Here is a 115,343-nt window from a genome sequence, read left to right on the forward strand (position 1 = left end):
GGATATCTAAATGAATTAGCAGTTGCAGTAACCAAATATCAGGATAAGTCCGGTTTATGGTATCAAATTCCAAATTTGCAAAAGCAAAAAGGAAATTATTTGGAGTCTTCAGGCTCTTCAATGTTAGTATATGCACTTGCAAAAGGAGTACATAAAGGTTATTTGTCAACTAAATTTGAAAAAGTAGCTAATAAAGGTTTTAATGGATTAATTACAAATCGTATTAAAGTAGATAATGATGGTGAAATCCATATTACTCAGGTATGTGGCAGTGCAGGATTGGGGGGTAATCCATATAGAGATGGTTCTTTTGAATATTACATGAACGAAAAAATTGTAACCGATAATTCACATGGATTAGGAGCTTTTTTGCTTGCAGCAATAGAATTAGATAAATAGAATTTTCAATAAGTTAAATAAATTACTATGTTAAACAACACACTAAACTCTTTAAAAGTCGCAGCACTTTTTGTTTCATTCACCTTTTTTAGTTGTAAAACCGCTTCGCTGCAACCAGTAAAAACTGCTGATACGCAAAATCAATCAGTAATTCCTAAAAATTTGAAATGGTCTGACAGAATGGCTTTAACTTTAATGCAACGTCATCCGGAATCCTGGCAGATAGACGATTCTAAGGCTCCAAAATGGGACTATGTTCATGGTCTTGTTTTATATTCATTCGAAGAATTATATAAAAAAAATCCAGATCCAAGATATGCTGCGTATGTACAAGGCTATTTAGATGCATTGATTGAAAGCGAAGGAACAATCAAAACGTATGAAATAGAAAAATACAATATTGATATGATTGTGGCTGGACGTTTACTTTTTAATGCCTATGATAAAACGAAAGAAGAAAAATATTTAAAAGCAATGCAACTATTGCGTAAACAGTTAACAGATCATCCAAGAACTAAAAGTGGTGGATTCTGGCATAAAAAAATCTACCCGAATCAAATGTGGTTAGACGGATTATACATGGGAGAACCTTTCTATGCAGCATATACTGTTACTTTTGAAAACGGAAAAAATCTGGACGATGTTGCGCATCAATTCGAACAAATACAATTGCATGCAACTGATCCAAAGACAGGATTATTATATCACGGTTGGGATGAAAGCAAAGAAATGCCGTGGGCTAATAAGGAAACAGGAAACTCTCCAAATTATTGGTCAAGAGCTCTTGGTTGGTATGTAATGGCTTTGGTTGATGCCTTGGATTATTTTCCAAAAGATCATCCAAAACAAAAAGAATTAGTAGGTTATTTAAATAATGTTTCGGAAAGTTTAGCGAAGTATCAGGATAAATCAGGTTTATGGTATCAGGTAACGGATAAGGGTGGTGAAAAAGATAATTATTTAGAAGCTTCAGGATCTTCAATGTTTGCTTATGCTTTTGCAAAAGGAGCAAATAAAGGATATTTGCCTTCTAAATATAAAAAATTAGCCAATAAAGCATTTGATGGTCTAACTCAACAATTAATGAAAGTTGATACTGATGGAGGAATTACATTAACTCAGGCTTGCCAGGTGGCTGGTTTAGGCGGAAACCCTTATCGTGATGGTTCCTATGAGTATTATGTTAATGAAAGAAAAAAAGACAATGACCCTAAAGCAACTGGTCCGTTCATTTTGGCTGCTTTAGAATTAAACAGATAAAATTAAACAGATAAAATAATATTAATTCGAATGAAATTTATAAAAACAATATCTCTTGTTTTATCCTTTATTGTTGTTCAAACAATAATAGGTCAGGAAAAAAATAAAAGTAATTATTCTCAGGTTTGGGTAGCGGACAATGGAGACGGAACATATAAAAACCCTATTTTATATGCCGATTATTCAGATCCGGATGTCATTCGCGTTGGAGATGATTATTACATGACAGCATCATCATTCAATTGTATTCCTGGTTTGCCTATTCTTCATTCAAAAGATTTGGTTAACTGGAAATTAACAGGATATGCGCTTTCAAAACAAAAACCTTTAGATGTTTATAACAGAGCCCAACACGGAAATGGTGTTTGGGCTCCTTGTATTCGATATTATAAAAATGAGTTTTACATTTATTATCCTGATCCTGATTACGGTATATATCTCGTAAAGTCAAAAAAAGCGGAAGGTCCATGGTCTGAACCTGTCATGGTAAAGGAAGGTAAAGGATTGATTGATCCAGCTCCGTTATGGGATGATGACGGAAAAGTATATTTAGGATATGCTTTCGCAGGAAGCCGTGCCGGAATAAAAAGCGTTTTGGCTGTATGTACCATGAATGCTGAAGGTACATTAGCAAATAATGATGATGTTATGATTATTGATGGTCATGCTGATGAAGCCACTATTGAAGGACCTAAATTTTACAAACGAAATGGCCATTATTACATATTTGCTCCTGCAGGTGGAGTTGCAACAGGATGGCAAACTGTTATGAGATCTAAAAATGTTTTTGGGCCTTATGAAAAAAGGAAAGTGATGGATCAGGGAAAGTCAACTATCAATGGCCCACATCAGGGAGCCTGGGTTCAAACTCAAACGGGAGAAGATTGGTTTATTCATTTTCAGGATCAGTTTGCATACGGAAGGGTAGTTCATTTACAGCCTATGAAGTGGCAGAATGATTGGCCAGTAATAGGAACCGATGAAAATAACGATGGTATTGGAGAGCCTATTGTGGTTTATAAAAAACCAAATGTAGGTAAGAAATCATTTCCTGTTGAAACACCACCTGAAAGTGATGAGTTTAACAATCCTAAACTTGGGCTTCAATGGCAGTGGCATGCAAATCCACAAATAACATGGGGACTTCCAACGACAATGGGCTATTATAATTTGAATTGTATCCCTACTCCTAAAGATTATAACAATCTGTTTGATGTTCCAAATTTACTTTTGCAAAAACTTCCTGCAAATGAATTTACTGCAACTACAAAAATTACATTTAATTCCAGATTTGATGGCGAATATACCGGATTGGTAATTATGGGATTGGATTATAGTTTTTTATGTCTGAAACAAGAAGAAGGAAAATTATTCCTTTCACAAAAAATAACTTTAAAAGCTGATAAAAAAGGAATTGAATCTGAAAGTAAGAGAATTGCGATAAAAGATAAAACGGTTTACTTACAGGTGAAGGTTAAAGCAGGCGGGGTTTGTGATTTTTTCTATAGTGAAGATGGCCAGAAATTCAACCCAATCGGTGAAAGTTTTACTGCCAGAGAAGGAAAATGGATTGGTGCAAAAATAGGGTTTTTAGCACTTAGGGAGGGAATTATAAACGATGCAGGGAGTGTCGCAATAGATTGGTTCAGAATTACTAAATAGATAGAAAATGATTAAATTGAAAAAAACAGCATTATTACTTTTAGTTAGTATTAGCTTTTGTGTAAATGCACAGGAAAAAAGTAAAAAATGGCCGGACTTAATAATGAAAAGTTATTCTGCCTGGTTTGGTTCAGAAGAAGGAAGGAAAATAGCCGACAACGTGTTGCTTTACCAAAGAGATATTGGTGGCTGGCCAAAGAATATCCCGATGTTAAAAGAATTGACAGAGGATGAGAAGAGTAAGTTAACAGCACTAAAACCTTCAGGAAAAGATTGTACAATAGACAACAGAGCGACAACACAGGAAATACTTTTTGTATCTAAAATGTATGCGCAGACTAAAGAGGAAAAATATAAAGATTCATTTTTAAGAGCAGTAAACTATTTACTGTCAGCACAATATGCTAATGGTGGCTGGCCTCAATACTTTCCATTAAAAAAGGGTTATTATACGCATATCACTTATAATGATAATTCGATGGTGGATGTTTTGAATGTATTGAGAGAAATAGGGAATGAAACAAATTACTATAGTATTAAACTTCCAAAGGAAACTGTTGAAAAAGCTAAAATTGCTTTTGATAAAGGAATTGATTGTATTTTAAAAACGCAATACAAACAAAATGGTGTTTTAACGGTTTGGTGTGCACAACATGATGAAGTTACTTTTGCCCCGGCAAATGCAAGAGCTTATGAACTTGCTTCGTTGAGCGGAAAAGAATCTGCCAAAGTAACATTGTTATTAATGTCCATTGATAATCCTTCACCGGAAATTAAAACTGCAGTTAAAAGTGCTTATGATTGGTTTGAAAAAACAAAAATTACTAATCTTAAAGAAGAGCGTATATATGACGCTGACGGAAAAGTTATTGGTAAAAAAATGTATCCTATGGAAGATGTCGCACCAATTTGGCCAAGGTTCGCAGAGCTTGACACGAATGAAGCGTTTTTTTGTGATCGGGACGGAATTAAAAAGAAATTTATAACCGACATAGGAGAAGAGAGAAGAAACGGTTATTCATGGTATTCTAATGAACCTAAAGAAGTTCTTAAAAAATATAAAAAATGGTTTAAGAAATATGGAGAATAAATTTCTTCCAGACCTAAATTTTTAATGGAACGAATTCGTTTTAGACAACTTATTTCAATAGATAAAGATTTGACTTTCAAAAAAACAAAAACATGAACTTTAGATTTCTTTTCTTTTTATTGTTTTCTCCTGTCATTTTTGCTCAGGAGAATAATTTTCCAACAGCAAAAGCAGATTCTATTGTCAATAGAATTCAATTACCTGTTTTTTCTTCTTTTCAGATAAATGTTGAGAAACTAGGTGCGAAAGGCGATTCAATTACCAATAGCAAACCTTTTTTTGATAAGGCGATGGCGTTATGCAAAAAAAATAATGGGGGAACTATTGTGGTTCCGAAAGGCGTTTATCTTTTAAATGGTCCCATTCATTTTGTTAGCAATGTCAATTTAAAAATTGAAAAAGGAGCAAAAATTAAATTCAGTGATACACCGGAACATTATTTGCCAATGGTTTTAACCAGTTGGGAAGGAACGATGGTTTATAACTACAGTCCGTTAATTTATGCCAATAATTGTACTAACATTGCTATAACCGGAGAAGGGACTATTGATGGGGAAGGCGGAAAGACGTGGAAAAGCTTTAAATCGCAAGAAGGCAAGGGTAAAGATCTAAGTCGCGAAATGAATCATAACAATATCCCTTTAAAAGACAGGAAATTTGGGAAAGGTTATTTTTTACGCCCTCAAATGATTCAGTTTTTTAATTGTAAAAACATTTTGGTTGAAAACATTCGTATTGAGGATTCACCTTTTTGGTGTTTACATCTGCTAAAGTCCCAAAGCATTACAATTAGGGGAATTAGCTATAAATCATTAAATCATAACAATGATGGGATTGATCCTGAATATGCCAAAGATGTTTTGATTGAGAATGTAACTTTTGACAACGGTGATGATAATGTGGCAATCAAAGCAGGAAGAGATCATGAAGGAAGAGCCAATTCAGCCACACCAAGTGAGAATATTGTAATCAGAAACTGCAATTTCAAAGGACTTCACGGAGTTGTCATAGGAAGTGAAATGTCAGCTGGAGTACAAAATGTGTATGTTGAAAATTGTAAAACCGTTGGCTACCTCAAAAGAGGGATTTACTTAAAAACAAATGCCGATAGAGGAGGCTTTATAAAAAATATTTTTGTTCGAAATATACAATTAGACGAAGTAGAGGATTGTATTTATATCACGGCCAATTATCATGGAGAAGGAAAAGGTTTCCAGTCTGAAATCTCTAATATTTCATTTTCAGATATCTCTTGTAATAAAGCAACGGCTTCAGGAATAGTAATTCAGGGATTTCCAGATAAAAAAATCAAAAATATATCTTTAAATAATATCGAAATCAAATGGGCTAAAAATGCCATATCGAGTGAAAATGCCGAAAATGTCCTGATGAACGAAGTTTTTATTGGTGAAAAAGCAACGGTTCCTTCGGCAGCTAAATAAGTTTTAACATTGCATTTTTTAATAGAGCAAGTTTATTAATCTAAAATAATTAAGAATCTAAATGAAATATTATCTTTTAATTTTCTCTTTAATTTCAATGAGCGTTATAGCTCAAAAAACGACAATATATACTATTGGCGATTCGACAATGGCTAATAAAAAAGATTCGGATAAAAATCCGGAACATGGCTGGGCACAAGTACTTCAGCCCTTTTTTAAAGATAATATTATTATCGTAAACAAAGCCGTAAATGGACGCAGTACTAAAAGTTTTATCAATGAAAAACGTTGGGATTCCATTAATAATAAACTCAAAAAAGGAGATTACGTTTTTATAGAGTTTGGTCATAATGATGAAAAGATTGGAGACTCTACAAAATATACCAATCCACATACGAGTTACCGTCACAATTTAATTAAGTTTGTGAAAGAAAGCCGGGAAAAAGGAGCAATTCCAATATTATTGACTTCAATTGCAAGACGTAATTTTAATGACAAAGGTGTTTTAGTGGGCACACATGGCGAATATCCATTAGAAACCCGATTGGTTGCGCAGGAATATAAAGTTCCGTTTATCGACCTGGAATATTATACAGAGTTGCTCGAACAATCATATGGTCCTGAAAAATCAAAGAATTTGCATTTGCATTTCAAAAAAGGAGAGCATCCTTATTATTTAGAGGACAAAGCAGATGACACACATTTATCAAAAAAAGGAGCGACTGAAATTGCTCAAATTGTTGTCAATCAAATTAAACTGTTAGAGGATTCATCAGTTGAAAAGCTTAAAAAGAGCATTAAGTAAAAATGCCTTGGCCTTGTAATACCGAAACAAAAAAAGGCAATATTCCTGGTTGAGATATTGCCTTTTTTATCATTTTTATTATTTCTTTTGCAGCGGACTGATAATTTGAACATTCTGAAATACAATAGCCCCTTTTACTACTCCGGCAATTGTGCTTCTTAAAGCATCAATAATTTGCATTTTTAATTCGCTTTTAGGGTAAATTAAACTTACCTCACGCGCTGGTTTTGGTTCTTTAAAGTTGCGTAATTTCAGTTTGTCAGATTCTTTCAGGTCTAAAGTATGAAGATATGGAAGTAGTGTCGTACCCAAACCTTCATCAGCTAATTTTATAAGGGTTTCAAAACTACCACTCTGAATCTGAAAATTGTTCTGCTCAATATCAGAACCGTTTTTGCATAAATTTAATATTCCATCCCTAAAACAATGCCCATCCTGTAAAAGCAGAATTTCATTTATGTTCAAATCAGAGACTTCAATTTCCTCTTTTTGAAAATGGGTATGATGTTCCGGAATATAAGCCACAAAAGGTTCAAAATACAATACGATTTCTTTTATTTTTTCATCTTCTAATGGAGTTGCTGCTATTGCTGCATCTAAATGACCATTTTTCAATTTTGTGATGATTTCATCTGTATTGAGTTCTTCTATTAAAAGCTTTACTTTTGGATATTTTTTGATAAAATTATTTAAAAACATAGGTAAAAGTGTCGGCATTATGGTTGGAATAATTCCTAAGCGAAATTCACCTCCAATAAACCCTTTTTGTTGTTCTACAATGTCCTGAATTCGACTTGCTTCATTTACGATGTTTTTTGCCTGATTTACAATTTTTTGACCAATGTCAGTAAGCTGAATAGGTTTTTTACTTCTGTCAAAAATTAAAATACTGAGTTCTTCTTCAATTTTTTGAATTTGCATACTTAAGGTAGGCTGAGTAACAAAGCATTTCTCGGCTGCAAGTGTAAAATTTTTGTATTCAGCAACCGCCAAAACATATTGTAATTGAGTAATCGTCATTTTGATAGTATTTTTTGATGCAAAAATAAGTAAATATAATTTTTTTTTATAATTATTTAATGAACTTATTTTAAATTTGTAATAAACATAGTATAAAAAAGAATCATATGAAAACAAATATTTTAGGTTTACCCGTTAAAGAGTCAGAGTTATTAGTAAAGGAATTAAATGTTTTATTATCTAATTTTCAGGTTTACTATCAAAATTTAAGAGGAATCCATTGGAATATTCGAGGAAAACGTTTCTTTGATCTGCATGTCAAATTTGAAGAATTGTATACAGATTCACAATTAAAAATAGATATGATTGCCGAGAGAATTTTAACTATCGGCGGATCACCCCTGCATACTTTTGAGGATTATATTAAAAACAATAAACTTGAAGTTGGTAAAAATATTTCAAACGATGAAAAAGCAGTTCATTTAATTGTAAAATCACTTGCCGATTTATTAAAAATTGAAAGAGTAATTCTAACTAAATCAGGAGAAATAAACGATGAAGGTACTAATTCTATGATGAGTGGCTTTATTGCTGAACAGGAAAAAACCATCTGGATGATGAATGCCTGGCTGGAGGAAGAATTGTAAATTGTTGTTTATCAAAACTCTAAAAAAACAGAATGATATAATAATTACATTCTGTTTTTTATTTATGTTAAATTTTTTTAAAAATTTTGGCTAAGTTGCTTTGATTTTGTCCGTTTAGCTCTATTTTTGCCGCAATGAAATTAATAGCTCGCATATTATTATTTATATTTTTTGCTTTCTTATCTACACCCGCTATTGTTACGGTGATAAAGAAAAGTAGCGATGTGTCTATGTTTTTCAGTTGTTCTGAAGAGGAACAATCTCATAAAGAAATTAAAGCTGCGGTTTATCCGCCTGTTTTTGATCACGAACTGTTTTTTCCTGTATATATAGAATCAAAACTAATAGCATCAGAAAATATTGTAAAATTAGATAATATTTCTCCTAGTATTTTTGCCCCTCCTCCCAACTTCTTATAATACTTCCGATTATTTTGAACAAAACTGCATTTTTAATCATGTAGTAATTCTTTAATGAATAATTTTTTAGTATTGTATTATGACAAAAAAAATCAATCTTTTTGCTAACCTTAAATCTGATTTTGCTTCAGGTTTAGTGGTGTTCTTGGTGGCTCTTCCATTGTGTTTAGGTATTGCAATGGCATCGGGGGCCCCTTTATTCTCAGGTATTATCGCGGGTGTTATTGGTGGTATTGTAGTGGGGTATCTGAGCCAGTCGCACATTAGTGTTTCTGGTCCTGCTGCTGGTTTAACAGCTATTATTTTGACAGCCATTACGGATTTTGGTGCTTTTGATGTTTTTTTAATGTCTGTTTTTATTGCAGGATTAATTCAATTAGCATTAGGGTTTTTAAAAGCCGGTAGCATCTCAAATTATTTTCCGACCAATGTTATTGAAGGTATGCTGGCGGGTATTGGAATCATCATTATTCTGAAACAATTGCCACACGCTTTTGGTTATGATGCTAATTTTGAAGGTGATCAGGCATTTGTTCAAAACGATGGAAATAACTCTTTTTCCGCACTATTTGATGTTTTTAATCATATCCAATTAGGAGCGGTAGTGATTTCGCTGATTTCACTTATAATATTAATCTCCTGGGACAAGGTTTCTTTCTTAAAGAAATTGAAATTAGTGCCAGGTGCCCTTATTGCAGTTATTGTAGGGGTTGCTTTAAATGAAATATTTATTGCATCAGGAAGTTCATTGGCAATTGCAAAAGAACATTTGGTTTCATTGCCAGTCCCAACTTCTTTTGATGAATTCAGGTCTATTATCATTACGCCAAATTTTGCTTCAGTAACCAACCCACAAGTTTGGGTTGTAGCTATAACAATTGCTATTGTTGCTTCTATTGAAACTTTATTGTGCATTGAAGCTGCTGACAGGATGGATGTCCAAAAGCGTTATACAGATACAAATGTAGAGCTAAGGGCACAAGGAATTGGTAATGTTATGAGTTCGCTTATAGGTGGTTTACCAATGACTTCAGTTGTAGTACGTTCATCAGCTAATAATAATGCTGGTGCAAAATCTAAAATGTCTGCAATTATCCATGGCTTACTTTTGTTAATTAGTGTTTTGTCAATTCCGACATTATTGAACAAAATTCCATTGGCAACTTTAGCTACTGTTTTAATCTTAGTTGGATACAAGTTAGCAAAACCTGCAACTTTCAAGCACTTTTGGAAAAAAGGAAAATATCAGTTTGTACCGTTTATTGCAACACTGGTATTTGTAGTAGCTACAGATTTACTTAAAGGAGTTGCATTGGGAATTATCATCAGTATTATTTTTGTATTGAGAGGGAATTTAAAAAGAGCTTACAACTTTAAAAAAGAAGAATACGAAGATGGAGATATAATTCATATCGATCTGGCACAAGAAGTCTCCTTTTTAAATAAAGCGGCTATAAAGCAAACATTAAGTGAAATTCCGGAAAACTCTAAAGTTATTATCAATGCTGATGATACAGAGTATATCGCACATGATGTTTTAGATTTAATTCGTGAGTTTAAGGAAACCCGTGCTATTGATGAAAATATCAAAGTAAAATTAAAAGGTTTCAAAGAAGCTTATGATTTAGAAAATACCCCTGAAGTTAATAATCATGTTTCTATAGAACATTATTATGATGTCGCTAAAAGAGTATTGGTCAAAAAAGAAAATAGAAACGAAGATTTTTAAAAAGTTAATAATATAAATTAAGGTATTTCTGAAATATGCGGGAGTATTTTTAAATAAACTTTCTAAGTTCTATTTGATATTCTAAATAGACAGAAATGCCATTAAAAAATTAAAAAAAACATGAAAGACTTTTATAAACAAATATTAGAAAACAATAAAGAGTGGGTTGAAAAATCGTTAGCACTTGATCCTAATTTTTTCGAAGATTTAGCAAAAGGACAAACACCTCCGTTATTGTGGATTGGCTGTTCTGATAGTCGTGTTCCTGCAAATGAAATTATTGGTGCAAAACCGGGTGAAGTTTTTGTACACCGTAATATTGCCAATATGGTTGTGCATTCTGACATGAATATGTTAAGTGTTTTAGATTATGCTGTAAACGTATTGAAAGTAAAGCACGTTATTGTTTGTGGACATTATGGTTGTGGAGGTATTAAAGCGGCTATGGGCAATCAGTCTGTTGGAATTATTGATAACTGGATTCGCCATATTAAAGACGAATACCGTTTACATGATAAATATTTAAATTCTATTGAAGACGAAACTGAGCGATTTAATGCTTTTGTTGAAGTTAATGCTAAAGAACAGGTTTATAATTTAGCTAAGACTTCAATTGTACAAGGTGCCTGGAAAAATGGACAGGACTTAACACTTCATGGTTGGGTTTATGGATTGAATTCTGGTTTTGTCACGGATCTAAATGTAAATATTAGTTCTAATGATGAACTGGATGATGTTTATCAATTAAATTTATAAAAATGAATCGCCCAAAAGGGCGATTTTTTTATTCGTTTTCGTCAAGGTTTTCATTAAAAGCAGATGGCAACAGAGTAGGAATAAACTTTATTAAAATTGGTAAAAGCAGACTTCCTCCAGGGAGTAAAAAGATAGTAAGTGACGGTATAGTTTTGCAAATGTCTAAAAGTTGTTTTTTTACTTTCTTTTTTTCTTTTACATCTAAATCCCTGTGTGTAGAATGAGCTAATAAAACCATTAACTCTTTGCTTTGGACAATTTCCTTTATTAATCTGTTTTTGTTTCTTATAATTAATTTAATTACACTGTGCGTCATTTGATCATAAAAATGTTTGACAGGATTAGAATAATTAAAATAGGGAATTTTCTTTTTGTGTAATGAAATAAAATTGTTTGTTGTTGCAATGCTTTTGGTTACAAAATCATCAGGCACGCCTATCATGGAAGCTAAAGAATATAAAAAATAAGCCTCTTCATTTTCTACGACACCATCACTCCACAATGCCATCCCGGCCATATCAATTAAATAATATTGTTCCAGTTTATTGTTAAAATAATCTAATTGCAAAGTTTCTAAAGTATCAACAGTAACTTTTGAAAATTTAGTATATCGTATTGAAGCTTCAAAAAGTTTAATTAACAAATCATCATGCTGTGATTTTATAGTTTTGGTTTTTAAAGCCAAACCTACAATACCAAGAACGCTGTCTTCAATTTTCTTTAAATATTTTTCAGGGATTTCACCGTGGACAAGATATTGACTAAAAGCCAAAGCATCAATAAATAACAAAGCGTTTGTTACCAGATGCGAAAAGTTTTTGCTAATTATACTATCGTTGGTTTGTACCCTTTGATCTATAATATTTTCTAATGCTAATGAAGGGGTATCTTTAGGAAGTAAGATTTTAAATAGATTAAATCCTTCAGGGTTCATCTGTTTGTAAAATTTTAAAACTTCCGTGATAAAATTATTGGGTTCCGAGTTTCTTTTCTCTAAACAAAAAACACCATAAAGCGTATTCAATAAAGCAACCTTGGAAATTTCAGTTTTAAACCAGCCCTTTATCTGAATTGGAATTTGTGAATCTATGGAAATAATGTGCCCGTAGATAAACCCCGTTTCTCTTACTTTATTGTAAAAAGAATCAATAGTTTCAAAAGGAATAGCTTCTGAAAACTTTTGTTCGCTAAAAAATTTATCTATCCAACCTGATGCAGACGGGTTAATCATTAACTTGAGTTTGAGGATGCAAAGCTATATCTTTTTCTTATTGTAAAATTAATTTAAATGAAATAACCACTAAATTTTGTGAAATAGTGGTTATTGTTTTTTATTTGATGATTCCTGTACAAGCAACTCTGCCACCAGCATCTCCGGTAGGCTGTGTTACAAAATCATCTACTCCCTGATGTACAATTAAACCTTTTCCTAAAACATTTTTAGTTTCGTCTTCACATCCTATACACCATTCATCAGTAGTTAGGGTGATAGTTCCATTACCTTTTTCATCTGCGGTAAAATTACCAATATCTCCTTTATGATATTCAGCTTCCCCCCATTTTCCGTGTTTTTTAAAAGTAGGGTTCCAGTGTCCGCCGGCTGAACTTCCGTTTGCTGCGGTACAATCCGACTTTTCATGTATGTGTATGGCATGTACTCCGGGTGTTAGCCCCGACATTTTTGCAACGAATGTTACCTTGCCATTTTTCTCTGTAAAGTTTGCAGTTCCGGCCACTGTGCTGTTGCTTTTAGGTTCAAGGGTAACAGCTAAGGTCTTGGCGTCATTTGATTTTGTATTGGTCTTACAGCCAATTATTAAAGCTGTAATTATTGCAAAAGAAGCTATTAATTTTTTCATGTGTGAGGCTTTTAAAATTAAATAAAAGTAAATTTAGAATAAATTAAACAAATTAGAGAATGTGTGAAGTTAAAAAAAGCACAAACTAAAGCTTATAATTTTTAGAATTTTATCGCGTCCAATCAAAGAAAAAATATGTAAATTAGTAAGGATTTTTAACATAAAAATTCTTAAATCGGATTAATTTAAAATTTAGTGATATGATAAAAAATATTTCAATTTTAGTAATGGTTGCAATTCTTGTGACTTCCTGCAATGTTTTTAAATGCAAAAAAAAGGATGATACTTCTAAACTTGAAGGAAGTTGGGAACTTAATTATATTTCCGGACCCAGAATAGCATTTGATGGTTTGTATCCGGATAAAAAACCAGTTATTAATTTTAGTCTAGTTGAAAATCAGATTTCAGGAAATAACGGTTGTAATTCTTTTATGGGTAAATTTGTAGTAGAAGGTCATAAAATTGATTTTACACAACCTATGGTTACTACAAAAATGATGTGCATGGATGGTCAGGGAGAACAGGTTTTTATGAATACTTTGCAAAAAATAAATACCTATTCTATTTCTGATGATGGTAAAACATTGAACTTTATTTCTGGCGATATTGCCATGATGCGGTTTACTAAAAAATAAAATTCAATTTTATTTATTTGGCCTCAGATATAGTTTAAAACTATACATTTAGCGCATTTTTCTTTAGCTTCAAAAAAAAGCAGGCTCAAATTACACAAATTTTCGCAAATGAATTCGTGTAATTTGTGGCTAATAAGTAAGTGTTGTGACCTTGCCGACTAAAAATCATAGCTTTGGTTTAGTTAATTATTAAACAGATGTACTATGAAAACTAAATTATATGTTTTATTGATATTGTTTTCTGTGGTAAGTTTTGATGGAATAGCTCAGGAAAAAACAAAAAAAGAATTAAAAGCTGAAAACCAACTTCAAAAACAAAAAGAAACAGAAGCTTTAATTGAAGCTAAAAATTTTGTCTTTGACGTAGAAAGAGTGATGCCTCAGGGAGGAAGAATGCTTGTTTTAGACTATAATACCTATTTTGTAAAGTTTAATTCAGAAAATGTAGTAGGTGATGTACCTTTTTTTGGACGTGCTTTTAATGTAGGGTATGGATCTGACGGAGGCATTAAGTTTGAAGGTAAACCTGAAAATGTTAAAATAGAAAAAAAGAAAAAATCGTATATTATAAGGGCGATTGTAAAAGGCAAAGAGGACGTTTATGATCTTATGTTTTCTGTTTTTTATCATGGAGGGGCGACACTTTCAATCAATAGTAACAAAAGGGCTTCCATTTCTTATGATGGATACATAAGGGAACCAAAAACGGAATCGGAAAAAGATAAGATTAAGACAAACTAAAATGAAAACGGCAACTGTTTTAATAATTGCCGTTTTTTCTTTAAAAAAATTACTTAGCTGTTTTTATTTCATAAATTCTGTTTACCATTCCGTTTTGTGTTTTGTCTAAGACTAATTCCCAAAACATAATTCCGCCAAGTTTCTTTGACTTTACATATTCAGTCTTAGCTTTTATTGAAGTAATATCATCTCCTGTTGCAAATGTCTTTTCCTTTTCATTATACCAGTAAGGTGCCTTGGCTTTTTTATCCCAGAAATATTTCCAACCGTTGGCTTCAGTATAAATGTTCTCAAAGTTTTTAAAAGAAACACCTTCAGTGTGTTCACCTGCCTGATATAAACCATTATTAGTATTTGCCACATTTTTCCATGTTCTTGTGTAAAATGCTCCTCCAATTACTAATTTTTCAGCAGGTATTCCTAATTTTAATAAATACGAAACTGCTCTGTCTGTTGATTCTTCAGTTTTGTTAGTACTGTATAATGGCGTGTGATGTCCGGTAACTTTAGAATATCCATTTACCAAATCGTAGCTCATGATATTGACACGATTGACTAATGGCATTACAACTTTCCATTCTATAGATTCATCCAGGAATTTCTGAAATCCACCTGCTGCGAAACTCAGTTCGTATTTTTTGCCTAAAGTAGCACGTAATATTTTGATCAGTTCTGTGAAATTAGTTTTGTCTGCAGGTTGAAATAAATGCCCCGGAAGTCCTTCAATGGCAGGATATTCCCAATCTAAATCCAAACCATCTGTTTTAAAATAATCACTTACTTCTTTTACTGATTTAGCAAACTTTAATCTTCCTTCAGCTGTTGAAAATTCAGAAGAACATGGTTCACAACCACCCCAGCCACCTAATGACAATATAATTTTAAGTTGTGGATTTGCTGCTTTTAAAGAAACCAAATGTTTAATGGTAGTAGAATCTTTTGCAGAATCAACACTTAGTTTACCGTCTTTTAAATGACAAAAGCTAAAAATAATTTGATTCAGTTTTTTGATTTCAAATTCATTAATCATTTTTTCATCACCCGTATAATAAGCGATTACATCAAATTTTTTGTTATTTTGTGCAAAAGTACTGGTAGTACAATAACACAAGGCTAATAAGATTAGCAGATTAATTTGTTTCATTTCTATGTTTTTTGAGTTTTTTTAATGTTAAATATAAAACATTAGAAGCGAAAGTTCAACATCGATTTTCCCGAACCAGGTAAATAATATTTCCACCATATAATGTAAGGAAAGGTAAGTAGGGCATTTGTAAATGAACTTGTGGAAAAGCAAAAAAATAAAACCCGCACAGTTTCGGACAAGTGCGGGTTTAACAAATTAAAAGCTAAAAACTATTTTTTATTAGAAGCAGTATTCATTTTCTGCAACTAATTTTGAGGTAATTGTTTCTCTTAATGCCACTACATTTGGCATGTTAGTGTATTTTGTAAAACGGCGTAATCCCATTAACATCATACGTTGTTCATCACCTTCGGCAAAAGAAATGATTCCTTCTTTTCCTTTTTGGTTAACAATATCTACTGCTTTGTACAAGTATAATTTTGCCATCGCAATTTGCTCTTGTACTTTTGCTTCTCCCTGATTTTTGGCTAATTTTTCAGTTCTTAAAATAGTACTTTCTGCCATATAGATTTCGATTAGGATATCAGAAGCAGCCATTAATAACTGTTGGTGAGCATCTAAATCCGGACCATATTTTTGAACAGCGCTTCCGGCAACCATTAAGAATACTTTTTTCAGGTTAGCAATGATTCCTTTTTCTTCAGCAAATAATTCTGAAAAATCAGGTGCATCAAAAGATGGAATTCCCATTAATTCTTCAGAAACGTTCATCGCTGGTCCTAATAAATCAACATGACCTTTCATCGCCTTTTTGATTAACATACCAACAGAAAGCATTCTGTTAATTTCGTTTGTTCCTTCGTAGATTCTAGCAATACGGGCATCTCTCCAGGCACTTTCCATTGGAGTGTCTTCAGAGAATCCCATTCCACCAAAAATCTGAATTCCTTCGTCAGCACAGTTCTGAACATCTTCAGAAACAGCTACTTTCAAGATAGAACATTCTATTGCATATTCTTCAACACCTTTCAGTTCAGCTTCCTGGTGAGAAGTTCCTTCCGCTTCACGAGCAGCGATTCTGTCTTCGATATCTTTTGCTGCACGGTAAGAAGCACTTTCTCCGGCGTAAGCACTGGTTGCCATTTCAGCCAATTTAGAACGGATAGCTCCAAAACTTGCAATAGGTGTGTTAAACTGGATTCTTTCATTAGCATATTTTACTGCTCCTGAAGTTACTCTACGTTGTGCATCCAAACAGGCAGCCGCCAGTTTAATACGCCCAACATTCAGTGCATTCATCGCAATTTTAAAACCGTTTCCTCTTTCAGACAACATGTTTTCAACCGGAACTTTTGTTTCATTGAAGAAGACCTGACGAGTAGAAGAAGCACGAATTCCTAATTTATGCTCTTCTTCATTCATAGAGATTCCGTTTGACGGATCGTTTTCTACGATGAAACCTGTAATATTTTTATCATCTCCAATACGGGCAAAAACGATGAAAACGCTGCAGAAACCGGCATTCGAAATCCACATTTTTTGTCCTGTAATTTTGTAATGGGTTCCATCTTCAGATAAAACTGCTTTTGTTTTCCCAGAGTTGGCATCAGATCCTGCGCCTGGCTCAGTCAAACAATAAGCTCCAAACCATTCACCTGTAGCTAATTTAGGAACGTATTTTTTCTTTTGTTCTTCTGTTCCGTAAAGGGTGATTGGCATAGTTCCAATTCCGGTATGAGCACCAAAAGCAGTAGAGAAAGATCCAGTTGCTCCGGAAATGTAATCGCAAACCAACATTGTAGATACGAATCCCATTCCTAATCCACCGTATTCTTCAGGAACCGCAACTCCTAAAAGTCCTAATTCTCCCGCTTTACGCATACTTTCTTCTGTAAATGCGTAATCTTTTTTCTCAAAACGATTTTTGTTAGGCCAAATTTCTTTGTCCACAAACTCTTTAACAGAGTCACGCATCATTAATTGCTCTTCCGAGAAATCTTCTGGTGTAAAGATGTCTTCGCACTTTGTTTCTTTAACTAAAAACTGACCACCACGGGTTACGTTTTTTTCGATTGTATCTGCCATTGCTTTTTGTTTTTTATGAAAGAAAATAGAATATAGAGAATAGAAAACAGACTTTACTTCAATCCGTTCTGGAAGCCCATTGTCATTCTTTGAAATTCTTCTATTTTAATTTCTAATTGGTTAAATTGTGTTTCGTTTATATATCTTCTATGTGTTGCAATCAATAACTGTGTAATGAGTTCAAATGAAGAACCTAGAGAAATGTCTAAAAAATGACTGAAAGATTTATCCGTTCTTGATGAACCTTCAGCAATATTACTAGGCATTGAAACAGAACATCTGCTTATTTGAGAACTCAAATCATATCTTTCATGCTTTGGAAATTCTAATAATAAATCTGAAATATCATTAGCAATCGAAATCCCAATCTGCCAAATTTTTAAGTTCTTATAATTATGTCTCATTCTCTTATAAGCGTAAATCTATTCTCTATATTCTATTCTCTCTTTTTACAAAACCTCATAAATCCCCGCAGAACCCTGTCCAGTTCCCACACACATAGAAACAATTCCGTATTTATTACTTCTGCGTTTCATCTCATCAAATAACTGAACAGAAAGTTTAGCTCCTGTACAACCAAGTGGGTGACCTAAAGCGATTGCTCCACCGTTTACGTTTACGATATCAGGATTTAAACCTAACTCACGAATTACAGCCAAAGACTGAGAAGCAAAAGCTTCGTTTAATTCTACCAGGTCAATATCTTTCAATTCTAAACCGGCTTGTTTCAATGCTTTCGGAATTGCTTTTACTGGACCGATACCCATAATTCTTGGCTCAACACCAGAAGAAGCAAAGTTTACCAGTCTGGCAATAGGCTCAAGGTTCAGTTCTTTAACCATGTCTTCGCTCATGATTAAAACAAACGCTGCACCGTCGCTCATTTGAGAAGAGTTACCTGCAGTTACACTTCCATCGGCAGCAAAAACTGGTTTTAAACCTGCTAATGCAGCAACAGACGTTCCGGCTCTTGGACCTTCGTCTTGTTTTACAACGTATGATTTAGTTTCTTTTTTTCCGCTTTCATTGATGAAAGTCTGATCAACAGTAATCGGAACGATTTGTTTGTCGAATTTTCCTTCAGCTTGTGCTTTCAAGGCTTTCATGTGAGAGTTGTAAGCAAACTCATCCTGATCTTCTCTTGAAATTTTGTATTGGTTGGCAACCGCTTCAGCAGTTAAACCCATTCCCCAGTAGTAATCTTCGTGACCTGCAGCGGCAACTTTATAATCCGGAGTTGGTTTGTAACCTCCCATCGGAATAAAACTCATACTTTCTGCACCACCAGCGATAATACAATCTGCCATTCCAGACTGGATTTTAGCAGTTGCCATTCCGATCGTTTCTAATCCCGATGCGCAATAACGGTTTACAGTAACACCAGGAACATCTTCTACTTTTAATCCCATCAATGAGATTAAACGTCCAACGTTTAGCCCTTGTTCTGCTTCCGGCATGGCATTTCCTACCATAACGTCGTCGATACGTTTTTTGTCAAAATCAGGCAGTTCATCCATCATGAACTGAATGGTTTCTGCAGCTAATTCATCAGGTCTTTTAAATCTAAAAACTCCTTTTGGAGCTTTACCAACTGCGGTTCTATATGCTTTTACTATATATGCTGTTTTCATAAATAATTGTATTTTTCTGTATATTGTATTATTGTATACTGTAAGTTGTAAAATGTTTATTTTGTATCTAGTGAAGCCTGAAGCTTAATAAGCATGTTTTGTATATGCTGAATTTCAGATTCTAAAAAATTAAAAACCTCCTGCTCGATATATCCAATATTTTTACAAATAATTAACTGTGTTTCAAACTCAAATGCTGATCCTAATGAAATTCCTAAAAAGTTATTGAAATCTTTAGGAGATTTTCGTCCACAACCTTCCGCTATATTTGATGGAATGGACACTGCACATCTTCTAATTTGTGAAGTCAAGCCATAAATTTCATCTTTCGGAAATTTTTGAGTTTTTAAATAAGTATTGGTTACTAGCTCAATTGCTTTTTGCCAAACTTTCAATTCTTTAAAATAATTCATCTTTAAAAAATGTATATATTATTTTCATTTGTAAAATGCAGTCTGTAAATACAATATACATTTTACAATATACAATCTAGTTACGAAGTGGTTTCCCTTTAGTTAACATATACTGAATTCTCTCCAATGTTTTTCTTTCTGTACAAAGAGATAAGAAAGCTTCACGTTCGATATCTAGTAAATATTGTTCAGATACTAAAGTTGCTTCGGATAAATCACCACCTGCCATTACGTACGCCAGTTTGTTTGCGATTTTTTTATCATGTTCTGAAATGTATTTTCCAGCTTCCATTTGATCAGTTCCAACTAAGAACATTCCTAATGCTTGTTTACCTAAAACCTTCACATCAGTTCTTCTGATAGGTTGTGTGTAACCTGCTTCTGCCATTAACAAAGCATGTTTTTTAGCTTCTGCAATCTGACGGTCTTTGTTTACTACGATAACATCTTTTCCATGCTGCAAAAGTCCGGTATCAAAAGCTTCGTAACCTGAAGTTGATACTTTAGCCATAGCAATAGTCAAGAAATACTCTTGAAGAACGTTTAACTCCACATCGTTTTTGCGGAATAAATCAGACGCTCTCAAAGCCATTTCTTTAGATCCGCCGCCGCCAGGAAGTACACCAACACCAAATTCAACCAATCCCATATAGGTTTCAGCAGCAGCAACCACTTTATCAGCGTGTAAGCTCATTTCGCATCCACCACCAAAAGTCATTCCGTGAGGGGCAACTACAACTGGAATAGAAGAGTAACGAACGCGCATCATAGTGTCCTGGAACAATTTGATAGCCATGTTCAATTCGTCATATTCCTGCTCAACAGCCATCATGAAAATCATTCCGATATTAGCTCCAACAGAGAAATTCGCTGCCTGGTTTCCAATAACCAAACCTTGATATTCTTTTTCAGATAAGTCAATTGCTTTATTGATAGCCTGAAGTACATCGCCACCAATAGTATTCATTTTAGATTGGAATTCTAAGTTCAAAATTCCATCACCTAAATCCTGAATGATTGCTCCACTATTGCTCCAAACTTTTTTGCTTTCGCGGATGTTGTTCAGAATAATAAATGAATCCTGTCCAGGAACTTTTACTTGTGATTTTGTTGGGATATTATAGAAATAAGTCGCTCCTTCTTTTACAGAGTAAAAACTCTCACTTCCGGAAGCTAACATTTCATTCACCCATGCAGCTGGTTCTAAACCTTCTGCTTTCATGATTTCAATTCCGTTGGCCACACCAATCGCATCCCAAATTTCGAATGGACCATTTTCCCATCCAAAACCGGCTTTCATCGCATCGTCAATTTTGTATAATTCGTCTGAGATTTCAGGAATTCTGTTCGACACATAAGCAAACATTCCGGCGAAACTCTTACGGTAGAATTCTCCTGCTTTGTCTTTTCCTTTTACAAGAACTTTAAAACGATCAATTGGTTTATCGATAGTTTTTGTTAGTTCAAGCGTAGCAAAACTTGCTTTTTTAGCAGCGCGGTATTCTAATGTATCTAAGTCTAAAGACAATATATCTTTATCTACTTTTTTATAAAAGCCTTGTCCTGTTTTGCTTCCCAGCCATTTGTTTTCCATCATTTTGTTGACAAAATCAGGAAGTTTAAACAATTCGTGTTGTTCGTCGTTCGGGCAGTTTTCGTAGATACCGTTGGCAACGTGTACCAAAGTATCCAGACCCACAACGTCAACAGTACGGAAAGTAGCCGATTTTGGACGGCCAATTACCGGACCGGTCAATTTATCCACTTCTTCAATTGTTAATCCCATTTCTTTAACCAAATGGAATAAACTTTGGATTCCGTAAATACCAATTCTGTTTCCAATAAACGCCGGAGTGTCTTTGGCCACAACCGAAGTTTTTCCTAAGAATTTAGATCCGTATTCGTTTAAGAAATCCAATACTTCAGTTGAAGTTTTTGGACCAGGAATAATTTCAAATAATTTTAAGTAACGTGCAGGGTTAAAAAAGTGAGTTCCGCAGAAGTGTTGTTGAAAATCTTCGCTTCTTCCTTCACTCATAAAATGAATTGGAATACCGGAAGTGTTTGATGTAACCAAAGTTCCCGGCTTGCGGTACTTCTCAATTTCTTCAAAAACCGTTTTTTTGATATCCAGACGTTCTATAACAACCTCAATAATCCAGTCTACATTGGCAATTTTTGCCATATCATCAGTCGTATTTCCAGTCGTGATTCGGCTTGCGAATTTCTGACTGTAAATAGGGGATGGTTTCGATTTTAATGAATTCGCCAGGTGTTCGTTTACCAAACGGTTGCGAACAGCTTTACTCTCCAGCGTTAATCCTTTTTTAGTTTCAGCCTCTGTCAACTCGCGGGGAACGATGTCAAGCAGCAAAACTTCAACACCAATATTGGCAAAATGACAAGCTATTCCTGAACCCATAATACCGGATCCAATTACAGCAACTTTTTTAATTGTGCGTTTCATATTTGTTACTATTTTGTTTTTTATTTGAATTTGAAGTTTCCTAATTATAAAATGAGGTTATTCATTTTCTATTTTTCTGTTTGCTTCGCCAGTTCGCTGGCGCTCGTGTGATTAAATATATTTTTGTCCTGAATCAATTCATTGATGATTTCCGAAACCTCAATAAAATGTTTTAGTTTCTCGTCCGAAACATGTTTTCGAACCGTTTCATTAAATTTCAGAACTGTATTTTTTGATAATTCTCTTTTTTCTTTTCCAAATTCGGTCAGGTAGATCAAAACACCGCGGCCGTCAGTTGGGTTTTTTTTGCGAACAATCAAACCTTTGTCTTCCATCGATTTTAATGTTCTGGTCAAACTTGTGGCTTCCATTCCCATTCTTGGACCTAGAGCTGTCGATGGAGTTCCGTCTTCTTTGTCCATACTTAACAGGGCAAATCCGGTCGCCATTGTGGCATCGTACTTGGCAGCTTCCTCATTATACATTCTGGAAACAGCCTGCCATGTCGCTCTCAAAATATAATCTATTGTTTTGTCTTTCATTGTAACTATATCGATTTCAAATATAATCAAAAAATACTATGCATGCATATAATTTTATGATAATTTTTTGGTTAGTAAATAAATTTCTCTGAAAAAGAGCGATTTATGGGTTAGTTTAGAATTGAAATATACTACTCTTTTTTTAAGTTTTAAAAGATTTTTAGAGGTAAAAACTATCATTTCAATAAAAGTCATATACAAATCCTTAATTCTGTAAATGAAATCCTTCTTCCGTTTTGTCAACGTACTTTTCCAATGCTTTTTCCAATGTTTTTTTCATTCTGTTCCGCAAACCTTCAGGTTTCAGAATCTCAATCCCGCATCCAAATCCCAATAAAAGGCGTTCCATTTCGTAATTAGGTGCGATAAACAAATGAACAATAATGCTCTTGTCTTCATTCTCTGTAATCATTCTCTGCGTATGATGCAAAGGTTTGGTCAGTACATAAGGAGCATTTTCAGCATCAATCCAAAGTTCAATTTTTCTTGGCTGTAAACCTGAATTTACAGTAACACCAATTATATTTTTATAGTAAGATTCTGCATCAAAATCTTCTTCTAAATATTGAAGATTAAAATCATAATCGATAGAAATGATTCGATCCAAAGCCAAATTCGTAATAGGCTGCGAACTTTTTTTCTTTCCCACCAAAAACCAGCGATTATTGAATTCCTTCAAAATAAACGGGTGAAAATGAAACTTATTTTCTTCTCTCGACTTAAACGATTTATACGTAATGACAAGAACCACTTTTTTGATAATTGCCTGATAAATTTCATCCAGATAATGCAGCCCTTTTAAGTTATCGTTTTTATCCAAATAAATTACAGGCCTTGTGTGTGACTTTTCAGAGTAGATTTTATCCTCCAAACGCTGCAAAATATCTGAGACATCATTAAATAAAGAGAAATCCTTAAACTGTTTCAGCATCGAAACCGTCTCGGTCAAAACATTCATATCGGTTTCCGTCAGCGGGATATCCGTTATCGAAAAATCTTCATCCTCATACTTATAATACTTTTTATCATAGACAACGATCGGCGCATTATACCCCAGTTTTTCACTCCTCATCATTTGGATATCCATCTGAATCGTACGTTTGCTTATTGGAATTTTACGTCCCTCATATTCTTCCAAAGCCTGAGAACAGCATTCGATTAAATCTTCCAATGTCCATTGCCTGTATTTGTTCTGCAGGCATTTGTCAATCGTTTTGTAGCGAATTAAGGCATTTTTGTTTTGTGACATATGTTTGGGTTTGCCACAAAGGCGCTAAGGCACTAATTTTTCACGCAGATTTAGCAGATTTTTTTTCAATCTTCTATCTTTGGCTAAAAAGAAAAACTTTGCGACTTCGCGTCTTTGCGAGATTAATTTGGCTTATTTTATTTTGGGCGTGTCCCAAGGGCCGGGCTGTACACTATATCTTTTGTGGCGAACCCCGCCACAAAAGGATGCCGTTTCCATCCCTCACGCAATTACGTTAATAGAGAAATCTCTTTTTCAATATTCTTCTTCGCTTTTTAAATAAATTCCTAATGCATCGATTATTTAATCCACAGATAAAACATTTAAAATCTGCTCAATCTGCCAGATCTGCGAGAAAAAAATTGCTTATCATTATAAATTATCAATTCAACTTAGCTGTAAAATCTCCTTTTCAATATTCTTCCTCGTTTTTTTAAATAAATCCCTAATGCATCGGTTATTTAATACACAGATAAAAAACATTTAAAAATCTGCCAGATCTGCAGAATTTGCGTGAAAAAAAACTTTGCGTCTTCGCGTCTTTGCGCGATTATAAAAATCATCAATTCAACTTAGCTGTAAAATTTCCTTTTCAATATTCTTCCTCGTTTTTTATATAAATTCCTAATACATCGGTTATTTAATACACAGATAAAACATTTAAAATCTGTTTAAATCTGCAGAATCTGCGTGAAAAAAAACTTTGCGTCTTTGCGCGATTATAAAAATTATCAATTCAACTTAGCAGTAAAATCTCCTTTTCAATATTCTTCCTAGCTCTTTCTTCGTATAAATTCCTAAATTCATCAGTCTGAAAAATAAATTCATTCTCCAAAAAATGTTTAAGGGCTTTGACTCTTCCGGGTTTGTAGAGGAAATCAGGATAAATACGATATTCTTTCCGAATCTGTTCAAAATAGATTTTATAATCGTCCCAAGCTCGGGCTAGAACTTTCAAATCAAAATCGATCAGCCAGTTAATGTCTTCAATTTCATTGTGCTGATGCAGCTGAGTGGCAACAATAGCATCAAAAACCAATTGTCTATTTAAATTGGCATTCTCAGGCAAAATTGCCAACGCATATTTGGCGCTTTTGAGTTCGTTATCTTTCTTACTGCTTATATAAACGTAATCATGATAAAAAATAGCAAACAAAACTTCATTAGGACAATTAAGCTGATCAAAGTACAAGTCATAACATTCAATCATATCCTTTATATGAATGAGATTATGATAATGCCTGGATTTTTTGGAATACGCTTTTTCTAAATCAAGCCAATTCTGCTGTATCTCTTTTTCATTGAAACCAATATTCAAAAGCAGTTCAGAATATTTATGTTTAAGATCCATGATGTTTTTTCTCAAAAATAACATTCTTTTTTTACTGCGTAAAATAATTGCGCAGAAGATAACCGCAATGGTAATATTAAATCATTAAATATGATGATTTTAATAGCAGGAAAGAATTGTATTGTTGTGTGGCGTTCTAATTAGTTAATTAAGCTTCGAATTTAGTTTTTAAAAATAATTTATTTACTGCGCAAAATAACTGCGCAGTATTTCCGAAATCTTTGCTCAGGAAATAAAACAAGTTCATTGAAATAAAAAATTGGGTTAACAAGGTCAAGTATAAGTTACTTCGAAAACACTTTCCACGTACACACTTATACCATTATCGGTAAACACAATTTAAATTGAAGCAGTAGCTCAGTCGGATAGAGCATTGGTAATGTTAGTTTTGAAATTATCTTTTACAGGTCAATCAAAATTTACTTCACCGGATACCAAGGGTCGTGGGTTCGAATCCCACCTGCTTCACTATTAATGGTCAATTAAAACTTACTTCAGACAATTGGTAACTTTCGGTTCGAGTCCGAACAAGTTTTAAAATTATCAGTAATAAAAATGAGGGTCAAGATTAACTTACTTCTCGGCGGAAGCGCCTCCAGACAAACTTAGTTAATCCATTACACTCCAATTTCAGGTCAAGTGTTTCTTACTTCAAAATCTTTTAGGTAGAACTCAGAAACACCATTATCTAAATTTTAAAAATTAAAAAAAATGAAAACAAAAGAATTATTAAAAATCAGTTTGAGTCAAAACGCGATTTTCATTCCAACAGAAATGATTGCGAATGATAACAAAAATTTATCAGGAACAACATCGGTTTTAGTGGCCAATGTTTCAAAACTTGGATTTACATTTTCCGAATCGTTATTGCACGCTTTAAATAATGTAAACCCGACATATAAAATTGAAGTTTTAGAGGTCTTAAGAGAAGTTTTGGGAACAGATAAAAACTGGACACCTTTGGTGAAAGAATGGAATATTCCAACGGGAGAATCAGTTTTAGATCATATCGTGACTTATTTCGGAAATATTTTTAAAACCAAAAACGGAACGACTTTACAATGCGGACATATTATTCCGGATAATACATTCCCATTAGAAAGATACAATGGCTGTCCGTTTTGCGGAACTCCGTTTGAATTTGGTAAAATCGAAAACTTCGGTCACGGAAGCAAATTAAAAATACTCGAATTGTGGACAGAAAAAGATTTAAATGATTTCTATCTATCATTATTGCAGTCAAAAACGGCTTTAGACGCTACTCAGGTAGATAGTTTGAAAACGTCGATGCAAAATTTGCCTTTACCAAAAGTTGATATAGCAATGAAGGAAACTTTAATGTTGGTAATAGATCTTTTGATTGAAAATGGTAATGAAGCCGAAGCATCTCAATTTTTAAAAACACCAACCGATATCTTACGCTATTTATGGTTTAAGAATACAGGAATGCTTCAAATTATTGAACCAAAAACGATTATAAAGAGAACATCCAAAAATGCACAGCATTTCTACCATGTTTTGGATACAAGTGCACAAACCAAAATTGCATCTCAAAAAGATTTGAAACTTAAATATTCCCGAAAAGAATGTTTAATGGTGGCCAATTGGCTGAATAATATGGATATGGAAGTAGAGACCATGTGCGAAATCATGCATCCGAAAAGGGGAATGTGGGTTCGTTTTATCCGGGCGTTGCGTTTGGCAGAATATAGCAAAAGAAAAGGATTCGAGAAATTGAATTTTTTGATGGATGTATTTTACAATCAGGTGTATGACGTTTGGCAAAGTAAAGTAAACACATCGCGATTGAAATTTGATGCCGATAAAACATTTGCATTGTTAAAACAGCGTCCTGGATTGTTCGCACGTTCTTTATTTTCGAATATGCTTTGGTTTGGAGCTGAAGAAACAATTGCACATTTTGAAGAAATTATCGTTAAAGTTCCGGCCAGATTGGTATTCACTTTAAATATGTACGCTCAGAATTATTTTGATAAAAACATGCAAAGAAGCGTGAAACCTTTGGGTGGAACCAACAAACGAATTGCGCCAAATGCATTATTGAATTTGTACGACGAAGCACAATTGGAAGCAATGAAAAACCAAATCGAAGCATTGTGCCTTTTGGCCATGAAAAAACGATTTGCAGCGGTTGCTAATACAAACAAAACGATTTATATCGACCCGCAATTGTTTAATATGCCGGTTTCTATAGGTGATCGAAGCGATACCGTTCAGGATTTACCGGTTGCTTTAATGGGAACACGTTTCCCGATTGAAGGTAACGAAGTGCGATTGTTCATGCAATGGGGAAAAGATTTGCCGGCACAGCATTTAGATATGGATTTGAGTTGCCATATTGCGTACGAAGACAAATCAGATATGTGTTCTTTCAGTCGGTTAACCACAACAGGTTGTCAGCATAGTGGTGATATCAGAAGTATTCCAAATAAAATTGGAACCGCTGAATACATCAACATCAACATCGACGATTTGGCGAAAGCCGACGCCAAGTTTGTAACTTTTACCTGCAATGCCTACAGCAACGGAAGTATAACTCCAAATCTTGTGGTTGGTTGGATGAACAGTAAATACCCAATGAAAATCTCTGAGAAAACCGGAGTTGCCTACGATCCGTCGTGTGTAGATCATCAGGTTCGCGTTACGCAAAATATTGCCAAAGGTTTGGTTTTCGGAGTTTTGGATGTAGCCAAAAGAGAAATCGTTTGGTTAGAGATGACTTTTGGAGGTCAGGTCATACAAGGTTTGGATTTTAAAGGAGTTCAGGCATTATTGGCAAAATTAAACAGCAAATTGAATATTGGTGGTTTGTTGCAGCTTAAAGCGGAAGCACAAGGTTTGACCATTACCGAAAACGAAATTGCCGATGAGGTTTATACAGCGCAATGGGCGATAAATGCTGCGGCAGTTACGCAATTATTAATTGATTAGAGGAAAGGGCAAAGGTTCAAAGTTGCAAAGGAACAAAGATTTTTGTAGAGGCGTACTGCTGTGCGTCTTCGCAAAGTTTTTATCAAAGTAACGTACTGTTTGTCATTTCGACAGAGGAGAAATCACACGCGTGGCTCGACAAAGATTGGCGATTTTGTTTGAGGAGTTTCTAGTGTGATTTCTCCTGCGTCGAAATTGACATAAAACGCGGAAAATCATTTAATTATTATACTTTAATGCTATTTGGGATTATGAGAAATAAAAAACATTTTAGATTATGACAATCAAAGAAATAATATATAAAGCTGAAAAAAAGTTTAAAAGAATAGAACTTAGAAATGATGTTTGGGGATTTCAAATTCAGCCCAATATTAAATTTTTAAAAGGTATTAGCAGAAAAGAAATTAATCAATTACAAATATTATTTGGGTTTGATTTTCCTTGGGAATATAGAGAGATGCTTTTAATTATTAGTGGATTGGATACTGAAGAAATTTCAATCAATCCAGACCAAAAAGATGAAATAAAATTTAAGAATCTTTTTTACCAATATCCGAGAGATATTAAGGAATCAAAATGGTTAGTTCAAGATATAAATGTATTTAAAAATGATGCTGAAGCTGCGTTAACAGAAGCCGGTTTTGATGTTTCTCAAATTGTTGGTTATATCCCAATTTACAGTCATAGAGCATTGGTTGTTTTTTCAGATAAATATCTTTCTCCCGTTATTTCAGTTTGGGGTTCTGATATAATTGTATATGGAAATAATTTGAAAGAATATTTAAAGAATGAATTTGTAAGGATTTGAATTCTGTTTGTCATTTCGAAGAATGAGAAATCTCCGCAAGTAACTCCGTAACGAGAGTCCAATCTTTGTCGAGCTTCTCGCGGAGATTTCTCATTCTTCGAAATGACATAAAATACATGACACAAATAAAAAAAATCTGCAAAATCTGCGTGAACAAAAAAACTTTGCGTCTCTGCGTCTTTGCGCGAAAATTAAATAAAAAATAAATCTACGCGAAATAACTGCGCAGTACAATATAACCTTTGTACTATCAAAATACAAAAACCATGAAAACACAAATCAACGGATTTGAATTAATAGAATTAGGATTCCCTGAAGGAAAAATAATCGGAATCGCATTAAAGATAAACAACAAAAGAAACGGTTTCACACGTGATGAAATGATAACCTATTTCAAAAACGTTTTAGCAGCACCGGAAAATTATATAGACGACGCTATTTTTAGCAAACTGGCAATTGCGTTAATTGAAAAAGCAAATGAAAAACCAGAAGATTTCATCGCTTTAAACCAAAATCCGAATGCGTATGCTTCGTACGGAGCAGAGCATATCGAAGACGGAGCCAGAAAACAAATGGAAGTTGCCATGCAATTGCCCGTTACCGTTGCAGGAGCTTTGATGCCGGATGCACATCAGGGTTACGGATTGCCAATTGGCGGGGTGTTAGCTACCAAAAATGCCATTATTCCGTATGGTGTAGGGGTTGATATTGGGTGTCGAATGGCATTGTCGGTTTATGATATTCCGGAGGATTTTTATTTTGAAAACGAAGCCAAATTCAAACAGGAATTAGTTGCACATACTAAGTTTGGTGCAGGTCATGGTTTTCAGGGGCAATACAAATCAGATCACTGGGTTTTGGAAGAGAATACTTTTAATATGAATCCGTTTGTGAAGAATTTGAAAGATAAAGCCTGGTCACAATTAGGATCTTCGGGTGGTGGAAATCACTTTGTTGAATTCGGAATCATGGAATTTGCCAAAGACGATGCGGTTTTGAATATTCCAAAAGGAAAATATGTGGCTTTGTTAACACATTCCGGTTCACGCGGAATGGGTGCGACTATTGCCGGACATTACACCAAAATTGCCAAAGATGTTTGTAAACTTCCGGAGGTGGCTAAAAATTTAGCCTATTTGGATATGAAAACACAATTGGGTCAGGAATACTGGATGGCGATGAATTTGGCGGGAGATTACGCTTCGGCCTGTCATGAGATTATCCATAACAAAATGGAAAGAGCTTTAGGCGCAACTATTTTAGCCAAAGTCGAAAACCACCATAATTTTGCATGGAAAGAAGTTTGGAATGGTGAAGAAGTAATCGTGCATAGAAAAGGAGCCACTCCGGCCGGAAAAGGCGTGATGGGAATCATTCCGGGAAGTATGACCGCACCGGGATTTTTGGTGAGAGGAAAAGGCGAGGAGAATGCGATTAATTCGGCTTCCCACGGAGCAGGAAGACAAATGAGCCGAACTCAGGCGATCAAAACAATCACCAAAAACGAAATGAAAACCATTTTAAAAGACCATGGTGTAACATTAATAGGTGCAGGTCTGGACGAAGCGCCAATGGCCTACAAGGATATCAATCAGGTGATGGCAGCACAACAGGATTTGGTGGATGTCGTTGCGAAGTTTACGCCTAAAATGGTCAGAATGGCGGATGATGGGAGCCGTGAGGATTAGTGGTCAGTGGTCGGTTTTTAGTATCAGTCACAGTCACAGTTTTCAGTGTAGAGGCGCACAGCAGTGCGTCTAACACAATGTAAAGAAAATTTTATCCTGATTTTATGTCATTTCGACGTAAGGAGACTTGAGCGATAGTGAACAGGCGTAGTAAATTACACTAGAAGTTCCGTACCGAAAGTGTCAATCATTGTCGAATCCCGCGTGTGATTTCTCCTCTGTCGAAATGACAATATTGCGCTTAAAAATCTTTATCCCTTAGTGCCTTAGTGGCAAAAAAAAACAATAAAATAGAGGATACAAAGAGGAAAAAAAACTTAGAATCTTAGCCTCTTAGAACCTTAGCAACTTTAAAAAAATGAATACATATATAGATATCGGAATTAATTTAACCAATAAACAATTCCAAAACGACATAGACGATGTCGTACAAGACGCGCTTGACGCAGATGTATCGCAAATGATCCTTACCGGAACAAGCGTACGAAACAGCGAAGCCTCATTAGAAATCGCAAAACAATATCCCGGAATATTATATTCCACAGCCGGAATTCACCCGCATGATGCGAAAAGTTTTGATGCACAGAGCATTTCAAAACTGCGGAATTTATTAAAACACAAACAGGTAGTTTCAGTAGGCGAGTGCGGACTCGATTTTGATCGTGACTTTTCGCCCAGAAATAGTCAGGAAGCGTGTTACAAAGCGCAATTAGAATTAGCGATTGAAGTTCAGAAACCTTTGTTTTTGCACGAAAGAGCGGCTTTTACCAGGTTTATGGAAATTACAAAAGACTATTTGCCACAATTGCCAAAAGCTGTTGTGCACTGTTTTACCGGAAGTCTGTCCGAAGCCAAAACCTATCTCGATAACGGATTCTATCTTGGTTTTACCGGAGCGATTTCAGACAGCAAACGTTTCGCTCATTTAAAAGAAGTGATTCAATACGTTCCGCTTGACCGAATGATGATCGAAACTGATGCGCCATTCATGCTGCCGAAAAATGTTCCAAACAGTCTTTTAAAGAAATACCACGAACGAAGATGCGAACCTGCTTTTCTGCCTTTTGTTGCAGGAACTGTGGCGCAGTTTAAAAGGGTTTCTTTGGATAAGGTTTCGGAGGAAACGGCGAAGAATGCTAAAATCTTTTTTGGGATTTAAGAATGTCTAATCTATTATTTTGTTAATATCATTCTTTAAAAGCTTAATCTCTTTATATAGATCTTGCGTAAATTTTGCCATAGGTCTTAGTAGAATATCATTTTCAGTCATATAATTTCCAGAAATTAATCTTTCAAAAGGTACTTTGCTATGAGGTAATTTTTCTGCGTAAAATTTTTTTAAATCGTCCAAATATGAATTATTGTATATGTAAGACTTAATTATGATTTCTTCAGCAATATCTTTATGTTCATTATAAATTTTATTTATATGAAAGTTGTTATCAATAGAAGTTTTTTTGTGCGTTATTCTATATGGATCGTTGAAAATAATTTTTAAATCATTGTTATTGAAACTATTAAAAAAATTAATTACACTTGATTTATCTAAATTAAAAGTATATTCATTTTTTGGAAGAGTTTCGCAATAAAAATCAAATTTTATTGGACGATCAGATTTATTATGATTGCATTTGAAGCAAGCAGGAACAAGATTAATTAATGATACTGAAAAATGAGGGTATTCTGAACTAGGAAGGACATGATCAAATTGAAATCTAGCTTCAAATACATTTTTTTCTTTTTCAATTGCAGTAGTATAATTAGCATTGCAGTAGACACAAGCTTTTATATTTAATGAATAAAAAAATGAAGGTAAAAATTCATTTCTTAAATCAGAATAATTAAAAATTGTTTTGATAACCTCCTTAAAATCTTCATTTTTCTTTTTGTAAAAAAAAATGCCAGTAGGAACTTTTCCAATAGCTGTTTTATAGTTCTTAATACTCTTTTTATTTAGTTTAATGAAGTTTTCATTTTTTAAGATTCTAATTAATTTATTTAAATAATTTGTTTGTTGAATATCTAATTTGTGTGAATGGTTTTTTCTAAAATTAATAAGCTTACTGTAAAGTTTTTTGTTTAATATGGTTATTTCTTTATCAAACTTTACAATATTAGCGATTAGTATCTTTTCATTTATTTGAACCATTTTTATGTAGATTTTAATTTCATTAATCGTTTAATTTCATCGTCAATTTGGTTTTGAAATTTTTTAAAATATAATTCTCTTAAACTATTCCTAACGATTGGTTCACCAATCATGTTTATCAATCTAAGGGCATTTTTTTCCCAAAATGAAGATTTTTCTTGATCCTTTTCTAAAAAAGTAATTAATTCGGTAATTTTCTGAGTGGAAAAATTACCTGACATTCCATCATCGATAAAAAAAGAATCTTTAAATAAACTATAAATATTTTCCGCAAATGTTTGAGTATTATTTGTTTCAAAATTTGAAATTTCAAGTTCTTTTATTTCATTTTCAGAGTTTATATTTCTTATTTTAAAAAAACTAACATTATTAGAAGTGATGTCAGACAGAGGAATTGGCGAATTGGACGTAATAATTACCTGTATATTTCTATTTGAATTAATTTTAGTATTAAAAAATAATTTTGGTAGATATTTAATTAAGAAGTAATTAAGCTTTTTATGCCATGATGGATGAAGATATAAGTCAGGTTCATCCATTAAAATAAGAACATTATTGGATAAATTTCCGTATTTATTATTATCCATTATAATTTTATAAAATCTAGAAAAAATATTTAACATTGCCCTTTCACCAGAACTTAATCCGCTAAAATTGAAAAAACTATGAGGATTTATTTTTACTGAATTATTGTATAGTTTAAATATTTCTTTTATCAATATTTGTTCCTCAATTGATATATAAAATGAGGGATCATTAATGCTACCAATTCTATTAATTAATTTTTCATTATTTACAATGATGAATTCGATAAAATCAAATGTCCTTTGTATATCTGATTCAATTAAATGATAAAAGGTCTTATTTTTTTTTGCTTCTTCATTAATATTTTGAAATATACGATTTAGAATATCTGAAAATCCATCTTCTGAACTATATGGAAAACGATGTTTAATTTGAATATTAATATCAATGTTGCTATTATTATATGATAATATTTCTTTAATTAAATTCAGAATAAGAAAACAGATATAAGATTTTAAGGAGTCATTTAATTCTGATCTTAAATTAATTATATGATTTAAAAGGATATCTTTCCATAAATTGTATTGTGAAGATAATTTTTCATCGGAAAATTCTACTAAAAGGGTTGCTTCAGTGTTAAAAGAGACTTTGAGATAGAGAACTTTAGAAATATTAAATAAATTAAAATCTTCTTTAAATTGAGAAGTGAGAAAATTAAATTGCCGATATACTTCTTCTGAGATATGAATGTTTATGGGGTTTTCATTTGGTTTAATTAATTTTTGCTCAACATAAAACTTATAATCATCAATTATCAGACAATTTGTAGATATATTATGAAGACCTTTTATACCTCCTTCAATTTTACCATCAAAAATATTTGAAAAGAAAATTATATCTAAATTTTCAATACCTCGTAATGGATAACCGAAATCGAAACCAGAATCTAATTGAGATTTAGGTTTGGTTAGTTTTTTTATTGGGGATGCAAAGTTAAAATCAGTTTTGATGTTAAAGGTTGTTTCTATTTTAAACCCATTATTGATCTTATAGATGATGATTGCTTCACTGCGAAGATTACTGCCCTGAACCAGATTTTCCTTTATAAATTCTAAAGTTGTACTTTTTCCAGCTCCGTTATTACCAACTAAATATGAATAATTTGTTATTCCTTGACTATCATCTAAACTGTAAAATCCTTCAATATAATTTTTATTAATTATATACGATAATTTATTTGTTTTCTTAGAATATTCGAATAGATATTCACCTCCAAAATTTATGTTTGCCTCTTTAAGGATTTTATAATCATCTATATATAAAAATAGTATTTCCATAGTCAAAATATGTATTATTTCAATTTGTAGTTAAGCAATATATTAAGGTTTGTATTATGTAATTAAAGAATTAATATACCAATAGTAATAATTTTTTTCATGTACATTTGAATAAAACAAAAAAAGCGCAAACCTTTATAAAATGTTTGCGCTTTTTCAATTATATAAAGAAAAAGAAAAATCCTTATTTCCCTTTCAGCAATTTTTCTAAATATTCAACCTTATCTTTTTCAGCCTGAACCAAACGTTCGTAAAGTTCCACAACTTTATCAAGAGGATTGAAATTACAAGTATTTCCAGTTCCTTGAGGACCATTATTAGAACTTGTATCGTAATAAGTGTTGAAATAATTAAAAACAGATTCTTCCGAAAAGTTTTCAATAGCTTCTACCGTAACGCCAAGTGCTTTTGCAATTTCTACCAGTTTTTTAGAATCAACTTCTTCGCTTCCTTCAATTCCGGAAACAGTTTGTTGACTTATGCCAATAGCTTCTGCAAGCGCTTCTTGTTTCATACCACGAAGCTCTCTGATTCGGCTTATATTTCGGCCAATGTGTTTTGGTTTTGTTGCTGTGCTCATAATTCAAAGATATTTAATTTTTTTTAAAAAAATAGTGATCCGCAAAAAACACGATTGATTTGGTAAAATATTGTTGGGTTGTTTTTTGTGCGGTATAAATATATGCTTTTTCTTACTTTGATTAAAGCGTTATTTTTTCGGTTTTTGGAAAACTTCGGCAGGAGGGTATTTTACCGGGTAAATAGAAACTTTAAATTTCCATATCTTAGTCACCAAAACTTAACAGCGCATGAACTGCAAATTAACATTTAAGGAAAGAGCCGAGATAGGCATGAAAATGCTAGCGAAGCAGAAACCTGTTACTTTAGAACAAGCTAGAGCACAGGCAAAATGGCTTAGCGAAGTGAGTACATCAAAAGAAAAAAAGAAATCAATTTAAATGACCATCCAATACCTAAAATCCCAAAACCTAATCCTTTTCGAAGTTATTTCGGGAAGTAAATCTTTTGGGTTACATACACCAACATCAGATACAGATATCAAAGGCGTTTATTATTTGCCAAAAGAAAAGTTCTTTGGGTTAGATTATATTCCGCAGATCAGTAATGAAACCAATGATGAGGTGTATTACGAAATTGGCCGTTTTGTAGAATTACTGCTTAAAAATAATCCTAATATTCTGGAGATTCTCGCTTCGCCGGAAGATTGTATTTTGTACAAACATCCGTTAATGGAGCATTTGCAAATAGAAGATTTTCTATCGAAACTCTGCAAAGATTCTTTTGCGGGTTATGCCGTAACGCAAATCAAAAAGGCGAGAGGTTAAAGAAGAAAATCGTAAACCCAATGCCAAAGGACAAGAAAAGCCTTTTGGATTTTTGTTATGTATTGCGCGCAGGGACAGGGACAAGTCGCGACTTGTCCGTACTGGGAGCAATTCCTGTTCAAAATTGGTTGATAGAGCATTCCTTTCAGGCATCACACATTGGATTAGCAAAAATGCCGCATATAAAGGATATGTTTGCCCTGTTTTATGATGCAGATAAAACGTTAGGTTATAAGGGAATTATTCAAAAGGAAAGCTCCAATGAAGTTTCGGTTTCGTCGATTCCAAAAGGTGAAAAGCTAATCGGTTATTTATCCTGCAATCAGGACGGCTATTCAAAATATTGCAAAGAATACACCGAATACTGGAACTGGATCGAGAAACGAAATGAAGATCGCTACGAAACGAATCAAAAGCACGGTAAAAATTACGACAGCAAAAACATGATGCACACGATCAGGCTTTTGCAAACCGCAGAGCAGATTTTGTCAACCGGAAAATTAAATATTCGGGTTTCCAATCGGGAGGAATTACTCGACATAAAAGCCGGAAACAAAGAATACGATGATTTGCTCGAAATGGCAGATAATTTAATTGCTTCAATCGAAAATCATTATCAAACCTCAACACTTCCGGAAAAACCGGATGAGGCAAAAGCTATTCAGACTTTGATTGAAATTAGGGAAGAGTTGTACCAATAAAAGCGGCTGTCAATCGACAGCCGTTTTCATTTAGTTTATATGATTCGGATTTATTAATTTTACCAGGAAGTAAGTCGCCAGCATAAGTAAACAAAACCACTCACGCCTAGCTAAAATGACAAATCTTAAAAACAGAGGTAAGGAAGCCAGTGACGATGTTTTATTTGGGACTTTAAAGATGCAGTCAAAACTGAAAGAAGCTGTTGCAGACATGCATTATTTTTTGAGCAGAGGTTATGGCGAAAAAGCAACATTAACTTTGGTTGGTAACCAGTATCGTTTAAATTCCCGTCAACAGCAGGCCGTTCGCGGAATGAGTGCTTCTCAAAATCAAATTGAAATTCGGAAATTAAAAGAGGTTGAAAGTCACGATCTCGAAGGAAAAGAAATTATTATAGATGGATTTAATGTCCTGATATTATTGGAAAGTATTTTGTCAAGTGCTTATATTTTTCAAGGACTGGACGGTTTCATTAGGGATTTATCGAGCGTTTACGGAACGTACAAAAAAGTAAAGCAAGCTCCACAGGCAATTGAAATTATAGGTGACTTTTTTATAAAAGAAAAAATCACAAAAGCGCATTGGCTGTTTGACAAACCGGTTTCAAACAGCGGTCAGTTAAAACAACTGATTGAACAAACGGCTTTAGAAAAAGGCTATAACTGGAAAGCAGAACTTGTTAATAATCCGGATAAAATAATTGCCGAAAGTGATTTAATTGCCGTAACATCTGATGCCTGGATTTTGGATAATAGTTCGGCTAATTTTAATTTGATCGCCAATGTTTTAGCTGATTTAGATATTTGGGAAACTGTAATATACAGTAAATAAGAAATGAAAGAAGATAATGATTATAGTTTTAGCGAAGATGAATGGAAAGCCTGTATTAAGGTTTTAAACACGTTGAAAGAAGCTCCGTTTCAAAATCCGGATAACAATTTGTTTTCCGGTTTGATTACGAAAATTCATAAAAATGCAAAAAAGAATATCCGAAGCGCAAGTTATTCTTCAAAAAAACAAGAAGATCTTAAAACAAACTTAAATGCCGAATTGGTATTGAAAGCCTTAAACGGAGAAACCTCTTTTTCGGAAAATGAAAATCCAAACGATCAGCAGTTTACTCCATTAAACCTGCCTAAAAATTGCTATTGCTGTAATCAATCGTACAAGCTGGCGCATAGTTTTTACACAAGGCTTTGTCCGGAATGTGCCGAAGAAAATTATGAAAAACGTTTTGAGAATATTGATCTAAAAGACCGAAACGTAATTTTAACCGGAGGCAGGGTAAAAGTTGGTTTTGCAACCGCACTTAGATTATTGCGAAATAATGCCAATGTGGTACTCACAACACGTTTTCCGGCTTTGGCTTTAGAACAGTTTGAACAAGAAACTGATTTTGAAGAATGGAAAGAAAACCTGATTGTTTATGGTTTAGATTTAAGAAACTTAAATGCTATAAATGAGTTTGTTGCTTTTTATAAATCTAAATTTGACAGTCTGGATATCCTGATTAACAATGCAGCGCAAACCATAAAATATCCGGACGAATATTATGTGCCTCTCATTAAAAAAGAAGACCAATTATTAGAAGTTTTTAAGCCAAATCTAATTGCGAATCAAACTGCAGTTTCAAAAGAGATAAAAGCGCTGGAATATGGTGTGGAGGAAGAAACCGAAATAGCACTTACCCGTTTTGGACAGCCTGTTGACAATCGCGAAAAAACAAGCTGGAATTCGACTTTAGAGGAAATCAGTATGTATGAATTGGTTGAGGTAAATTTGATCAATCAGATTGCGCCTTATTTTTTGATAAAAGAATTAAAACCGCTATTTCTGAATTCAGCTTTTAAAGAACGTTTTATTGTAAACGTCACATCATCAGAAGGGATTTTTAGTTATACCAATAAAACCATTTTTCATCCACATACCAATATGACAAAGGCGGCACTGAATATGATGACGCTTACTTCTGCCAAAGAATTTGCTGCTGATGGTATTTTTATGACAAGTGTAGATGTTGGCTGGATTTCGACAGGCGCCAAAGAAAGTCTTCGGAAAAAGCAATTTGAAGAAGGTTATATTCCACCTTTGGATTCTGTAGACGGAGCCAGCAGAATTTTTGATCCAATTGTTGCGGGAATCAAAGGAAAAAGTATATTTGGCGTTTTATTGAAAAATTATAAAGTTTCTCAATGGTAAAAAAACAGGATAGTAGTTTAACTGGAAAAGTAATTCTGCCACTGTAGTAGTTTTGGGTTCGAATCCCAACTATCCTACAAAGGTGTTAGCTCAATTGGAAGAGCAGCTGTTTGCTAAACAGATGGATACAGGTTCGAGTCCTTGTACACCTTTATTTTTAAGGTTTAAAAGCACAGAGATAAAGGTTCAGAGCTTTTTAAAATTATTTAGAATAATTGTGACAGATGCAATAAATATTATAAAGGTGTTAGCTCAATTGGAAGAGCGTTCCCCACCAAGGGGGAAGGATGCGGGTTCGAGTCCTCGCACACCTTTATTTTTCAGGTTCAAAGACGCAGAGATGCAGATGTTCGAAGTTTTAAGAGTTTGTGTCAATTAAAAATAAATACTGCTATAAAAAAGGTGTTAGCTCAATTGGAAGAGCGCTTGCTCTGCAAGCAAGAGGCTGCAGGTTCGAGTCCTTGCACACCTTTATTTTTATTTTTAATACTGTAATGGATACACAAACAATAAACAAGACCCTTTTTGAGCATGAACAATCTCAAAAGTTCCATTTATGCCTTCCATTCGCAAAGACATATTGGTTAAGCCATTTCCTTTTTGAATCGTTTCGGATAGTCCAATGCCGTCATCGGTAATTGTAATTTGAAAATAAGTGTCAGTTTTCTCAAATTCGATAAGGAGGTTATTTGCCTCACTGTGTTTGTATACATTATGAACCGCTTCTTTAACCACTAAAAAAAGGTTTCGTCTTGCTTTTACAGATAAATTGGTTTCTTTTTCCGAAATATTTAAGATGAACTGAGAGCCAATTGTGGTTTTGTTTAAAAAACGTTTAACATACAAACTCGTATAGTCTATAAAATTTCCAATAGTATCATTTTGCGAGTTCAGACTCCAAAGAATTTCCCGCATGGCTAAATTCATATCTTCTGAAGTAGAGATAATTGCTTCTAAATCTTCTGAATAACTTTCCTTAGGCATTTTATATTTTAAAAACTCAGCCTGAAGTTTTATAGCAGAAATTCCGGCACCCAAATCATCATGCATATCCTGCGAAATACGTTCTCTTTCTAACTGAATCGCTTTTTGGCGTTCTAGTTCTTTCTGCAGCAATTCATTTTTAAATTCGCTTTCTTTTATTTGGTTCTCCTGCTGCTGAATCAATTGCTTTTTGTTGTAAATAAACACCACCATAATAATGAAACACACAAAAAGCAGCATCACGATGATGGCAATGATATAGGTGAGTTTTATTTCGTGAGGTAGCTGGCTCATTTATTTAGATTTTTTGCAATTGTTTCGTATTTCAAAAGAGCATAATAAAATAAAGCATACATAATCAAATTTACTACAGAACCTATTTTTCTTAGAATGCTTAAGAAGAATTGATCTTCTTTTTCGAATAAATACATTGGTGTAAATCTAAAAATGATATAAGTACTCCAAAAAAGTAAAGCCGTCGAAATCCAGAAATTAGGATCATTAGTGATTTTGCCCTGAACGGGAAGTTTTAATTTTTGGAAAAACCACAAAATTGAACTGAAAATATAGAACAGAGCGACTAAAATTCCTAATTGAGGTAAAAATTGTCTACTTAAAAAATCAACAAAAAGTAAAAGATATAATAGAAGAAATAAAGAAACGAAAATTCCAATTCGCTTAAAAATTCCAACATAAATTCTTGAAAAGTAAATTCCAAAAAAGAGAATACATAGTATAGCATAAACATTGAAATAAACTGCAAAGTCAAATTGCTTCAAATGCGTTTTAATTATTCCGAAAATTTCTAAACAAAGAGTAACAATTAAATAAAATACTAAATAGTTTTGAGCTCTAAATGAATACTTAGAACCCAAAACTATAGCTTTGGTTGTTGTGATAACTAAACAACTTATATACAAGAGTAGAAGTATCTCCATATTTTAAGGATAGACGGTTCCGAAGTTGTAAGCATCTCCTTTACCCTTTGTGTCGTCTTCTGCTCGAACAACAAGACTCAGTTTATTTCGATTATTTTGCTCTTCCACGTTTTCCTCGAATTTAATCATTTGAAAGGATAATTTTGAGTAATCAGATATAGGTTTAATTAAAAAATGTTTGAGAATAAAAAAATAAAGATCTTTAAGTTTATAACTAATTGCTTCAGTATTTTTGATTTCAACACCATCAATCATAGTTTGTGAATTGATTGTTTGAAGTAGTTTGTCTCTATAGTTTTTACTATATTTTATAAATTCATCTTTCTCCATTTTTTCTATTTCATTTTTACAATTAATTTTGAAAAAAGAATCATTATCTTCATATTTTTCGGTTTCTTCAGATGATAAAGAAAAGCAAATTGAAAATAGATCATTGTCATCTTGTATGAAGTATATTTTAAAGTAATCTAATTTTCTCTTTATTTCTGTAGGTTTATTTTCATAAGAATTATATATTTCAAAAATGAAATTTTCTGAATCGATAGAAAAATCATAAATCATATTAGTAGTGAGATTTAATTTTCTTAAGTCTTTATTTCTTGAATTAACTTCCTCTTCTGGCATAGTTTTAAGAAAGTCAATTCCTAATTTTATGAAACTTTCTAAAAAAGCTTTTTTGTCAACTTTTTCCTGTAATTTTTGTTTACCCATGATTTCTAATTTTTGTTGTTAAATTTATTAATTGCTTCAATTTTATTACTTACCTGTAATTTTCTGTAAATATTGCCAATGTGTTTTTTGATCGTATCAATTGTGACATTTTTCTTGTCGGCAATTTCTTTGTAGAGGAGTCCTTGTGCCAGTAATTCAAGAACTTCTTTTTCGGTTACGGTAAGTAATGCTAGACTTTGTACTTGTACTTTTGATTCCTGAAAATGTTGTAAAACACGCTTGGCAATAGAAAAACTCATTGGGGCACCTCCTTTATGCGCTTCCAGAATTGCCTGAATAATTTTGTCCAGCGGATCTCCTTTTACAAGATAACCACTCGCACCGGCACGCAGGGCTGAAAAGATTTTTTCGTCATTTTCAAAACTGGTGCACATTATAAAAGTAGTACCTGGCATTAATTCGGTCAGTTTAAAAACAATATCAATACCAGATAAATCCTGCAGTTGAATGTCCATTAAAACCACGTCTGGTTCTATGGCTTCCAATTTTTGCAAAGCATTTTTACCATTAAAAAATTGAGCTACACATTCCATGTCTTCCTGGAAGTCGATGATGTTTTTCAACGCCTGATTGTAATTCTTATCATCCTCTACTATGGCTACTCTTATTTTCATGGTGTTACATTTTCTTTTACAAAGTTGGGATATAAGCCCATTGAGCGCAATTACCCTTTTGGGTGATATTTGGAATTAAGATGAACCTGAATATAAAATTTAACATTCAATAAACTTACAAAAAAAAAGATAAGATTATAAGAAAATAAAATATCACCCAAACGGGTAATTGATTGATATGATGTTCTGTAAATACATTTGGGACATAACTAAAAACATAGAAATCATGAAAACAACATTATTTATCCTTTATTTTTTACTCTTTGGCTTTATTGGCTATAGCCAAGATAAGGACAGCCGAATAGTTACTAAAATTATTGAAATCGATTTAAGCGATCCGAATTTAAATAGTATTAAAATGTGTAATGATGTAGGATGTAAGCCTGTAAAAAAAAGAAACTGGCTTTCTGCAAAATGTAGTGAGATGATTGCTGTTAAATTAATAAATGGAAACCCTTTTAAGTATACTTATAAAATTGATACGAATGACATTTCTTTTTTTAATGAAAAAGCTGAGATGGATGCATCATCAGATAATGCTTCTGCTAAAGCAAAAGCAGCAAAAGCAGCAAATAAGAAAATGGGGGTTGCTCCTGATTCAATTACAATTGGTAAGATTGTATTAGACAATGAAAACTTAGATTATAACTTAGATCTTTTAAATACAGATGTTGATAACTTTTATAAAACCTTGAAACAAAAAAACACCTTTGTTGGAACCGATTATGCTAATAGACAAGGATTACGTAATCGTGCAGAAGGATATTTAGCTGAGGTTTTTCTATTATTAATAAATTTAGAAGAACAACGAACAGAAACTAATTACTTTAGTACAAAAGAAAGCTTACTTGCAACGAAAGAAAAAGCTATACAGAGCATTCAAACAATTGTACACTTACTATATACAATTGATTTGGAAGTTTATAATTTACCAATTGACGTACAAGGTAAAAATATCGATGCAGTAGAATTTAAACTACGCAGATTTTATAAAGATACAGATAAAGAGGATCTTAGTTTCGCTTCAAAACCTTACAATGTCTGGATAAAAAATGGCCTAAAAATAGATGTTAGTGCCGGAATATTTTTTACGTCACTTTATGATTCACAATATGATAAAAGAGATGATCCTGAAACTGCAGGCAATAAAATAATCACGCTAAAAAATAGTGGCGATTATGATATAGCATTTGGTTCTACAATTAATACGTATGTTCGAATGAATTCATGGATTGTTCCAACCCTTAATTTCGGTGCAGTAATAACTCAAAATGAGAAGCTGCAAATACTTTTGGGCGGTGGAGCTATATTAGGAAAACAGGAGCGTATTATTTTTTCGACAGGTATTTCTATGGGAAAAGTGGATAGAATTGCAGATGGATATCAGGTTGGTGGCTCTTATAACTTAGGTGATTCTGGAACTATACCTACACAAAGTCAATTTAAATTTGGACATTTTTTCGGGATAACCTACAATTTATCTAAGGTTAAGAAAATAAGTTTGGATAAAGGAATCGAAGAAAATTAGGTACTGCAAAAATCATTAGCGATTAAAAAACTGCTAAGTAGATTGTCGCGAATAAGTTTTCAAAACAACAGACAAATTTCTAATCATTAAAATCAATTTATTATGAAATACAATAAATACCTTCTGATACTTGTAGTGGCAATTGCATTTACAAGTTGTAAAAGTTATGAAGAGATAACAAAAAAACCGGAACGCTTACATGAAAATGTAGAATTGCCTACCTATGAAAGTAGTTTTGCGCTTGCTTTAAAGGTTGATTTATCCAGCTTGGAGAGCAAATTAAATGATGCATTAAAAAATGGATATAGTAATTCTGATGAAGGCACATTTCAATATAGATCCTGGATAAAAACAAAAGATCCTCTCTATAATCCGAATAAGTTAATAAAAACGAAAGATCCTTTATACAATCCAAATAAATGGATAAAAACAAAAGATCCATTATATAATCCAAAAAAATGGCTTAGAGGACCTTTTTGGAAAACAAAAAATCCTTTGTATCACCCAAACAAATGGATAGAAACCAAAGACCCATCATATCATCCAAATGAATGGATAGAGACAAATAATCCTTTGTATCATCCAAACGAGTGGATAGAAACAAAAGGTCCGGCAGTAGCGGTAGGGTATAAATATGATGTTGATTTGAAACTGAAAGAAAAAGAAAAAATCACATTATCCTATGTTGATGATAATACTTTAAGAATAGCTGTTCCTATTTCATTCAAAGGAAATGCAGGTCTACAAGGAAACGTACCAGCGGCATTAACATTAAATAAAAAGAATTTTGACGGGGAGATTCAATTTTTCGTTAACACAAGTTTTTCCATCACACCAGATTGGTGTCCCAAGATAGGATTAAATGTAACACATTCATGGATAACAAATCCACAGATTGAGATTATGGATAATATTAATATTTCCTTGACTGGATTGACAGACAAATATTTAAAAGAAATTGAAAAAGATGTAAGCAATATTATAAGTAAGCAAGTCAAATGTGAAATGATTAGGGATATTGTTAAAGATAGATGGAAATATTATGGTGTTAGTTTGCCAGCTCTGGCAAATGGCACGCAATATCAATTGAATATTAATCCTTCAAAAGTAGCATTGTCCGGCTTAAAAGTTTATAAAGATACATTAGCTTTATATGTTGGAATAAAAGGAAATATTAGTTTTAATGATAACATTGTCAACACAACAAGTTCAATTCCCTTATTAGAAGAACAGACTGAAACAGCAAGCGAAGTTAAAGCCTTTCTTCCTTTGCATATTAAATATCAAGATATCGAGCATACTGCTAATCAATATTTAAAAGACAATGATGTGGTTTTAAAACCTGATATTATTCTTAAAAAGAAAGCTAAAGTGAAGTTAATTGAAATGAGCTTTTATCCAAATGCAGACGAAATTGTTGTAGGAGTAAAGCTAAAAGCAAAACTGCCAGGCAACCTGTTACCAGTGTCGGGATGGGTTTATTTAACAGGCAAACCAGTTATGACGGGTAATAAGAAATTCGAACTTCAAGACTTGGATTTTAGCATGACAGTAGATAATAAATTTTATCCAACGATATCGGCACTCTTTAAGCCTTTAATTATTAATGAAATTAAAAAACAAACCACACGTGATTTTACCGATAGTATTACAAGTATTAAGAAAAAATTACTTGAAAAAAGCAATTCATTCCAAAATGACGATATTGGATTTTCTATCGGTGAAGTTGATTTCGGAATTTACGACATCATATTAGACAAAGAAGAAATAGCCTTAATAACAGAATTTACTTCCAGTTTTAATATATATTTAAAAAGTAAAAAAGAACACGATTATTTGACCAGAAATGACAGATGATTTAATCACTTCAATCAAAATCATTATCAAAATCAACTTGCCGGAAAAAGGCAGATGAGGTAAAAAAACACTTAAATCCTATCAAATCAGAGAAAAATTATACCAATAAAAAACCCAAACCCCGCAAATACCAATTTGCGGGGTATTTTTTTAAAATCAAACGCTACATTTATAGTCAGGCGTAGCGGAAAATTTAACATTTAATTACTTGTTTAAGTATTATCCTATAATTTAATTTATTATTTTGCAATGACCAAATAAAACAGAATGAATGTAAGCATATCCGTAAAGCAATTAGGGAAAAAGCATCCCATACTTCAGGAAAAAAGTATTTCTTTAGATACTTCAGCACCAGTTGTTACCGTTCGTACTTTCATCGAATTAATCGTAAAACATCAGGTCGGGTTATTCCATTCCGCTTCGTTTGAGTGGGAAGACCAGGATACGATTCATCTTCCAAAAGAAAATTATCTTCCCATCTTAACCGATACTGGAAAAGTAGGTTTCGGAGCCGTTTACAACCACAACAAAGTAGATGTTGCCAAAGCTCAGGAAAATGCTTTAGTAGCTTTTGAAGACGGTTTATACGCCCTTTTTCAAGGCGACGACCAACTCGAATCTTTAAGTGAGGAAATCGATTTATCCCAAAACAAATCCATCACATTTATCAGGCTGACATTTTTGGCGGGAAGCTACTGGTAGGTCAATGGCAATGTCAAAAATCAATTTCAATTTCAATATAAATAAATGGTAATTTCAAAATCAAAATTCAATTAAATAAGTTTGTGTTATTTGTCAATTGATATCTGGTTTATTTCAACAAAATATCTAGCAGCTCCTAACTCCTAACTTATAACCCATAACTTATAAAGCCCATAACTTTTAACTTCAAAAAAACATGACGATAGAAGATCTTCTGAAACATAAGGTAATTGAAAATCCAATTATAAGATTTAAAAAAGAACTCGAAGAAATTGTAAACAGCAATTTGGTTTCGAAATTATTATTAAAAACAAAGCTTAAAAAAGAAGTCGCCGAGTTTGGTTTGGAGCTTTTAAAACTAAAGGACAATTATTACAGTACTTATATTTCTTTAGGTTCTAAAGAATGTGTGATATTTGAAAAATGGATCAAAGAGGATCAATGGGAAGATAAAAATTATAACGATCTTTTGGTTTTCTTTTTTGGTGCTGAAAATGCTGTTTATGTAAAAGAAGCGTGGAACAGACTGCCTCAAAAAATGTATCAGGACGGCTACACCAGACGTTCTTTCAGGGCACCGAACAATAAAAAATACTTACTGGTCAATCAGGTTAATTTTCTGCGTTCGCTGCTTAACGGACTGAAGACTTACAATTACCACGACAACAATACGGTACATTACGATTTAAGTATCGAAGATCAAATTCGTTTTGATACCGAGATTACAGCTTCAACCAATCAGTTTATGATTTGGTCGGCAGCGATTGATTTGAACAAAGAAAATCTGTTTCAGTTATTTGAGGATATTATTTTCAACAAAGACCCAAGAGGAAAAGTGTCCCGCAATATCATCAAAGCACTTTTAAATAGCGAGAAAAAAGAAAGCTGGGAGTTGGTCGAAAAACTATTATTGGTGGCACAGCGTCAGGAAGGGTTGCGCCAGACGGTTCTGGAAGCACTGGACGAAACCAGTATCGGCGCTTTACAATATATGATTAAGGTTATTATCGATAACAAATTAACCCGTTTTTCATCAGTGGTACGCAGTATAGATACGTGGACCGGTTTGGGCTGGGATTCAGAAAAAGAAACTACGGTTCGAAACATCATCAATCTCGCTTCGGGTTATTTTTCGAATCCGGAAACGATTCCGGTAGGAATTCAGAGCAAAAATAACAATGAAGTGTATATGGCGCTTTGGGTTCAGGGCGTTTTTGATGTCGAAAAAACAGTTCCGTACCTGAACGAATTACTCGAAAAAGGTTCGGTCGAAAAGAAATCGCTGGCACTAAAATTTGCTGGGGAAACCAACGATCCTTATATCGAAATGCCATTGTATTTTAAAGCATTAGACGATGAAAACCTGCAGGTTCTGGCATTTGCGCTTCCGAGGATGAATGCGCTTTTAGACGCCAATGCAAAATCGAAATATTATATCGAAAATGCAGATTATCCTAATTTCTTCGATAAAGTGTACCATCTCGCCCAGACTTTAACAGTAAAAGAAAAAACGTTTGGAGGTAAAGTGTTCTCCTGGCTCAATATTAAGTTTGACAAAGATTCGCTCTATGCAGCCGCCATCAATTTAGTAGGCGATAATAACGAAAGACTAGAACGTATTTTAAGTCATTTTGAAAGTTTTTCGCTTGCTTTAAGAGAAAAACTGACCAGGGAAATTTTGGGCGATTTCTACTGTTATTCGTTTTACAGCTTTAAAAACAATGACGCAAAAACTAAAAAAGACCCAACCGATTTTCAAAGAAATTTTGCCCTTCGCATCTTAAAAGACAGAGGAGAAGCACTTGTGGCTTCGGCTATCTGCACTTTAAATAATCTGAGTCTATCAGAAGAAGAATTGTTGACTTTTCAGGAACTGTATAAGCGTAAAAATTCTAGTTTAAAGAAAAACCTAACGGCAATTTTACTCAAACAGGAAGAGCATAAAATAGCTTCGTTTGTAGAGAAAACGTTAGAAAAAGGCGATTTGGAACAGCGTATGTCGGTTTTGGATTTGATGCTGCAATTACAGAAAAATGCCAAACTGACTGACAAAGTGAATGACTGGGTAGCAGCCTATTCGGCAAGGCCAAAAATCACCGAGAAAGAAACTAAATTTATCGAGCAGTTAGAGCCTTCCAAAAAGAAAGACACACTTAGCGCAGAAAACGGATTCGGATTTTACAAGCCCAATGAAGTTTCGCCTTATGCGTTGCCAAAACCACAGGTCGATTCTTTATATGTCAAATCGGTTAAAGAGCATCAATATGGTTTTTCCAAATCGATGTCTCATATTAAAACCGAAATTGCTAAGCTTTATCAATTGTATGAAGAAAACCGAAATTACGAATATGAAATCGAAAACTATGACAACAGCAAAACAACCGTTTTGCTTGGCAATACGTTTAGGCAGGTAAAATACCTGAAGGACGAAAAAGATGCTGAAATAGAAGCGACTAATTATCCTTTGTACGGAGTTTGGTCGCGCTGGTTTGAAAATTCAGGGCTAACAGAAAGAGATTTGTTTTTACTTACACTAGTAAGCGATTGTGACCGAAAAATTTGGCGTGACCTTCTTGAAAAACATGTTTTTTATTATAAGGAGCTATTGCCCCATCAAAATAAAAGAGGTTATGATTGGGATAATGCTATCCTGAACATTTTGAATGCCTTGCAGTTGAAATATGAATTTAAAGAGAAGCAGGATTTTTTAATTGATGCCTGTAGTGCTTTATATGCTGATTTACCAAAATCTGTTTTGGAATATGAATATAAACCAGAAAAGAAAGAGTATTATAATGATTCAGAGTTCGGTATTGGCTGGCAAAATGTGCTTTTCTTTGATGTTTTTTTAAACAAGATAAACTTAGAAAGTTTAACTGAAGAACAAAACAGGAAAGTTTGGTATTTATACAGATGGAGACAGTTAAATGGAGTAAAGAAAAATATACCCTACAATAAACCTCCAGTATATTTGTACTGTATCGCTTTTGAGCAAGAATTAATTTCCGAAGGGGAATTGTACGAAGGTATTTTAGAAAGTAAAAGAATATCTGTCTTAACGGGCGAAACAAAACGTTACAGGCATTCTGAAAGTGAAGATTTAACCAAAAGATTTCCGTTTTTGGTTCCAATGATTGATAAAATCCGGGAAACCTTTTTGGATGTTGAGGTTAAGAGAGGCGATTCGAATACAGCAGTGACACATTTTGTGCAGAGTTTCCAGAAGATATTCGGAATCAATCGTTTAGTCGAAATGTTGACGGCTCTTGGAAAATCGAGTTTGTACAAAGGCTACATTTATTCGTGGAGTTATACCGAATTAACGAAGCAAAAACTGTTTAGCTATTTATTGAAAAGATGTTATCCGTTGGCTTCAGATACACAGGAGGCTTTTAATGAAGCTATAAAGAAAGCCAAAATATCAGAAGAAAGATTGGTTCAGGCTGCGATTTATGCGCCACAATGGCAAAAGTTTATCAGCAATTATTTAAACTGGAATGGTTTAGACGAAGGAATCTGGTGGTTTCACGCCCATACCAAAACGGCGAGTTACAGTGCCGTGAATTCAGAACTGGAAAGTGAAATGGCTAAATTTTCATCAATTGATCTGCAGGATTTTAAAGATGGGGCAGTCGATAAAGACTGGTTCGTATCGGCATACAAACAATTAGGCAAAGCCAAATGGGAAATGCTCTACGAAGCCGCAAAATACGTAACCGATGGAAACGGACACCGACGCGCCCGATTATATGCGGACACGATTACCGGAGATTTGAAAATTAGGGAAGTGACGGCAAAAGTAAAAGACAAACGTGATCAGGATTATTTACGGGTTTATGGTTTAGTGCCTTTGAGCAAAACAAGTCCTGAAAAAGATATTCTGGCGCGTTATGAATATTTGCAGCAGTTTAAAAAAGAAAGCAGGGAATTCGGTTCGATGAAGCAGGCAAGCGAAGCTCTGGCAATTCGGGTAGCCTTAGAAAACTTAGCGAGAAATGCAGGTTATCCGGATCCGGTGCGTTTGACCTGGGCAATGGAAACCAAACAGATAGAAAATATTTTATCAAAAGAAACTGAAATTACACTTGATGATGTAACGGTAAGTCTGGTCATCAATAAGGAAGGAAAAGCAGATTTGCTGATTGCTAAAGGCGACAAAGAGTTAAAAGCGATTCCGCCAAAATACAAAAAAGACAAAGAAGTTTTGGAATTGACCAATTGCCGCAAAACAATGCGCGAACAATGGACACGTTCGAGAAAAGGACTGGAAGAAAGCATGATTCGAGGAGACGAATTTTTGTATGCCGAAATGCAAAACCTTTTCGGACATCCGATAATTTCGAAGCATCTTGAAAAATTGGTTTTAATCTCCAACGATGATAAAATTGGTTTTTATATTGATGGAAATCTGGTAACAGCTTTAGGCGAAGTTATTTCACTGAACGAAAAACAGACTTTTAGAATTGCACATTGTTTCGATTTGCATAAAAATAGCGTCTGGACAGATTATCAAACGTATTGTTTTGATAACAAATTACAACAGCCGTTTAAACAGGTTTTCAGGGAATTATATGTTCCAACGCCGGATGAGTTAAAAGAAAAGTCGGTTTCAAGACGATACACCGGACATCAGGTGCAGCCTAAACAGACTTTAGCATTGTTAAAAACCAGAGGCTGGAAAGTAGATTATGAACAAGGATTGCAGAAAGTTTTTCATAAAGAAGGGTATCAGGTTAAAATGTATGCAATGGCAGATTGGTTTTCACCAGCCGATGTTGAGAGCCCAACTTTAGAAACAATCGAATTCCATTCGCTCAAAGATTATAAAAACATTGCATTTGAAGACGTAAATCCGAGGATTTTCTCTGAAGTCATGCGTGATATTGATTTGGTCGTAAGTGTTGCCCACGTTGGAGGTGTCGATCCGGAAGCGAGTCATTCTTCTATCGAAATGAGAGCCGTTCTATTGAGGGAAACATTGCGACTGTTCAAAATTAAGAATGTAGAAATTACCGGAAACCATGCCATCATAAAGGGAAAAATGGGTGAATACAGTATTCATTTAGGAAGTGCAGTGGTACATCAGCTTCCGGGAAAATATTTATCGGTACTGCCAATTCATTCGCAGCACAGAGGGCGTTTGTTCCTTCCTTTTGCAGATGATGACCCGAAATCGGCTGAGGTTATGTCTAAAGTTTTGTTGTTTGCCAAAGACGATGAAATTCAGGATCCAACAATTTTAAGTCAGATTGATAAGGTTTTTGTGTAAGTTGAAAATGAAGCAAATAAAAAACGGCTGTCTCATAAAAGACAGCCGTTTTCGTTGGTTATATTATTTTGATTAATTGTGATCATAAATTTTAGCGTAAAGATCTTTGTAGATTTCTTTGATGATTTTACGTTTTAATTTTAAAGTAGGAGTAAGCTGTCCGCCATTGATAGACCAAACATCCGGAGTCAGTTCAAATCTCTTGATTTTTTCCCAATGACCAAATTTAGTATTGATTCCTTCAACTTCTTCATCAATACGTTTTACGACCTGCTCATTTGCAATTATTTCTTCATTTGTACTTCCCAGAGTTATTTTATGAATTTTTGCCCACTCTTTTACAAACTCAAAATTCGGTTGAATAAAAGCAGCCGGCATTTTTTCACCTTCACCAATTACCATAATCTGCTCAATAAAACGGGATTGTTTCATTGCATTTTCAATAAGCTGAGGTGCAATGTATTTTCCTCCGGAAGTCTTGAACATTTCTTTCTTTCTGTCCGTAATCGATAAAAAACCATCCTTATCTACATTACCAATATCACCGGTGTGAAAATATCCGTCAATAATGGCTTCAGCTGTTTTTTCAGGATCTTTGAAATAGCCCATCATTACGTTAGGTCCTTTGCAAAGAATTTCACCATCTTCGGCAATTTTTACTTCTACATTGTTAATGATTCTTCCGGCGGTGCCAATTTTGAATCCTTTATTTCTATAATCATTTACTGAAATAACAGGGGAAGTTTCAGATAAACCGTAACCTTCCATGATGTATATTTCTGCTGCTGCAAAAATTCTGGCTAATCTTGGCTGAAGAGCTGCGCTTCCGTTTACAATTAAATCTAATTTTCCGCCTAAACCCGCTTTCCATTTACTAAAAATTAATTTTCGGGCTAATTTTAATTGCAATTCATACCAAAATCCATTCGCTCCATAAGGTTCATATTTTAAACCTACTCCAACAGCCCAAAAGAAAAGTTTCTTTTTGATTCCGGTAAGCTCACCGCCTTTGGCAATAATTTTTTCGTAAACTTTTTCAATAAGCCTGGGAACACCAGTCATTACTGTTGGACTGATTTCTTTTATATTATCAGAGATTTTCTCAATAGATTCTCCAAAGTAAATAGAACAGCCATAAAATTGATAAATGTAAGTTACCATTCGCTCATAAATATGGCAAATTGGTAAAAAGCTTAGAGCTCGGCTAACTCCAGGTTCAAAAGGAATTCTATCGGCACTGTTTAAAACATTGGATACAATATTTTTATGGGATAACATTACGCCTTTTGGTCTTCCTGTTGTTCCTGAGGTATAAATAATTGTTGCTAAATCTTCTGTGCTAACATTGTTTTTTCGTTCTTCAACCGCATCCTGGTTGCTGGTATCTTCACCTAATTTTAATAACTCAGTCCAGTTTTTGCAATTATCAATTTCATTAAAAGAAAAAACATCTTTCAAAGAAGGAACATTAGCTTTTATGGTATTGATTTTATTATATAATTCAAAATCCGAAACAAAGACATACATTGCTTCAGAATGATTTAAAATATACTCATAATCTTCTTCAGTTATGGTAGGGTATATAGGAACATTCTGTGCTCCAGTTTGTAAAATACCTATATCCATGATATGCCATTCGGTTCTGTTGTTACTTGAAATGACAGCTATTTTATCATCTTTTTGCACCCCCATTCTTAGCAGAGCTCTCGAAACGGCATTGGCTTTTGCAATATATTCCTGGGTGGATGTTTTTTCCCAAACGTCATTTTGCTTTGTAGCTAATGCGACTTCAAGATTATGAGTTTCTTGTTGATAGTAAGGGAAATCAAAAAGGCGTGTTATTGTAACCATGTTGTGATATATTGAATTTTATCGCAAATTAAATAAAAAATAGGTATAATATTTAATTTTGTGAAATTAAATGGCAAAATTTATAAGCACAATTGAAATTTAACGAAAACGTTTTCTTATTTAGGCTGAAATTCTAATTAAAATAGTTATAATCTGCTTTTAGCAGGCTTTTTTAAGTCGTTGTAATCTGCATAATCTTTTACACGCTCTCCCATGATGAACATTTTTTTCTTGTTGTAATGGATAGAGAGTTGTGTATAAATCCAGTTTTCATTGTCATCTGTCTTGTACCAGAAAGTATAAGAAGCACTATTGAAACCTTCTTTAAAAATAGGGATTCCTTCTTCAGTACATTCAATTCCCCAAGTAATATTTTTTTTGGATAGGTCTTCATATTGAAAAACACCTGTTCCGTTTGCATTTAGTAAAATTGACGGTTCCGATTTTCCTTCAAACAAAAATAAACCGGGAACAGGATACCCAATAGTTGTAGTAATAAAATGATCAAGGTCCCTATGAGTGATTTGATCAACATGGATTTGAGCATGTAATTGAGTTAATCCAAAAAAAAGTGTCAGGAAGAGTAATTTTTTTTTCATTAATAGGAATTTTTTAAGTGGGGTTTAAAATTGATTGTTGTGATTTTTTTGCGAATATAAGTTAAAATAAAAAGCTTTTTAAAATAGAAAACCCTTTTTGTATAAATTGATTTTAAATTTTACCCGTTACAGGTACTATAGAAGTAAGATAGCGGTATTTCTATTGAAACGTTATACATTTGCAATACTAAAAAATAAATTTTGTTGTTATATAGAAAAAGAAAAAGATGAAAAATTTTTGGATTTTATTTTTGATAAGTACTGTTACTTTTGCTCAGGAGTTTAATAAACTGGATGCAGACGAAAAAAAAGATGGTTTATGGAAAGGAACCTACGAAGTTTCCAAACGTCCACGTTATGAAGGAACTTTCAGTCACGGAAAAGAAACCGGAATATTTAAGTTTTTTGATGATACCAAAAAAGGAGATGTCATTGCTACTCGTGATTTTAGCGCTAATGACGGAAGCGCTTATACTATTTTTTACGACCAAAGTAAAAATATAGTAAGCGAAGGAAAAGTTATTGGAAAAAGTTATGAAGGGGAATGGAAATATTATCACAAGGCATCAAAAGTGATAATGATTACCGAGAACTATAAGAATGGTAAATTAGAAGGTTTAAGGACGGTATTTTATCCAAATTCGAAAATTGCCGAAGAAATGACTTATAAAAATGGTGTAAAAGAAGGCGTTTATAAAAAATTTGGACAAAACGGGATCATTTTAGAACAAACTACATACACTAATAACCAATATAATGGAGATGCCATTTTTTATGATTCAGATGGGGTAGTGGCATCTAAAGGTAAATTTCTAAACGGAAAAAAAGTGGGGATGTGGGAGTTTTTCCTAAAAAGAAAATTAATGAAAGAAGTCAATATGAGCGATCCTAAAAGCAACTATCAGGCGGACTCTAAACCGAAATTCAAATAACATTTCCTAAAGCTTTAACTCTATAAATCTTTTGTATCTTTGCACCCTTGTAAAAATATAAATGATTTAGAATGAAACGTGTAGTTGTTGGACTTTCCGGAGGAGTAGATTCGAGTGTTGCGGCTTATTTATTACAGCAGCAGGGATACGAAGTTATTGGGCTTTTTATGAAAAACTGGCACGATGACTCGGTTACTATTTCAAATGAATGTCCGTGGTTAGAAGACAGCAATGATGCCTTGTTGGTGGCTGAAAAACTCGGAATACCGTTCCAGACCGTTGATTTAAGCGAAGAATACAAAGAAAAAATCGTTGATTATATGTTCAACGAATACGAAAAAGGGAGAACTCCAAATCCTGATGTGCTTTGTAACCGCGAAATCAAATTTGATGTTTTTATGAAAATTGCGTTAAGTCTTGGTGCTGATTATGTAGCTACTGGACACTATTGTCAAAAAAACGAAATTGAAGTTGACGGAAAAACGGTTTATCAACTGATCGCCGGGGCAGATAACAACAAAGACCAATCTTATTTTTTATGTCAGTTATCTCAGGATCAACTGGCAAAATCCCTATTCCCAATTGGTGCTTTAACCAAGCCGGAAGTACGCGAAATTGCTGCTGAAATGGATTTGGTAACGGCTGAAAAGAAAGATTCACAAGGATTGTGCTTTATTGGAAAAGTACGTTTACCGGAATTTTTGCAACAAAAATTACAGCCTAAAGAAGGCAAAATTATTCAGATAGATAAAAACGATCCAATATATGCTATTGAAAAACCATCCGGTTTGTCATTAGAGTCAGCATTGAAACTGGAAGCCCAAAAACGAAATTATCTTCCAACAATGGGTAAAGTAGTAGGAAAACATCAGGGTGCCCATTATTTTACTGTAGGACAAAGAAAAGGTTTGAATGTTGGCGGAACAACTGATCCTTTATTTATCATTGCTACAGATGTTGAAACCAATACTATTTATACAGGCTTAACGAGTCAGCACCCCGGTTTATTCAAAAGAGCCTTATTTATCGAAAAATCAGAAGTACACTGGATACGTACTGATTTGACTTTAAAAGTCGGTGAAACGATGGATGTCATGGCAAGAATTCGTTATCGTCAACCATTACAAAAAGCGACTTTGCATCAGTTTGAAGATGGTATGTACGTTTATTTTGATGAACCACAATCAGCTATTACTGAAGGGCAGTTTGCTGCCTGGTATTTCGATAATGAATTAGTTGGTTCGGGAGTTATTTCTTAGCTTTATACTTTTATTGGGGTTCTCACCCTTAAAAAGTAAATTGTTATGAAGATAAATTGCATTCTTTTTTTCTTGTTGATTTCTACTGCAATGTTTTCGCAGCAAGAAGATGCCTGGGTTTACTTTAATGCCAAACCAGCCGCACAAATTTATTTGGATTCACCATTACTAATGCTTTCCCAGCGTGCTTTGGATAGGAGAACCAATCAAAATATAGGTTTAAATTTTACTGATGTTCCTTTAGAAACAACGTATGTTGATCAGATAAAAACGAGTACGGGCATAACTGTTATGGCACAGTCAAAATGGTTAAATGCTCTTCACATTCGAGGAACACAGGCTAATATTTCGGCTTTAAAAGGATTGTCTTTTATTGATAAGGTAATTTTTGCAGATAAAACGCTGAATTTAACCGGAAAAAAAGTTTCGCAGAATAAAGTTTATCAAACTACAGACAAGCTTAAAATTTCCATTGATTATGCTTATGGAAATTCCGCAAATCAGATTCAGATGCTTAACGGAAATATTTTGCATCAACAAAACTATACAGGTTCTGGAAAAATAATTGCTGTTTTAGATGCCGGATTCCCTGGAGTGAATACAGCCCAGCCTTTTCAAAATCTTATCACTAATAACCAGATTTTAGGAGGTTATGATTTTGTTTCCAGAAATCAAAATTTCTATGCCGGGGATGGTCATGGTACGATGGTGCTTTCTACAATGGGAGGTTATAAAGAAAACCAATTGGTAGGAACTGCTCCTGCTGCATCTTATTATTTGTTTATTACCGAAAATGATGCTTCTGAAAACCCTGTCGAAGAATCACTTTGGGTAGAAGCAGCAGAAGAAGCGGATAGATTAGGAGTCGATATAATTACTACTTCACTTGGTTATTTTGGTTATGATAACGCCAATTATAGCCATGCTTATAGCGATATGAACGGAGTTACTAATTTTATTTCGCGTGGTGCCGAAATCGCTTTTAGCAAAGGAATAATTGTTGTTGCTTCTGCCGGGAATGAAGGTAATACAACTGAAAAACACATTGGAGGACCAGCAGATGCTATTTCGGTTATTACTGTTGGTGCAGTTACAGCAGCAAAAATAAAATCGAGTTTTAGTTCTATAGGGCCAAGTTTTGATAATCGAATAAAACCTGATGTTATGGCACAAGGTTCATCAGCGGTAATTTCGGATACTTCGGGGAATATTGGTGTAGCTAACGGTACTTCATTTTCCTGCCCTATAATGGCTGGGATGATTGCTTGTTTGTGGCAGGCTTTTCCCAATAAAACTAATCAGGAAATTCGGCAGATGATTTTACAATCTTCGGATAAATTTTCAAATCCGGATAATAATTATGGTTATGGGATCCCTAATTTTGGTTCAGCTTTAGGAATGGAAAATTTTGATGCTACTGATTTTACAGTTTATCCAAATCCTGCAGAAACGACTATTACCTTTTCTTTTTTTGATGGAGTAAAAGATGCTTGGGTAGCTGTTTATTCAATGTTAGGACAGAAAGTAGCCGAAAAACAACTTAACAGTCAAGATTCAGTTCTTGAGATTCAAAGCCTAAAAAGTGGACTCTATTTTTATACTTTTGAAGCAAATGGTGTTTATAAAACCGGAAAAATCATCAAGCAATAACAGTTTTTGAATGAATAAAATCACACAACTTTTTAATATAAAATATCCCATAATTCAAGGAGGAATGATCTGGAATAGTGGTTATAAACTGGCTTCTGCAGTTAGCAATGCAGGAGGTTTAGGACTTATAGGTGCTGGTTCAATGTATCCTGAAGTATTACGGGAACATATTCAAAAATGCCAAAAAGCAACAGATAAACCCTTTGGAGTTAATATTCCGATGCTGTATCCCAATATCGAAGAAATTATGGATATCGTGGTCGGGGAGGGTGTGAAAATTGTGTTTACTTCGGCAGGAAACCCTAAAACATGGACATCTTTTTTAAAGTCAAAAGGCATTAAAGTTGTTCATGTGGTAAGCAGCAGTGTTTTCGCTTTTAAAGCTCAGGAGGCAGGTGTAGATGCAGTTGTAGCCGAAGGTTTTGAAGCAGGAGGACACAACGGACGTGAAGAAACCACAACATTAACCCTGATACCAATAGTAAAAGAAAAAATCCGGATTCCGGTTATTGCTGCCGGTGGTATTGCCACAGGACGAGGAATGTTGGCAGCCATGATTCTGGGGGCTGATGGTGTTCAGGTAGGAAGCCGTTTTGCAGCTTCGTCAGAATCATCAGCTCATGATAATTTCAAGCAAAAAATTACAGAGGTTAAAGAAGGTGACACGCAACTGACTTTAAAAGAATTAGCTCCTGTCCGATTGATTAAAAATAAGTTCTTTCAAGATATTCAGGCTTTATATGAAAAATGTCCGACTAAAGAAGATTTAACACAGCTTTTAGGTCGAGCAAGAGCCAAGAAAGGCATGTTTGAAGGAAATCTTGAAGAGGGCGAACTCGAGATTGGACAAATTGCAGGAATAATCCATGAAATTTTGCCAGCCGAAAAAATTATTCAGGAAATGGTAGCCGATTTTGAAGCTGCATGCCGGGAAAAAGGTAAATTTGAATTTTAATTGCACAAATAAACATTATGAATATTATTCGCACCTATTATATATTATTTCTTTTTTTAGGAATTGGTTTGCAGCAATCGTACAGTCAATCCTATCGTTTTAGAACATCAGGTTTTAGTGTTTTAGCAAAAAATGAAAGAGGAAAATGGGGCGAATGGTCAAAACTTGACCTGGTCAATCTTTCAGTAATTCTGGATACAGATAAAAGCAGGATTGTAGTATATTCTCAGGAAATTCAGCTTTTTAATATTATAGATTATATCGAAAGGGAAGAAAATGATACAGATATTGTGTATTCCTTTATCTGCAGAGATAACGATGGAAACGATTGTAAGCTTTCTATTATTACCCGTAAAAAACAAGACTACCGGAAGCAACTTTATATTAATTATGATAATAGAATTATTGTGTACAATATTTTTAGTGTTTAGTTATTTGTATGCAGGCAAATATGTATGAAGAAATTTTCGAATTAATTAATTATTAGCAATAAAGAGCCTACTACTCATTACAGAAGAGCTTATTCAAAAAATAATATTTAAAGGCAAAAGACGATAGAATTTTAAAAATATAAATCCGACAAGTTTTTTACTTGTCGGATTACTTTAATATTGAATATTTTGCTAAGAAATTACTGTGCCACAATAACCACAATTTTATTAAAGTCGGCTGCGGCATTTATCACTGCTTTATATTCTTCAAAATTAGCTAACGGATAATTGGTAACGTTATAAAACTCTGTGTTTTCAATAACAACTTCATTTTTGTTTTGTTTAAAACTGCTGGTGAAGGCTGCCTCAGTTTTTCCGTTAAGCTGTGTTTTGAAATCCATTACAAACTTATCCAGATTTTTGATAGTGGCTCCATCGGGCAATATAATTTTGATTTTTCGGGTATAATGATGTGGATAGTGAATCTCTACAGGTAGCATTCTTTTATTCTCCTGATAAAATTCCATTTGTCTTCCAATGGTTTGACCTACAGAAAATAAATAATTTCCACCGGCTTTCTGGATCATGTCTTTTCCATCAAAGGTCAGATTCATGATATATGGCTTTTTTCCAATAAAATCCAAACCATCATTTTCGGTAGTTAGGGTTTTATATTCGCTTTGTAAAGTATAATTTTCAGAAATGCTCTTTAGCATCGTTTGGTATTGTTCAGCTGATACAAAATCTTTTATTGGCTGAAAATTTAGTCCTGAATACCCTCCAAATGTCAGGTGACTTGTAATGAAAGGATTTTCAAGGTCTTTGGTGAAATCAACAGTGATGTCCATAAAATCATGGGTAATCTCTGTTCCGGGTAATTCAATAAAATTAATTTCCCCAATTCCCATCGGAACGCCTGCAAACACTTTTTCCTTGATAAATAATCCATTATTATTTCCTAAATAATTGGGATAAAGAGGAATACGAAATTCGATTTCAGTTGGAGTCAGGTATTTTTGAACAGCTGGAAAATAAAATAAAAATTCACTCAGGTTTTCATGACTTTCAAAATCTTTGTCAAAAGGGACTTTGTAACGGTTTGAGGTAAAAACAAGATTCTGCCCTATTTTAAAATACTTAAAAACAGCTGTATATAATTTTAAAATGTCAAGGCTGTTGGCTTGTTTTGTTTTTATAACATCGCTCAGTGTTTCTTTAGAGTCAATGTACTTATCGTAGTTAATTGTTTTTTTAATTTTGTTTTCGATGTTCCATATTTGTTCCTGAGCATCTTTGGAAGTTGCAATTGTACTACAAAAAGAAGCAATTGCCTTTTCTTGTTTTTTATCTAAAACAGGGTTAATCAGATCATAAGTTGTTGTTGCATACTCCTTAAAGCTATTAAGGTTTTTGTTTCCTGTATAAAGATTGGCGTCCATCTTATAACGAAAAAGTTTTAATTTAACATCCCAGTTAGAATATTCCTCATCATCACTTAAAGCGATAATATCTTTTTCAGTAATGCTCAGTACTTTTTTGTTCTCTAATTTCTTTTCATCCAAAAAAGGCTCACTCAGACCATTGTATGATTTCGTTTTAAAAACAAGGTGTGCCGGAGTAATTAATTCAAAATTGTATTCAGCAATCGGATATTCATCCTGCATTTTAATGGTGTTTCCTTTCAAATCGGGCGCTTCTTCCACTACATATAACTTTTCGATAACGGCTCCTTTTTCAAGTCCATTGACAGCAAAATAATTATATTTTACACCTTTTTCTTCATCTACTTCTTCCTTGATATCTTTTTTATCCAGGGTGATAACTTTTCCATTTTTGAGAATAACTCTTGCTTTAGTAGTTAAGAAGTTTTCGCCATGTCCGATTGGAATATAAATTTTATTGTTACGTTCTATAGCATCATCAGAATTAATGTACTTTTTTTCATGGATTAAGCGATATTGGGTTGCCGTATTTTTATTGACAACTATTTCTATTTTTAAGGTACGATTTAATATCACCTCTTTTTCATCAGCGTATTTTTTAGGAACATCGATCTTGCTTTCAGATTCATTCCAGTTATACTCTTTAAAAGTATATTCCTGTGCGAAAAATACCGATGTGCTAAGTAAGGCAATAAAAATAAAAAAGGTTTTTAGGTACTGTTTTTTCATTATTTTTCTAATAGGATTATGGTTTCGTTATAGTTGGTCTTTAGTTTTTTGACAGATTCATTCCAGGGCTCAAAATCAGTTTTGTTGAGTAATAATTTTTTATGACTCAGGTTTACATTTAGATAGAGAATGTTGTTTTTTAATTCGTAAGTAAAATGGGCTTTGATGTAATCATTATCCAAATCAAAATTCTTAGGAAGATATTTTATGGTATAGTTTTTTGGAATAGCAAGTGTATACTGTGTTGTAAATTGTGTCAGGTATTCAAACTCATATTGTGCAACACGGTCTTTTGCAATTATGGCTTTTTCTAATAATTTATCCAAAAATAAATTCACATAAATTTCCTTATCTACTTTTACGATATAATTATCAAGTTCAAATTGATAATTGACAGTATATGGTAAATCCCTATCCGTAAGATTCTCTTCTTTAAAATCTTTTAAATTGAATTTATTATTTCCCTTTAAAACTAGTGACCGAATCATCTCCAAACGTGTCTTGTTAGAGGCATCTCCAATTCGCATCAGCGTATGGCTTCGGTTATAACCTGAACGTTCAACTTTTCCTTTACCCAGTAATTTACTGTTGTCGATAGTTAAACTGACAGTTTCCTTAATCTCATTTTGACTGGCTGGAACAATTGGTACAGGGTAAATTTTATATTGGTCATTTTCGCTAAACAATACTTCTTTTCCTTGTATAAATGCCGTAGGAATTCCGTAACGGGTTTCTTTATCAGTTCCGTCTAAAAAAATATAATTGTCACCTTTTTTAAAAAGTGCAATCATATGATTATCTACAGCTGGTGTTGCCAGATCTTTGTAGGTATAAGGTATGCTTCGTGTTCCTATCCAGGCAAGCGTCACATTTTTTATATCGGCATATTGTGCCATACATGAAATAATACTGGACATATCCTTGCAGTCACCAAATTTTCTCTGAAATACCAGATTGGCTTCCCGTGGAATAAAGCCTTCATAGCCATTTTCAAAAGCGATGTATTTAATATTGTCTTTTACCCAATAAAAAATACTTTTCACTTTTTCTTCTTCGGAAATTTTATCTTTTGTAAGTTCCAAAACCAATGCTTTTAAATCCGGATCTTCTGTTTTGTTTAAATTTTGTACAAACTTTTTATAGTAGTTGAACAATTCAGCAACATCCCTTAAAACAGGTGTAGTTTTATTATTAATAGTATATTCCTTAATATAAAAGTCAATATGAGGAACCTGATATAAGTATCCGGGAGAATTCTCTTCAAATTTTGCAGGTCTTACATCAGACAATGACCATCTGTAAACCCATTTGCCTTTTTTTTCTGTTTTGGAAAATAAGATGGTATTATTAGGATCATTAAAAATTTTGTAATCAATAACAATGTTTTTTTCTGCTCTGACTTCAAGTGCCGAATTTTGCATAGGAAAAATGTTTCCGAATATAAATTTGTGCAACAAATGCGGATCTACAAATTGTGTTTGATAATCATATACTTTTTTTGCCCCTGTTTCTAAATTAGGAAAAATAAGCTGGCGCTCTTTTACATCATTATAAAAAATAGAACTTTGCTGTGATTGTTTTTCATTACTTTGTGTAACCTTTATCTTTTTTTCTTTTCCATTATTATTGATAACCGTATAAGCTTCGTAACCTTTTAATTGTATCAAATCTGAATAAGAAAAAGATTCCTTGTTGTTAAGTATTCCGTTTTGAGTAAGAATCAGCGATTCCGAATGATTATCCTGTATGATTTTCAAAGCATTATTTTCTATGGTAATATCATAAAATTCCAAATTATCCAGAATGATCTCATTATAATCCGGATAAAGATTTTTAAGTTCCTGAAATGATTTTTGTGCCTTGGCAGATACAGAATAAAAAACAAAAAACAATATCAGAAAAAAGGGCTTATTTAATAATTTCAACCAATTCATCTGAATCATATTTTTTGGTTTGTGTTAGTTTTCCGGCGTTGTATATTAAGGTGTTTCCGTGAAGTTCATCATTTTTTAAAGCTATAACAGCCCAGGGTTTCCCATCTTCTTTAAAATATTCCTGCAGTCCGTCATATTCGCTATTTTTAAAATGTTCTTTTTTATACGGCTTGCCATTTGAATAATATTCTATTCGCTCCCCAGTTAACACATTATTGTCATAAGTACACTCAAATTCAGGTTTTCCATCATTGTTGTTGATGATAAACTTACCATCTGTATTTCCTTTGTTAATATTAAACTGAATAGCAATTTTTCCATTTGGATAAGAAGATGAAATTTGTGCAGTCTGATTTTCAATCACTACGTTTTCATTTAATTCTCCAGTTTTGCTTTTTTGAATATAATATTTAGCAATTCCATTTTCATATCCCACTATTACTAATGTTTCTCCCTTTTGATTGTAATAGATATTTTCTCCTTCAACCGAACCATTTTGCTGATTATATTCTGATAATTTAGCTTTATTATGATAGTATCGAATTGTTTTTCCATTTTCAACACCAAAAGTATATTCTCCTGTAAGTTTTAAATTTCCAACATGGTCATACTTTTTGCTCAGGCCGTTTAATTTACCGCAATAGTAATTATTTTCAATATATAAGGAGCCCAAAGGACTATAGAATTTATAAATATTATGCATTTCACCGTTAAGGTATTCTGCATCCATAATATTGGTTTTAAATTTGTCCTTCGATATCAATTTACCATGCAATAATCCATTTTTTAAATCGTAAGTTTTGGTATAAACACCATTATTAAAAGAATAGGTAAATTTTCCTGTCTTGTTTTTATAATCAATCTCGTTTTCTAATATTCCTTTTGGATTGAATGTTTTTCTAAGTGTCATTTGTCCATCAATATAACGGTCAATAATTGAAATATTTCCGTTTTGAAAATAAGTGTACTTGTCATAATACACATCACTTTCAATTAAATACCCTTCAGTGCTGACAGTACCATCTGAATAAAAAGTTTTGAAAGGACCGTTTTGTTCGCCCTTCTCATAATTATAAATCTGATTTACTTTATTGCCACTATAAATCTCATAAACACCGCTGATGGTATCGTTTTTATAATTTGTAATATTAGAAAGAGAACCATTGACATTATAATTTGCCGATAATCCATTTGCTTTGCCTTTCACATAAAAATCTTTCAGGCGTTGTACTCCGGAAGTATAAAAATAATTCCATTCACCTGATTTTGCTCCTTTTTCAAAAGCACCTTTTACTCTAAGGGTATTATCAAAATTTTTTATTTCAAAAGTTTTTTTGGTTAAGTTTACTTCTGTAGGTTTTGGAACATTCTTCAGGAATTGAAGCCCTGATTTTAATTCACCTGATTTATATTTTTCTTCAAAATATTTGTTGCCATCGTTGTCAAAATAACTGTAAGTTTCAATTTCTCCTTTATTGTTGTAAAAAGTCTCATCTGATTTTTTGCCATTCTCATAATAGTCAATTGACTGCTTAATTTTACCTGACAAATAACTATTTTCCCTGTTTAAGGTTTTATTGGAGTAGTAGGATTTGTATCCTTCGTCAATTAGGCCGTTTTTATATACTGCTTCAGATTTTATAATTTTACCGTCATAAAATTCAAAATAATTCCCTTCAATTTTATCATCTGCACAATTGTAGGTTTCAGTCAGGTCACCAGCTTCATTGTAAGTATTGAATTTTCCCGAAAGTTTTCCGTTTGCATAGTCCACTTCTTTTTTTTTGATTCCCGTTTGATATAAACAAATCAGAGTACCATTTCTTTCGCCGTTGATAAAATTTATTTCACAACTTTTACCGCCATTTGGAAAATAAGATGTGCTGATACCCTCTAAAAGGTCATCTTTATAGTTTTCGATTAACTCTAAATTTCCATTTTCATAATAAGTGGTTCTGGTACCATTTAATTTTCCTTTTAAGAAAGTTTTCTCTTCAATAAGGTTTCCTTTTTCATTATAATATTTTTGTAATCCATCCAGTTCTCCATTTTTGAAATTAATTTCACCGTTTAAATTTCCGTAGGCATTTAAGTACTTACATTTTCCTTCAAATTCTCCATTTACCTGAGGACCGATAATATAAGGTCTCTCATTTTTTGTAGTTACAATTACATCCTGAACATTACCAAAAATATCTAATTTTCTTTTTCCGAAAACATTCCAAAAATCACCTAACATATAATTGTCGCGAAATGCAATTATTTTTTTCTTCTGTTTAGTTAGTTCCTTACCAATTTTATCTTCCATAGAAAGTAACATATAATATGAGTAGCCTTCAAATTGATTTTTTTCGATAAGATGTTTTACCCACGGAATATAGGTTGTTTCAAAAAAGCCATCACCCATTTTATGCTCTGCAGCATATTCCGCAACTGCCTGTACCTGACGAATAATGGCATCATCAATACTCGATTTTACTTTATAAACTTTTTTTAGGGGCAATTGGTTTCTTAAAATCGTTTCTATTTCTTCAAAATTATCACCGGATTTTGAGAAAACAAATTTATTTTCCGTTAAGTAATTTTGACCATAATTGGCATTCAATTGCAAGATGGCCTGATTGGCATATTGGCCAGTTGGTGCAATAATAAGGTAACTCATCAATGCAAGGGTTCCTTCGGTTATTTTCCCGTTTTCAAAAGCAATGATTCCTAGAAAATAATGGGATGGACCATGGTTAGGATCATTAGTGATAATGCGCTGGAGTAGTTCTATGGCTTTTTGTGTCTCTTTTTTTCGAACATATAATAAAGCGAAATTATAGAGATAAGAGGAAGAATTTGAAAGATATTTTTCTCCTTCTTTAAAAATTTTTTCTGAAGATTCATATTCTTTTTCATCACTCAAAAAGATAGCATACATTCTGTATAATTCAGGATTTTCATGCATTTTTCCTTTTGCATATAAATCTTCTAAAAATGTTTTGAGTTCGCTTTTTTTGTTTTGGGCATTAAGTGTTAAGCCTATTTCATATTGTGCAGTAAGATATTTGGGATCTGTTTTTGTGATTCTTTGATATTCTTTTATAGCTTCATCATATTTTTTTTCACTGTAAAAGTTAATACCTTTTCTAATTATCGAATCATTGTTGTAAACATAAGTATAATCAGTTTGAGCATAGTTTTTTGAAAATGAAACTAATAAAAACACCAATAAAAGTTTTCTCATTATAGATTTAGGTTTTTCAAATATAAAAATTTTGTCCTTATTTGCATCTATTATAAGTATTTCTTTATTAAATATTTTCTATATCCTTAATAAACTCATCATACTCTAGATAGAACATTTCCAAAGCATTCATTTTTTCGAAATAAAAATCAAAAATAGCATCCCAATTATTACGATTACTAAAGCCAACTCCATTTTTTTCTACCCATATACGGCTAATGACTTTACCACTTTCAAGTGTATGATTTTTTTCAAACACCAAATCTTTCACGAATTCCTCCTCCAGAATATTTTTTAAGGCTTCCAGTTTTTCAAAATAAGCAATTCGTTTTTCATCGTTTCGGTGTTCAATATCAATTAAAACCTGTGCTTTTTTATTGTCAACAAAAAATTTAAAAGAAAAATCTTTTATCTTAGTGTCATAAAGCACCCATTTCCGTGGAAATTTTTCGGCAAAAGTTACCCAGAATTCTCTTTTTAATTGTTGTGATTCTTGTTTACTGTACATTTTTATGGCTTTGAATTCTGGAAAACTTGTAAAAAGGTGTTTTCTGAACTATATTTATATTTTATTTGAAAGTACAAAAATAAACTTTGCTTATGGATTTTCAATGTTTTTTGCAATATGTACCGCATATAATTCCAGTCATGTTGCCAGCTGAAAGTGCACATGCAAAAATGGCTCCTTTAGAACGGATAAACGATCTTAAAAATCTAGATTTAGAGGCAAAAAATCCGAGAATAGCTGCGGTAATGATGTTGTTTTATCCCAAAGAAGGAAATACCCATTTAATACTGATAGTTCGAAATACTTATAAAGGTATTCACTCGTCTCAAATCGCATTTCCAGGTGGTAAATATGAAACTTTTGATACAGATTTTCAAGAAACAGCTTTGAGGGAAACGCAGGAAGAAATTGGTGTCGCTCCAGAAAAAATTAATGTTATTAAACATTTTACCCCAATGTATATTCCGCCCAGTAATTTTTTAGTGCATCCTTTTTTAGGGGTTTCAAAAGAAGAACTCCTTTTTTATCCAGATTCCAGAGAGGTAGCTGATATTATAGAATTGCCTTTATCGATGTTTTTAGATGATGAAATTATTATTGAAACGATGTTGACTACTTCATATGCAGATAATATTCTGGTTCCTGCATTTAAAGTTGAAGAACATTTGGTTTGGGGGGCAACAGCTATGATATTAAGTGAATTGAGAGACGTTTTAAAATTGACTTTTGAAATTGACCTACAAAAAATATAAACTTAACAATTTGATATTCATTAAGATATCTTTTTGTTGTTGAAATTGTTTAAAGTCATTGCTAAATGAATAAATTTTGTATGTTTGCGAACTTAACAAAAAACACAATACATACGTTATGGGATTGTTTAAACGAAATCCTTTTGGACATATATTATTCATCAAAAAATGGTTAATACGTATTTTGGGAGCAATGACGCACCGAAGATATAGAGGTTTTAATGAATTGCAGATTGAAGGCTCTGAAATAATTAAGACATTGCCTGATACGAATGTATTATTTATTTCAAATCATCAAACTTATTTTGCAGATGTTGTAGCAATGTTTCATGTGTTTAACGCAAGTTTAAGCGGACGTCAGGATACGATTAAGAATATTGGTTATCTGTGGCAACCGAAAATGAATTTGTATTATGTTGCTGCCAAAGAGACCATGAAAGCAGGTTTGTTACCCAGAATTATGGCATACGCGGGTGCCATTACCGTTGAAAGAACCTGGCGGGCAAAAGGGGTGGATGTGACAGAAAAAAAGGATGTAAATCCAAATGATACAGAAAATATCAGAGTTGCTCTTGAAGATGGATGGGTAATTACTTTTCCACAAGGAACAACAAAATCATTTAAGCCAGTACGCAAAGGAACAGCACATATTATAAAACAGCACAAACCTATTGTAATTCCTATAGTAATTGACGGATTCCGTCGTTCTTTTGATAAAAAAGGATTGCGAATGAAAAAGAAAAATATTCTCCAGTCATTCATCATCAAAGAACCTCTTGATATTGACTATGAAAATGATTCTATTGATGAAATTGTTGAAAAGGTGGAATTCGCTATAGAACAACATGCATCCTTTTTAAAAGTTATTCCGGCAGAAGAATTAAAAGCACAAGAGGAACTTAATAAATTGAGGAAATGGGATTATTAATGATTATAAGTTTCAAAATTTGACCAGAATTTGGAATTCATAATTTTTGAACCTCTCTTAGAAATCAATTTTCTTTAATTCTTTATAATTTCCATATAATCGGCGTAAAAGTGTTCCATAAAGTAATCTGTAAAAGCACCAGAACACTCCTAAAAGTATTAAGGTAATAAAAAGAAAAGTTCCCGCTGTAAACAATGTGGCAAATCCCTTAGCGTCTAATTTTTCCCTAACAAATTGCATATCCGGATTGTATACAAATCCTATAAAAAAGCTAAATATAGAGGTTATAACAATCATTCCTAAATTGTACCAAACATAATATTGTACTGTCTTTCTGGTTTTCAAAATATTACTCATCAACAATTTTGTAGATTCGATTGTTGATATTGTTTTATAGCTTTTATAGAAGTAATAAATAAAGACTAAAATAATTACATAATTTGTGTACATTAAAAGATCACCAAAAAAGATCATTTCAGGATGTTTTATTTTAATCAGCATATCATCTACACTAGAAAAATAGTTAGAAATAGTCCAAAATATAACCTCTAAAATACTGATAATCAATATCCATTTTACAGTCGAGGATGATTTTTTATGTATCATTTTGTAAATCTCTTTTTCAGAAATCTGCTCAAAAGAATCCGAGTTCTTTTTCCAGTCTTTTTTTAATAAATCCAGTTCTTTCATGGTGGTATTTTAAGGATTTAATATTTTTTTGAGTTTCCCTTTAATTCTGTTCATTTTCACACGAGCATTCACTTCGCTTATCCCTAATGTTTCGGCTATTTCCTGATAATCCTTGTCTTCTAAATACATAAAAACTAATGCTTTTTCGATGTCATTTAACTGATAAACTGCTTTATACATCAATTTAATCTGTTCTTCCTCTTCATAATTGTAATCAACATCTTTTACAAAATGCTGATGACTTTCGTATTCTACAGTGGATATGGTTCTTTTGGTTTTTCGGTATAGGGTAATGGCGGTATTCAATGCCACGCGGTAAGTCCAGGTCGAAAATTTGCTGTCGCCCCTAAATTTCGGATACGCTTTCCAGAGCTGAATGGTAATTTCCTGAAACAAGTCTTTGTGAGCATCTTCGCCGGCAGTATATAATCTACAAATCTTGTGGATTATATTCTGATTTGCCTGCAATTGTGCAACAAATGACTGTTCTGGATTATCGCTCATGTTGTATTAGTAGTATTGTAAGCTTTTTTGTTACCGTGAAAATAAAAATAATTTTAGATTAAAATAAGATTTTAGTAGTAATCTTAATGAATTTTAATTTTCTTTCCAACCTTTTAGCCAGAATCGCTCTCTCTATATAAAAGCCAACTTTATGAAACCACAATTACTATTAGCCTTTCTTCTTGTAACAATATCCGGATTTTCACAAAATTTATATTATGGTAATATAAGCGAAAACGGAGTGCCAATTCCTGGTGCTTCAATCTGTGTTGTAAACACTTCAAGATGTACCACTTCTGATTTCGATGGAAATTACTCCATCGAAGTTAAAATTGGTGATCAATTAAAGATTTCTTTTATCGGAATGAAAACTCAAATTATTAAAATTACTAATCTTAATTTTCAAAAAAACGATCAAACAGTATGGCATATTTTAAGTGATGATTATAGTAAGAAATTAAAGAAGCCAACAGATTCTGTGAAAATTTCGGAGTCTTCGGGAACTTTTGATTTCAATCTTTTGGAAGGCATGGGAGGGCAGCATTTAATGAAAATTGACAAAAGTGCTGATTATGTTTATAGTTTGAGATATAAAAGCGAATATCATAAATTGTCTTTTGAAGCGAGTCAGGAATTGGTTGTTTCATCACCAATTCGAATGCCGTACTATCAAAAAACGTATGCACAGGGAAAAAGTCAAAATGGCCAATTGATTTATCAATCTCCTGAAACAAATGAAATTTTCAGCTGGGGACCAAATGTCAATTCTTTAGAATATTCAGCAAATCCATCTGAATATTATCCGCAGGGAAATATTGTAAATAAGGCATTTGGTAATGGAAATTTAGTACAACTTTATAATCCGAATAATTTTTTCAAAAATACAGTGGATAATAAATACTTGCTTAGTACTCAAATTGAAGGGTCAAGGGGTAATTTTATGAAAATAAATTTTGTTTATAAAACAGGCAGAATCACGATTCCAACAAGCAGAAATAATGAAATTGCCACTTCTGTAAAATATTTTAGAAATGTTTCCAGACACAGCAAAATTGAAACCATTTTATCTTATGATGATTTCGAAAACAATCTTCCCAATTCAAATTTTACAGTAAATAAGATTGTTTTTGCCAATGCCATTACGCCCATTCATTTTGATAATCAGTTTGCTTCGACATTATCAAATGGTTTACAGCGAAGTTATGCTGCGTCTGAAAATAATCCTTATTATTTGATTCAGAATAATGAAGATAAAAATAAAAGCAAAACAATCTCATTTAATTTTAATCATAAATATGCCAAGCTTGAAAATTTGAATACTGTAAACACCAGTTTTCAATCTTCTGAAATTACAAACACAAATGGTCAGGATTTTTATTTTGCCGGAATTGCTACTCCTAATTTTAATAAGAGAATCGAAAGATTCACAAATTTTTCAGCTTCAGATGTTTTTAACCATACTGTTAATAATCAATTATTTATAGAATCAAAAATTGATTTCAGGTTTCAGGAACGAAAATTTGAAAGAAATTATTTTACCGGATTTACATCTCCAAAAGATTTTCCTGAAAACAGTTTGAATCAAAATAAATTAAATGTTATACAGCAGCGATTTGAAATTTTTTACAATGCTAATGTATCTTATACTTTGCAGGATATTCTTTCTTATTATGATGAATTGGTTTTAAAAGCAAGTGCCAACCTGAATTATTCTTCAACTGTTAAAGGAAAGTTTATGCCCAATTTTCTTGCTTCCGCAGAAATAAAAAGACTTTTTGATGAGCAGCTTTCGTTGAGTATTAGTCAGTCTTATAATCAGGTTGAGCCTTCTTTACAAAATAACAATTTGAATTTTAATTCTTTACGTTATAATGTAAATCAGTTTAAAGAGCTGCAGAATAATTTAGAGCTAATAACGCCCAAACATGCCATTCCAACAGAAGAAATCAGTACAAACTTAGGTCTGGCTTATAACTTAAATTATCAATGGAATTTTAATTTTACCTTCTATCATAAAAGGGTTGAAAACTTATACGTTCCCAATTTTAACCTGAATGTCGTTAATTGGTCGCCCGATGTAAATTATAAGCAGAATGGCGTTGAATTTGAAATACAAAAAACAATTTATGGCAGAAGGTTTAGCTATAATTTCAATTTGAATTTTACTCATTATAAAAATAAAGTCATAAATATCAACAATAATCTTAGCAGAATTCCATTTGCCGGTTTTGCTGATGTTAATAAAAGTTATATTGTTGGGCAGCCGCTAGGAGTTATTGTAGGTAACGGTTATTTAAGAGATAATAATCAAAATATAATAATTGATGATGATGGTTTTCCGATGGAAGATTCACAACCGAAAATTTTAGGAGATCCTAATCCGGATTTTGTTGTTGGTTTTTTCAATACATTAAAATATAAAAATTTTGCACTAAATATTTCTTTTGATTGGAGTCAGGGCGGTGAAATGTGGAATGGAACCCAACAGGCCTTAAATTATTACGGCAAATCTGAAGTGACGGAAAAGCAGCGAAATATTACCAATTATGTTTTTGAGGGTGTAACACAAGACGGATCGGTAAATACAAAAACAGTTGCTTTTTATGATGCCAATCTTCCGACTGGACAAAATCGCTGGACAAGATACGGAATTGACGGCGTTGCAGAAGATGCAATTGAAGATGCCACATATTTTAGATTGAATTCCATCAGTTTATCTTATTCAAACAATTCAGATTATCAACTTAAAAAATTTAACTATACCCTTTCTTTTTTTATAAATAACGTATTTGTTTTGTCTAAAAGCAAGACTGCTTTCAGTAGTAATTCGATGTTTAATTCTGTAGATTCAGGCGGATTAGATTATTTCAATGCACCAATGATGAGAAGTTTCGGCTCTTCCTTAACCATTAAATTTTAACAAGATGAAAAACTTAAAATACATATTGTTTTTACTATTATTTCAGACTGTAAAAGCGCAAAACATTGAAAATATCTGGGAAACTGTTTACCAAAAGCCAATTACAGAGAAAGTTTATCTTCAGCTAAATAATGTGTTGTATGTTCCCGGCGAAACTGTTTATTTTAAAGCATACATTGCTGAAAACGACAACAGTCCCACTACTTTGAGCGATTACCTTTATATCGATTTATTTGATAGTGCCAATAAAAAAATAACGACTCAAAACTATACAGTAGAACACGGAAGCGTATCAGGTTCTTATAAAATTCCTGAAGATGGAGCTGCAGGAATGTACAAAATCAGGGCTTATACCAGACTTCAGAATCAGACTTCGGAAAATATTTTTGAAAAGACCTTTTTTGTACAGAAGGTTGTTTCACCCAGAATTTTGATGACACTCGATTTTAAGAAAAAAGCGTATGGAAAAGGAGAGATTTGTGAAGCTGATTTTGAGCTTAAAAATTTAGAAAGTCAGCCTGTACGAAATTACGCTTTTAACTATGATATTTTCATTGCCGGAAAAAAAATAGATTCTCTTTATGGAAAAACCGATAAATCAGGAAAAGCAGTGGTACGATTCAGGCTTCCAAATGACTTAAAATCTAACGACGGTATACTGAATGTAATGCTGGATTATGATAATTTCAAAGAATCGGTGACGCGTTCAATTCCTATAAATTTAAATTTTATAGATCTCCAGTTCTTACCGGAAAGCGGCAATTTTGTTTTAAACGAAGCTTCGACATTGTATTTTATAACAAAAAACGAATTTGGACGGCCAATGGACGCCGCTGGTTTTATTGAAGATGAAAAAGGAAATAAAATTATCGATTTTAAAAGCGTTCATGATGGAATGGGCAATGTGATTTTGAAAACAGAAGAGAGCAAAAAATATTTTGCAGTAATTACTTCTCCATTTAAATCCGAAGAAAAAATAGAATTGCCATTAGCCAAAAAAAGTGTTTTTGTGATAAATGCAGTGAAGAACACCAAAAATGTTTCTTTAAAAATTTATGCTCCGTTGGCAATTGAAGCTAAAGTTTTAGTTCGAAATATAGCAAAAATTCATCAGTCGATTAATTTGAATTTGAAACAGGGATGGAACTTGTTGGATATAAAAACAAAAGATTTTCCGGTTGGGATTCAGTCTTTTTCTTTATTAGTTGAAAATAAAATCGTGGCCGAAAGACTTGTGTTTTTGAATTATCAGGACGGCCTCAAAATAGAAATTAAAACAGATAAACAAACCTATTTGCCAAGAGAAAAAGTAAAGGTTGCTATTGTTACAAAAGATAAAAACAATGTACCAATTGCATCGAATGTTTCAGTTTCTGTTGTCGATTCAAAATTGCTCACTTATATTGATGATAAGCAGGATACTATTTTGTCATGGATGTTTCTTGGGGCCGAGTTAAAAGGAAAGATTCATGAACCAAGATTTTACTTCGATAATAACAAAAAAATTGAGAAAAAAGAGCTGGCCATTGATTTGCTTTTAAATACACATGGCTGGAGAAAATACAATCAGGGAAATCTTGAAAAATTACTTTCTGAAGGGAAAAACCTTGAACCCGAAAAGGGTAATGTAATTGAAGGGTTTGTGCAAAACCATAAACAAAAGCCTGTTTCGGCAAAGGTTCTTTTTTTTACAGATAAAGGTAAAGTATTTGAGACAAAAAGTAATTCAAGCGGTTATTTTAAGTTTAATAGAATTCCGTTTTCAGATTTGGCCTATTTGGCAGTCGAAAGTAAAAATAGCCGCCAATACACTATAACAAATTCAATTTCAAACGAAGCTGTTTTTCTTAGAATGAAAGACACACTTTCGAATACAGATATTCTGGAGGTAAGTTATAATGATTTGAAATCTAAAAATGAGATAGTAAATACAAAACCAACTGTAAATCCGATTTTATTAGATTCAGAAAATAATTCTCTTCAGGAAGTTGTAGTAGTAGGATATGGTTACCAGAGAAGATCATCGCTAACCGGATCAATGTCAGTTGTTACTCGTCAGGATGTTTCTTCTTCATTAAATGGGAGAGCTGCGGGCGTTCAAATTACATCTGGATCTGGCCAGTCAGGAGGGTCTGATAAAATTAGAATTCGGGGTATATCATCAATTTATGGAAGCCGATCATCGGGTCAGCCGTTGATTGTTGTTGACGGAATTCCTTATGCAAACAATGAAAATTCGTCTATTTTGGGAAGGTTGTCTCCTAATTCGATCGAATCAATTGTCCTGTTAAAAGATGCTTCTGCTGGAGCTATTTATGGTTCAAGCGGTGCATATGGCGTTATTTTAGTGACAACAAAAAATAAATTGCTTAGTGGAAATATTATTTTAGGGAAAAAGTATAATTACACTTTTCAGAACATTTTAAAATCGGCTACAAAACAGCTTAATGAAGCAGATTATTTTTATGCGCCAAAATATGTATCAACAATTGTCGAAGAAAAAACAGATTTTAGAAGCTGTATTTACTGGAATTCGGTTGTACAGACAAATAATAAAGGGCAAGTTAACTTTGAATTTTACAATTCAGATGACAATACTTCTTTCAAAATAGTAGCAGAAGGAACTTCTTATAAAGGAGATATTGGAAGAGCAGAAGCATCCTATGCAGTAAAAGAATTGATTCAGAGTGATGTAAAAGTTCCCATTTATACTTCACAGGAAGATATTATTCGAATACCAATCTGGTTGAAAAATAATTCTGAAAACAATTTGAAACTGAATTGCAAAGTTGATTTTGATAAAACAGAGCATAATAATCCGTTAGTAGATTTAAAATCAAATGAAACCAAAACAATTTATATTTCGATAACAGCCAATAAGATTGGTAAAAAAATTCCTTTGGAAATTACATTAGAAGGAGAAAATTACAGAACAAAAATCCTAAAGTTTATTGATGTTTATGCAAAAGGTTTTCCGATGAATGTTGATATTGCCGGAACTAAATCGCAGCGTACAGATTTTACCATTACGGATCCAATGCCAGGTTCAGTTGATGCCGGATTTAAACTATTGTATAATCCATTTTCTTCAATTTTTGATGGGCTGCAAAGTATGATGCGGGAACCTTCCGGATGTTTTGAACAGGTTTCGTCATCGAATTATCCTAATATAATGGCAATGCAGTTATTGAAATTCAGCAATACTTCGCCAGAATTTAAAGAAAAAGCTTTGAAATACTTAGAAATTGGATACAAAAAGTTAAGAAACTATGAATCGAAAGAGGGCGGTTATGAATGGTACGGAGGTAATCCCGGGAATGAAGCTTTAACGGCTTATGGATTATTGCAATTTCACGAAATGAAGGAATTTATCAATATCGATAAAAATTTAATTGAAGGAAATTTAAAGTGGCTGAATTCCAGAAAAGATAATAAAGGCGGTTTTAATCAAAACCCGGCAAAATATGGTTTCTCAGGAATTAAGTATGTAGTAAATAATGCTTATATCGTATATGTTTTATCAGAAGTAGGTCAAAAACATTTTGATAAACAATATGAAACTGCTTTAAAGGAAGCACTGGAGAGTAAAGATTTATACCGAATGGAATTAATGGCATTGACTTCTTTTAATTTGAATAAAATGCCGGAATATAAACAATTGATAAAATTAGTTAAAGCTGGAATTGAGAAGCAAAAATTCAAGGATTTAAAAGCAGAACAATCAATCATCAATAGTTATGGCAGATCGATGAGTATGGAAATTGCCTCACTTTACGCTCTTGCTTTATTGAAAGAAGGTAAGATTACAAAAGAGGTTTCTGACGTGTTAGATTACATTCAGTCATCTAAAAGTGTTTATGGATTTGGATCAACACAAGCCACGGCCTTAGCTTTGAAAGCCATTACAGAATACACTAAAATTGCCTCTTATACGGCGCCTTTGAAGGATGCGATCCTACATTTGAATAATCAGTCCATTGGTACATCTCAGAAAGAAAAAGATGGAAATGTCATCTTGAAAAATCTAAATGTGAATGCAGGAAATAATAATTTCTCTATTCAAATTCCTGATGAAGCTTCAGTGCCTTATTTGTTTTACGTGCAATATCAGACCTATAAGCCTAACAATTCTAAAGATTGTAAGTTAGTTTTAAAAACAAGGATAGCAAGCAATGTGTTGAAAATCAGTGAAACAGCCAGAGTCGAAATTGAAATACAAAATAAAAGTACAGAACAGCTTTCGAACCCAATAGCAAGAATAGGAATTCCAGGAGGAATGACACCTGAACCATGGCAGTTAAAAGAACTTGTAGAGAAAAATATAATCGATTATTACGAAATTTTTGATAGCGAATTAGTGTTTTATTTCAGAAAATTTGACAGCAGAGAAACCAGAAAAATCAATATCGATTTAAAAGCAATTATTTCCGGAAAATATAAAGGAGTGGCTTCTTCAGCTTATTTATATTATGAAAATGAACACAAAAACTGGAATCAGGGATTAGAAATTGAAGTATTACCATAATTTTTTGACACTATCCTAACAGGTTTTTAAACCTGTTAGGTATTTTAAGGTTTTCAATTTCCTTAAATCAAAAATCTTTCCCTTTATAATAATTCACCATCAAATCTATAAACTTACTATAACCCTCCATGCCATCTTTCTGATGGTTTATTTTTAAGAAATTATCATAAAAAATATGAAAGCCTTCATCGATAAAGGTGTCGTACTGTTTCCAGAAATCCTGACTTTCCTGATAGTTTTTTAATATTCCGACATGAACAGTTTTCTTTAACTGATCAAATATTTTTTCGTTTTTAAACTGCCAGATACTTAGGCAATATCGCAAGGCAAAGCTATAACCAGAATATTGATAATATAAATTTTCGTTTTTAACAGAAGCCAAAACGCCAATAAAATTGCATTCGCTTTCACTTGCATACCCCATTTGATGGGCCATTTCGTGGCAACTCGTTACCGGAAAATTGTACATGGGTAATAAATGGTTTACCTGGGCTTCATTGGTAAATGGATTAAGATAACCGCCAAAACCCATATAAGTTAAAGGTAGACTGAATAGTGATTTTTTGACACTTGGAATTTCATATTTAAAATACGGATATTCTTTGGCCAGATTGTTATAACCATTCAAATTCATTTTGAAAGCCTCGTTTTGAGAATATGGAAAAACGATTTTAGCACTGTCATTTTTGGTAATTTGAAACTGAATTTCGTTGGTTTTAATGATCAATTTCTTTGTAAAAACAAGTAGTTCAGCATCAGTATATTCTCTTTTAATTTTCATTTTTTCAAAAAGTGGTTCTCTGTAATAATTGAAAGCCCAAAGAAAATGGAAGAAAAAGTAAAAAACAGAAAGAACGCTTAATGCTTTTAAGAGATTATTTTTCCAGTTTGTTTTCCATGTTTTGCGTGTTTTCCAAAACCATCGAATCAAAAACAGAATCAAAATGGAATAAACAACATCGCCAACTGAAAAAGGAATTCTGCCTAATATGATTCTCAAAAAAAGCGAAATTTTTACATACAATCCATTACTGTAAAGGCGTTCTGTAAATTCCGGGAAATAGGGAAGGATTTTTAAAATCAGAATCTGAATTAAAAGAAATATAGGCAGAAGGTATTTTGATTTCACAATATAAATTTAAATATGTAAATATAATTACAATTGATTGATTAAAAAAAGGCAGCCACGAATTCCACGAATTATTAATTTTTTCTTTAACCTTCAAATTAGCAATAACCCGGTAATCCAATTTCAGACCCATTCTAATTTGTGCTAATTCGTGCAATTCGTGGCTAAAAAAGCATTTAAACTTTGTAACTTTGGAGCTCTTAATTGTTAAACTTCAAACAAAATATAATGAGTCAGGAAATAAGAAATCTGGAACCTAAAGTACTATGGAATAAATTTGCCGATTTGAATGCAGTTCCACGTCCTTCAAAGAAAGAAGAGCGTGTAATCGAATTCATGAAAAACTTTGGAAACAGCTTAGGTTTAGAAACTTTTGAAGACGAAATCCGAAATGTAATCATCAGAAAACCGGCAACTCCGGGGATGGAAAACCGTAAAGAAATTGTTTTACAGGGGCATTTGGATATGGTACACCAAAAAAATGCAGACACTGTTTTTGATTTTGATACTCAGGGAATAGACATGTATGTTGATGGTGACTGGGTTCGTGCCCGTGGTACAACTCTTGGAGCTGACAATGGATTAGGAGTAGCTACCATTATGGCTATTTTAGAGAGTAAAGATATTCCGCACCCTGCAATTGAAGCATTATTTACGATTGATGAAGAAACCGGGATGACAGGTGCCTTGAATCTTAAAGGTGGAATTTTGCAAGGTCAGATTTTATTGAATCTGGATACTGAAGAGGATGATGAAATTGATATTGGCTGTGCCGGGGGAATTGACGTAACAGCTACAAGAACGTATCATGAAGAAGTAGTTCCGGAAGGATCAGTGGGACATATTATTACTGTAAAAGGACTTAATGGAGGGCATTCCGGAATGGATATCCATAAAGGTTTAGGAAATGCGAATAAAATCATGAACCGTTTGTTATTCGATGCTTTTGAAAATTTTGGATTGCAGGTAGCAGAAATAAATGGTGGAAGTCTTCGTAATGCGATTCCGAGAGAAAGTGTAGCGAAAGTTATTATTTCTGAAATGTTCGATGAAGCGTATATTTTTGATATGCAGGAAATCATCAACGATATAAAAACGGAATATAAAACTACAGAACCCAACTTATCAATTGAAATCGTAAAATGCGATTTACCTGAAAAAGTAATGGATTTAGGTGTTCAGGAAGGTATCATCAGGGCGATTTACGCTGCACACAACGGCGTTTACAGAATGAGTGCGGATATGGAAGATTTAGTTGAAACTTCAAATAATATTGCACGTGTTATAGTAAAAGATGGAAAAATAGTAGTGGGATGCTTAACACGTTCTTCTGTTGAAACGTCAAAATTTGATTTGGCCAATTCTTTACGCTCTGCATTTGAATTAGTGGGTTGCGAAGTAGAACTTTCTGGGTCGTATCCAGGTTGGACACCAAATGTAAAGTCTGAAATATTAGATGTTTTGACTGGAATTTATGAAAAACAAAATGGCGAGAAAGCAAAAGTAGTAGCTTGTCATGCTGGTTTGGAATGTGGGATTTTAGGAACCAATTATCCTGAGATGGATATGATTTCTTTCGGTCCAACTATTCATGGAGCACATTCACCTGATGAAAGGGCCAGTATTTCATCTGCTCAAAAATACTGGAAATTTGTATTAGAAATTCTTTCAAATATACCGGCTAAGTAAAAATAAAGTTTCAGTTTTTAGTTGCAGTTTTCAGTTAGTTTAGCTGAAAACTGCGACTGCGACTGAATACTAAATTAATCTCTTTTAGGAGTATTTTTCTTTTCTCTCTTTTCTTCTTTTTTTTCCTTAGCCGTTTTTAGCGGTTCTTTTTTTGCTGTTTTCTTAGCATCCTGACTCTTTGCCATAATAATGTTGTTTTATTTATACAATTTAATAACAAGTAAATATAAGGTTTTTATAATCCTAAAAGGCACAAAAAAATCCCCAATTTTTAAAAGCGAGGATTATACTTATTTTAAAGATTTAAATTATTTTCGTTTCAGTACTTTGTATTGTTCATAGCAGGCACTAATAGCGTCCATAATTTGCAAATCATTAGCACCTTGAATAAAAGACTCAGAATAATTGCATCGCTCTAAAATTTGAGGAATTTCATCTTTGCTTACACCCAAAAGAACAGATACAGTTTCGCGGTCATATTTTGTCTCTAAAAGATTTCGAACAGTGTCATCTTTCCTCATTTCTTTAAGTTTCTTGAGCTCTTTTCCGTTTTTTCCAAAAAAATTATAAAGCATATCGGCAGGATTAAAAATAGACCCTAATACTTTTCCGAAAGCATTTGGCGAATATTCACCCGCCTCATAACCTTGTGTAAGACCAGAGATACTGTAACGGTAATTTTCTTTGGTTGGAATTAATTTAGAATCGACTTCAAGATATCCTGTTAAATTAAAGGGTGCAATAATAACTTCTTCAAGAGCAATTGCTTTTTCTGTAAGCTGAATTCTCGTTACTTTATTTTTTATCCAGTCATTTGTAACACGAATTCTCAAAGACTGAAATCCTAAGATAGAAAAATGAAGTGTATCATTTACCTGTACATCAATTTCGAAATACCCATTGGCATCAGACATTGCTCCACGAACTTTGTTTGTGTTAATAATATTTACACTTGAAAGCGGCTGCTTACTATTATCATTAATGATATAACCAGAAACCCTTTGCGGGAAAGTTGATTCAGTTTCTTGTGCTAAACTGATACTTGATAGTAATATAAAAAAGAAAACTGCGAAATATTTCATATCCTGATTTAAAGCACTAAAAGTAGTAAATCAGGATTAAATATTTCGCAGTCTTCGAATATAATTATCAGAAAATTAACAAAGAGAATTAATCTCTTCTTGGTCTTCTTGGTCTTGGCGAATCACCAAAGCTTTCAGAACGTCTTGGAGCTCTGTCTGAACTACCTTCGCTTCTTGGAGCTGAACTTTTAAAGCCACCTTCTCTTTTGGGGGCAGATGAGTTTCTGTCGCTTCTGAAACCACCTTCTCTTGGAGCTGAGTTTCTGTCGCTTCTAAAACCACCGCCAGAACCTTCACGTCTTGGGGCAAAACTTCCCTCACGTCTTGGTGCAGAACTGCGTCCACCACCGCCACTGCGTCCATTATGGTCACGTCTTCCGCCACCATCATTTTTAGAAATTTCAACATTAATACGACGTCCTTCTAATTGTACGTTGTTTAATATTTCCATTACTTTATCAGTATGTTCAGGATCAGTGTTAAAGAAAGAGAAACCTTCTTTTACATCCACTTTGAAAACGTCATCACGACCTAAGTCTAATGTTTCTTTCAAATAATCCTTAAGTGTCATCCAGTCAAAATTGTCTCTTGAACCAATGTTTACAAAATAACGGGTTGCTCCGTTATTATTGAATTCTCTTGGTTCAGAATCACTTCTTTCACGTCTTTCTCCAGATTGAGCAGAGATATCCCTGTTCTTTTTGTAGTAAGCAATAAAACGGTTAAATTCTACTGAAACCATTTTTTTGATCAGCTCTTCTTTAGATAAATCTTCAAGAACGTTGTTGATTGCTGGTAAATAGTTGTCAATTTCGTGATCAACTTCAGTATCTTTAATTTTAGTTGCTAAGTGCAATAATTGAATTTCGCAGATTTCAATTCCAGACGGAATTGTTTTTTCTTCAAACTTTTGTTTGATGATTCTTTCGATAGAAGAAATTTTACGCAACTCACTTTTTGTAACAATTACAATAGAAGTTCCTAATTTTCCAGCTCTGCCTGTACGTCCTGAACGGTGATTGTATGTTTCAATTTCGTCAGGAAGCTGGTAATTTACTACGTGAGTAATATTATCAACGTCAATACCACGTGCAGCAACGTCAGTAGCAACAAGCATCTGAATTTGTCTTCCACGGAAAGATTTCATTACCCCATCACGTTGTGCCTGAGATAAATCTCCGTGCAATGCAGCGGCACTGTATCCATCTTCAATTAATTTTTCAGCTACAGCTTGTGTATCTCTTTTAGTACGACAGAAAACCACAGAGAAAATATCCGGGTTTGCATCGGCCAAACGTTTTAAAGCTTCATAACGATCACGGGCATTTACTAAGTAAAATTCGTGAGAAACTGTTGCAGAACCTGAATTTTTGGTTCCAACAGTAATTTCTACAGGATCGCTCATGAATTGTTTTGCAATTCTGGCAACCTCAGCTGGCATAGTTGCAGAGAACAACCATGTACTTTTTTGATCTGGAGTATCGGATAAAATAGAAACAATATCCTCATAAAATCCCATGTTCAACATTTCGTCAGCCTCATCCAAAATACAGTAATCTATATTTTTTATGTTAACCAGACCTCTGTTGATCATGTCCTGCATTCTTCCAGGAGTTGCCACAATAATTTGTGCTCCTCTCTTAATGTCCCTAGCTTGCTCTGTAATACTAGCCCCGCCGTAAACTGCTACCACATTAATACCTTTCTCGTATTTTGAGTAGTTTTTAAGTTCGTTGGTAATCTGTAAACAAAGTTCTCGTGTTGGCGATAAAACTAATGCTTGTGTATTCCTGTTGTCAGCATCAATTTTTTGAATTAGCGGAAAACCGAAAGCTGCCGTTTTCCCTGTCCCTGTCTGAGCCAACGCAACCATATCCGTGTCTTTTTCCAATAATAGGGGAATCGCTTTCTCCTGTACTTCCGACGGATTCTCAAATCCTAGATCTAAAATCGCCTTCAGTAACGATTCATTCAATCCTAATTGTTCAAATTTATTCATATGTGTATTTAAAATAGGGTGCAAAATTACTGTTAATTATTCAGATAAACTAATGCTATTTTAAGAATTATGGATTTGTTATGATTTGATTATCAAAAAGTTATGTTTAATGTAAAAAGATTTTGATAAGAAATTTTAAAATTAACGTCTGAAAATATAAATTTTACCTATTTAAATGTTGTATTTTAAACAATTATGAGATGGAGTTCAGGAAATCAATTAGTTGCTGTGTAGCTTTTGCACGATGGCTGATTTTATTTTTAATATCTGACGATAACTCAGCAAATGTTTCCGTAAAGTTTTCCGGCTGAAATATCGGGTCATAACCAAAACCATGATTACCTTTCTTTTCTAAAATAATTTTCCCTTTTGCAATTCCAGTAAATAAATGTTGTTCTCCATTTATATTTAATGCAATAACTGTCTTAAACTGGGCACTTCTGTCTTCTTTATTGTTTAATGATTCTAAAAGTTTATTCATATTATCATTAGAATCTCGTTGTTCTCCCGCATATCTGGCTGAATAAACGCCTGGTTCGCCGTTTAAGGCAAGAACTTCTAAACCGGTATCATCTGCAAAACAATCGTAACCATATTTTTGAGTTACATAATTGGCTTTCAAAACAGCATTTCCTTCAATAGTATCAGCCGTTTCAGGAATTTCTTCGTAACAGCCAATATCTTCGAGACTTAGTAGTTCTGTCGATCCGTTTAGGATACTCTGAATTTCTTTGATTTTATTTAAATTATTAGAAGCGAAAACCAGTTTCATAATTGTATATTTAGGTGTAAGACTATTTTAAGCACAAATTTAGAATTCTTATATTTGATATAGTATCTAAAATAAAATAAATGCAATTATCAGTTCTGTATAAAAAAATAATGCCTTTTGTTAAGCCTTACAGAAAAATGGTCATTGCTACTTTATTACTTACATTTTTGGGCTCATTTGCTGCACAGGTAAATGCATTAATTTTAAAATATACAGTTGATACAATTAATAATCTAATGGTAGCCCACGAACCTCTGTCAAAAGGATTTCATCTATTAGGCATAATTAGTATTGTATTGCTGACAAAAGAATTGGTAAATTCAGTTGTTCAATTTGGACAAAAATTTTATGGAGAGAAACTCCGCATTTTTATAACCCGTGATATTTCTCAAACAATCGTCGAAAAAATTCTCAGCTATAGGATGGAATTTTATACTTCTGATGAAAATGAAAGCGGAAAACTTCAAACAAGAATTGATTTAGGTATTAGTAGTTTAACTAGATTGGTTCAAAACTTTTTTATAGACATTCTGCCTTTGTTCGCCAATGCGTTTGTTGCTTTAATAATTATGTTCTATGCCAATTTTTATGTTGGTTTGGTTAGCTTGTGCATTATACCAATTTACTTTTTTATCAGCCAATTACAAGCAACTAAGTTAAGTGGTTTTAGACGGAGGATGCGAACCTATCGTGAAACTAAAAATAACGGGATTATAAGTCTGATTGAATCTATAACCGTTATTAAATCATTTGTACGTGAACCTTCAGAAGCTGATCGTCATCAGAAAATTCAGTTTGAAATGACCGAAAATCAACTGGAAACCAGAAAAACCAGTTTTATTTTTGAAAGCGTTAAAAGTTTTGTCGAACAAATAGGAATGGTAATCATCATTATTCTGACAGCATATTTTGTGCTAAATAATACTATGACTATTGGGGCAATCATGTTTCATATTATGCTATTTAATAATGTTTCGGCGCCAATCAGGCAATTGCACCGAATTTATGATGAAGTAAATGATGCCTTAATTTATTCTGAAGGCTTCTTTGATATTTTAGAATCTGAACAGGAAATAGAAACCAGCGGAAATTACATACCGGAAAAAATTGTTGGGCTGATTGAGGTAAAAAATGTAGATTTTACTTATCCAAATGGAACTAAAGCACTTTACAATATTTGTTTCACAGTAAAACCGAATGAAACAACGGCTTTAGTTGGACTAAGCGGAGCCGGAAAAAGTACCGTCATCAATTTGCTGGATAAATTTTATTTGCCGTCATCTGGACATATTTATCTGGATGGAGTGGATCTAATTGATTATGATACAGATTTCCTTCGCAAGAATATTGGATTAGTGCTTCAGAAAAATCATATTTTTAAAGGTACTATCGCTGAAAATATTTTATACGGAAATCCGGATGCTTCAAAATCAGAAATAATTGAGGCGGCAAAACAAGCTTACATTCATGAGCAGGTAATGCAATTGCCAAAAGGTTATGATTCTGATGCTCATTTACTTTCCGGTGGACAGCAACAACGAATTGCAATTGCCAGACTTTTTCTAAAAAATCCGCCAATAATATTCTTAGATGAACCAACGGCAAGTTTAGACGCCATTGCTACAGAACAAATAAAAAAATCACTGGATGCTATTAAAAAAGACAGAACAGTGATTATAATATCGCATAGCATTTCCCAAATTATTGATGCCTCTAATATTATTGTTCTTGAAAAAGGGAAATGTGTAGAAAAAGGCACTCATGATGAATTGTATGATAATAAAGGAGCTTACTATCAGATATTTATGGCAATGGCAAACAGTTTAAATATTGAGAAAATTACGCAGACTTTTGATTAAAATACTTCAACGTAAATTCTGAAATAAAAGCAATCAAAATTCCAAAAGTGTAAGCTAAAATATCTGTCCATAAAAAACCTTGTCCTAAAACGTACCTTCCAAAAAACGTTTTTCTAAGTTCAGACATCCAGTTTCCTTGGTATAGCTGTAAAAACTCAATTCCGTAACAGGTCATCAGGGACAATACAACTATTTGGTGCGCTTTTTTGTTAATGAAAATGATTCTGATTAAAACATAAATCATAATGGCATATAGAAAATCGCCAGTACATAATGGAATCGAAGTAGCTTTTCTTGACATAATTCCAAGAAAAATAATCAAGAGTAAAAGGATAAAATAACGGATTCTGTATTTTTTCAAATGTAATGTTTAATTATTTTATGAGAATTTTTTGATTGCCAAAGTTACAAATATGAGGAAAGTAAAAACAACTAATTTGATAATCATATAATTTTAGTTACATTCAAATAAGTTTATATAGTATTTTTACAATTAGGAATAAACCAAATTCAAACTAAAATACAATTATGATTCTAGATTCGTTAGAAAATGCAGGTAAATATGAAGTTTTACATCCTTCCTTCAGGAAAGCTTTTGATTATTTACGACAAAATGATTTAAAAAATCTTCCGGCAGATTTTAAACATGAAATTGAAGGAGTGAAGTTTTTTGGATATAATGGAAAAGGAAAATCTGAAGAAGAAAGTTTAGCAACTTTTGAATGTCATGATAAGAATATCGATATTCAGTTTTGTATAAGTGAAAGTGAAACTTTTGCATGGAAACCACGAGCCAAATGTGTATTGCCAAACGGAGGCTACAATGAAGAGAAAGATGTGCGTTTTTTTAAAGACCAACCAGATACTTTTTTTGAATTAAAAGAAAATCAGTTTGTAATACTTTTTCCGGAAGATGTTCATGCTCCAATGATTAGTACAGGTACATTGAATAAAATGGTGATAAAAGTCGAAATATAATTTGATATCAAGTTTTATTAAAGTTTCTTAATCGTATTAAAGAAGCTTTTTTTGCAAAATAACCTCAAAATTAAGAGCTATGATTAAAAGGATTACTCAAATTTCGTTTACTATTATTCTTCTGTTTTTATTGGTAAGTTGTAAAAATACCAAGCAAAAAATTCAGGAACATGTTAATACTTATAACAATACTGCAGCACTTTTTGAAGGAGAAAACATTAGGGGAACTACTGCTAAAGGTTTTTTGGCTGACAATAAAATCGAACTTAGAATTGAAACCGATTTAGAGCAAAACCAGTCAAATAAATTAGTGTCTAATCAGGTGTTTCCCAAGTTCCTTGCTGAAATGATCAAGAGTGATAGGATTTCTAAGGATCTAATTGACGAAGGAGTGATTTTTGATGTTTATTTTTTAGCCAGCAACAATACTATTTTAAATCAGAAACTTATAGATAAAGAAGGATTAGTAGAATTGACGAAAAAATAAGTCGAATTTTTTAAATTGAAAGATTTGCAAATTATATAATTTAAAAGCCTCTTATTTAAAATTAGAGGCTTTTAAGTTTAATGATGTCTGATAACATTGCTTAAGTTATCAGGGAAATAAGAATCTGAAAGAGCAGAAAATTCATCTCCCCGCATAAAAATATTAATATCAACATCAGCATAACTATTTTTTCCTGCTGCAGCTAAAAGTTCATTGGCAGCATGTAAGGTGTTTTTATGAAAATGGTATACTCGTTCTGATTTATCAGTTACAACCAAACCCTTCATCAGCATTTTATTCTGCGTTGCAACACCCGTAGGACATTCGTTATTATGACAGCGTAATGCCTGAATGCACCCTAACGAAAACATAAAGCCTCTTGCACTGTTGCACATATCGGCACCTAATGCAATGGCGTGCAAAATAGAATAACCGGAAATGATTTTTCCGCTGCCAATAATGCGAATTTTGTCCCGAATATTTAACCCGACTAAAGTTTTGTTGACGAAAATCAGGGCAGGCGCAAATGGCATTCCAACACCGTCAGCAAATTCTAAGGGAGCAGCTCCTGTTCCTCCTTCGGCACCATCAACAGTAATGAAGTCCGGATAACAATCCTCTGCGATCATTTCGTGACAAATGGCTTCAAATTCCGTAGTATTTCCAATGCATAATTTAAATCCAATTGGCTTTCCGTTGGATAATCCACGTAATTGTTTAATAAAATGTACTAATCCTTTAGCATCAGAAAAAGCACTGTGACTAGGAGGAGAAAGAATCATGGTGTGAGGTTCAACGCCTCTTATTCGGGCAATTTGTTCCGTGTTTTTAGTGGCTGGCAGCACACCTCCGTGGCCTGGTTTTGCACCCTGTGAAAGTTTAATCTCTATCATTTTTACATTAGGGAGATTTGCTTTTTCTGAGAATTTTTCAGGATTGAAATTCCCTTGTGCATCACGACATCCAAAATATCCCGTTCCGATTTGCCAGGTAATATCACCTCCGCCTTCCAAATGATAATCCGTTAAACCACCTTCACCGGTGTTTTGATAAAATTTTCCTTTTTGTGCCCCAATATTGATAGCACGAACAGCATTTTCACTTAACGAGCCAAAACTCATGGCTGAAACATTTAATATAGAAGCCAGATAAGGTTGTTTACAGTCTTTTCCGCCCACTAAAACACGAGGTAATTCCTCATTGACTTTTGTGGGGAAAATAGAATGCTTTATACCTTCATAATTTCTGTCATTAAGATTTAACTGTGTTCCAAATGGAGTACTTGAATCTATATTTTTGGCTCTTTGATACACTAAAGAACGTTGGTTTCTGGAAAATGGTTTCCCATCAGTAGATTTTTCTATAAAATATTGCTGTATTTCAGGAGCTATCATTTCGAACAAATATCTGAAATAGCCAAGGACTGGAAAGTTTCTTAAAATAGCATGTTTTTTCTGGATAGAATTAAAAATTCCGACTACCAATAAGATTGGTAAAGCAATCAATAGTAAAAATCCAAGTTTAAAATAATAATATATTGCTGCGACAATCAGAAACAATAAGAATCCGTAAATAAAGAATTTTTTTCTCACGTTTATAAATAATTTGTTTTTTTGAATTAATTGAATCGTAAACGTACGTATACATGTTTGATTCCTTTTTTATCAGATTCCCGTTCGTCAATTTCAAGAATATCGGTTAATGATTTTAACATAGGTGTTAGTTTGGAAAAACCGTAATTTCTTGGGTCAAATTCGGGCTTTTTCTTTACGATAAGATTTCCAACATCCCCCAAAAATGCCCAGCCATCATCATCTTCAATGTCTTCGATTGTTGCTTCGATCAGTTCAATAGTAGCGGCATCAATTTTGGCTAAAGCTTTAGCAGCAGGTTTTTCTACAGGTTTTTTAGAATCGGCTGTGGCAGGTTTTGGTTTTTTCTTCTGAATAGCACCATCCAAAACTTCGATATAGATAAATCGGTCACAGGCAACAATAAAGGAATTTGGAGTCTTCTTTTCTCCAATACCAATCACTTTCATGCCGGATTCCCTTAAACGAATAGCAAGACGTGTAAAATCACTGTCGCTGGAAACTATGCAAAAACCATCTAATTTCCCGGAATAGAGTAAATCCATGGCATCAATAATCAAAGCCGAATCTGAGGAGTTTTTACCTACCGTATAACTATATTGCTGAATGGGGGTTATGGCATGTTCAAGTAAAACGCCTTTCCATCCATTAGAATTGGGTTTTGTCCAGTCCGCATAAATACGTTTGGTGGTTGGAGTGCCGAATTTTGTTATTTCTTCCATCATACCTTTTACATTGCTGTACGGTACATTGTCAGCATCAATTAGAACGGCAAGTTTCAGGTCTTTAGTATTGCTTAAAGCCATTATTTAGATATTAAGAATTAAGTACATTCAAAGTTAAAATTAAAATTGGGTTTTTATATGATTTAATCTCAAATATGTGTTTTTGAATTTAGTTAATTATTTTACTTATAAATAACAATTTGTAGAAGGAAATTAATTAAAGATAAATTTGTCTTTTATTATAATAATAAATACATTTGTAAAAAAATAATGAATAGTTATGTTTTCAAAAGCATGTGAATACGGAATTAGAGCTTCTATATTTATAGCAACCAAATCTTCACAAGGAATAAGGGTTGGAATAAAAGATGTTGCAAAAGAAATCGATTCTCCAGAACCATTTACTGCAAAAATTATGCAGATTTTGACTAAAAACGGAATCATTCATTCGGCTAAAGGAGTGGGAGGAGGCTTTGAAGTTTCCAGTGAAGCTGTAAAATCGATAAAATTAATTCAGATTGTAGACGCTATTGATGGCGATAAAATATACAGGGGATGCGGAATCGGACTGAAACAATGTTCAGAGGACCATCCTTGTCCCGTTCATCACGAATTCAAAAAAATAAGAGGTATCCTTTTAGAAATGCTCACAAAAACGACTTTAGAACAGCTCGCTTCAGGAGTAAAAGCAGGAGATTTTTATTTAAAAACATTAAATACAAACAATTAACACTTATAAATAGCTAAAATGAATATGAAAACCAAAATTTCACTATTAATCCTTATGGGGTTTTTAACAATAACATCTTGCGGAAAAAAAGAAACAGCACCTGCAGACCAATCAACAGAAATGACTGAAACAGAAGGAGAAACTGTAACGGATCCGGAAGTTGTTAGTAATGTTTTAGTCATCGAGGGAAATGATCAAATGCAGTTTAGTGCCAATGAATTGAAAGCTGTTGCAGGCAAGCCAATTACGCTAACTTTAAAGCATGTTGGAAGGATCCCCAAAGAAGCAATGGGGCATAATTTAGTTATTTTACAGGAAGGAACAGACGAAGCTGCTTTTGCTGCCAAAGCTATCGAAGCCAAAATCACTGATTATATTCCGGCTTCAGAAAAAGCTTCTATAATTGCCCACACTAAATTAATTGGAGGCGGTGAAGAAGATACAATCGAATTTACAATTGACAAAAAAGGGACATACAATTTTCTTTGTACTTTTCCTGGCCATGTGGCTGTGATGAAAGGGGTATTAATTGTTGAGTAAATAACGTTAGCTCCACTCCTGGTAATGGTTTTGGAGTTTTTTTTAAAATAAATAAAAGACAAAAAAGTCTTTTATTAAATAAAATCAAAATGACAAGAGAAAAAAAATTATGGATAGTATTTGCTTTGGTAATGACTATCTCTTTTGCAGTGCTTGGTTACTATGGTTATGAAATTTACCAGCAGGCACCTCCAGTTCCAGCGAAAGTTGTTTCAGATAGCGGTAAACTGATTTTTTCTGAAGAAGAAATTAAAGACGGACAAAATGTCTGGCAAAGTATAGGAGGGCAGGAAGTAGGTTCTATTTGGGGACACGGTGCCTATGTAGCACCGGACTGGACTGCCGATTGGCTGCATAGGGAAGCCGTTTTTATACTTGATAAATACGCAAAAGAAGACTTTAATAAAAAGTTTGAAGATTTAGATGCTGAAAAGCAATCAGCCTTAAAAATCCGATTGCAGAAAGATTTGCGAACTAATCGATATGATCCCAATTCAGGTGTTCTTACGATATCTGAAAATCGTGTGGCAGCCATCGAAAGTTTAAGCAAATATTACAAAGGGCTTTTTACAGATGATCCTAAATTTGATAAGCTGAGAGGAGAATATGCGATTCCAAAAAATTCCATAAAAGAGGAAGGGCGGATGCATAAAATGAATGCATTTTTCTTCTGGGCAACATGGGCAACGGTAACGCAGCGACCTGATTCTGATATTTCGTATACGCACAATTGGCCATCAGATGAACTGGTAGGAAATAAAGCAACAAAAGAACTTTTAATTTGGTCCGGGGTCAGTGTTATTTTATTGATTTTAAGCATCGGAATTCTGGTTTTTTATCATGCCAAATCCGGTGAAGAGGAGGATTTTTTGCTTCCTGAAGAAGATCCGATCATCAAACAGGGCAAAACGCCATCAATGGGCCTGGTTACGAAATATTTTTGGATTGTTAGTTTACTGATGATTCTACAAATGGTTTTCGGAATAATTACAGCCCATTATGGTGTTGAAGGTAACGGATTTTACGGAATTCCGATAGACCAGATTTTACCTTATGCCGTTACCCGTACATGGCATACGCAATTGGCCATTTTCTGGATAGCAACTGCCTGGCTGGCGACAGGATTATATATCGCTCCGGCAGTATCCGGCAAAGATCCTAAATTTCAATGTTTTGGAGTGAACTTTTTGTTTTTTGCTTTGTTAATTATTGTTTTGGGCTCAATGGCCGGGCAATGGTTTGGTGTAATGCAGAAATTAAATCTGGTAGAGAATTTCTGGTTTGGTCATCAGGGTTACGAATATGTTGATTTAGGTCGTTTCTGGCAGATTTTCCTTTTAGTAGGATTGTTTTTATGGCTGGCTTTAATGGTACGACCATTAATTCCGATTCTAAAGAAAAAAACACAAGAAAAAAACCTAATCATTTTGTTCCTGATCTCTTGTGCTGCAATCGCAATGTTTTACGGTGCGGGATTAATGTGGGGAAGACAAACAAATCTGGCCATTGCAGAATACTGGAGATGGTGGGTAGTTCACCTTTGGGTTGAAGGTTTCTTCGAAGTTTTTGCTACCGTAGTTATGGCATTTTTATTTGTTCGATTAGGATTATTGAAAACTAAAACCGCAACATTAAATGTTTTATTTGCAACCATAATTTTCATGTCCGGTGGTATTTTAGGAACGTTTCATCACCTGTATTTTTCCGGAACCCCAACAGCAATTATGGCATTCGGAGCTACGTTCAGCGCTCTGGAAGTCGTTCCTTTAACCTTAATCGGATTTGAAGCTTATCAGAATTACAAAATATCAAAATCAACACAATGGATTATTGATTATAAATGGCCCATTTATTTTATGATTTCAGTGGCATTCTGGAATTTCCTTGGAGCCGGAATTTTCGGATTCATCATCAATCCGCCAATAGCACTCTATTATGTGCAAGGTTTAAATACAACGCCTCTCCACGCTCACACTGCTTTGTTTGGCGTTTATGGAATGCTGGGAATTGGATTGGTTTTATTTGTATTGAGAAGTTTATACAGGAATGTAAACTGGAATACAAAACTGCTTAAAATTACTTTTTGGTCGTTAAATATCGGTTTGTTTTTGATGGCTGTGCTGAGCTTACTTCCAATAGGTGTCTGGCAGGCAATTGAAAGTATTGAACACGGAATGTGGTATGCGCGTTCATCAGAATTAATGCAGCAACCGGCAATGATTACGCTAAAATGGCTTCGCGCTATAGGGGATTCTATCTTCGGGATTGGATTTATAACAATGGCGTGGTTTGTATTTGACCTGACTTTAAAAAATAAAAATAAATAAACTTAATAATGATTATTATGGAAAATTTAAAAAACAAAACAATAGGATCATTTGTTGCTGAAGATTTCAGGACAGCGGCTGTATTTTCTAAATATAAAATAGATTTTTGCTGTAAAGGAAACAGAACGGTAACCGAGGTTTGCGAAAAACAAGGCATTAATTCTGATACCTTACTGCAAAATGTGTACAACGTTTTGCAATCAGAAAATAACAATTCAATTGATTTTAATTCCTGGCCTTTAGATTTACTGGCTGATTATATTGAGAAAACGCATCATCGTTATGTGGAAGAAAAATCACAGGTATTGCTCGCCTTTCTGGATAAATTATGCAAAGTTCACGGTGCCAATCATCCGGAATTATTCAAGATAAATGAGTTGTTTATAGGCTGCGCAGGTGAATTATCGCAACACATGAAAAAAGAAGAATTGGTTTTGTTTCCTTTTGTAAAAAGAATGGTAAAAACAAAAGATGCTGACGGGGTTTTATCACAGCCTTCTTTTGGAACGATATCAAACCCAATTGCCATGATGATGAATGACCATGATAACGAGGGTGAACGTTTTAGAGAAATTGCTAATTTGACTGATAATTATACACCTCCGACTGACGCTTGTACTACTTACAAAGTAACTTTTGCCATGCTAAAAGAATTTGAAGAAGATTTGCACAAACACATTCATCTGGAAAACAATATCTTATTTCCTAAAGCAGTCCTTTTGGAAAAGGAATTTGCTGCAGTGGAGTAAAAATTAATTTTAATAGTGTAAAAACACCGGTAAAAGATCAAAATGTTGATTGTTATCGGTGTTTTTTATTCGAAGAGGTGCTTTATTTATTATTTTTAATATTCTAAAATGGAAGTACTAAAGATGAATTCTCAAAAAAACTGGATCGTTTGCTGTTTTTTAAATTTCCTTATTGCCTCTTTTTTTGGGTTGTTAATGCGGTTTATGTACCTTTTTCCTTTAGATTTTATAAACTACAGTTTTTTGCTTCATGCGCATTCACATGTGGCTATGCTGGGATGGGTTTACCTGATAATATATGTTTTGATTGTTCACTTTTTTATTCCAAAAGAAAAAAGCCAAAAACCTGTTTACAATCGTTTATTCTGGTGTACGCAATTTTCGGTGATCGGAATGATGGTTACCTTTCCCATTCAGGGATATGCGCTGTTTTCGATTATATTTTCGACAATGCATATTTTGTTGAGTTATTTTTTTTGCAGATTAGTCTGGAAAGACAGTTTCAAGGAAAAAATGCCTGCTAACGCACTTTTGAAAGCTTCCGTTTTGTTTATGGTTTTGTCAACTTTCGGTGTCTGGTGTTTAGGGCCGGCAGTAAGTACTCTTGGAAAAAGTGCATTTTATCAAATTTCAATTCAGTTTTTTCTGCATTTTCAGTTCAACGGATGGTTTTTGTTTGCTGTTTTGGCATTGTTTTTAAAACAGTTTCAGAATATTATCGAGACCAAAATATTTAGAAAATTTTATTTACTTATAATTATTTCGACTTTATTAACGCTTTCATTTCCAATTCGCTGGTTCGTTGATAATAATATTTTAAATTGGATAAATGCGCTCGGAGTTGTACTGCAGTTAATTGCTTTTATATATTTCTATAAAATGCTGCAACCGCACAGAAGCCTTTTTAAAACAGGTTTAGATAAAACTGCCAAAATGGTTTATGGCTTGGCTTTATGTTCCTTGTTTTTGAAAATTGGAATTCAATTGTTGGCCCTTTTTCCAAATCTTGTCGAAGTTTCACATCAAATCAGGAATTTTGTTATTGGCTTTATTCACCTGACCACTTTAGGAATTATAACCGGATTTTTGTTTGGAATATTACTGCAGAATAAAATGCTTCCCGTTAATTCGCCTTTAATGAAATTAGGGATGAAATGTTTTATTCTGGGTTACATAGCGACAGAACTTCTGTTGTTTTGTCAAGGCGGACTCTTTTTTTTGGGAAAAGGAATGATTTCAGGATATCTTCAGGGTATTTTAGTTTTTAGTGTACTCATTGTCTTCGGATTAATTTTAATTATAACTTCTGTTATAAACAATAAAAAGTGTCTGCCCATTTCAAATTTTTGCTGATTTATACATTTCATTAACCTGTTGGGTCTAATTAGTTTTTAAATGAATATTTTGCGTCAGTTTGAGTGATTTTCGATAGAAAATTGTATCAAGAGCAGAAAAATATCCATTAAAAATGGTTCTCGATATATTTTTTTTCGTTTCTCTGTACAAAAACACCTGAATGGCTGTTTTTAATAATTCTAACTAGCGATATTTCATTAGTTTATAAATAGAATAAATTTGATTTAGGTATAAAGTTAAATCTTGTTAAATATTTTTATGCTTGATATTTTTTAATAAAAATAAATAACAGTCTGAATTTTTAGAAATAATAATGATTATTTTTGCTCGCTGTTTAAATTAAAATTATTACTTCACTATATTATGGTAAAAGATTTATTCGAAAGAATTCAGAACAATAAAGGTCCACTAGGAAAATGGGCATCACAAGCAGAAGGTTATTTTGTATTTCCAAAATTAGAAGGAGACTTAGGGCCAAGAATGAAGTTTCAGGGAAAAGAGGTTTTAAACTGGAGTTTGAATGACTATTTAGGTCTGGCAAACCATCCTGAAGTTCGTAAAGCAGATGCAGATGCAGCCTTAGAATTTGGTGCTGCAGCCCCAATGGGTGCACGTATGATGAGTGGCCACACTAAATATCACGAACAATTAGAGCAGGAATTGGCTGCCTTTGTAATGAAAGAATCAGCTTATTTGTTGAATTTTGGTTACCAGGGAATGGTTTCTATAATTGATGCACTGGTGACTAGAAATGATGTAATTGTGTATGATGTAGATGGGCACGCTTGTATTATTGACGGAGTTCGTTTGCATAGTGGAAAACGTTTTACTTACAAGCATAACGATATCGAAAGTATGGAGAAAAACCTGCAACGTGCAACTAAAATAGCTAAGGAAACAGGTGGAGGAATTCTTTTTATTACCGAAGGTGTTTTTGGAATGCGCGGCCAGCAAGGAAAGTTGAAAGAGATTGTAGCAATGAAAAAGAAATACAATTTCCGTCTTTTGGTTGATGATGCACATGGTTTTGGTACGCTTGGTAAAACAGGTGCCGGAGCAGGTGAGGAGCAAGGCTGTCAGGATGGAATCGATGTATATTTTTCTACGTTTGCCAAATCTATGGCCAATATTGGTGCTTTTGTAGCAGCTGATAAAGACATTATTGATTATTTGAAATACAATCTGCGTTCTCAAATGTTTGCAAAAGCATTGCCAATGATTCAGACAATTGGTTCTTTGAAACGTTTGCAATTATTGCGTGATAACCCGGGATTGAAAGACAAATTATGGGAAAATGTAAATGCTTTGCAAAGTGGTTTAAGAAATAAAGGGTTTAATATTGGTGACACCAATACTTGCGTTACGCCAGTTTATCTTCAGGGAAGTGTACCGGAAGCGATGGTAATGGTAAATGATTTAAGAGAAAACTATGGTATTTTCTTGTCGATAGTAATTTATCCGGTTATTCCAAAAGGAATGATTTTATTACGCGTTATTCCAACAGCTCCACATACATTGGATGATATTGATGAAACACTTACTGCTTTTGAAGCTATTCGTGAAAAATTAGAAAACGGAACTTATAAAGAAATTGCAAGCCGGACTAAAGTTGATTTAGACGCGTAGTTCCTGAAAAAATATTCCTGTTATATGGGAATTATATAAAAAAGCCATTCTCTAAAGAATGGTTTTTTTTTGCTTTTCAGTTACATTTATATCCACTAAATCATTAAAAAAAAGAATATGAAAAGAGCAATAGTAATAGTAGTATTTGTTGTTATGGGAGTTTTTGTTTCATGTCAAAAGACAGCAACGGTAACACCAGCAACAGAAGAAATTCTAACAGCGCCCGATTCTGCGGCACAGCCTGATCCATCAGGTAATCAATGTTACGCCTCTACAGCCAATAATAATACTATCTGGATGAGTTTTAATGTAAACAGCAATCAGGAAGTTAATGGTAAACTAAGTTATAGCCTTTATGGAAAAGATAAAAATGAAGGAACTCTGATTGGTAATATTTACGGGGATACCCTGATTGCCGACTATACTTTTGATTCAGAAGGTGTTTCTTCCGTTAGACAAGTAGCTTTTTTACAGAAGGATGGAACATATATAGAAGGTTATGGAGATGTTGTAGAAGCCAATGGAAAAGTAAGTTTTAAAGATAAAAAAACATTGAAATTTGATATCAAAAATACTTTGACAAAAATAGATTGTAATCAGGAAGACTAGTTTTTATTTCGTTTGTAAAATATATAAAAAACGCCCGAAATTTTTCGGGCGTTTTGCATTTATAAAAAAGCGATTTTAGTTTTTCTCAATCCATTTTCTGGCATTGATAAAAGCTTCATGCCAGAGGGAAACTTCATCATTTCTGTCTTTTGGATAATGTGCTTGCCTTAGTATTGATTGGTAAATGAATGCTCGATATATAGAAATCTAAGTATTGATAGGATGAATTGAGAAATAGTCTTGATGATTTTATTTTTATAAATGAAATGTTTGCTAAAAAAACAGCAATTTTTGTTGTATTAACTCAAAATGATACAATGTATACCGTCTTTTGATACAAAAAGAGTCTTGTTATAAAGTCTTTTCTTACTTATATTTGTTTAATAAGAAACTGTTTATAAATTTATTTAGATCAACATAATGACCAAAAGAGCCTTTATTATTTTTTTACTTTTAATTACAGTGTGTTTAGGCAGTTGTAAAAATAATAAAAAAAATAAGCAGTTAAAAAGCAAAACAGTAAGTGAGCGAATTAATGAATATCCAGAACTAAAAAAAGCTGTACAGCATTATTCATCCCCAAAAGATTCCTTGAAAAAAAGAGCCATGCTTTTTTTGATAAAGAATTTAGATAATAAAACGCGCTTAACAACAATGGCAGACCAAGATATTGTGCCTCTTTACAGGAAAATGTATTTGTCGAGCTTATCGGATAGTTTTGATTTTAAAAAGAAATACGATCACGAACTCCTTTATAAATCACCAAATTTGCTCGATTTGGATGCCAATATGATTACGGCAGCCGAATTGATAGAGAACGTTGACCTGGCGTTTGAAGCCTACCAATTTCCTTGGGCAAAAAAAGTTCCTTTTGATGATTTTTGCGAATTTGTTTTGCCCCATAAAATTATGGACGAACCCAAGTCGAATTGGCGTAAATTTTATTTGGAAAAGAATAAAAAATTAGTACAATATCTTCTAAAAAACAAGATTGACGATCCTTTGGAGGTATGCAAAATATTGAATGACAGTTTGTTTAAAAGATACCAATTTTATGAAAAACTGCAATTGCCTTACCCGAATCTTATAGCTCTTTATCAAAACCCAATCGGACAATGTTTGCAGCGATATGTTTTATATACCGCAATGGCAAGAAGCATTGGATTACCAATTGCTATTGATTTTACGCTTCAATATGGCAACTTTCCTGGGTCACACAATTGGGTTACACTAATTCAGAAAAATAAATTTTCTTTTAATGCTGGCGAAAAATGGGAACCTTCTGGATTTGGAGGAGTCAAATATTTTAGATATGTATATTCCAATTCGTTGAATGTTGCAGCCAAAGGCCCAATGTCTAATCCTAATGTTATCGATGTTAGCAAAGAATATGTGGATAGAAAAATAGGTAATTTGATATTTGAAGTAAACCGGAAACCATCTCAAGATTTATATTTATTTGCCTTTGGTATAGGCGAAGAATTTGTTTGTTTGCAAAAGGCAAAAATTATAGGAAAAAAGGCTGTATTCAACAATGTCTCTTATTGCGAGTCTATTTTGTTTGTAGGTTATTATGATGGCGATACTATTGTGCCAATTGAAAATCCTTTTATGATGCATGGCTGGACAAAAAATATATCCTATTTAACTCCAACAAAAAATATTGTACGCAGTATTCGTTTATTTAGAAAATACCCCAAGAATGGTTTTGTGGAAGATGTTTTTTATAATGAAGTCATAGGCGCAAAAATTCAAGGTTCAAATTCTAAAAACTTTAAGACAAAACAAGATCTTTTCACTTTTGAGGCATATCCTGAGAGCACAGACAAAGTTGAATTCAAAAACATTACAGGTATTTGCCCAATGCCACAGGACAGGTAAACATAGCCGAGTTGCACTTTATGTTTGATAACGAAAAAGCGAAACCCGAAGAATACTACCAGTTCGATTCGAGTTTTGATAATTTAAACTATCTGTATGACAACAATATGGAAACCTATTTTGTTTCATCGTCAAAACAAAACTGGATAGGGGTTGATCGATCAAAAAGCCAATCAAAAAGCATTAAAGCAGTAAAAATAATTCCGAGAAGTACCTGTAATTTAATTCAAATGGGCGATACCTATGAATTATTCTATTTCGATTTTGGCTGGAAAAGTTTAGGTTCAAAAAAAGCCAAGGATTCATTTATTGATTTTGAAAGTGTACCTAACAATTGTTTGTTCTTATTAAAAAATTTAAGCCAAGGTAGTCAAGAAAGAATTTTTATTTGCGAAAATTCAACCGATACTGATACGAACGATACTAAACAGTACTTCTGGTAAAGATTTGTACAATTGTTAATTAGCATTGGAGATTATTAAAAAACTATATCGGATAAAAAAAATATTTTGAACAACCCAATTACAGAAGCATTCAAATCTATAAAAGAAAATAAAAGTCGCAGTATCCTTTCGAGTTTAGGTGTGATTTGGGGTATTTTTATTTTAATTGTTTTATTGGGAGTAGGGAATGGATTTAAAAATGGGATATTCCAATTATTCAACTCTTTTGCTAAAAATAGCCTTTGGATTTATGGAGGGCAGGTATCTGAAACAGATTTGAAAAAATCAGTTGCAGAAAAACCTATAGTTTTTGATGTTAATGATATTAATATACTAAAAGATAGATTTAAATCAATTGAATCGATATCACCAGAGTTAAATTATACAGGAAATTCATTGACAAGCTACGAGCAAAATATCACATATCCACAAATTAAGGGAGTTTTACCAGACTATTTCAATGTAAAAATAATAAAGACGGATGAAGGGCGGTTGATAAATATGCTAGACAATAAAGAGTATAGGAGGATAGCGATGATTGGAAGACAGGTTGCTGACGTTCTATTTCCAAAGGAAAAACCTATTGGCAAGTCTATAAATATTGCGGGCATCTATTTTACAATAATTGGTGTTATTGAGAAAGGTTCGATTTTTACACAAAATGAACAAAATGTAATATATATACCTTACAATACATTTTATGATTGTTTCGGTCAAGGAAGAGAGTTTAACACCTTCATTTTGTCACTTTCAAAGAAGACAGACGCATCAAATTTTGAGAATGAAATAAAATCATATTTAGGTAAATTAAAAGGATTTAGTGCTAAAGACAAGAAAGCACTATTTATCTTAAATTTCGAAGATCAAGTCAAGGCATTCGATAAATTGTTTACTGGAATTAATGTTTTTATGTGGTTTATCGGATCTTGTCTTTTATTGAGTGGTATCGTAGGCATTAGCAATATTATGTTTGTTATTGTCAAAGAGCGGACTTTTGAGATTGGAATTCGAAAAGCAGTAGGTGCCAAACAAAAATCAATAATCTGGTTAATATTATCAGAGTCAATTGTTATTACATCGGTCGCAGGTATTTTAGGTCTTTTGCTTGGGTTTTTGGTTATCCAATTAATAAATTGGGTGTTAAGTTCTTTTTTTACCGATAAAGATTCATTGTTTACTAGTGCAACTGTTGATTTTCCAGTAATCATTTTTTGCTTGATAATTTTAATCTTTTCGGGTGTTTTGTCAGGTTTTTTACCCGCAAAAAAAGCAGCAAAAATTGATCCTATTGAGGCATTAAGACAGTAAATAAAACAACTTTTTAACATATAATATTAATAATGAAGTTTTCAAATATATTTTTAGTAGTGATTATAGCAACAATTTTGGGGCTTATTATTTGGAATAATTCCAAGACGAATGATATATCATTACTTATAAAAACAGAAAAACCATTTATTACAACAATAGAGCAAAAAAGAGTAATTCCGGGAAATTTGTATCCATTAACTGAAATTGATATTAAATCTCCAATTTCAGGAACATTGGATAAAGTATTTGTTGAAATTGGCGATAAAGTTAATATAGGTGATAAAATAGCCCAAGTTAAATTAGTTCCAGACGCATCAAAACTAGAATCGGCAAAGAGTAATTTAATTTCAACTGAAATTAATTTTGAAAATCAACAAAAGAATTTTGAACGCAACAAAAAACTTTTTGATAAGCAGATTATTGCTCCTGCTGAATTTGAAAATCACAAAAAAGGATATGAATTAAGTAAGGAACAATATTTATCAGCAAAAAATCAACTAATGCTTATTGAAGAAGGTTTTGTAAAAAATACTACTATTTCTAATGTTGTCAGAGCAACAGCAGCAGGGACGATTATTGATTTACCTCTTAAAGAAGGTTCGTCAATAACAGAGCGAAACAATTTTAATGATGGTACAACAATCGCTATTGTAGCAAGGCTTGATACCTTTGTTTTTAAAGGGAATGTTAACGAAACAGATATGATTTATTTGCATCAGGGAATGAAACTTATGCTCAGTTTTAATGCTTATAAAAATCAAATACGGGAAGCTATTGTTAATAAAATTTCTTCGAAAGGATTCAGCGAACAGGGTGTTATGAAATATTATGTAGAAGCTAAATTTGATTTAAAAAATGATTCTCTTGTGATACGCTCTGGATATACTGCTAATGCAGAAATGATTTTAAAAAGAAAGCAAAATGTTCTGGCGATAAAAGAAAAATTCCTCCAATTTCAAAACGATTCGACCTATGTTACAGTAATCAATAAAGAAAATAAAGAAGAAAAACGGTTGTTAACGACTGGACTATCCGATGGGTTTAACATCGAGATATTAAAGGGTTTGAAAAAAAACGAAAAATTTAAAACAATCAATGACTAATATAATGAAAACAACAGCAAGAATATTGGTCGTTATACTTTTTATTGTTAGCCATTTTATGGGCACAGCACTTTTTGTATGGTCGTCAGCTATTTTATACTTGGTTGTTACACTGCTATCTATTGTATCTGTAATTCAATTTTGGAAGAGCGAAAAATTACTTAAAATAAATATTCCTGAAATTTTGCTTTTGCTCTTTGTAGTTTATGTATGTTTAAATAATGTATTTAATGCAACTTTCTCGGGAAATGGAAACCTTTTTAACTATCTAATTTTCTTTCTGCTCTATTTCGTTTTTGTCTTTTTATACAATACTGATAAAGAAATTGGTAGATTTTTGTTTTTGGGTTTGTTTGCTGGATTTGTACTAGAACTGATGGTAGGCTATAGTCAATTGTTTGGTGTTATTCCGAACTCCGATTCTAAATTTGTTGTAGGTGGTTTGTTCGGAAATCCAGGTGCTTTTGCAGGCTATTTAGCCATTATATCCTCTTTTCTATTGGCTGTTGTTTGTTTTTATAAGGAACTGTTTAAATCCGAAAATTTTCTATTAGCCATTTTATTCAGCTTTTTTTGCGCTATATGTCTTATTATTTTATGCGATTCTCGTGGTGCTTGGGTATCTATTTGTATAAGTATTGTATTTGTATTGAATCAAAAATATAAGTTTACTAATGCCTTCCGAAATTTGTTGAAAAGTAAAATTTCTAAAATAATTACGAGTACTTTTTTATTGATTACTGTCGTTGTTGTTTGCATAGCACTGTTTCATTATAAAAAAGAATCTGCCGAAGGGCGTTTGCTTATTTGGAAAATCAGTACGGATATGATTGTTGAAAAACCATTGTTTGGCAACGGTTCTGGATCTTTTGGGGCAGATTACGGCAAAGTACAAGCGGCATATTTCTTAACTAATACAATTCCAGCGAGTCAAATGCAGCTTGCTGATTATGTTACTTGTGCTTATAACGAGTTTCTAGAAATAGTTATAGAATTGGGAATCATTGGGCTTTTACTATTTGTAGCCATTCTCTATTTTGCATTAGCAAAACAACAAAACGAGAATAGTTCAAAATATTATATCGCAGCAAAATCGTCATTAATTGCATTGTTGGTTTTGAGTATGGTGTCTTATCCTTTCAATAGCACACCTATAATATTGCTTTTTGTAATTTGTTTATTTATCATTTTCAGAATAGGACAGTACAGAATAGTTACAATCTCAAAACACAACAAATTACTAGTATGCAGTTGGATTTTAGCCATTTCAGCTTTAGTTTATTGTGGTAGCAGACAAGTATATGGAATCTATCATTTCACGAATGGATATGCAAAAGTTTTGAAGAACGATTTTAAGAACGGAATAAACGACTATAAAAAAGCATCTCCGTTTTTAAACAACAATGGCGAGTTCCAGTTTTATTACGGAGCGGCTTTATATCTGAAACACGATTATCAAGCAAGTGTTATTCATTTACAAAAAGCGGTAAGCCTACACAGCGACCCACACGCTTTTATAACCTTGGGCAATGCCTTACAAAAACTCAAGCAGTACAACAAAGCCGAGCAAGCCTACCGTGTAGTTACAGGGATAACTCCCGCAAAAATGTATCCAAAATACCTATTAGTTAAGCTATACATAGAAATGCAGCAAACAGATAAAGCGATAAAAACTGCTAAAATTATTATAAACGCAAAAGAAAAAGTATCAACAACCGCGGGTATTGAAATGAAAACCGAAATGAAAATATTGATCGATCGATATAGTAAACGGAATGTTAAACCTTTAAAAATAAAGCTATGAGTCCCTAAAAAAAGGAATCCGAATTTTACAAATTGCCCAGCGAGGGCTAAAAAACAATTTTAAATCCAATTTTTTACCATTAATTTTTAAATTCACAACAATGAAAACAAATAAAAGAGTAGTTTTAGGTTTTGCAGTAGCAATGGTTTTTTCGTTAGCTTTTATGCAAGGAAATACAATGAAGAGTACAAAACAGGATATTAATGTGCAACAACTTAGTGTAGGCGCAGGATATATGGCTGGTAGTTCCGAAGGTGGAGCTGCTGGTGCATGGGGAGTTGTTTCGGCAGGGTTAATGGGAGCTGCAGGTGCTGTTGGAACTACTACTACTATTGTTGGTTGGGTTCCTCCTGTTGGTCTTGCTGGGGCTGCTCTTACTGGAGGTTTATTCTTATAATAAAATAGAAGAAGTAGTTTAGATGACGTTATAATGACGTTGTTTAAACTACTTTTTAATTTAAATCAAAATAATTAATTGCTATGAAAACAATAAAAACAAACTTCGATAATACTATATGTTTGCTTCCCTCAATTATTTTCAATAATAAAAAAACAATCAATCCATTTTTTATTTCATTATTATTAATTCCATTTTTTTTGTATTCGAAAGATAATCAGTATTTTATCTATTTTGCTTTATTTGCACTTTCAATTCTTGTGTTATTATTTTTGATAGCTCCTCTCAAATTGATATTGAGTTCATCTGGAATACAATATCATATATTTTGGAAAATAAAGTGGTCTAATTTTAAAAGTTATACAATTAACAATGGGACTTTAACTATAAAGTCAAAAGATGGTAAAGAAAAAACGGTTAAAAATCTTGATAAAACAATATCTGAAAAAGTAGATGACTTTATAAATGAAAAAATTAATGTTACAAAATAGCAATTTATTGAGAGCAAAAAGAATGTTTAGGTACTTTTTGCTCTTATCTTTTATATTTTGGGCAATACCTTTTGTCATCCGATTGTTTTTTTTGGATGTTGCTATAATTAAAGATATTCCTTCCGAAAAGAGCTTAGATATAGTTAGTGAGATTACAGGACATGCTCTAAAAAATGATACTTGGTCTGTTTTTTGTCTAATTTTCATAAACAACCTAAAATGTTGTCTTATTAATATTGGTGGTGGTATAATGTTAGGCGTAGCTACGCTATCAAATCTAATACTAAACGGATTTTTTGCAGCTGATACTTTTGCTACCATTCATAAAAACGGTATGGGAGTGGGGCAGATATTTCGTTATACTTTACCCCATTGTTTTGAACTGGTTGGTATTTGGCTTTCGGGAGCTGTTGGTTTTAGTCTGGCAAAAGTAATAATCGACTATATGAGAGGAAAGGAGCTGCCAAATAGTGACTATTTCAAATTTATAGGCAAATACTTTTTATTAACCGTCTTAATAATTTTAGCAGCTGCATTTGTAGAAGCATATATTAGTATTCCTAAAACAAAATAATAAATCAACAATGAAAAAAACGATAACAAATCCTGAAAATATTTCTCACTTTTGGGTGATGAGTATTATGATAATATACGGATTGATTCTGGCAGAGTATTTCTATCTGATAAATTTGAAAACAATTACAATTGAAAATGTTCACCTCATATCCAATCCTATTTTCACCTATCTTCAATCCTTCAGTTTTATAATGACAGTTTTAATAGCTATTGTGATATGGCTAATATCTAGTTTTATATTTCATTTATTTGCCATTTTGTTGGGAGGAGAAGCTAATTTTAAAGATTTTCAAAAATACACAGGACTGTGCTATATTTTCCCTGCTATAAGTCTTTGTGTGGCGCTAGTTTTATTTGATAATATAGATTTTCCTAAAAAGAATTTACAAGAATTTTTTAATTCTAATGGTGATATGATTCTAATTAATTGGATAATTACCATCAGTTCTACACTTTGTTTTGTTCTTCCAATTTTCATTATCAAATATTTGTATAAAATGAACTGGCTAAAAGCAGTAGGAGCAGTAGTAATTCCTTTAGGTTCGATTCATTTATTAGGTCAGTTTTTTGCTGAGTTTGTTTTGTAATATATTTTTTTATTTAAAAAAAAAGTACTTATACAGAAGATAATGATTAAGCCTATTTGAGTATACTTTCTGGTTTTAATGAAATTGAAAAAAGAAATTGCAGCTCACGTAAAAGGGATAATTCGTTTGAGTGGTGGAATGGTAAAAAGAGACTCAACAAATTAGGTTTATTAGGTTAAGCGATTAAAAAAAGAAATAAAAAGAAATAAAAAAATGAAATACCTATTCAAAACCATTTTACTGGTAATACTATTTCCAATAATAACTATTGGACAAGAATTAAAAGAAACCGATTCCATTCCTATCGATCCCGCTGTAAAAATTGGAAAACTCAAAAATGGTTTGACCTATTATATTCGAAAAAACGGAAAGCCCGAAAATAAAGTAGATTTAAGACTCGTTGTCAATGTCGGATCTATTCTTGAAGATGATAATCAACAAGGTTTAGCCCACTTTATGGAACACATGAATTTTAATGGTACCAAGCATTTTCCTAAAAACAAATTGGTCGATTATTTGCAAACAATAGGCGTAAAATTTGGACAACATTTGAATGCCTATACTAGTTTTGATGAAACGGTATATTTTCTGCCTATTCCATCGGACAGTCCCGAAAAACTAGAAAATGGTTTTAATATTATTGAAGATTGGGCCTTTAATGCCAACTTAACTCCCGAAGATATAGAAAAAGAAAAGGGAGTTGTGCTGGAAGAATATCGATTAGGTCTTGGAGCTGACGCAAGAATGCGAGATAAATACTGGCCGAAACTATTTTATAAATCCAAATATGCAGAGCGAATGCCGATTGGTAAAAAAGAAATTTTAGAACATTTTAAAGTCGATGAAATCATTCGATTTTATAAAGATTGGTATCGTCCTGATTTAATGAGCGTTATTGTTGTAGGCGATATTGATGTAGATCAAATGGAGCAAAAAATAAAAGCACATTTTGAAAATTATGAAAATCCAAAAAATGAGAAAAAACGAATTCTATATGATGTTCCCAATCATTCCGAAACCTTTGTTGCCATAGAAAGTGATAAAGAGGCAGCTAATACAATGGTCAGTTTAATTTATAAAGATGATGGATTGCCAGAAAAAACAAAAACGGTAGGTCAATATAAAAAGAAATTAACCGAAGGTATAATAGCAACGATGTTAAATACTCGTTTTTATGAATTAACAAACGCTCCTAAACCTCCTTTCACTTACGGATATTCTTTTCATGGAGCATTAAACAGAACCAAGGGCACCTATCAATCAGTAGCAATGGTGCAAGAAGACAAACAATTGTCTGGCCTCAAAGTATTGATTAACGAAAATGAGAGAGCTAAAAAATATGGATTTGCCCAGACCGAACTCGATAGGGCAAAAGCAAGCACCAAGGCTTCTTATGATGCCGCCTATAACGAACGTGACAAACAAAATTCGGATACTTATGTAGGGCAATATCAATCCCATTTTTTAACCCAAACGCCTATCCCTAGTATAGAGTGGACTGCAAAAACTACCGAAAAATTATTACAAAACATTAATTTGACGGATATAAATACCTTGATGAAAGATTATGTCAAAGAAGAAAATAGAGTCATCGTAATTACAGCACCAGAAAAAGAAGGTCTCAAAAAAGTTACCGAACAAGAAGTTTTGAATGCCCTCAAAGTGAATCCAGATGAAGTAACACCTTCCGCAGAAAAAAGAGTTGTTACCAGTTTATTGAGAAATGAAGTAAAACCAGGAACTATCATAAAAAAAGAACTCAATACTAAAATGGGTACTACAACATTGTTTTTATCTAATGGAGCAAAGGTTGTTTATAAAAAAACCAATTTTAAAAATGCCGATATTACCATGGAAGGCATTAGTTTTGGAGGAACCAATTTGTATTCTGATGATGAAATAAAAAAAATACAATTTGCAAATTTTGGTTTGACACAAGCCGGTTTTTCAGGAATGAATATCAACGAAATCAGTCAATTTATGGCTGGTAAAATTGCATCTGCCAATCCTTACATATCAGATATAACCGAAGGGATAAAAGGCAATACTACTTCCGAAAATTTTGAGTACCTGTTTCAAATTATTCATGCCTATTTTACCGACTTAAACTTTGACCAAGAAGCATTTGATGGTTTTGCACAAAAAATGGATTCCTATTTAAAAAACATCGCCTCACAGCCCAATGTGTATTTTCAACAAGAATTTGACTCTTTTTTAAACAAAAACAATCCAAGATATATTGGAATCCCAAATGAAGCAACATGGAAACAAACCGATTACACGTTAGCCTATAACAAATACAAAGAACGTTTTGCCAATGCTGCCGATTTCGAATTCTATTTTGTAGGCAACATAGACAGCGAAGCAATAGAAAATTTCTCGTGTAAATATTTGGCCTCACTACCTTCAAATAATGACAAACATGAAAAGGCAGTCGATTCAAAATACAAATGGATCAAAGGCGATTTAAAAAAAGTAGTCAACAAAGGTACAGATCCTAAAAGTACAGTAACTATTAATTATTATGGAGATACTAAATATTCAGACAAAGAAGCACTAGCCCTAAAAGCACTTGGCGAAATCCTTGCCATAAAACTAACCGAAGAACTAAGAGAAAATGAAAGCGGAGTATATGGCATTAATGCTCAAGGCGGTATATATAAAATACCCGTAGGAAAATATAATTTTACAATTGGATTTCCATGTGGTCCTGAAAATGTCGAAAAATTAATAGCCTCAGCCCTAAAAGAATTGCAAAAAATAATAGACAACGGTCCCGAAGATAAAGACCTGAAAAAATTCAAAGAAGCTGAATTGCTCGAATACAAAAAGAACAGCAAAGAAAATTGGTTTTGGCTCAATAACTTTACGGGATCATTTATATATGGCGAAAGTCCTGAAGAGGTTTTTAAAATCGAAGAAAAAATTAATAAAATCACCGCCAAGGACATACAAAAGGTATCCCAAAAATATCTAACAAAAGACAAAACAATAGGTATTTTGATGCCCGAAACAAAATAAAAGTGAATTTTGTAATAAAAATAGATTACTAATTGGATATCTACTAAGTAATATTATTTAATCTTTCTTAGAAATTTGAATGAAGAGCCGTGGAAAGAATTTTTACTTATGAAAGAGGAAAACAAAGTTTGGTTATAATTTTAGATGTTAAACCTTTATATTCGTTTGATTATGTTCTCCAACTGGTGCTAGTCTGTGACGAGTGCCTACCTAAAATTAAAAGAGTAAATATAGCTTTTGCAATGCGGTTAAAACACAAAAGCCAAATTCATTATGGAGTGGATTTTGTGTTTACTATATTTTAGCAAAGAAGTACTTATACCATTTAAATATAAAACAGTTTTTTGTTTTCCTTACTCCAGCCCTCTTCAAAGGAGAAGGAGTAAAAAAATCGGATTATTTTATATCTAAATGGTATTAGATTTCTTTTGGTTAAAAAGTATCGACTATTTAAAAACCATAGAGATTTGTAATTCGTCTCAGCAAATAATGCCAACTCCAATTAAAGACATTCTGCAGAAGAACAACAAAAGCCTAGAATTTATTAAGAAGAAATTTGTAGCTATTTAAAAAATAAAATGCCTCAACTATAATTGAGCTGAGGCATTTTTTATAATGAGAGATTTAGTTTTTCTCAATCCATTTTCTGGCATTGATAAAAGCTTCATGCCAAGGCGTAAACTCGTCATTTCTGTCTTTTGGATAATGTGCCCAGTTCCATTGAAAAGTCGAACGCTCAATATGAGGCATGGTAACCAGATGTCTTCCGGTTTTGTCGCACATCATGGCTACATCGTAGTGCGAACCATTAGGGTTTGCTGGATATCCTTCGTAAGCATATTTAGAAACAATGTTATAGTTTTCTTCACCCATTGGCAAATTGAATTTTCCTTCTCCGTGAGAAACCCAAACTCCTAAAGTAGTTCCGGCTAAACTTGATAGCATAACCGAATTGTTTTCCTGGATTTTCACAGATGTAAAAATACTTTCGTGTTTCTGACTGGTGTTGTGAAGCATTTTTCCGTGAACTTCATGCTCCGGATTAATTACCTCCAATTCCATAAACAATTGACAACCGTTACAGATTCCGACAGATAAAGTGTCTTCTCTTTTAAAGAAATTATCCAAAGCTGTTTTTGCTTTTTCGTTGTATAAGAACGCTCCGGCCCAACCTTTTGCAGAACCTAAAACATCAGAGTTAGAGAATCCTCCAACAGCACCAATAAACTGAATATCTTCCAAAGTTTCACGACCAGAAATTAAATCGGTCATGTGAACGTCTTTTACATCAAATCCTGCCAGGTACATTGCATTTGCCATTTCACGTTCAGAATTACTTCCTTTTTCACGAATAATAGCCGCTTTTGGTCTTGGTTTTGAAGCGTCAATTACAGGTGCTTTACCAGTGAAATGAGATGGGAAAGTATAATTTAAAGCTTGATTTTTATAGTTTTCAAAACGTGCTTTGGCAGTTCCGTTTTTAGATTGTTTTTGATCTAATAAATAAGAAGTTTCAAACCAAATGTCTCTGTATTTAGGAATGTCTAAAGTCCAAAGTCCAAGGTCTAAAGTCTCAGTAGTTGTCGCTTTTCCTAATTTGAAAAATTCGATATTGTTGGCGCTTAATTTCGCTTCAACTGCAGCATCTTCTTTTGCCTGGAAAACGATTCCGATGTTTTCTGCGAAAAGGATTTTCAATACATCTTTTTCTGCAAAAGCAGAGAAATCAATTTTAGCTCCCAGGTTTACATCAGCAAAACACATTTCTAATAAAGTCGTAATCAAACCACCGCTTCCGATATCGTGACCTGCTAAAATTTGGTTTTCGCCGATTAATTCCTGAATCGTATTAAAAGCATTTTTGAAGAAAGAAGCGTCTTTTATAGTAGAAGTTTCGTTTCCGATTGTATTTCTGATTTGGGCAAAAGAAGAACCTCCTAATTTGTAATTATCCTGAGACAAATTGATATAATAAATAGAATCTCCGTTTTTCTGTAAAACCGGTTCTACTACTTTTCTAATTTCAGTACAGTTTCCACCAGCAGAAATAATTACCGTTCCCGGCGCAATTACCTCATCATTTGGATATTTTTGTTTCATCGAAAGTGAATCTTTTCCTGTCGGAATATTGATTCCCAATTCGATTGCAAATTTGGAGCAACCTTCAACGGCAGCGTACAAACGAGCGTCTTCACCTTCGTTTTTACAAGCCCACATCCAGTTGGCAGATAATGAAATACCTTTTAATCCGTCTTTAATAGGCGCCCAGATAATGTTTGACAACGATTCGGCAATAGCATTTCTGCTTCCTGCAACCGGATCAATCAAAGCAGCGATAGGAGCGTGGCCAATAGAAGTGGCGATTCCTTCTTTACCTAAATAATCCAAAGCCATAACGCCAACATTATTCAAAGGCAATTGCAATGGTCCTGCACATTGTTGTTTGGCAACTTTTCCACCCACACAACGGTCGACTTTATTCGTTAACCAGTCTTTTGAAGCAACCGCTTCTAAACGTAAAACATCTTGTAGATAGCTTTCGAAATCATTTGCTGAATACGTTACATCAGCATATTTTCTATCGATAGTTTTATCATTCATAACCGTTTTTGGAGAACTTCCGAAGAAATCTTCCAAAGCGTAATCCATCGGTTTTGAACCATTTGATTTTGATTCGAAAGTAAAGCGGTGATCTCCCGTTACATCTCCAACCTGATACATTGGCGAACGCTCCCTGTCAGCGATTCGTTGCAAAATAGCAATATCTTTTTGACCAATAACCAATCCCATTCTTTCCTGAGATTCGTTTCCGATAATTTCTTTAGCTGAAAGTGTAGGGTCTCCAACAGGTAATTTATCTAAATCGATTAATCCGCCAGTTTCTTCTACTAATTCCGAAAGACAGTTTAAGTGTCCTCCGGCTCCGTGATCATGAATAGAAACAATTGGGTTATGATCGCTTTCTACTAAACCACGAATAGCATTAGCGGCACGTTTTTGCATTTCAGGATTTGAACGCTGAATCGCATTTAATTCGATTCCTGAACCAAAAGCACCAGTATCTGCAGAGGATACCGCAGCACCTCCCATTCCGATTCTGTAATTTTCTCCGCCAAGAATAACGATTTTGTCGCCTTCTTGTGGTTTCTTTTTGATAGCCTGATCTAGTTTTCCGTAACCAATTCCACCCGCTTGCATGATTACTTTATCGTAACCAATTTTACGGTCGTTTTCTGAATGTTCGAAAGTTAAAACTGAACCTGTAATAAGTGGTTGCCCGAATTTATTTCCAAAATCAGAAGCTCCGTTAGAAGCTTTGATTAAAATATCCATTGGGGTTTGGTACAGCCATTTTCTTTCTTCAACTGCATTTTCCCATTTCCTGTCATTATTCAAACGAGAATAAGATGTCATATAAACCGCAGTTCCTGCTAAAGGTAAAGAACCCTGGCCACCCGCTAAACGGTCACGAATTTCTCCTCCGGAACCTGTTGCAGCTCCGTTGAAAGGCTCAACCGTTGTTGGAAAATTGTGTGTTTCTGCTTTTAAAGATAAAACCGAATCAAATTCTTTTATTTCGTAATAATCAGGTTTATCAGCTGATTTTGGTGCAAATTGCTGTACTTTTGGCCCTTTTACAAAGGCAACATTGTCTTTGTAAGCAGATACTATATCGTTAGGATTTTCCTGTGATGTTTTTTTGATTAATTTAAAAAGAGAAGTTTCTTTTTCTTCGCCATCAATTACAAAAGTTCCGTTGAAAATCTTGTGACGACAGTGCTCTGAATTGGCTTGAGAGAAAGCAAAAATCTCAGAATCGGTTAGTTTCCTACCCAGTTTTACAGCAAGATTATCTAAATAATCAACTTCTTCCTGGCTTAATGCCAAACCTTCTACTTTATTGTAAGTAGCAATATCATCGATTTCCAAAATGGGTTCTGGCTGAACGTTGATAGTAAAAATTTCCTGATCTAATTGATTGAATTTTTGTGAAAGCATCGGATCAAAATCATTGAAATCAGCTGTTGCCGGATGAAATTCTTCGATTCTGATGATGCCCTGAATACCCATATTCTGAGTAATTTCTACAGCATTTGTACTCCAGGGTGTGATCATAGTGGCACGGGGACCAACAAAAAAATCCGTCAGTGCGGATTTTTCGATCTTATTAGAGTCGGCAAAAAGCCAGTTTAATTTTGAAATGTCTTGAGCGGAAATTTCGTTTTGCGTTTGTACGGCAAAAACAGTTTTGCTTTGGTTTTCAAAGAAATGGATCATTGTGATGTGTAGTTTGTTGTATTGAGGTGCAAATTTAGTGTAAATAAATAGTAAGCGCAAATTTGAAAACAAACTCTTTTGAAAAAAGTTAAGGCACTTTTCGGGTAGTTTTCTTCATGCGTGACAAAAAGTCTCAAAGATTTTGTTTCACGCAGATTTTGCAGATTTAATATAGATTAGAACGATTTATAAATCTGCTCTAACCTTTTTAAAACCTGCGTGAAATAAAAAAAAATTGTGACTTCGTGGCAGACAAAAAATCTAATTTTAATTAGTTGACTACTATCTTTTTAATCAGAGTTTTAGAATCTTTCGTGATTTTAACTACATAAATACCTTTTGCAAGATGATTCACTGCTATTGCAGAATCTGTGGTGTTTTGTTTCTCGAATACTTTTTGGCCTGCAAATGAAATAATTTCTATCGAATAAGAAGTATCTGAATTTTCCAAACCAACATAAAAAATTCCATCAGAAGGATTCGGATAAATGATAATTTCACCGGAATCAGAAACAATTTCTTCTTCAGCCTGTTTAACCATTTTGCTTGCTAAATTGTTGCAAGTATCTGTGGCATAAGAATCCCATTGTGAACTTAAATTGAATGTTGTTGAAGGAGAAGTTACAGTAGATTTTCTTCTTAAAGTCACATCTGCAGCAAAATTCGCTGTTCCGCCGCTAAAAGTTCCGATGATATCAATTAAAACGCCATTTTTGAATAAACCTACAGCATCATTTCCGTTAAAAGTTAATTCCGTTGCCGTTGTCGAAATATTGGCAGCGCTCGTAGAAAAACAGCTTGAAGAAATAGAACTGTTTACTATTACAAATTTACTTCCTGTTGTCAATGTGCCGCTTAATGTCAAACCAGTACTCCAGGAACCAGCCCCATTGGTTTGTTTTTTAATGGTATAGGCAGATAAACTAACAGAACTTCCGGTGTTATTAGCGATTTCTAAAGCCTTATTGTTTCCTGAACCTTCAATATATTCAGAGAAAAGTAAATCGGTTGCTGTTCCGCTGCTGTTTGTTGTAACGGCAATTGTATTGCTTGAGGCTGAAGTATTTCCTGCTGCATCTCTGGCCTTAACATAAATGCTGTAACTTGTTGAAGCTGTTAATCCAGTAATGGTATAATTTAAAGAAGTTACAGTGCTTTTTAGCACGTTATTCGCATAAACATTATAACCAGTAACGGCAACATTATCTGAAGAAGCATTCCACGCAACTGTAATAGAAGTTGACGTTTTTGTTGTTGAAGCTAAACTCGTTGGAGTAGTTGGAGCCTGAGAATCTGTAGAAGAACTACCACCCCAAATCTGATTCACATATTCCGGATGATCAATAAACGGGTTTCTGTTATTTTGTCTCGCATAAATTGCATTGTTTCTTGTAATTTCTCTTGCACTTACAGGATCTTGTGCGTGCCAGGTCAAAAGAATATTTAAGAATGCGGCTGTAAATACTTTATTGCTCGTACCATCAAACATAGGATAAGAGTAACCTGCAACAGTATTTTCGTAACGGGTTGCAAAATAAAAATACATTCTTGCAATATCACCTTTAAAAGCATTTATAGGTTCAAAAACAGTTCCTGAATAACCAGAAGTTGAATTTCCTCCCAATTTACTTCCGTTTTGCGAAGTATAAGTTGGTGAACCTACCACACCGTGTGGATAATTAGAACGCATTCCGTTTACTTTTCCATCAGTAGGCGTTATAAAATGTGCATCGGCAACCATTGGTGACTGCTCATTAAAAACAGATTGCGGAATAATATGTTCTCTATTATAACAATCGCCTTCA

General features: G+C 33.3%; 88 protein-coding genes, 5 tRNA genes and 1 pseudogene (2 of these 94 running past the window's edge). 59 read left to right on the forward strand and 35 right to left on the reverse strand.

The annotated features are described in order from the left end of the window. The 6 genes from J2W48_RS11850 to J2W48_RS11875 all read left to right on the forward strand — a co-directional run. On the forward strand, positions 1–399 hold the 3' end of the coding sequence (locus tag J2W48_RS11850; RefSeq protein ID WP_310281544.1) for a glycoside hydrolase family 88/105 protein. Its footprint begins 819 nt before the window's first position; only the last 399 of its 1,218 coding nucleotides appear in the window; the start codon falls outside the window, past its left edge; its stop codon occupies positions 397–399. 27 nt (positions 400–426) lie between these two features. Beyond that, on the forward strand, positions 427–1,659 hold the full coding sequence (locus J2W48_RS11855; RefSeq protein ID WP_310281545.1) for a glycoside hydrolase family 88/105 protein: 1,233 nt from the start codon (positions 427–429) through the stop codon (positions 1,657–1,659). A gap of 30 nt (positions 1,660–1,689) precedes the next feature. Then, positions 1,690–3,321 carry a glycoside hydrolase family 43 protein gene (locus J2W48_RS11860; RefSeq protein WP_310281546.1) on the forward strand — a complete coding sequence of 544 codons (1,632 nt, stop codon included), beginning with the start codon at positions 1,690–1,692 and terminating at the stop codon, positions 3,319–3,321. 7 nt (positions 3,322–3,328) lie between these two features. After that, positions 3,329–4,411: a pectate lyase gene (pelA, locus tag J2W48_RS11865; RefSeq protein WP_310281548.1), complete on the forward strand. Its 1,083-nt coding sequence runs from the start codon at positions 3,329–3,331 to the stop codon at positions 4,409–4,411. Positions 4,412–4,503: 92 nt separating this feature from the next. Continuing rightward, a complete protein-coding gene (locus J2W48_RS11870) occupies positions 4,504–5,853 on the forward strand; it encodes a glycoside hydrolase family 28 protein (RefSeq protein ID WP_310281550.1) in 1,350 nt (449 codons plus the stop codon). 61 nt (positions 5,854–5,914) lie between these two features. Beyond that, a complete protein-coding gene (locus J2W48_RS11875) occupies positions 5,915–6,658 on the forward strand; it encodes a rhamnogalacturonan acetylesterase (RefSeq protein ID WP_310281551.1) in 744 nt (247 codons plus the stop codon). 78 nt (positions 6,659–6,736) lie between these two features. Here J2W48_RS11875 and J2W48_RS11880 read toward each other — a convergent pair whose 3' ends face one another. Then, positions 6,737–7,678, reverse strand: a complete 942-nt coding sequence (locus J2W48_RS11880) for a hydrogen peroxide-inducible genes activator (RefSeq protein ID WP_310281553.1) — start codon at positions 7,676–7,678, stop codon at positions 6,737–6,739. A gap of 107 nt (positions 7,679–7,785) precedes the next feature. On the opposite strand from J2W48_RS11880, the gene J2W48_RS11885 reads away from it, so the two are divergent. The 4 genes from J2W48_RS11885 to can all read left to right on the forward strand — a co-directional run bounded on the left by J2W48_RS11885 (position 7,786) and on the right by can (position 11,169). After that, positions 7,786–8,265, forward strand: coding sequence for a Dps family protein (locus J2W48_RS11885; protein ID WP_310281556.1), 480 nt, complete (start codon positions 7,786–7,788; stop codon positions 8,263–8,265). 134 nt (positions 8,266–8,399) lie between these two features. Beyond that, a complete protein-coding gene (locus J2W48_RS11890) occupies positions 8,400–8,684 on the forward strand; it encodes a hypothetical protein (RefSeq protein WP_310281558.1) in 285 nt (94 codons plus the stop codon). Positions 8,685–8,763: 79 nt separating this feature from the next. Continuing rightward, positions 8,764–10,413, forward strand: coding sequence for a SulP family inorganic anion transporter (locus J2W48_RS11895; RefSeq protein ID WP_310281560.1), 1,650 nt, complete (start codon positions 8,764–8,766; stop codon positions 10,411–10,413). 120 nt (positions 10,414–10,533) lie between these two features. Continuing rightward, positions 10,534–11,169: a carbonate dehydratase gene (gene can, locus J2W48_RS11900; protein ID WP_310281562.1), complete on the forward strand. Its 636-nt coding sequence runs from the start codon at positions 10,534–10,536 to the stop codon at positions 11,167–11,169. 28 nt (positions 11,170–11,197) lie between these two features. Here can and J2W48_RS11905 read toward each other — a convergent pair whose 3' ends face one another. Both J2W48_RS11905 and J2W48_RS11910 read right to left on the reverse strand, forming a co-directional pair. Then, positions 11,198–12,400, reverse strand: coding sequence for an LETM1-related biofilm-associated protein (locus J2W48_RS11905; RefSeq protein WP_310281564.1), 1,203 nt, complete (start codon positions 12,398–12,400; stop codon positions 11,198–11,200). 100 nt (positions 12,401–12,500) lie between these two features. After that, a complete protein-coding gene (locus J2W48_RS11910) occupies positions 12,501–13,028 on the reverse strand; it encodes a superoxide dismutase family protein (RefSeq protein WP_310281566.1) in 528 nt (175 codons plus the stop codon). Between the two features lie 200 nt (positions 13,029–13,228). Between J2W48_RS11910 and J2W48_RS11915 the strand changes: the two genes are divergently transcribed. Together J2W48_RS11915 and J2W48_RS11920 are read left to right on the forward strand one after the other, a co-directional pair. Beyond that, the gene (locus J2W48_RS11915; protein ID WP_310281567.1) at positions 13,229–13,663 is read left to right on the forward strand and encodes an META domain-containing protein; all 435 of its coding nucleotides are present in this window, start codon (positions 13,229–13,231) and stop codon (positions 13,661–13,663) included. A gap of 204 nt (positions 13,664–13,867) precedes the next feature. Further along, positions 13,868–14,404 (forward strand): DUF4251 domain-containing protein, encoded by a 537-nt coding sequence (locus tag J2W48_RS11920; protein ID WP_310281569.1) that lies wholly within the window; start codon positions 13,868–13,870, stop codon positions 14,402–14,404. Between the two features lie 49 nt (positions 14,405–14,453). Here the strand turns inward: J2W48_RS11920 and J2W48_RS11925 are convergent, their stop codons facing one another. The 9 genes from J2W48_RS11925 to J2W48_RS11965 form a co-directional block, all read right to left on the reverse strand. Next, on the reverse strand, positions 14,454–15,548 hold the full coding sequence (locus J2W48_RS11925) for a glycoside hydrolase family 18 protein (RefSeq protein WP_310281571.1): 1,095 nt from the start codon (positions 15,546–15,548) through the stop codon (positions 14,454–14,456). Between the two features lie 222 nt (positions 15,549–15,770). Then, the gene (locus tag J2W48_RS11930) at positions 15,771–17,576 is read right to left on the reverse strand and encodes an acyl-CoA dehydrogenase family protein (protein WP_310281573.1); all 1,806 of its coding nucleotides are present in this window, start codon (positions 17,574–17,576) and stop codon (positions 15,771–15,773) included. Positions 17,577–17,629: 53 nt separating this feature from the next. Then, positions 17,630–17,980, reverse strand: a complete 351-nt coding sequence (locus J2W48_RS11935) for a four helix bundle protein (protein WP_310281575.1) — start codon at positions 17,978–17,980, stop codon at positions 17,630–17,632. Positions 17,981–18,025: 45 nt separating this feature from the next. Further along, the gene (locus tag J2W48_RS11940) at positions 18,026–19,207 is read right to left on the reverse strand and encodes an acetyl-CoA C-acyltransferase (protein WP_310281577.1); all 1,182 of its coding nucleotides are present in this window, start codon (positions 19,205–19,207) and stop codon (positions 18,026–18,028) included. Positions 19,208–19,263: 56 nt separating this feature from the next. Beyond that, positions 19,264–19,620, reverse strand: a complete 357-nt coding sequence (locus tag J2W48_RS11945) for a four helix bundle protein (RefSeq protein ID WP_310281579.1) — start codon at positions 19,618–19,620, stop codon at positions 19,264–19,266. Between the two features lie 76 nt (positions 19,621–19,696). Further along, positions 19,697–22,087: a 3-hydroxyacyl-CoA dehydrogenase/enoyl-CoA hydratase family protein gene (locus J2W48_RS11950; protein ID WP_310281581.1), complete on the reverse strand. Its 2,391-nt coding sequence runs from the start codon at positions 22,085–22,087 to the stop codon at positions 19,697–19,699. A 68-nt stretch (positions 22,088–22,155) separates the two neighbouring features. After that, positions 22,156–22,629 (reverse strand): MarR family winged helix-turn-helix transcriptional regulator, encoded by a 474-nt coding sequence (locus J2W48_RS11955; RefSeq protein ID WP_310281583.1) that lies wholly within the window; start codon positions 22,627–22,629, stop codon positions 22,156–22,158. 205 nt (positions 22,630–22,834) lie between these two features. Beyond that, positions 22,835–23,878 carry a helix-turn-helix transcriptional regulator gene (locus J2W48_RS11960; RefSeq protein WP_310281584.1) on the reverse strand — a complete coding sequence of 348 codons (1,044 nt, stop codon included), beginning with the start codon at positions 23,876–23,878 and terminating at the stop codon, positions 22,835–22,837. 736 nt (positions 23,879–24,614) lie between these two features. Beyond that, complete coding sequence (locus J2W48_RS11965) at positions 24,615–25,244, reverse strand: HD domain-containing protein (RefSeq protein WP_310281585.1); 630 nt, start codon at positions 25,242–25,244, stop codon at positions 24,615–24,617. A 331-nt stretch (positions 25,245–25,575) separates the two neighbouring features. On the opposite strand from J2W48_RS11965, the gene J2W48_RS11970 reads away from it, so the two are divergent. From J2W48_RS11970 to J2W48_RS11990, 5 genes are all read left to right on the forward strand, one after another. After that, positions 25,576–25,697 (forward strand) — tRNA-OTHER (locus tag J2W48_RS11970). Positions 25,698–25,940: 243 nt separating this feature from the next. After that, positions 25,941–28,181 (forward strand): hypothetical protein, encoded by a 2,241-nt coding sequence (locus tag J2W48_RS11975; RefSeq protein WP_310281587.1) that lies wholly within the window; start codon positions 25,941–25,943, stop codon positions 28,179–28,181. A gap of 277 nt (positions 28,182–28,458) precedes the next feature. Further along, positions 28,459–28,989, forward strand: coding sequence for a hypothetical protein (locus J2W48_RS11980; protein WP_310281589.1), 531 nt, complete (start codon positions 28,459–28,461; stop codon positions 28,987–28,989). Positions 28,990–29,255: 266 nt separating this feature from the next. Next, positions 29,256–30,677 carry an RtcB family protein gene (locus J2W48_RS11985; RefSeq protein ID WP_310281590.1) on the forward strand — a complete coding sequence of 474 codons (1,422 nt, stop codon included), beginning with the start codon at positions 29,256–29,258 and terminating at the stop codon, positions 30,675–30,677. A gap of 358 nt (positions 30,678–31,035) precedes the next feature. Further along, positions 31,036–31,836, forward strand: a complete 801-nt coding sequence (locus J2W48_RS11990; RefSeq protein WP_310281592.1) for a TatD family hydrolase — start codon at positions 31,036–31,038, stop codon at positions 31,834–31,836. Between the two features lie 6 nt (positions 31,837–31,842). On the opposite strand, the gene J2W48_RS11995 is transcribed toward J2W48_RS11990, so the two are convergent. From J2W48_RS11995 to J2W48_RS12005, 3 genes are all read right to left on the reverse strand, one after another. Beyond that, on the reverse strand, positions 31,843–32,826 hold the full coding sequence (locus tag J2W48_RS11995) for an HNH endonuclease (protein WP_310281594.1): 984 nt from the start codon (positions 32,824–32,826) through the stop codon (positions 31,843–31,845). A 2-nt stretch (positions 32,827–32,828) separates the two neighbouring features. Beyond that, positions 32,829–34,688 carry an AAA family ATPase gene (locus tag J2W48_RS12000; RefSeq protein ID WP_310281596.1) on the reverse strand — a complete coding sequence of 620 codons (1,860 nt, stop codon included), beginning with the start codon at positions 34,686–34,688 and terminating at the stop codon, positions 32,829–32,831. Positions 34,689–34,872: 184 nt separating this feature from the next. Continuing rightward, positions 34,873–35,268 carry a helix-turn-helix domain-containing protein gene (locus tag J2W48_RS12005; protein WP_310281599.1) on the reverse strand — a complete coding sequence of 132 codons (396 nt, stop codon included), beginning with the start codon at positions 35,266–35,268 and terminating at the stop codon, positions 34,873–34,875. A gap of 229 nt (positions 35,269–35,497) precedes the next feature. Here J2W48_RS12005 and J2W48_RS12010 point away from each other — a divergent pair, with 229 nt between their 5' ends. The 8 genes and pseudogenes from J2W48_RS12010 (at position 35,498) to J2W48_RS12050 (ending at position 39,408) form a co-directional block, all read left to right on the forward strand. Next, positions 35,498–35,647, forward strand: coding sequence for a hypothetical protein (locus J2W48_RS12010; RefSeq protein ID WP_310281601.1), 150 nt, complete (start codon positions 35,498–35,500; stop codon positions 35,645–35,647). Then, positions 35,648–36,735 (forward strand): annotated as a pseudogene (locus tag J2W48_RS23110) (nucleotidyltransferase domain-containing protein). Between the two features lie 115 nt (positions 36,736–36,850). Next, entirely contained in the window at positions 36,851–37,567 is a 717-nt protein-coding gene (locus tag J2W48_RS12025) for a DUF434 domain-containing protein (RefSeq protein WP_310281607.1), read from the forward strand. Between the two features lie 3 nt (positions 37,568–37,570). Next, positions 37,571–38,935, forward strand: coding sequence for an SDR family NAD(P)-dependent oxidoreductase (locus J2W48_RS12030; RefSeq protein WP_310281609.1), 1,365 nt, complete (start codon positions 37,571–37,573; stop codon positions 38,933–38,935). A 6-nt stretch (positions 38,936–38,941) separates the two neighbouring features. Then, positions 38,942–39,012: transfer RNA gene (locus J2W48_RS12035), tRNA-Trp, on the forward strand. Positions 39,013–39,014: 2 nt separating this feature from the next. Further along, positions 39,015–39,088 (forward strand) — tRNA-Ser (locus J2W48_RS12040). Positions 39,089–39,176: 88 nt separating this feature from the next. Further along, positions 39,177–39,250: transfer RNA gene (locus tag J2W48_RS12045), tRNA-Trp, on the forward strand. Between the two features lie 84 nt (positions 39,251–39,334). Next, positions 39,335–39,408: transfer RNA gene (locus tag J2W48_RS12050), tRNA-Ala, on the forward strand. Between the two features lie 10 nt (positions 39,409–39,418). Here the strand turns inward: J2W48_RS12050 and J2W48_RS12055 are convergent. The 3 genes from J2W48_RS12055 to J2W48_RS12065 all read right to left on the reverse strand — a co-directional run bounded on the left by J2W48_RS12055 (position 39,419) and on the right by J2W48_RS12065 (position 42,203). Beyond that, a complete protein-coding gene (locus J2W48_RS12055) occupies positions 39,419–40,213 on the reverse strand; it encodes a sensor histidine kinase (protein WP_310281611.1) in 795 nt (264 codons plus the stop codon). A 647-nt stretch (positions 40,214–40,860) separates the two neighbouring features. Beyond that, positions 40,861–41,568: a hypothetical protein gene (locus J2W48_RS12060; RefSeq protein ID WP_310281613.1), complete on the reverse strand. Its 708-nt coding sequence runs from the start codon at positions 41,566–41,568 to the stop codon at positions 40,861–40,863. A 5-nt stretch (positions 41,569–41,573) separates the two neighbouring features. Next, positions 41,574–42,203, reverse strand: coding sequence for a response regulator transcription factor (locus J2W48_RS12065; protein WP_310281615.1), 630 nt, complete (start codon positions 42,201–42,203; stop codon positions 41,574–41,576). Positions 42,204–42,429: 226 nt separating this feature from the next. Here J2W48_RS12065 and J2W48_RS12070 point away from each other — a divergent pair, with 226 nt between their 5' ends. The 4 genes from J2W48_RS12070 to J2W48_RS12085 all read left to right on the forward strand — a co-directional run bounded on the left by J2W48_RS12070 (position 42,430) and on the right by J2W48_RS12085 (position 51,559). Then, positions 42,430–43,731 (forward strand): hypothetical protein, encoded by a 1,302-nt coding sequence (locus J2W48_RS12070; RefSeq protein WP_310281617.1) that lies wholly within the window; start codon positions 42,430–42,432, stop codon positions 43,729–43,731. A 102-nt stretch (positions 43,732–43,833) separates the two neighbouring features. Continuing rightward, positions 43,834–45,588, forward strand: a complete 1,755-nt coding sequence (locus tag J2W48_RS12075; RefSeq protein ID WP_310281619.1) for a DUF4403 family protein — start codon at positions 43,834–43,836, stop codon at positions 45,586–45,588. Positions 45,589–45,855: 267 nt separating this feature from the next. Continuing rightward, positions 45,856–46,290, forward strand: a complete 435-nt coding sequence (locus J2W48_RS12080; RefSeq protein ID WP_310281621.1) for a hypothetical protein — start codon at positions 45,856–45,858, stop codon at positions 46,288–46,290. 196 nt (positions 46,291–46,486) lie between these two features. Continuing rightward, positions 46,487–51,559, forward strand: coding sequence for a DUF4132 domain-containing protein (locus J2W48_RS12085; protein ID WP_310281623.1), 5,073 nt, complete (start codon positions 46,487–46,489; stop codon positions 51,557–51,559). 72 nt (positions 51,560–51,631) lie between these two features. Here the strand turns inward: J2W48_RS12085 and J2W48_RS12090 are convergent, their stop codons facing one another. Beyond that, positions 51,632–53,410: an AMP-dependent synthetase/ligase gene (locus tag J2W48_RS12090; RefSeq protein WP_310281625.1), complete on the reverse strand. Its 1,779-nt coding sequence runs from the start codon at positions 53,408–53,410 to the stop codon at positions 51,632–51,634. Positions 53,411–53,556: 146 nt separating this feature from the next. Beyond that, on the reverse strand, positions 53,557–54,009 hold the full coding sequence (locus J2W48_RS12095; protein WP_310281627.1) for a hypothetical protein: 453 nt from the start codon (positions 54,007–54,009) through the stop codon (positions 53,557–53,559). Between the two features lie 227 nt (positions 54,010–54,236). On the opposite strand from J2W48_RS12095, the gene J2W48_RS12100 reads away from it, so the two are divergent. The 5 genes from J2W48_RS12100 (at position 54,237) to J2W48_RS12120 (ending at position 59,236) form a co-directional block, all read left to right on the forward strand. Next, entirely contained in the window at positions 54,237–54,941 is a 705-nt protein-coding gene (locus tag J2W48_RS12100; protein ID WP_310281629.1) for a toxin-antitoxin system YwqK family antitoxin, read from the forward strand. Positions 54,942–55,012: 71 nt separating this feature from the next. After that, positions 55,013–56,200 (forward strand): tRNA 2-thiouridine(34) synthase MnmA, encoded by a 1,188-nt coding sequence (gene mnmA / locus J2W48_RS12105; RefSeq protein ID WP_310281631.1) that lies wholly within the window; start codon positions 55,013–55,015, stop codon positions 56,198–56,200. A gap of 45 nt (positions 56,201–56,245) precedes the next feature. Then, a complete protein-coding gene (locus tag J2W48_RS12110) occupies positions 56,246–57,850 on the forward strand; it encodes a S8 family serine peptidase (protein ID WP_310281633.1) in 1,605 nt (534 codons plus the stop codon). A 10-nt stretch (positions 57,851–57,860) separates the two neighbouring features. Further along, positions 57,861–58,805 carry an NAD(P)H-dependent flavin oxidoreductase gene (locus J2W48_RS12115; RefSeq protein ID WP_310281635.1) on the forward strand — a complete coding sequence of 315 codons (945 nt, stop codon included), beginning with the start codon at positions 57,861–57,863 and terminating at the stop codon, positions 58,803–58,805. Between the two features lie 17 nt (positions 58,806–58,822). Further along, positions 58,823–59,236, forward strand: a complete 414-nt coding sequence (locus J2W48_RS12120) for a hypothetical protein (protein ID WP_310281637.1) — start codon at positions 58,823–58,825, stop codon at positions 59,234–59,236. Between the two features lie 200 nt (positions 59,237–59,436). On the opposite strand, the gene J2W48_RS12125 is transcribed toward J2W48_RS12120, so the two are convergent. The 4 genes from J2W48_RS12125 to J2W48_RS12140 all read right to left on the reverse strand — a co-directional run bounded on the left by J2W48_RS12125 (position 59,437) and on the right by J2W48_RS12140 (position 67,078). Continuing rightward, positions 59,437–61,407, reverse strand: a complete 1,971-nt coding sequence (locus tag J2W48_RS12125; RefSeq protein WP_310281639.1) for a DUF3857 domain-containing protein — start codon at positions 61,405–61,407, stop codon at positions 59,437–59,439. Beyond that, positions 61,407–63,341, reverse strand: coding sequence for a DUF3857 domain-containing protein (locus J2W48_RS12130; RefSeq protein ID WP_310281641.1), 1,935 nt, complete (start codon positions 63,339–63,341; stop codon positions 61,407–61,409). The genes J2W48_RS12125 and J2W48_RS12130 overlap by 1 nt, the downstream gene beginning before the upstream one ends. Beyond that, positions 63,316–66,570 carry a tetratricopeptide repeat protein gene (locus J2W48_RS12135; protein WP_310281643.1) on the reverse strand — a complete coding sequence of 1,085 codons (3,255 nt, stop codon included), beginning with the start codon at positions 66,568–66,570 and terminating at the stop codon, positions 63,316–63,318. Before J2W48_RS12135 ends, J2W48_RS12130 begins: the two co-directional genes overlap by 26 nt. A gap of 67 nt (positions 66,571–66,637) precedes the next feature. Continuing rightward, a complete protein-coding gene (locus J2W48_RS12140; RefSeq protein WP_310281645.1) occupies positions 66,638–67,078 on the reverse strand; it encodes a DUF4268 domain-containing protein in 441 nt (146 codons plus the stop codon). 92 nt (positions 67,079–67,170) lie between these two features. On the opposite strand from J2W48_RS12140, the gene J2W48_RS12145 reads away from it, so the two are divergent. Beyond that, positions 67,171–67,830: an NUDIX hydrolase gene (locus J2W48_RS12145; protein ID WP_310281647.1), complete on the forward strand. Its 660-nt coding sequence runs from the start codon at positions 67,171–67,173 to the stop codon at positions 67,828–67,830. Between the two features lie 118 nt (positions 67,831–67,948). Continuing rightward, positions 67,949–68,758, forward strand: a complete 810-nt coding sequence (locus J2W48_RS12150; RefSeq protein WP_310281649.1) for a lysophospholipid acyltransferase family protein — start codon at positions 67,949–67,951, stop codon at positions 68,756–68,758. Between the two features lie 57 nt (positions 68,759–68,815). Here the strand turns inward: J2W48_RS12150 and J2W48_RS12155 are convergent, their stop codons facing one another. Both J2W48_RS12155 and J2W48_RS12160 read right to left on the reverse strand, forming a co-directional pair. Further along, the gene (locus tag J2W48_RS12155; RefSeq protein WP_310281651.1) at positions 68,816–69,448 is read right to left on the reverse strand and encodes a hypothetical protein; all 633 of its coding nucleotides are present in this window, start codon (positions 69,446–69,448) and stop codon (positions 68,816–68,818) included. Between the two features lie 9 nt (positions 69,449–69,457). Next, entirely contained in the window at positions 69,458–69,952 is a 495-nt protein-coding gene (locus J2W48_RS12160) for an RNA polymerase sigma factor (protein WP_310281653.1), read from the reverse strand. Between the two features lie 151 nt (positions 69,953–70,103). Here J2W48_RS12160 and J2W48_RS12165 point away from each other — a divergent pair, with 151 nt between their 5' ends. Together J2W48_RS12165 and J2W48_RS12170 are read left to right on the forward strand one after the other, a co-directional pair. Further along, complete coding sequence (locus J2W48_RS12165; RefSeq protein WP_310281656.1) at positions 70,104–72,872, forward strand: carboxypeptidase-like regulatory domain-containing protein; 2,769 nt, start codon at positions 70,104–70,106, stop codon at positions 72,870–72,872. Positions 72,873–72,876: 4 nt separating this feature from the next. Further along, on the forward strand, positions 72,877–77,397 hold the full coding sequence (locus J2W48_RS12170; RefSeq protein ID WP_310281659.1) for an MG2 domain-containing protein: 4,521 nt from the start codon (positions 72,877–72,879) through the stop codon (positions 77,395–77,397). A 67-nt stretch (positions 77,398–77,464) separates the two neighbouring features. On the opposite strand, the gene J2W48_RS12175 is transcribed toward J2W48_RS12170, so the two are convergent. Continuing rightward, entirely contained in the window at positions 77,465–78,526 is a 1,062-nt protein-coding gene (locus J2W48_RS12175) for a DUF3810 domain-containing protein (protein WP_310281661.1), read from the reverse strand. Between the two features lie 228 nt (positions 78,527–78,754). On the opposite strand from J2W48_RS12175, the gene J2W48_RS12180 reads away from it, so the two are divergent. After that, complete coding sequence (locus J2W48_RS12180; protein WP_310281664.1) at positions 78,755–80,215, forward strand: aminoacyl-histidine dipeptidase; 1,461 nt, start codon at positions 78,755–78,757, stop codon at positions 80,213–80,215. Between the two features lie 308 nt (positions 80,216–80,523). Here the strand turns inward: J2W48_RS12180 and J2W48_RS12185 are convergent, their stop codons facing one another. The 3 genes from J2W48_RS12185 to J2W48_RS12195 form a co-directional block, all read right to left on the reverse strand. Next, positions 80,524–81,297 (reverse strand): carboxypeptidase-like regulatory domain-containing protein, encoded by a 774-nt coding sequence (locus J2W48_RS12185; RefSeq protein ID WP_310281667.1) that lies wholly within the window; start codon positions 81,295–81,297, stop codon positions 80,524–80,526. Between the two features lie 88 nt (positions 81,298–81,385). Beyond that, positions 81,386–83,296, reverse strand: a complete 1,911-nt coding sequence (locus tag J2W48_RS12190) for a DEAD/DEAH box helicase (protein ID WP_310281669.1) — start codon at positions 83,294–83,296, stop codon at positions 81,386–81,388. Positions 83,297–83,489: 193 nt separating this feature from the next. Then, the gene (locus J2W48_RS12195; RefSeq protein ID WP_310281672.1) at positions 83,490–84,068 is read right to left on the reverse strand and encodes a non-canonical purine NTP diphosphatase; all 579 of its coding nucleotides are present in this window, start codon (positions 84,066–84,068) and stop codon (positions 83,490–83,492) included. Positions 84,069–84,148: 80 nt separating this feature from the next. Here J2W48_RS12195 and J2W48_RS12200 point away from each other — a divergent pair, with 80 nt between their 5' ends. Continuing rightward, the gene (locus J2W48_RS12200) at positions 84,149–85,927 is read left to right on the forward strand and encodes an ABC transporter ATP-binding protein (protein ID WP_310281675.1); all 1,779 of its coding nucleotides are present in this window, start codon (positions 84,149–84,151) and stop codon (positions 85,925–85,927) included. Here J2W48_RS12200 and J2W48_RS12205 read toward each other — a convergent pair. Further along, positions 85,908–86,228 (reverse strand): ribosomal maturation YjgA family protein, encoded by a 321-nt coding sequence (locus tag J2W48_RS12205; protein WP_310281678.1) that lies wholly within the window; start codon positions 86,226–86,228, stop codon positions 85,908–85,910. The genes J2W48_RS12200 and J2W48_RS12205 overlap by 20 nt on opposite strands. Positions 86,229–86,455: 227 nt before the next feature. Here J2W48_RS12205 and J2W48_RS12210 point away from each other — a divergent pair, with 227 nt between their 5' ends. Together J2W48_RS12210 and J2W48_RS12215 are read left to right on the forward strand one after the other, a co-directional pair. Beyond that, on the forward strand, positions 86,456–86,905 hold the full coding sequence (locus J2W48_RS12210; protein ID WP_310281683.1) for a NanQ anomerase/TabA/YiaL family protein: 450 nt from the start codon (positions 86,456–86,458) through the stop codon (positions 86,903–86,905). Positions 86,906–86,984: 79 nt separating this feature from the next. Then, the gene (locus tag J2W48_RS12215) at positions 86,985–87,392 is read left to right on the forward strand and encodes a hypothetical protein (RefSeq protein ID WP_310281686.1); all 408 of its coding nucleotides are present in this window, start codon (positions 86,985–86,987) and stop codon (positions 87,390–87,392) included. A gap of 77 nt (positions 87,393–87,469) precedes the next feature. Here J2W48_RS12215 and J2W48_RS12220 read toward each other — a convergent pair whose 3' ends face one another. Together J2W48_RS12220 and J2W48_RS12225 are read right to left on the reverse strand one after the other, a co-directional pair. After that, positions 87,470–88,984 (reverse strand): FMN-binding glutamate synthase family protein, encoded by a 1,515-nt coding sequence (locus tag J2W48_RS12220; RefSeq protein WP_310281689.1) that lies wholly within the window; start codon positions 88,982–88,984, stop codon positions 87,470–87,472. A 26-nt stretch (positions 88,985–89,010) separates the two neighbouring features. Further along, positions 89,011–89,790 (reverse strand): NYN domain-containing protein, encoded by a 780-nt coding sequence (locus tag J2W48_RS12225; protein WP_310281691.1) that lies wholly within the window; start codon positions 89,788–89,790, stop codon positions 89,011–89,013. Between the two features lie 199 nt (positions 89,791–89,989). On the opposite strand from J2W48_RS12225, the gene J2W48_RS12230 reads away from it, so the two are divergent. The 17 genes from J2W48_RS12230 to J2W48_RS12310 all read left to right on the forward strand — a co-directional run bounded on the left by J2W48_RS12230 (position 89,990) and on the right by J2W48_RS12310 (position 109,260). Next, a complete protein-coding gene (locus J2W48_RS12230) occupies positions 89,990–90,439 on the forward strand; it encodes an RrF2 family transcriptional regulator (RefSeq protein WP_310281694.1) in 450 nt (149 codons plus the stop codon). A 24-nt stretch (positions 90,440–90,463) separates the two neighbouring features. Continuing rightward, on the forward strand, positions 90,464–90,979 hold the full coding sequence (azu, locus tag J2W48_RS12235) for an azurin (RefSeq protein ID WP_310281697.1): 516 nt from the start codon (positions 90,464–90,466) through the stop codon (positions 90,977–90,979). 89 nt (positions 90,980–91,068) lie between these two features. Then, the gene (locus J2W48_RS12240; protein WP_310281701.1) at positions 91,069–93,306 is read left to right on the forward strand and encodes a nitric-oxide reductase large subunit; all 2,238 of its coding nucleotides are present in this window, start codon (positions 91,069–91,071) and stop codon (positions 93,304–93,306) included. Positions 93,307–93,323: 17 nt separating this feature from the next. Beyond that, on the forward strand, positions 93,324–94,055 hold the full coding sequence (ric, locus tag J2W48_RS12245) for an iron-sulfur cluster repair di-iron protein (protein ID WP_310281704.1): 732 nt from the start codon (positions 93,324–93,326) through the stop codon (positions 94,053–94,055). A 123-nt stretch (positions 94,056–94,178) separates the two neighbouring features. Continuing rightward, complete coding sequence (locus tag J2W48_RS12250; protein WP_310281707.1) at positions 94,179–95,408, forward strand: hypothetical protein; 1,230 nt, start codon at positions 94,179–94,181, stop codon at positions 95,406–95,408. 366 nt (positions 95,409–95,774) lie between these two features. Then, positions 95,775–97,037, forward strand: coding sequence for a cysteate-C-fatty acyltransferase (gene capB, locus J2W48_RS12255; protein ID WP_310281710.1), 1,263 nt, complete (start codon positions 95,775–95,777; stop codon positions 97,035–97,037). Between the two features lie 117 nt (positions 97,038–97,154). Then, on the forward strand, positions 97,155–97,646 hold the full coding sequence (locus tag J2W48_RS12260; RefSeq protein ID WP_310281714.1) for a hypothetical protein: 492 nt from the start codon (positions 97,155–97,157) through the stop codon (positions 97,644–97,646). 654 nt (positions 97,647–98,300) lie between these two features. Further along, the gene (locus J2W48_RS12265) at positions 98,301–99,527 is read left to right on the forward strand and encodes a transglutaminase-like domain-containing protein (protein ID WP_310281718.1); all 1,227 of its coding nucleotides are present in this window, start codon (positions 98,301–98,303) and stop codon (positions 99,525–99,527) included. Further along, the gene (locus J2W48_RS12270) at positions 99,503–99,970 is read left to right on the forward strand and encodes a hypothetical protein (RefSeq protein WP_310281721.1); all 468 of its coding nucleotides are present in this window, start codon (positions 99,503–99,505) and stop codon (positions 99,968–99,970) included. The genes J2W48_RS12265 and J2W48_RS12270 overlap by 25 nt, the downstream gene beginning before the upstream one ends. Before the next feature lie 66 nt (positions 99,971–100,036). Then, positions 100,037–101,278 carry an ABC transporter permease gene (locus J2W48_RS12275; protein WP_310281724.1) on the forward strand — a complete coding sequence of 414 codons (1,242 nt, stop codon included), beginning with the start codon at positions 100,037–100,039 and terminating at the stop codon, positions 101,276–101,278. Between the two features lie 32 nt (positions 101,279–101,310). Further along, positions 101,311–102,384 carry an efflux RND transporter periplasmic adaptor subunit gene (locus J2W48_RS12280; protein WP_310281728.1) on the forward strand — a complete coding sequence of 358 codons (1,074 nt, stop codon included), beginning with the start codon at positions 101,311–101,313 and terminating at the stop codon, positions 102,382–102,384. A gap of 4 nt (positions 102,385–102,388) precedes the next feature. After that, the gene (locus J2W48_RS12285; protein WP_310281730.1) at positions 102,389–104,188 is read left to right on the forward strand and encodes an O-antigen ligase family protein; all 1,800 of its coding nucleotides are present in this window, start codon (positions 102,389–102,391) and stop codon (positions 104,186–104,188) included. A 100-nt stretch (positions 104,189–104,288) separates the two neighbouring features. Next, positions 104,289–104,585 (forward strand): hypothetical protein, encoded by a 297-nt coding sequence (locus tag J2W48_RS12290; protein WP_310281733.1) that lies wholly within the window; start codon positions 104,289–104,291, stop codon positions 104,583–104,585. 83 nt (positions 104,586–104,668) lie between these two features. Further along, a complete protein-coding gene (locus J2W48_RS12295; protein ID WP_310281736.1) occupies positions 104,669–105,076 on the forward strand; it encodes a hypothetical protein in 408 nt (135 codons plus the stop codon). Then, entirely contained in the window at positions 105,051–105,650 is a 600-nt protein-coding gene (locus J2W48_RS12300; protein WP_310281738.1) for a stage II sporulation protein M, read from the forward strand. The genes J2W48_RS12295 and J2W48_RS12300 overlap by 26 nt, the downstream gene beginning before the upstream one ends. 10 nt (positions 105,651–105,660) lie before the next feature. Further along, positions 105,661–106,239, forward strand: coding sequence for a YIP1 family protein (locus J2W48_RS12305; RefSeq protein ID WP_310281741.1), 579 nt, complete (start codon positions 105,661–105,663; stop codon positions 106,237–106,239). 213 nt (positions 106,240–106,452) lie between these two features. Further along, entirely contained in the window at positions 106,453–109,260 is a 2,808-nt protein-coding gene (locus J2W48_RS12310; RefSeq protein WP_310281744.1) for a M16 family metallopeptidase, read from the forward strand. Between the two features lie 624 nt (positions 109,261–109,884). Here the strand turns inward: J2W48_RS12310 and purL are convergent. Beyond that, on the reverse strand, positions 109,885–113,538 hold the full coding sequence (gene purL, locus J2W48_RS12315; protein WP_310281747.1) for a phosphoribosylformylglycinamidine synthase: 3,654 nt from the start codon (positions 113,536–113,538) through the stop codon (positions 109,885–109,887). Between the two features lie 271 nt (positions 113,539–113,809). Continuing rightward, positions 113,810–115,343, reverse strand: the 3' portion of a protein-coding gene (locus tag J2W48_RS12320; RefSeq protein WP_310281751.1) for an endonuclease. Its footprint extends 305 nt past the window's final position; 1,534 of the gene's 1,839 nt are visible here — the last part of the coding sequence; its start codon lies beyond the right edge, outside the window; its stop codon occupies positions 113,810–113,812.

It is taken from the genome of Flavobacterium piscis, from assembly GCF_031457575.1.
Classification (GTDB): Bacteria; Bacteroidota; Bacteroidia; order Flavobacteriales; family Flavobacteriaceae; genus Flavobacterium; species Flavobacterium piscis_A.

Coding starts and splice junctions, on each gene's coding strand:
- J2W48_RS11855 (WP_310281545.1), top strand. CDS start 427: ATGTTAAACAACACACTAAACTCTTTAAAAGTCGCAGCACTTTTTGTT.
- J2W48_RS11860 (WP_310281546.1), top strand. CDS start 1,690: ATGAAATTTATAAAAACAATATCTCTTGTTTTATCCTTTATTGTTGTT.
- pelA (WP_310281548.1), top strand. CDS start 3,329: ATGATTAAATTGAAAAAAACAGCATTATTACTTTTAGTTAGTATTAGC.
- J2W48_RS11870 (WP_310281550.1), top strand. CDS start 4,504: ATGAACTTTAGATTTCTTTTCTTTTTATTGTTTTCTCCTGTCATTTTT.
- J2W48_RS11875 (WP_310281551.1), top strand. CDS start 5,915: ATGAAATATTATCTTTTAATTTTCTCTTTAATTTCAATGAGCGTTATA.
- J2W48_RS11880 (WP_310281553.1), bottom strand. CDS start 7,678: ATGACGATTACTCAATTACAATATGTTTTGGCGGTTGCTGAATACAAA.
- J2W48_RS11885 (WP_310281556.1), top strand. CDS start 7,786: ATGAAAACAAATATTTTAGGTTTACCCGTTAAAGAGTCAGAGTTATTA.
- J2W48_RS11890 (WP_310281558.1), top strand. CDS start 8,400: ATGAAATTAATAGCTCGCATATTATTATTTATATTTTTTGCTTTCTTA.
- J2W48_RS11895 (WP_310281560.1), top strand. CDS start 8,764: ATGACAAAAAAAATCAATCTTTTTGCTAACCTTAAATCTGATTTTGCT.
- can (WP_310281562.1), top strand. CDS start 10,534: ATGAAAGACTTTTATAAACAAATATTAGAAAACAATAAAGAGTGGGTT.
- J2W48_RS11905 (WP_310281564.1), bottom strand. CDS start 12,400: ATGATTAACCCGTCTGCATCAGGTTGGATAGATAAATTTTTTAGCGAA.
- J2W48_RS11910 (WP_310281566.1), bottom strand. CDS start 13,028: ATGAAAAAATTAATAGCTTCTTTTGCAATAATTACAGCTTTAATAATT.
- J2W48_RS11915 (WP_310281567.1), top strand. CDS start 13,229: ATGATAAAAAATATTTCAATTTTAGTAATGGTTGCAATTCTTGTGACT.
- J2W48_RS11920 (WP_310281569.1), top strand. CDS start 13,868: ATGAAAACTAAATTATATGTTTTATTGATATTGTTTTCTGTGGTAAGT.
- J2W48_RS11925 (WP_310281571.1), bottom strand. CDS start 15,548: ATGAAACAAATTAATCTGCTAATCTTATTAGCCTTGTGTTATTGTACT.
- J2W48_RS11930 (WP_310281573.1), bottom strand. CDS start 17,576: ATGGCAGATACAATCGAAAAAAACGTAACCCGTGGTGGTCAGTTTTTA.
- J2W48_RS11935 (WP_310281575.1), bottom strand. CDS start 17,980: ATGAGACATAATTATAAGAACTTAAAAATTTGGCAGATTGGGATTTCG.
- J2W48_RS11940 (WP_310281577.1), bottom strand. CDS start 19,207: ATGAAAACAGCATATATAGTAAAAGCATATAGAACCGCAGTTGGTAAA.
- J2W48_RS11945 (WP_310281579.1), bottom strand. CDS start 19,620: ATGAATTATTTTAAAGAATTGAAAGTTTGGCAAAAAGCAATTGAGCTA.
- J2W48_RS11950 (WP_310281581.1), bottom strand. CDS start 22,087: ATGAAACGCACAATTAAAAAAGTTGCTGTAATTGGATCCGGTATTATG.
- J2W48_RS11955 (WP_310281583.1), bottom strand. CDS start 22,629: ATGAAAGACAAAACAATAGATTATATTTTGAGAGCGACATGGCAGGCT.
- J2W48_RS11960 (WP_310281584.1), bottom strand. CDS start 23,878: ATGTCACAAAACAAAAATGCCTTAATTCGCTACAAAACGATTGACAAA.
- J2W48_RS11975 (WP_310281587.1), top strand. CDS start 25,941: ATGAAAACAAAAGAATTATTAAAAATCAGTTTGAGTCAAAACGCGATT.
- J2W48_RS11980 (WP_310281589.1), top strand. CDS start 28,459: ATGACAATCAAAGAAATAATATATAAAGCTGAAAAAAAGTTTAAAAGA.
- J2W48_RS11985 (WP_310281590.1), top strand. CDS start 29,256: ATGAAAACACAAATCAACGGATTTGAATTAATAGAATTAGGATTCCCT.
- J2W48_RS11990 (WP_310281592.1), top strand. CDS start 31,036: ATGAATACATATATAGATATCGGAATTAATTTAACCAATAAACAATTC.
- J2W48_RS11995 (WP_310281594.1), bottom strand. CDS start 32,826: ATGGTTCAAATAAATGAAAAGATACTAATCGCTAATATTGTAAAGTTT.
- J2W48_RS12000 (WP_310281596.1), bottom strand. CDS start 34,688: ATGGAAATACTATTTTTATATATAGATGATTATAAAATCCTTAAAGAG.
- J2W48_RS12005 (WP_310281599.1), bottom strand. CDS start 35,268: ATGAGCACAGCAACAAAACCAAAACACATTGGCCGAAATATAAGCCGA.
- J2W48_RS12010 (WP_310281601.1), top strand. CDS start 35,498: ATGAACTGCAAATTAACATTTAAGGAAAGAGCCGAGATAGGCATGAAA.
- J2W48_RS12025 (WP_310281607.1), top strand. CDS start 36,851: ATGACAAATCTTAAAAACAGAGGTAAGGAAGCCAGTGACGATGTTTTA.
- J2W48_RS12030 (WP_310281609.1), top strand. CDS start 37,571: ATGAAAGAAGATAATGATTATAGTTTTAGCGAAGATGAATGGAAAGCC.
- J2W48_RS12055 (WP_310281611.1), bottom strand. CDS start 40,213: ATGAGCCAGCTACCTCACGAAATAAAACTCACCTATATCATTGCCATC.
- J2W48_RS12060 (WP_310281613.1), bottom strand. CDS start 41,568: ATGGGTAAACAAAAATTACAGGAAAAAGTTGACAAAAAAGCTTTTTTA.
- J2W48_RS12065 (WP_310281615.1), bottom strand. CDS start 42,203: ATGAAAATAAGAGTAGCCATAGTAGAGGATGATAAGAATTACAATCAG.
- J2W48_RS12070 (WP_310281617.1), top strand. CDS start 42,430: ATGAAAACAACATTATTTATCCTTTATTTTTTACTCTTTGGCTTTATT.
- J2W48_RS12075 (WP_310281619.1), top strand. CDS start 43,834: ATGAAATACAATAAATACCTTCTGATACTTGTAGTGGCAATTGCATTT.
- J2W48_RS12080 (WP_310281621.1), top strand. CDS start 45,856: ATGAATGTAAGCATATCCGTAAAGCAATTAGGGAAAAAGCATCCCATA.
- J2W48_RS12085 (WP_310281623.1), top strand. CDS start 46,487: ATGACGATAGAAGATCTTCTGAAACATAAGGTAATTGAAAATCCAATT.
- J2W48_RS12090 (WP_310281625.1), bottom strand. CDS start 53,410: ATGGTTACAATAACACGCCTTTTTGATTTCCCTTACTATCAACAAGAA.
- J2W48_RS12095 (WP_310281627.1), bottom strand. CDS start 54,009: ATGAAAAAAAAATTACTCTTCCTGACACTTTTTTTTGGATTAACTCAA.
- J2W48_RS12100 (WP_310281629.1), top strand. CDS start 54,237: ATGAAAAATTTTTGGATTTTATTTTTGATAAGTACTGTTACTTTTGCT.
- mnmA (WP_310281631.1), top strand. CDS start 55,013: ATGAAACGTGTAGTTGTTGGACTTTCCGGAGGAGTAGATTCGAGTGTT.
- J2W48_RS12110 (WP_310281633.1), top strand. CDS start 56,246: ATGAAGATAAATTGCATTCTTTTTTTCTTGTTGATTTCTACTGCAATG.
- J2W48_RS12115 (WP_310281635.1), top strand. CDS start 57,861: ATGAATAAAATCACACAACTTTTTAATATAAAATATCCCATAATTCAA.
- J2W48_RS12120 (WP_310281637.1), top strand. CDS start 58,823: ATGAATATTATTCGCACCTATTATATATTATTTCTTTTTTTAGGAATT.
- J2W48_RS12125 (WP_310281639.1), bottom strand. CDS start 61,407: ATGAAAAAACAGTACCTAAAAACCTTTTTTATTTTTATTGCCTTACTT.
- J2W48_RS12130 (WP_310281641.1), bottom strand. CDS start 63,341: ATGAATTGGTTGAAATTATTAAATAAGCCCTTTTTTCTGATATTGTTT.
- J2W48_RS12135 (WP_310281643.1), bottom strand. CDS start 66,570: ATGAGAAAACTTTTATTGGTGTTTTTATTAGTTTCATTTTCAAAAAAC.
- J2W48_RS12140 (WP_310281645.1), bottom strand. CDS start 67,078: ATGTACAGTAAACAAGAATCACAACAATTAAAAAGAGAATTCTGGGTA.
- J2W48_RS12145 (WP_310281647.1), top strand. CDS start 67,171: ATGGATTTTCAATGTTTTTTGCAATATGTACCGCATATAATTCCAGTC.
- J2W48_RS12150 (WP_310281649.1), top strand. CDS start 67,949: ATGGGATTGTTTAAACGAAATCCTTTTGGACATATATTATTCATCAAA.
- J2W48_RS12155 (WP_310281651.1), bottom strand. CDS start 69,448: ATGAAAGAACTGGATTTATTAAAAAAAGACTGGAAAAAGAACTCGGAT.
- J2W48_RS12160 (WP_310281653.1), bottom strand. CDS start 69,952: ATGAGCGATAATCCAGAACAGTCATTTGTTGCACAATTGCAGGCAAAT.
- J2W48_RS12165 (WP_310281656.1), top strand. CDS start 70,104: ATGAAACCACAATTACTATTAGCCTTTCTTCTTGTAACAATATCCGGA.
- J2W48_RS12170 (WP_310281659.1), top strand. CDS start 72,877: ATGAAAAACTTAAAATACATATTGTTTTTACTATTATTTCAGACTGTA.
- J2W48_RS12180 (WP_310281664.1), top strand. CDS start 78,755: ATGAGTCAGGAAATAAGAAATCTGGAACCTAAAGTACTATGGAATAAA.
- J2W48_RS12185 (WP_310281667.1), bottom strand. CDS start 81,297: ATGAAATATTTCGCAGTTTTCTTTTTTATATTACTATCAAGTATCAGT.
- J2W48_RS12190 (WP_310281669.1), bottom strand. CDS start 83,296: ATGAATAAATTTGAACAATTAGGATTGAATGAATCGTTACTGAAGGCG.
- J2W48_RS12195 (WP_310281672.1), bottom strand. CDS start 84,068: ATGAAACTGGTTTTCGCTTCTAATAATTTAAATAAAATCAAAGAAATT.
- J2W48_RS12200 (WP_310281675.1), top strand. CDS start 84,149: ATGCAATTATCAGTTCTGTATAAAAAAATAATGCCTTTTGTTAAGCCT.
- J2W48_RS12205 (WP_310281678.1), bottom strand. CDS start 86,228: ATGTCAAGAAAAGCTACTTCGATTCCATTATGTACTGGCGATTTTCTA.
- J2W48_RS12210 (WP_310281683.1), top strand. CDS start 86,456: ATGATTCTAGATTCGTTAGAAAATGCAGGTAAATATGAAGTTTTACAT.
- J2W48_RS12215 (WP_310281686.1), top strand. CDS start 86,985: ATGATTAAAAGGATTACTCAAATTTCGTTTACTATTATTCTTCTGTTT.
- J2W48_RS12225 (WP_310281691.1), bottom strand. CDS start 89,790: ATGGCTTTAAGCAATACTAAAGACCTGAAACTTGCCGTTCTAATTGAT.
- J2W48_RS12230 (WP_310281694.1), top strand. CDS start 89,990: ATGTTTTCAAAAGCATGTGAATACGGAATTAGAGCTTCTATATTTATA.
- azu (WP_310281697.1), top strand. CDS start 90,464: ATGAAAACCAAAATTTCACTATTAATCCTTATGGGGTTTTTAACAATA.
- J2W48_RS12240 (WP_310281701.1), top strand. CDS start 91,069: ATGACAAGAGAAAAAAAATTATGGATAGTATTTGCTTTGGTAATGACT.
- ric (WP_310281704.1), top strand. CDS start 93,324: ATGGAAAATTTAAAAAACAAAACAATAGGATCATTTGTTGCTGAAGAT.
- J2W48_RS12250 (WP_310281707.1), top strand. CDS start 94,179: ATGAATTCTCAAAAAAACTGGATCGTTTGCTGTTTTTTAAATTTCCTT.
- capB (WP_310281710.1), top strand. CDS start 95,775: ATGGTAAAAGATTTATTCGAAAGAATTCAGAACAATAAAGGTCCACTA.
- J2W48_RS12260 (WP_310281714.1), top strand. CDS start 97,155: ATGAAAAGAGCAATAGTAATAGTAGTATTTGTTGTTATGGGAGTTTTT.
- J2W48_RS12265 (WP_310281718.1), top strand. CDS start 98,301: ATGGCAGACCAAGATATTGTGCCTCTTTACAGGAAAATGTATTTGTCG.
- J2W48_RS12280 (WP_310281728.1), top strand. CDS start 101,311: ATGAAGTTTTCAAATATATTTTTAGTAGTGATTATAGCAACAATTTTG.
- J2W48_RS12285 (WP_310281730.1), top strand. CDS start 102,389: ATGAAAACAACAGCAAGAATATTGGTCGTTATACTTTTTATTGTTAGC.
- J2W48_RS12290 (WP_310281733.1), top strand. CDS start 104,289: ATGAAAACAAATAAAAGAGTAGTTTTAGGTTTTGCAGTAGCAATGGTT.
- J2W48_RS12295 (WP_310281736.1), top strand. CDS start 104,669: ATGAAAACAATAAAAACAAACTTCGATAATACTATATGTTTGCTTCCC.
- J2W48_RS12300 (WP_310281738.1), top strand. CDS start 105,051: ATGAAAAAATTAATGTTACAAAATAGCAATTTATTGAGAGCAAAAAGA.
- J2W48_RS12305 (WP_310281741.1), top strand. CDS start 105,661: ATGAAAAAAACGATAACAAATCCTGAAAATATTTCTCACTTTTGGGTG.
- J2W48_RS12310 (WP_310281744.1), top strand. CDS start 106,453: ATGAAATACCTATTCAAAACCATTTTACTGGTAATACTATTTCCAATA.
- purL (WP_310281747.1), bottom strand. CDS start 113,538: ATGATCCATTTCTTTGAAAACCAAAGCAAAACTGTTTTTGCCGTACAA.